The organism is Brachybacterium sp. AOP24-D1-21 (assembly GCF_052378665.1).
Taxonomy (GTDB): Bacteria; Actinomycetota; Actinomycetes; order Actinomycetales; family Dermabacteraceae; genus Brachybacterium.
In genome coordinates this window covers 910,657-1,023,419 of the sequence record NZ_JBQSXX010000002.1, presented here as the reverse complement: position 1 = coordinate 1,023,419, position 112,763 = coordinate 910,657, and the positions used below count along the sequence as shown (strand labels likewise).

Genomic DNA, 112,763 nt, shown 5'->3' with positions numbered 1-112,763 from the left:
TGCCGCGGCCTGCTCGAGACCGGTGAGGTAGGCCTCGATCACGGCCTGATAGCGCTCGACAGAGAAGATCAGGGTGACGTTGACGCTGATGCCCTCGGCGATCACTGCGGTGATGGCCGGCAGGCCGGCCTCGGTGGCGGGGATCTTGATCATCACGTTCTCGCGGCCGACGACCTCGAAGAGGTGCTTGGCCTGCTCGATCGTCTTCTCGGTCTCGTGGGCGAGGCGGGGATCGACCTCGATGCTCACGCGGCCGTCGAAGCCGTGCGAGGACGCGTAGATGTCGGCGAAGAGATCGGCGGCGCTGCGCACGTCATCGGTGGTGAGCACCTCGACGATGGCGTCGACGTCCTTGCCCTCCGCCGCGAGGCGGGCGATGTCTGCGTCGTACTCCGAGCGGCCGGAGATCGCAGCCTGGAAGATCGACGGGTTCGTGGTCACGCCGACGATGTTGCGGCTGTCGATGAGCTCCTGGAGGTTCCCGGAGGACATCCGCTGACGCGAGAGATCGTCGAGCCAGATCGAGACTCCGGCATCGGAGAGGGCCTGGGTGTTGGTGTTCTGAGCCATGGTGTTCCTTCCGGGCGCTGTGCGCCCTGTGTCGAACTGGTGTCGCCCGGTGCAACGGTCTCAAGCGCCGGATCCTTCCCCGAGGTGAGGGAGGGAACCTCTGGGTCCGCGGTCGGCGGCGGGACGGGCGGAGGGAGAAAGGGGAGGGGAGAGGAGAGGATGGGGAGAGGAGGGGAAGAGGAGCGGGGCGGGACCCGGAGGCCCCGCCCCGCGGAGGATCAGGCCCCGGCTGCGGCGAGGGAGTCCTTCGCCGCTGCGACCACGGCCTCGGCGGTGAAGCCGAACTCCTTGAAGAGAGTGCCCGCATCGGCCGATGCACCGTAGTGCTCGAGCGAGACTGCACGCCCATGGGTGCCCAGGAAGCGGTACCAGGGCATCGCGATGCCGGCCTCGACGCTCACGCGTGCGGTGACCGACGCCGGGAGCACAGACTCCTTGTACTCCTCGTCCTGCTCGTCGAACCACTCGACGGACGGCATCGAGACCAGGCGGGCAGGGATGCCCGCCGCCTCGAGCTGGGTCTGCGCCTCCGCGGCGTACTGCAGCTCGGAGCCGGTGCCGATGAGGATCACCTGCGGCTCCGCCGAGGCCTCCTTCATGATGTAGCCGCCCTTGACGAGGTTCTCCGCGCCCGCGTACTCACTGCGGTCGAAGGTCGGCATCGCCTGCCGGGAGAGGATCAGGCCGACCGGGCCGTGATCCCGCTCGAGCAGCGCCTTCCAGGCCTGCGCGGTCTCATTCGCATCCGCGGGGCGCACGATCGACAGGTTCGGGATCGCGCGGTACGCGGCCAGGTGCTCGACCGGCTGGTGGGTGGGGCCGTCCTCGCCCAGACCGATGGAGTCATGCGTCCACACATACGTCGCGGGGACCTTCATGAGCGAGGCGAGGCGCACCGCGCCGCGCATGTAGTCGGAGAACTGGAAGAAGGTGCCGCCGTAGGGGCGGGTGAGCCCATGCAGCGAGATCCCCGAGAGGATCGCGCCCATCCCGTGCTCGCGGATGCCGAAGTGCAGCGTGCGGCCGTACTTGTCGCCGGAGAACTCGGAGGAGCTGAGCTCCTCGGGGAGGAAGGACGACTCGCCCTTCATCGTGGTGTTGTTCGAGCCGGCGAGGTCGGCGGAGCCGCCCCACAGCTCAGGCATGACCGGTGCGAGGGCCTCGAGGACCTTGCCGGAGGCGGCGCGGGTGGCGAGGCCCTTGGCGTCGGCCTCGAAGCTCGGGAACGCCTCGGCGAAGCCCTCGGGCAGCTCACGTGCCTGGAGCCGGTCCAGCAGAGCAGCCTTCTCCGCGTTCGCGGAGCGCCACGCCTGGTAGCCCTTGTCCCACTCCGCCTTCGCAGAGACCGCGCGCTCAGCGAGGGCGCGGGTGTGGGCGAGGACATCCTCGTCGACCTGGAACTGCTGCTCCGAGTCCAGGCCCACGGCCTTCTTCAGGCCTGCGACGCCCTCGGCACCGAGCTTCGCGCCATGCACCGAGTGGCTGCCGGCCAGCTCGGGGATCGGCCAGCCGATGACGGTGCGCAGTCGGATGAAGGTCGGCTTGTCGGTGACCTTCTGAGCTTCGAGGATCTCGGTCTTCAGGGCCGCGACGTCTTCGAGGTACTCGGTTCCGCCCTGGGTCCAGTCCACGGTCCGCACGTCCCAGCCGTAGGCATCGTAGCGCGCGGCGGTGTCCTCGGTGAAGGCGATCGAGGTGTCACCCTCGATGGAGATCTCGTTGTCGTCCCACAGGACGATGAGGTTGCCGAGCTGCTGGGTGCCGGCGATGGAGCTGGCCTCGCTGCTGACACCTTCCTGGAGGTCGCCGTCGGAGGCGATCACATAGGTGAAGTGGTCGAAGGGGCTGGTGCCCTCAGCGGCCTCGGGGTCCAGCAGGCCGCGCTCGCGGCGCTGCGCCATCGCGAAGCCGACTGCCGAGGAGATGCCCTGGCCCAGCGGACCGGTGGTGATCTCCACGCCTGAGGTGACGAAGTTCTCCGGGTGGCCCGGGGTCTTCGAGCCCCAGGTGCGCAGCTCCTCGAGGTCCTTCTTCTCGAGGCCGAAGCCGCCGAGGAAGAGCTGGATGTACTGCGTGAGGCTGGAGTGACCGGCCGAGAGCACGAAGCGGTCGCGGCCCAGCCACGACGGATCCTTCGGATCGTGCCGCATCACGTCCTGGTAGAGCAGGTAGGCGGCCGGAGCGAGGCTCACAGCGGTGCCCGGGTGCCCATTGCCGACCTTCTCGACCGCATCAGCGGCGAGGACGCGCGCGGTGTCGACCGCACGCTTGTCGAGTTCGGTCCAGCCCTCGGGGGCCTTGAAGTTCTCCGTCATTATCGGGTGCTTCCTTTCGCCGGTGTGCAGCCGCTCGGCCGCGTGGATCGACAGGCCTCGGCGGGCGGTCCCGGCAGTACGTCCTGCGACGTGCGGGTTCCCTGTGCGAGGCGACAGCGTCCAGCTTAGTCGGGCGGGGTCCATGACGCTCGTCCGTCCAGCCTGTTGCCGAGCGTGTCCCAGCGGCTTCGCACACGATCCTCCGCGGTCGCGGTCGCGCCTGCCGCCCGGGGTGCATGGCGGGGTGGGCGACACGGTGCGGGTTCTCACCTCTGGCACTGGTGCCGCCCGGAGGGGCCACCGCCTAGACTGTGGGGGTTCACGCGGCTGCCTTGCCGCGCTCAGAGGAAGGACGGTGGGCGGTGACCGCCACCCAGGGAGCTTCGGTCCAGCATGCACGCCGGGGAGGTGGACGGGCCCCGCAGTCCGCGCGCTCCGTGATCCGCAGCTATGTGGCGCTGACCAAGCCGCGCATCATCGAGCTGCTGCTGATCACCACGATCCCCACGATGTTCCTCGCCGCAGGCGGGTTCCCCTCGCCGTGGCTGATCCTGAACACCATGATCGGCGGGTACCTCGCTGCGGGCGGGGCCAACGCTCTGAACATGTACCTCGAGCGCGACATCGACGCGAAGATGAAGCGCACCCGCAACCGACCGATCCCGTCCGGCGCAGTCTCGCCGCGCGCCGCCCTGATCTTCGGCATCACGATCTCGATCGTCTCCGCGCTCTGGCTGGGCCTGCTCGTGAACTGGGCCTCGGCCGCGCTCGCGGTCGGTGCGATCCTGCTCTACGTCGTCTTCTACACGATGATCCTCAAGCGCCGCACCAGCCAGAACATCGTCTGGGGCGGGATCGCCGGGTGCATGCCGGTGCTGATCGGCTGGGCCGCCGTGACCGGCACGGTGTCCTGGACCGCAGTGCTGCTGTTCCTGGTGATCTTCTTCTGGACCCCGCCGCACTACTGGCCGCTGGCGGAGAAGTTCGCCGCGGACTACGCCAATGCCGGCGTGCCGATGCTCCCGGTGGTCGCCTCGAAGACGACCGTGGCCCGTCAGATGATCATGCACACCGCTCTGATGATCGCCTCGAGCCTTGCGATCATCCCGCTGGGATCGACCGGCTGGGTGTACGGCGTCGCCGCGGTCGCCTCCGGGCTGTGGTTCGGCTACCTCGTGATCCGCTACGCACTGCGCGTGCGCCGTGGTCTCACCGGCAAGGCCCTGAGCCCGATGACCGTCTTCCACGGCTCGATCACCTATCTCACCGTGCTCTTCGTCGCCCTCGCGATCGATCCCTTCGTCACCCTGTGACCAGCGGCGGTCCGGGACCCGACGGGGAGCCGGAACCCGCTGGCGAGCCGGAACCCGCCGGCGAGCAGATCCTGCGTCCCGCTGACCGTCGGACCCTCGAGCAGTATCTGAGCCACCTGCGCATCGAGCGCGGGCTCTCCTCGAACACCCTGGACGCCTACCGCCGCGACCTCACCCGCTATCTGGCCGACCTGGCCCGGCGGGACGTGGATCCCACGGCCGCGGATCCGCAGCAGCTGGGGGCCTGGCTGCAGTCCGTGCGCACCGGTGCCGACGGCGGAAGCCCGCTCTCCGCCGCCTCCGCCGCCCGTTCCCTGGCCGCGGTCAGAGGGCTGCACTCGTTCCTCGACGCCGAACGCGTCTCCACCACCGGCGATCCCTCGCGCCTGGTCCCGTCTCCGACGCTGCCCAAACGGCTTCCGCACCCGCTCAGCATCGACCAGGTCGAAACGCTCATCGATGCCGCCGGCCGCCCCGGCACCGGGCGGGACGCCACCGAGCGGGCGCTGCGCGATCGCGCGCTGCTCGAGGTGCTCTACGGGCTGGGCGCCCGGATCTCAGAGGCGACCGGACTGGATGTGGACGACATCGATCCCCAGGAACGGGCCGCGGTGCTGCGCGGCAAGGGCGACAAGCACCGGGTGCTCCCGGTGGGCCGTTTCGCGCTGGCGGCGCTCGAGGCGTACCTGACCCGCGGCCGTCCCACGCTCGCGGCGCGGGGGAGCGGCTCCCCGGCGGTGTTCCTGGGCTCCCGTGGGACCCGGCTCACCCGGCAGGCCGCCTGGCAGGTGGTGCGGCGCGCGGCGGAGGAGGCCGAGCTGATGGATCTGGCGGAGCCGATCAGCCCTCACACCCTGCGCCATTCGTATGCCACCCACCTGCTGCACGGCGGCGCAGATGTGCGCAGCGTGCAGGAGCTGCTGGGACATGCCTCCGTCACCACCACGCAGCTGTACACGCAGGTCACCGTCGACACCCTGCGCGAGACCCACGCCTCCGCCCACCCCCGGGCTCAGTGAGGGGCTTAGACTTGTCCGGCGCGACGTCCCTGCCGGGCCCGATCCCTCGGGGACGACCTGTGCGGGACGCGGACGGCATGGTGCAGCCGTCGTTCCCCGGACCACGCTCGGATCAGTTCCGAACGGTCACGGATCGTTCCGCACCACCAGACCACGACGCCGACGACAGGACACCGACGTGAGCCCGACCTCCTCCCAGCAGCTGGACATCGATCTCGGCCCGACCGGCCGACCGATGCCGGAGCTCCCGGAGCCGGCCCCGCTCGACTCCCATGGGCCGGCACGCATCATCTCGATGGTGAATCAGAAGGGTGGGGTGGGGAAGACCACCAGCGTGATCAACCTCGGGGCGGCCCTGGCCGAGCTCGGGCGCAAGGTGCTCCTGGTGGACCTGGACCCGCAGGGTGCGCTCAGCGCCGGTACCGGGGTGAACCCCTACGACCTCGACGTGACCGTGTACAACCTGCTGATGGAGCGTGGCCATGACGTGCACGACGTGATCCAGGAGACCTCGACTGAGAACCTCGACGTGCTCCCGGCCAACATCGACCTCTCCGCCGCCGAGGTCACCCTGGTCAACGAGGTGGCCCGCGAGATGGCCCTGGCACGCGTGCTGCGCCCGGTGGCGGATGAGTACGACGTCATCATCATCGACTGCCAGCCGTCGCTGGGCCTGCTGACCGTGAACGCACTGGCGGCGAGCCATGGCGTGATCATCCCGCTCGAGGCGGAGTACTTCGCCCTGCGCGGCGTGGCCCTGCTGGTGGAGACGATCGAGAAGGTGCAGGACCGGATCAACCCCCGGCTCGAGCTCGACGGCATCCTGATCACCATGTTCGACCCCCGCACCCTTCATTCACGCGAGGTGTGCCAGCGGGTGGTCGGCGCCTTCCCGGACAAGGTCTTCCACACCACGATCAACCGCACCGTGAAGTTCCCCGACGCCTCGGTGGCGGCCGAGCCGATCATCTCCTTCGCCTCCTCCACCAAGGGCGCTGACGCGTACCGCCAGCTCGCCAGGGAGCTCATCTCCCGCGGTTCGGCGGCCTGATGGCCGCCGATCGGCGCGGCGGGCAGCGCCCCGGTTCCTCGGGCCGCTCCAGCAGCCAGCCTCAGCGACGTCGCAGCGCCTTCACGCCGCCCAAGCGGGTGCGGCTGCGCGACGAGGCGGGCACCCCGGTGGCGCCGGCCAAGGATCCGGACGGCCTCGCCCCCGAGCCCCATCGCGAAGAGGGCGAGAGGCTGCAGAAGGTCCTGGCCCGAGCCGGTTTCGGCTCCCGCCGGGCCTGCGAGACCCTGATCTCCACCGGTCGCGTGCGGATCGACGGGGTCATCGTCCAGGAACAGGGAGTGCGGATCGATCCCACCACCCAGGTGGTGCATGTCGACGGTCGCCGGCTCCAGCTGGACCAGACGAAGCTGACGCTGGTGCTGAACAAGCCGCGCCACGTGGTCTCCGCGATGAGCGATCCGGAAGGCCGGCGCAACCTCGCCGAGTTCACCGCCGGCCACTCCCAGCGGCTCTATCACGTGGGCCGGCTCGATTACGAGACCGAGGGCCTGCTGCTGCTGACCAATGACGGCGAGCTCGCCCACCGCCTGACCCACCCCAGCTTCGAGGTCGAGAAGACCTACGTGTGCCGCTTCGAGGCACCGGGCGGCGCTCCCCGGGGCCTGGTGAAGTCCCTGCGCGAGGGAATCGAGCTCGAGGACGGTCCGGCCCGTGCCGACCGGGCCCGGGTGCTCGCCCAGGACGGTCATGAAGCGGTGGTCGAGGTGACCCTGCATGAGGGGCGCAACCGCATCGTGCGGCGCATGTTCGCCGCGCTGGGATTCGAGCTGACCGCGCTGGTCCGCACCCGGATCGGCCCGGTGCTGCTCGGCGATCTCGACTCGGGCAGCACCCGGGAGCTGACGGGCCGTGAACTCGGCACCCTGATGGCCGAGGTCGGGCTGTGATGTCGCTGGTGCCCTCTCCGGTCCGGATCATCGGCACCGGGCTGATCGGCGGCTCGCTGGGCATGGCGCTCGGCGCCGCGGGAGCCAGCGTGCAGGTCGAGGACGTCTCCCCGGGCACCACGGCGCTCGCGGTCGAGCTGGGGGTGGGGCATGTCGCCGACCCCGCCGGGCCCGACCCGCGGCTCGTGGTCATCGCAGCCCCACCCGACGCGACCGCCCAGCTGGTCGTCCAGGCCCTGCGCACCTGGCCGCAGGCACTGGTCACCGATGTGGCCAGCGTCAAGGGGATCGTCCTCGAGGGCATCACCCAGGCGGTCGAGCCCGAGGAGCTCACCCGATACATCGGGGCCCATCCGATGGCCGGACGTGAAGTCTCCGGCGTGATCTCGGCCCGTGGCGATCTGTTCCGCGGGCGACCCTTCGTGGTCGTGCCCCACCCGAGCACCCGCCCCGAAGCGATCAGCCTCCTCCAGGGCATCGCCACCGCAATCGGCTCGGTGCCGGTGGTGATGGGCGCCGACGAGCACGACACCGCAGTGGCTCACGTCTCGCATGTGCCGCAGGTGCTCTCGAGCCTGCTGGCGACCACGCTGCTGGAACCGGGGGAGACGGCCCTGGGACTGTCCGGGCAGGGTCTGCGCGACTCCACTCGCATCGCCGACTCCGACCCGAGGCTGTGGGTCGAGATCCTCGGCGCCAACGCTGAGGCGGTCAGCGAGGTGCTCGACGGGGTGCGCGGCCGGCTGGACGAGATCCTGGCCGCCCTCGCCACGATGACCGGGGACCCGGACCCCGCCGTCGGCTCCCGCCGCGCCCTCGCAGAGCTCATCGCCGACGGGAATCGCGGGGTGCGGCGCATCCCCGGCAAGCACGGCGGAGCCTCCGACTCCTTCTCGACCGTGACGGTGCTGGTGCCGGACCGTCCCGGCGAGCTCGGTCGGCTGTTCACCGAGATGGGGGAGATCGGGGTCAACCTCGAGGACTTCCACCTCGAGCACAACTACGGGCGCCAGGTGGGCCTCGGACACCTCTCCGTGGACGCCTCCCGTGAGGAGCTGCTCACCCGAGAGCTCTCCGCACGCGGTTGGACCGTCGCGGAGTCCTGAACGCCCCGTATCCTTGCCGGATGCACACCAGCGCGCCGCACGACCCTTCCTCCCTCGCGAACACCGGCCCCGCCCGCGGCATCGCCATCGCGATCGACGGACCGGCCGGCTCCGGCAAGTCCACGGTCTCCCGCTATGTCGCCGATGCGCTCGAGGGCGGCATCCTCGACACCGGCGCGATGTACCGCGCCGTGGCCTGGGACTGCCTGGACCGCGACATCGACCTCACCGATCGTGAGGCTGTCGCCCAGGCCGCCGAGGAGCTCGAGCTCGAGCTCGGCACTGATCCCGAGGGCGCGACCGTCGTGGTGCGAGGCACCGACATCACCGCCGAGATCCGCAGCGAGCGGATCTCCCAGCGCGTCAGCGACGTCGCCACCAACACCCTGGTGCGCGCGATCCTGCAGCAGCGTCAGCGCGAGCTGCTCTACGCCACCGCCGACGAGCGCGGCTTCTGCGTCGCCGAAGGCCGCGACATCACCACCGTGGTCGCCCCCGACGCCCAGGTGCGCGTGCTGCTGATCGCCTCCGACGAAGAGCGGATGCGCCGCCGCGCCGCCGAGCTCGACCTCGAGGACAACGAGGACACCCGCGCCCGGATGGCCGATCAGGTGCTGCGCCGGGACCGGGACGACTCCACCGTCTCGGAGTTCCTCACCGCCGCCGAGGGGGTCGAGACCCTCGACACCACGGGCCTCGACATCGCAGACGTCGTCGAGCGGGTGCTGATGCTCGTCGCCGCGGCCGAGACCGCGCAGGAGGAGGCCGAGCACGGCAAGCCCGAGCCCGTCCGGCGTCGGACGACCACCTCGGAGGGCGCGTCGGCCGACGGTCCCACCGATGCGGACATCGAGAACGCGCTGCGCGCCGGCCTGTCCGACTACGAGCTCGATGACGAGGACCTGGCCCTGCTGACGGGGGACGAGTCCGAGGAACTGATGCCCGAGATCCAGCGGAACCTTCCGGTGGTGGCGGTGGTGGGCCGTCCCAACGTGGGCAAGTCCACCCTGGTCAACCGCATCCTCGGCCGCCGCGAGGCGATCGTCGAGGACCGCCCCGGGGTGACCCGCGACAGGGTCTTCTATGAGGCTGAGTGGGCGGGCAAGGACTTCTGGCTGGTCGACACCGGCGGCTGGGAGGACCGGGTCCAGGGCATCGCCTACAGGGTCGCCGAGCAGGCCGAGGTGGCCGTCTCCCTCGCCGACGTCGTGATGTTCATCGTCGATGCGAATGTCGGTGTGACCACCACCGATGAGCAGCTGCTCAAGGTGCTCCGCAAGGCCAAGGTGCCGCTGGTGCTGGTGGCCAACAAGGTCGATGACCAGCGCGGCGAGATCGAGGCCGCCGGGCTGTGGAACCTGGGCCTGGGGGAGCCGCATGCGGTCTCCGCCCTGCACGGGCGCGGATCCGGCGACCTGCTGGACGCCGTGCTCGCCGCGATGCCCGAGGAAGGCCGTGGGACGCCCGCCGACCGCGGTCCCCGCCGGGTGGCCCTGGTGGGTCGTCCGAACGTCGGCAAGTCCTCGCTGCTGAACCGGCTCGCCAAGGAGCAGCGCGTCGTGGTCGACGATGTCGCCGGCACCACTCGGGACCCGGTGGACGAGAAGATCACGCTCGGTGGCAAGGAGTGGACCTTCGTGGACACCGCCGGTATTCGGCGCCGGGTGCTCCAGTCCCAGGGCGCCGACTACTACGCCTCGCTGCGCACCCGCTCCGCCCTGGACCGGGCCGAGGTCGCGGTGGTGCTGCTGGAGGCCTCCGAACCGATCTCTGCTCAGGACTTGAAGATCATCGACATGGTCCTGGAGTCCGGGCGCGCCCTGGTGCTCGCCTTCAACAAGTGGGACCTGTTGGACGAGGAGCGTCACAAGACGCTGGAGCGGGAGATCGAGCGTGATCTCGCACACGTCTCCTGGGCTCCTCGGGTGAACATCTCCGCCGAGACGGGCCGCCACGCCGACCGCCTGGTGCCCGCGCTCGAAGCTGCGCTGGAGTCCTGGGACCGGCGCATCGCCACCGGCCGGCTCAACGCCTTCCTGGGCCAGCTGGTGGCCGCGCATCCCCACCCGGTGCGCAGCGGCAAGCAGTCCCGCATCCTGTTCGCGACGCAGGCACGAACCAGGCCGCCGCGCTTCGTCATCTTCGCCAGCGGCTTCCTCGAGCACGGCTATCGCCGCTTCATCGAGCGCCGTCTGCGCGAGGACTTCGAGTTCACGGGCTCACCGATCGTGATCGGCGTGCGGATCCGCGAGAAGCGCCGCCGCTGACAGCCGGGTCCAGCCGAGGTGCATCACCACGGCTGCACCACGTATCGTGTCCGCCATGAGCAATCCCGGTGACAACGGCTCCTGGAACACCCAGGGGAACGACTTCGATGCGCAGCAGGGTGGCCAGGATCCCTATGGCCAGCCGCAGCAGGATCCCTACGCGCAGCAGCCGCAGGACCCCTACGCGCAGCCGCAGCAGGATCCGTGGGCGCAGCCGCCTGCGGAGCCTGCAGCCCAGCAGGATTCCTTCGGTCAGCAGACGCCGGGCGCGCAGCAGTACGGACAGCAGGACCCCTACGGCCAGCCGGTCCCCTCCGCCTCGGATCCCTATGGCCAGCAGCCTGCCGCCGGGCAGGACCCGTACGCCCAGCAGCCTGCCGCCGGGCAGGATCCGTACGCCCAGCAGCCTGCTGCGGGGCAGGACCCGTTCGGCCAGCAGCCCGCTGCCGGGCAGGACCCGTACGCCCAGCCGTCTGCCGGCTCCGCCTCCGATCCGTACGGGCAGCCGCAGCAGAACTGGTCGCCGGCGGCGGGCTCCGGCCCCTCCGCCTCCGATCCCTACGCGCAGGGCGGCGCCGGCTACGGCCAGCCCAGCGCCGGCCAGGCTCCCGCCGCCGGTGGCGCAGCACCCCAGGGTGAGCCTCAGAGCCGCCTGGTGGTGGGCCTGCTCGGCATCTTCCTCGGCGGATTCGGGGTCCACCGCTTCCTGCTGGGGTACACCACGATCGGCATCATCCAGATCGCGGTCACCGTCTTCACCTGCGGCATCGGCGCCTGGTGGGGGCTCATCGAGGGCATCATGGTGCTCGCGAAGTCCCCGACCTTCGAGCGTGACGCCCACGGTCGCCCGCTGAAGGACTGAGCTGCTGGACCGAACCTGCTGAAGGACGGCCCGCCCGTCCCCACGCCTGAGCGACAAGGATCCGCGAGCTATGAGTTACCACCCCCAGGGCCCGTTGCCGGACCGCAGCAAGATCCAGTCCAGCGCGATCATCCTGATCATCGTCGGCTTCCTCTGCGGAGGCACGATTCCGGCGATCTTCGGGATCATCGCCCTGGTGCAGATGGACAGTGATCCGTACTCCGCTCAGAAGATGAACAAGGTCGGGTGGATCCTGTTCTGGGTGATGCTGGTGCTGATCATCCTGTTCTTCATCGTGTACGTGGTGTTCATGGTGCTCATCATGGGCGTGGCCACGCTGCCGATCCTGATGGGCGGCTGACGCCGCCAGTTTCCTGGGAGGAGCTGCCATCGCGACCCCGGACTTCGTCCTGTCCCTGCGCGAGCGGGTCGGGCACGAGCTGCTGTGGATGCCCGGCGTCACCGCCCTGGTGCTCGATCGGGAACGGACCTCGCTGCTCGCCGTGCGGCGCGCGGATGACGGCGCCTGGACCCCTGTCACCGGGATCATCGACCCCGGCGAGGAGCCGGCCCGCGCGGCGGTGCGCGAGGTCGCCGAGGAGGCGGGCATCCCCTCCACCGCGCGGCGACTGCTCGACGTTCGCACCCTGCCACCCATCACCTATGGCAATGGCGACCAGGCCCAGTACCTGGACCTGTGCTTCCTGTGCGAGGCCGACCGTGACTCCAGGCCGTACCCCGCTGATGGTGAGAACACCGAGGCGCGCTGGTTCCCCGTGGATGCCGCACCGCCGATGAACGCACGCTTCACCGAGCAGCTCCGATGGGCGCTCGAGGACCGTCCCGAAGCGCGGTTCCGCCGGTGAGGCGCCTCGACCCGCTGCCCGGCACCCGGGTGAGGATCTCGCTGACCGACCAACCCGGCGACACTGCCGTGGTGAGGGTCATCGCAGTGCCCCGGCGTGACATGACGCGAGGCGGCCAGCTCAGCGTTCCGTTGCAGCCCTTCGCCGAATCGATCCTGGTGGACGTCTCGGTCGGGGGGACGGCCCTCCTGCCCGGCACGTGGGTCCAGCACGAGGTGCTCGAACGCGGCACTCCGCTCGCCCCCACCCCGGTGACAGCCGCGGATCTGCGGCCGCCTGCCGTGATCAGCGGTTCCCCGGAGCAGGCGAGCCTGCACTGGGGAGAGACGGTCTGGCCGCTGGACCTCGGTGGCGTGGTGGCGATCCCCGCGGCCTCCCGGGCAGATCCCCACCCGCTGTCCCGCCTGCGTCGGCTCACGCTGATCGCCGCCGGGCGCCGTGAGGAGATCGGGTTGACCCTGTGGCGTGATCCCGCCTTCGAGGTCCCCTGGCAGGACGTGCGGCTGCTGCCGCGGGCCGCTTCCTGGTTCGAGCTCGCCCAGGTCCCACCCGGGATGCGCTACGCCGACGCCGAACACGCTCAGGGCGTCGGCCGGGCTCGGCCCCGCGCCTGAGCCGCTCGTCCCGCCCGGACGACGGCGCGCCGAGCGGGGTCTTTGCGAGACGTACGTCACAGGCTAGTGTCGAACGTCCGTAGCCCTCGACGAGGAGGCATCCGTGGCCCCCGACCCCCCGCACCGGCTCGTGCCGGACCGTCGCAGCTTCTTGCGCTTCACCGCGGGAGCGGCCGCGCTGCTCCCGCTGACCGCCCTCGCCGGATGCACCGGCGGCGGTCGCGACCCGCAAGTCCTCCGCATCGCCTTCCAGCAGTTCGGCTCCGGCACCATCAAGCAGGAGTGGATCACTACCGCCGCTGAGGAGTTCTCCGCCGAAAATCCCGAGCTGACGGTCGAACTGGTCCCGATCGTCGCCTCCGAGAACGACTACTTCACCAAGAACGAGCTCCTCATGAGCTCCCCCCCGCACCAGCCCCGACCTGGTGTACGAGGACTCCTTTATCCTGCTCTCCGACGTGGGAGCGGGGTACCTGCAGCCGATCACCGACCTGGTTGAGACATTCGCGCACTGGGACGACATCGCCGAGGCCTCGAAGGAGGCCGTCACCGGGGAGGACGCCGGGATCTACGGCGTCCCGATCACCACCGATACCCGGGCCATCTGGTTCCACAAGGAGGTGTTCGCCGAGGCCGGGCTCCCGGAGGACTGGCAGCCGGGCAGCTGGGAGGACATCCTCGAGGCCGCCCGCACCATCCGTGACTCCGGGAGCGAGGCGACGCCCTTCTTCATGTTCGCCGGCACCCCGCAGGGCGAGAAGGCCTCGATGCAGGGCTTCGAGATGCTGCTGTACGGCACCGCCGAGGAGGGCTGGCTCTACGACAAGGAGAGCGAGAAGTGGATCATCGGCTCGTCGGGGTTCATCGACTCGCTCGCCTTCCTCAAGACGCTCTTCGAGGAGGAGCTGACACTCCCGCTCGGCCAGCACCTGGACCCCAACATCTCCGAGTCGATCTACACCAGCCTGCTGCCCGAGAAGAAGCTCGGCATGCTCATCGACGGCTCCTGGATCTCCCAGAACTGGACGGAGACCGCTCCGCGTCCCTGGCCCGAATGGCCCGACGTGGTGGGCCTGGCGGACATGCCCACCCAGGACGGCGGCGGTGCAGGCACCGTGACCCTGGCCGGCGGCTGGGGGCTGTCGATCCCGCAGCACGTCACCGACCGTGACATCGCCTTCCGCTTCCTCGAGAAGCTCGTGTCCACCGAGACCCTGATCAACTACGCCATCGCCGACAACCACATCACCGTGCGCGAGGACGTCGCCGCCGACGAGCGCTACCTCAGCTACTCCCCGGCCGTGGAGTACTTCACCGACCTGCTGGAGACCGCCTACTACCGGCCCGCACTGCCTGCCTACCCGGAGGTCTCCTCCGCCATCCAGGAGGCGATGGAGGCCGTGATGACGGGCAGCACCCCCGAGGCCGCTGCCGCGGCGTACGACGCCACCGTCACCGACATCGTCGGCGAGGACAACGTGCAGGAGGCCACCGCATGACCACCGATGCCCGCGCCGCCGAGCGGACCCCGAGGCCGAGCGACGGGTCCCCGACCCCGCCCCCACACCGCAGGTCGAGCCGGCTCGGCAACCGCCTGACCCCCGCCCGTGCAGTGCCCATGGTCCCGGCCTTCCTGCTGCTGATCGGCTTCATGCTGGGGCCGATCGTGTACTCGATCTACCTCGCCTTCACCGACAGCGCGATCCGCGGGGAGGGCGCGGAGGAGACCAGCTTCGTCGGCCTCCAGAACTTCACCGATGCATTCACCGACGGCGACTTCTGGAACTCCGTGGTGCTGACGCTGATCTTCACGGTGGTCTCTGCGATCATCGGACAGAACGTGCTCGGCATGCTGCTGGCGCTGCTCATGGAGAGATCCCACCGGATCGTCACCTTCGTGGTGACCGCAGTCGTGGTCGCCGCCTGGATCCTCCCGGAGGTCGTGGCCGGCTACCTGCTCTACACCTTCTTCGCGCCCGACGGCTCCCTGAACGTGATCATCTCGGCCATCGGTCTGCCGCCGCAGGACCTGCTGTTCAGCGCTCCGATCATCGCGGTGTCCTTCGCGAACATCTGGCGCGGCACCGCTTTCTCGATGCTGGTGTACTCCGCGGCGCTGAGCGCTGTCCCCGCCGACGTCTACGAGTCGGCCTCGCTGGACGGCGCCGGCCCGGTGCGCCGCTTCCGGTCCGTGACGCTGCCGCTGATGCGACCGGCGATCGCCACCAACCTGATGCTGACCACGCTGCAGACCCTGTCGGTGTTCGGTCTGATATTCATCATGACCGGCGGCGGCCCAGCCCGGCAGAGCCAGACCCTGCCGCTGTACATGTACGAGCAGGCGTTCTCCTACGGGCAGCTCGGCTACGGCACCGCCGTGGCCCTCCTGCTGCTGCTGATCGGGGCTCTGGCCTCACTCGCGTACCTGCGTCTGCTGCCCGAGGAGGATAAGCGATGACCACGACCGACGACACCGCCACCCGTGAGTCTGCCCCCGCCTCACGGAGCGGGACCGGCTTACGCCCCCGCCGCTCCGGCACCGGGTCGAGGGAGCGCAGCAGCACGATCGCCAGCACCGTCGTGATGATCGTGATCGGAGCGGCCTTCCTGGTGCCCCTGCTGTGGGTGGTGCTGGCCTCCTTCAACACCGAGGCAACCCTGTCGGTCTCCTGGCCGGAGAGCTGGTCGCTGGGCAACTTCGCGGCGATCTGGAACACGGAGACCACGTTCCGCCCGCTGGCGAACTCGCTGATGCTGTGCGGCGGGGCGACCATCGTGACGATGGTCGCGGCGGTGCTGTGCGCCTACCCGATGTCGAGGTTCCGCTTCCGCGCCAAGCGGCCCCTGCTGCTGACGATCATCTTCTCGACCGGGCTGCCGATCACGGCGATCATGATCCCGGTCTACTCGCTGTTCGTGCAGGTGAACCTGATCGACTCGATGGGCGGGGCGATCCTGTTCCTCGGTGCCAGCTCCCTGCCGTACGCCATCTTCCTGACCAAGGGGTTCATGGACGGCGTGCCGATCGAGATCGAGGAGTCCGCCTGGACCGAGGGCGCGGGCGTCTATCGGGCGCTGTGGTCGGTGGTGCTGCCGCTGATGCGCTCCGGGTTGTCGGTCGCCACGATCTTCACCTTCGTGATGATGTGGGGCAACTTCTTCGTGCCGTTCATGCTGCTGCTGAGCCCCGAGAACCTTCCCGCCGCGGTCACCCTGTACACCTTCTCCTCGCAGTACGGCCAGGTCGCCTACGGCCAGCTGGCCGCGTTCTCGATCTTCTACTCGCTGCCGGTGGTGGTGTTGTACCTGTTCCTCGGTCGCAGCCTGGGCCAGGGCTTCGCCGCCGCGGGCGGGGTCAAGGGCTGAGCATCCCGCCGGAACCGGACGTACCAGCAGCAGGACCCACAGACGACGCGCCCGACCGGTCGTTCGGTGCGGTCCCTGCCGTCGCGCACTAGCGTGAGCACACAGCCGTCACCGACGAAGGAGCCCCGATGACCGAGCACACCGATCAGCCCTTGCCCTCCGAGATCGCGGAACGAGCCCGCGCCCTGTCCACCCGCGACGGAGAGCCCTCATTCCCCGCCCAGGATCAGCAGCCGCCCGGGCTCACTGCCCCCATGCAGCCGATCCCCGATCACGGCGAGAGCAGCTACGTGGGCCACGGCCGCCTGCAGGGCCTGTCCGCACTGATCACCGGAGGGGACTCCGGGATCGGGCGTGCGGTCGCGAGCGCCTACGCGCGCGAAGGCGCTGATGTGGCGATCTCGTACCTGCCCGAGGAGCAGGAGGACGCCGAGCAGACCCGGCACTGGATCGAAGAAGCGGGCCGGCGCGCACTGCTGCTGCCCGGAGACATCCGCGATGAGCAGCTGGCCCGGTCGCTCGTGACCCGCACCGTCGAGGAGCACGGCCGTCTCGACATTCTGGTGAACAATGCGGCGTTCCAATGGGGCCGCGCGGAGCCCAAGGGGCTCGAGGGCATGACGTCCGAGCGACTGCACCGCACCCTCACCACGAACCTGGAAGCTCTTTTCTGGATCACCCAGGAGGCGGCCCCTCATCTCGGCGATGGGGCGAGCATCATCAACTGCTCCTCGATCCAGAGCTACGACCCCTCAGTCCCGCTGATGGACTACGCAGCGACGAAGGCGGCGATCAACAACGTGACGGTCAACCTGGCTGCTGACCTCGGCCCGCGCGGGATCAGGGTCAACGCGGTCGCGCCGGGACCGATCTGGACCCCGCTCAACGTCGCGACCCGCGTGTCCGACGACTACGTCGAGTTCGGGGCGAACACTCCGCTGGGTCGAGCCGGGCAGCCGTCCGAGGTGGCCGGAGCATTCGTGTTCCTAGCCAGCCCCTCGGAGGCGAGCTACGTCTCCGGCACCGTACTCGGGGTGACCGGAGGCAGGCCCGTCTTCTGAGGCGGGAGGGCCGCCTCAGCGGAAGATGATCGTGCGGGGTCCATCCAGCAGCACGCGAGACTGTGCGAACCAGGTGACGGCCTGGCGGAGCGTCCGTACCTCGGCGTCCTGCCCGATCGCCATCAGCTCCTGCGGGGAGCGGGTGTGGTCGACCCGGATCACGTCCTGCTCGATGATCGGCCCCTCGTCGAGGTCGCTGGTGACGAAGTGCGCGGTCGCGCCGATCTGCTTCACCCCGCGCGCATAGGCCTGGCGGTAGGGGTTCGCGCCCTTGAAGCCGGGCAGGAACGAGTGGTGGATGTTGATGCAGCGCCCGGCGAGCTCAGCACACAGCTCAGGGGAGAGGATCTGCATATAGCGTGCCAGCACCACCAGCTCGATGTCGTGCTCGATGATCGCCTCGCGCACCCGGTCCTCGAAGGCCGCCTTCGCGCCGGCGCCCTTGGTGGGCAGGTGCTCGAAGGGCACCCCGTAGAAGCTGGCTAGCGGCTCGAGGGTGGGATGGTTGGCGAGGATCAGGGGGATCGTGATCGGCAGATTCCCGGAGTCGACCTGGAAGAGCAGATCGTTCACGCAGTGCTTCGCGGTGGAGCCGAGCACCAGCGTGCGCAGAGGGCGGCCCACCACATCGATGCGATGCTCGAGCTCGAAGCGCGCCACCGCCGGAGACAGCGCGGCCTCGAGCTGCTCGAGCGTGGCCGCAGTGACCACCTGGAGCCGCAGGTAGAACCGGTGGGTGGTGCCGCTCTCGAACTGACGGCTCTCGGTGATGTTCCCGCCGATCTCCACGATCGCGCCGGTCACGGCATGGACGATGCCGGGAGCGTCCGCACACACCACGGTGAGGACGAACTCGTTCAGCGCCGTGGAGGCTTCGGTCGGGGGCTGGGAGGAGGGGGTCATGCTCATGCGGCCAGTCTAGGAAGCCGCGCAGGTTCTGAGGCCGCGGGCCCCAGAACCTGCGGGCTACGTCACGCCCGGCCCGACCTCCACAGCTTCGAGGGCCACCAGATGATCTTGCCCAGGTCCAGGGCGAGAGCGGGGACCAGCAGGGTGCGCACCACGAAGGTGTCCAGCAGCACGCCGAAGGCGACGATGAACGCCAGCTGGGCGAGGAACAGGATCGGGATCACTCCGAGCGCCGCGAAGGTCGCGGCGAGCACCATGCCCGCCGAGGTGATCACCCCACCGGTGACGGCGAGGCCGCGCACCACGCCCTCGCGGGTCCCGTGCTTCAGCGACTCCTCCCGGACCCGGGTCATCAAGAAGATGTTGTAGTCGATGCCGAGAGCGACCAGGAAGACGAACCCGTACAGGGGGACCGCCGGATCGGCGCCGGGGAAGTCGAACAGGTTGTTGAACACCAACGCGGCCACGCCCATCGCCGTGCCGAAGGACAGCACCGTGGTGGCGATCAGGAGGATCGGAGCGAGGATCGAGCGGAGCAGGAGCATCAGGATCAGCAGGATCACGACGAGAACTATCGGGATGATCAGCGCGCGGTCATGAGCCGATGCGTCATTGGTGTCGATCGAGATGGCGGTGGGTCCGCCGACCAGCGCCGAGATGTCCTGCGCGGCGAACTCGGTGCGGAGCTCGCGCACCGTGTCCTCGGCTGCCGCGGAGTCCGGTGCGTCGGAGAGGGTCGCCTGGAGAAGGATGTCGCCGTCGATGACGGTGGGCTCCGGAGCTGGCGTTCCGGGCGGGCCCAAGGGCTGGACGCCTTCTTCGGTGACGGGAGCGGAGCCGCTGGGGGAGTCCTCGGCGGTGACCGTCACGGAATCCACACCGTCGGCAGCCAGCAGGATGTCGGTGACGTCCTGGAGGGCGGAGTCGTCGACGAGGATCTGGGCGGGGGTTCCTGAGCCTCCGGGGAAGTGCTCGCCCAGAGCGATCTGACCCTCGCGGGCGGAGGATTCTGCCAGCACCAGGTCGGATTGCGGAACGCCGTCAGCTCGCAGCTGGGTCACCCCGAGGCAGCCGACCGCGAGGACCACAGCGGTGATGATCCAGATGCGCCGGGGGCGGCGCCGGACGGCGAGCGCGATGCGTCCCCAGATGCCATGGTCGGCCGGGTCGGCCCCGGCGGCGGGGGCGTCGGGCTCGTAGCGGGGGCGGCGCGGCCAGAACGCCACTCGGCCCATGCCGTACAGCGCCGCCGGAAGGAAGGTCAGTGCCGCGGCCATGGCGAAGAGGATTCCGATGGCCGCCACCGGGCCGAGCGTGCTGTTCGACTTCAGATCCGACAGCAGCAGGCAGAGGAGGCCGGCGATCACGGTGCCGCCCGAGGCGAGCACCGGTTCGATGGTGCCGCGCAGAGCCTTCATCGTCGCGGCCCCGCGGAGCCGGGTGTGGCGGAGCTCGTCGCGATATCGGGCCACGTACAGCAGGGAGTAGTCAGTGGCGGCGCCGATCACGAGGATGAAGAGGATCCCCTGGGTCTGCCCGGACAGGAGCAGGATATCCGCGGCAGCGAGATACCAGATGGTGAGCAGAGCGGCGCACAGTGCGAAGACGCTCGTGGCGAGGACGACCACGGGAAGTATCACCGAGCGATAGACGACGATGAGGATCGCGAACACCGCTGCGAGCGCCACGGCCAGCAGCAGCCCGTCGATACCCGCGAAGGCGGCGCCGAGATCGGCGGAGAATCCCGCTGGGCCGGTCACGTACGGGGTGAGGCCTTCGGGCAGATCAGCTGCCAGCGTGTTCTCGATCTCAGCGGTCAGCTCTGCCATATCCGCGTCCGGGTCGAGCGGGATGAACAGCTGTGCGGCGAGGCCGTCGTCGGCAATGATCACCGGTGAGATCTCGCCGGTGATCTCGTCCAGCTGCGCGAGATCGGCGCTTGTCTCATCGAGCTCGGCAGCCATCTGGTCGTCGATCTCATCGCTCGAGGTGATGACCACGATCGCGGGCAGCGAATCCGATCCGAGGAAGTTCGAGGAGAGGAGGGAGACCTGTGTGGCGTCGGCGGTCTCGGGGAGATAAGCGGTGCGGTCATTGGACGAGACCTCCTCGACTCGGCCGAAGTACGGCCCGCCCACAGCTGCCGCCGCTAGCCACGCGATGATCAGAAGCGCGGGTATCAGAACGCGCAGGGCTCGGGGGATCCCTCGCGTGCTGCGACGGTGCGTCGGCTTTGCGGAGCCGTCCGTCGAATCGTTGATGGAGGCCATGTTCGTCCCTTCGAAATTGCGTGACCGGGATAGTGTCTCACAGATCAGTAGTTAGATAAGATACCTACTTCGTCACCTTCTGCGGAGTAGGCTCGTCGGCATGAACACGTCAGGAGAGCAGGCGGCGCAGCAGGGGATCGAGCCCGCCACGCCGTCATTGTTCTCGATGGCCGCAAGCGATCCGCACGAGGAGCTGATCGAATACAGCGGCCTGGCTGCGCAGGATGTTCAGGAGATAGACGCCCTGATGGAGGCGCTCTCGCGGCTCCGCGCCGCGGAGAAGGCCCTGTCTGAAGCTTCCCTGAGGTACATGGAGCTCAGCGAGACCGATATGCGAGCCCTGCACTTCGTCATCGTGAGCGAGAACATGGGCTCAGAGGCTACCCCCGGGGCTATCGCGCGGACGCTGGGAATCTCGAGCGCATCCACCACGAAGCTCTTGGACCGTCTCGAGAACGCCGGGCACATCCGGCGGGTGCGCCACCCCACTGACCGTCGCGCGCTGGTCGTGCACGTCGACCCCTCGACCCGCGCGACAGCGATGCGAACGATCGGCGCTCAGCAAGCACGTCGCGTCAACGCAGCGAAGAAGCTCGGCTCCGCCGAACGTCGTCTTGTCATCCGCTTCCTCGAGGACATGGCCGCTGACCTCTCCCTGGAGGGTGTCGACTGGGGAGAGGCTCGCGGCAGCTGAAGGGCCTGACTGCCCCCGGGAGCGGGACTGCCCACTCGAGACCTGCCCGCAGGCGCACCGGTGCAGAGAGGTCACGACAGGCCTCTCGAGCTGGGCCGCTTGACGGGACCGCCCCGGGTGAGTGATGGTCGGCACACCGGCACCCACTTGTCAGACGGGGCGAACTTCGCTATGCGGCCGGGCGTGACGAGCGAGGTTGCCCCGCATCGCGACGGGAGGTCCCTCATGGACACCACCATCTTCGAGCAGCATGAGTCCGAGATCCGCGGGTACTGCCGCGCGTATCCGACGGTGTTCGCCTCCGCCTCCAACGCCCGCCAGGTCGATGAGGACGGCACCAGCTACATCGACTTCTTCGCCGGGGCCGGAGTCCTGAACTTCGGGCACAACAACCCGAGGATGAAGGAGGCGATGATCGAGTTCCTCCAGGCGGACGGCGTGGCGCACAGCCTGGACACCTACACGACCACCAAGCGTGACTTCATCGCCCGTTTCCATGAGGTGGTCCTGGCGCCGCGGGGGATGGACCATCGGATGCAGTTCATGGGGCCCACGGGGTCCAATGCGGTGGAGGCGGCGCTCAAACTGGCTCGCCTCACCACCGGTCGGCGCGAGATCGTCGCCTTCAGCCACGGCTTCCACGGCATGACCCTCGGCTCGCTCGCCGCGACCGCGAATGAGGCATTCCGACAGTGGGCAGGGGTTCCGCTCACCGACGTCGTGCGCCTGCAGTTCGAGACCGCGCCCGGTGGCCGCACCGGCGTCTCCGACTACGCCGCCGCGCTGCGGGACCCTTCCAGCGGCCTGACCCCTCCTGCGGCATTCCTCGTCGAGCCGGTCCAGGCCGAGGGCGGCGTCAACATCGCCAGCAGGGAATGGCTGCACGAGATCCAGGACCTCGCCCGCGAGGTCGGAGCGCTGTTCATCATCGACGACATCCAGGCCGGCGTGGGCCGCACCGGAGGCTACTTCTCCTTCGACGGAATGGACCTGGACCCGGACATCATCACGCTCGCCAAAGGGCTCGGCGGCTTCGGCACCCCGATCGCGATGAACCTCAACAAGCCCGCCGTCGACGACAACTGGTCACCCGGTGCCCACACCGGCACCTTCCGAGGACAGGGGCTCTCCTTCGTCGCGGGGACCGTCGCGCTGGACTACTTCACCGACGAGTCGTTCCTCGCCGACGTGCTCGCCAAGGGCGAACAGATGCGCGAGGCGCTCGAGGCGATCGCCGCGGCCCATCCCGACAAGGAGTGGGAGGTGCGCGGCAAGGGCATGATGCAGGCCCTGGACACCGGGGACGGAGCCTTCGCCAAGCAGGTCCAGACGGAATGCTTCGAGCGCGGCCTGCTGATCGGCCCCTGCGGCAGCGGAGGACGGGTGATCAAGCTGATCCCGCCGCTGACCATCCCCGCAGCCGATCTGACCGAGGGACTGGACCTGCTGGCACAGGCCATCGACGCCGCGACGAAGGCTCGCTGATGCGCCGCCGGTCCGATATGACTTTCGCGCCCGAGGAATACGAACGCCGACTGGGGGAGCTGAGGCGGCGGATGACGGAGCGGGAGCTGGACGCGGTGATCATCACCGACCCCGAGAACCTCATGTACCTCACCGACTATCAGACCACCGGCTACTCCTACTTCCAGGCCCTGATCGTCCCGCTGAGCGCGGACTCGGTGATGATCACCCGCGCGCTCGAGGAGTCCAACGTGATCGCCCGGACCTGGGTGGAGCATTCCCGGCCCTATCCCGACGACGGCGACGCGATCCTCGAACTCGTCAGCACCCTGCGCGACCTGCGCCTGGGGGACTCCCGGGTGGGCTACGAGCGCAACAGCTACTACTTCCCCGCTTACCAGCAGGACCGCTTCCACGACGCCTTCGGAGAGGGGCTGGTGGATTGCTTCGGCATCGTCGAGGAGGGACGGGTCCGCAAGTCGCAGGCCGAGATCGACGTGATGCAGCTCGCCGCCTATGCCGGGGAGGCGGGGATGGCCGCCGGGCTGGGGGCGGCGATGGCCGGAGCCACTGAGAACGATGTGGCCGCCGCGATCACCTCGGCGATGTTCCGGGCAGGCGGTGAGTTCCCGGCGGTGATGCCGTATGTCGCGTCCGGACCCCGTTCGATGATCGGCCACTCCACCTGGGAGGGCCGCATGATCCGTCCCGGCGAGCACGTTTTCCTCGAGGTCGGCGGGTGCTACCGCCGCTACCACACGGCGATGATGCGCACCGTGGTCAACGGGGCGCTCTCGGACTCGATGCACTCCGCGCAGGAGCTGATGAAGCAGACCCTGGCGGAGCTGCGGGCACTGATGAAGCCGGGGGTGACCGTCTCCGAGATCGCGGTGCTCACCCGCTCCCGCATCGAGAGCAACGACGTGGGCGCCCAGCTCGTCACCCGCGCCGGCTACTCCATCGGGATCGCCTTCCCGCCATCCTGGGACGAGGGATACATCGTCTCCCTGCTGGAGGGCGATGAGCGGCAGCTCGAGGAGGGAATGACCTTCCATCTGCTGCCGTGGATGTGGGGAGTGGACGGGAACAAGACCGTCGGCATCTCGGACACCGTCCACATCACGGAGGACGGCTGCGAGTCGTTCTTCACCCTGCCCGAGGACTTCACCGTCCACGAGAGCTCGGCCCGGTCGTTCCCGACCGGTGCTGTCCTCGCCCCCCGCTTCTGAGAGGAGCAGCACCCATGACCATGCTGACCGCCATCGATCCCACCACCGGTTCCGTGGTGCGCGAGGTGCCCGCTGCGACGCCTGCCGAGATCACCGCGATCATCGACCGCTCCCAGACCGCCTACACCTCCTGGAAGGACACCACCCTCGCCGAACGCGCCGAGGTGCTGCGGAGAGTCGCCACCTACCTGCGCGAGCACACCGACGAGCTCGCCCCGCTGATGACCGAGGAGATGGGCAAGCCGATCGGCGAGGCCAGGGGAGAGGTCGCGAAATCGGCGTGGGCCGCCGAGCACTACGCCGAGTTCGGCCCGGAGTACCTGGCCGAAGAGCACCTGGAGTCCGACGCGACCTCCTCCTACGTGCAGTACCTGCCGCTCGGCCCAGTGCTCGGGATCCTGCCCTGGAACGCCCCGTTCTGGGTGGCCTTCCGCTTCTGCGCCCCGGCGCTGATGGCCGGGAACACCGCCATCATGAAGCACGATCCGCATGTGCCGGGCTGTGCCGCTGCGCTCGAGGAGGTGTTCCGTGCCGCCGGCGCCCCCGACGGGGTCTTCCAGACCCTGCTGGCCACCACCGAGGACGTCGAGCAGGCGATCCGTGATCCCCGCGTCCAGGCGGTCTCCTTCACCGGCTCGGACCGGGCCGGGGCGAAGGTCGCGTCGATCGCCGCGAGCGAGATCAAGCCCGCAGTACTCGAGCTCGGCGGTTCCGATCCCTGCATCGTGCTGGCCGATGCGGACCTCGCCAAGGCGGCAGAGGTCTCAGCCCTCTCGCGGATCATCAACGCCGGCCAGTCCTGCATCGCCGCGAAGCGGGTGATCGTGGAACGCTCCGTGCACGACGAGTTCGTCGAGCTGCTCACCGCCCAGCTGCGGGACCTGGTGGTCGGTGATCCCCGGGACGAGGCGACGAAGGTGGGACCCATCGCCCGGGAGGAGCTGCGAGAGAACCTCCACCGGCAGGTCACCGAGAGCGTCGCGGCCGGCGCAATCCTCGTGCTCGGCGGAGAGATGCCCGAGGGGGAGGGCTTCTTCTACCCGGTGACTCTGCTGACCGGTGTTGCGCCGGGGATGGCGGCCTGCACCGAGGAGACCTTCGGGCCGATCGCTGTGGTGATGGCGGCGGAGGACGCGGAGCACGCCCTCACTCTGGCCAACGACACCCCCTACGGTCTCGGCGCCGCGATCTGGACCGAGACCGAGCGCGGGGTCGCGATGGCACGCCGCATCGACGCCGGTCAGGTCTCGGTCAACGGGATCGTGAAATCTGATCCGCGGCTGCCCTCCGGCGGGATCAAGCGCTCCGGCTACGGCCGTGAGCTGGGCCCGCACGGCATCCGCGAGTTCACCAATGCCCAGCAGGTCTGGGTGGGGCCCGTGAAGGGTTGACGAGCCCGTGCCTGGAGGGGCTGGGCACGCGGAGAGGTGCAGAACGCAGAACACCCTCCCACCAGCAGGTGGGAGGGTGTTCCATCTCGGTCGGGCTGACAGGATTTGAACCTGCGACCCCTTGACCCCCAGGTAGACGGTTCAGCCCAGATCCTTGATTTTCCGGGCTTTTCTGCCCCTCAGAAGGTCCCTTTTCACGTCATGGATTGCATGATTTGCATGCGTCAGGTCCCGGCCAGGTCCCGGCTCTTGGTAGCCACCGGCAGATCCGTCAGGGGTTTATGTGGCTCTTCGCGGTTGGTGGTGAAGGAGAGCGTCGCGTCGCTGGCGTAGAACGGCCCGTGGTCCTGCTGTGATGGGTGTTGTCTAGACATCCACATTCCAGAGGACCACGAGCCTGTGCACGAGAATACTGGTTCGCAGCGAGATGCTGCGAGCACGATCTTCAACCTGCCCGACTACCACGTCATCGACGCGATCGACCTGCCCGACGGAGGCCGTCGAGTGGTGATCGCCTCGACCGTCCCGCCCGGATGTCCGTCGTGCGGAGTGCTCGCGACCAAGGTCCACTCCCGCCGGTCCCAGCACGTCCGGGACGTCCCCGTGGCCGGGGCGATGGCGGTGGTGTGGGCCAAGCGACGCTGGTTCTGCCTCGAGCCGGCCTGCGCCCGGCGCACGTTCTGGGAAGCCACCGACCAGGTCCCGCACCGCGCGCGCTCAACGACCCGGCTGCGAAACCAGATCGTCTCCGCGGTGATCACCTCTGGCCGGGCAGCCTCGGAAGTCGCCCGGACCCATGGCGTCTCGTGGTGGCTGGTCCAGGCCGCGCTGGCGGCTGCCGCCGTGGTCCTGCCCACCGCCGAGGACGTGTCAGTGACGTGCCTGGGCATCGATGAGCACCGCTACCGGTCGGTGCGCTGGTTCCGCACCGACGACGGTGCCTGGAGACGGTTCGAGCCCTGGATGACGACCCTGGTCGACCTCTCCACCGGGCAGGTCCTCGGTATCGTCGACGGCCGGGACTCCACCGCCGTCGGCGACTGGCTCGCCCAGCGCTCCGAGCTCTGGCGGGAGCGGATCGAGATCGTCGCCATCGATCCCTCGGCCGCGTTCCGCAAAGCACTGCGGACCTACCTGCCCCGCGCTGCGGTCTCGGTCGACAAGTTCCACCTCGTCAAGCTCGGAAACGACATGGTCACCACCGTCCGTCAACGCCTAGCCCGCACCCATCGCGGTCGTCGCGGCCGCAAGGACGACCCGGCCTGGGCCCACCGGATGCTTTTGCTACGCGGCGCTGACACCCTCACTCCACGGGCCTGGGAGCGGTTGGAGACGGTGTTCCGCACCGATGACCCCACCGACGAGCTCTCCGCCGCCTGGGGCATCAAGGAGCAGCTCCGCCGCCTATTGGCGACCGACACCCTGGCTCAGGCCTGGGAGGAACGGATGCGGATGGGCTACTTCGTGCAGATCGCGAATATGCCCGAGGCGACCAAGCTCTACGACACGGTCGTGACCTGGTGGGACGCGATCGAGGTCCTCATCGTCACCGGCGCGACCACCGCTCGAGTCGAGGCCGCGAATACCGGCATCAAGAACATCAAACGCACTGGCCGCGGCTTCCGCAACGCCGAGAACTACCGGATGCGTATCCTGCTGACCAGCGCCGCGAGAACCGTAGCGTGAATACCCGCTACAGCAGGATCATTCACCACGAACCGCGAAGAGCCGGTTTAGGCCGCCAGGATGACGGTCGGGTTCATGATGGTCTCGTATTCGATGGGGGTCAATCGGCCCAGGCGGGCCTGACGCCGGCGGCGGTGGTAGGTCCGTTCGATCCAGGTAATGATCGCGATCCGGAGTTCCTCACGGGTGCGCCAACGGCGCCGGTCCAGGACGTTCTTCTGGAGTAGCGCGAAGAAGGATTCCATCGCCGCGTTATCACCGGCAGCACCGACTTGGCCCATGGATCCGATGAGGTGATGCTGGTTCAGGGCGTGGACGAACTTCCGGGATCGAAACTGCGACCCGCGGTCTGAGTTAAACCGAGTTCGGCTTAACTCGGATTATGCCGAGGTTTGTGTTAAGCCGAGGAGCTCGGTGTCTGGCGTGGTTGGAGCGGGGGTCGCTGCTGGTTCCTCGGCTTACCGATGCGGCGCTATCGGAGGTTGTAGAGGGCATTGAGCGTGTCCTCGGTGAGTCTTTCAGCAGCCGGAGTGCTGGTCATCGGAGTGGCGGCGTCAATGGCATCGCGCATCATGTCCAGGGTCGCGAAGGCGTAGAACGCCGAGGTGGTGGAGGCGTTCTCGTGGCCGAGCAGCCGCATGATGATCGGCAGTGGAATGCCTTGTGTGTAGAGGTCCATGGCCTTGGTCTTGCGAAGCATGTGGCAGTGGATGCGCTCCGGCACCGAGGGACAGTCCGCGGTCGCGATCGCGGCGGCCTTTTTCAGAACCGCGGCGACCGTGTCGGAGGAGATACTGGTCGGTTCTCCGCGGTGCAGGCTGTAGAACACCGGCCTGGTTGCGGGCGGCGTGGCCGGGCCGGGGTGGAACTCAGCGAGGTAGACGCGCAGGTGCTCGATCGTTCTCTCGGTGAGCGGCACGATGCGGGTCTTGTGGCGTTTTCCGGTCAGTGTGACGCGTCCGGGCGCGGTCAGGGATAGGTCCTGCAGGGTCAGGTTGGTGATCTCGCCGACGCGGGCAGCGGTGTCATAAAGGAGGATGAGCAGCATCCGGTTCCGGCGCGATTTCGCCGTCTGGCCGGTGAAGGCGGCGAGCACGGCTCGCAGCTCGTCGTCGGTGAGGTATTCGATGGGTGCTCGGGGCGCGGTCGGGGCTTTGAGCGTCTTCGCCTGCTGGTGAAGCGCGACGAGGGTGAGGTCCTCACTCGCGGCGTAGGCCAGGAACGCTTTGATGGCGCTGAGCCGGAGCGTGATGGTCCTCGCCGCATACTGTCGGTCCGCCCGCATCCAGGCCAGCCACGCTTTCAGGTGGGGCCGGTCGAAGTGGTCGAACGTCATATCTGCGCGGTCGAGGTGCTCGTGGTCGGCAAGGAAGGTCAGTAAGCACTCCAGGCTGATCCGGTAAGCCTCGATCGTCTTCGGCGACAGCCCGCGAACGGTGGGCATGTAGGCGTGGAAGAAGTCTCGGGCCAGGACCCAGAAGTCCGGGGCTCCGGTTTTCGGGTCGCGTCTCATTCGAATCCAACCTCCGGCAGCAGCGACTGGCTCTCGCGAGCGATGGTGGCGTAGGCGTCCAGGAAGTCAGGAGAGGTGTGGACGTAGTAGTAGGTCGACTCGAAGGTCGCGTGGCCCATGTAGCGGGAGAGGTAGGGCAGCATCGCGGTCACGTCAGTGCCCTCGCCCATCCAGCGTTCGAGGTTGGCGTAGGCGAAGTGGTGCCGGAAGTCGTAAGGTCGCGGCTGTCTGCCGGCCGTGGGGCGAGGCAGGCCGGCCTGGTCCCAGATGCGACGGAAGATCACACCGACCGCTGCCGCAGTCACCGGGGTCCCGGCGGCCGAAACGAAGAACGTCTGATGCGCCCCGAAGCGGGCTTGGGATCTCTGGTCGCAGACGGCCAGGATTTCGACGATCTGATCGGTCAGGGGCAGACGGCGGCTGCGCCGGGCTTTGGCCCCCACGATGTCGAGGTGCCCGTCGTCGAGGTCGACCTGCGCGGCCAACAGAGCGCGAGCTTCGCCGGTTCGTAGCCCGCAGGAGTGCATCAGCGTGAAGAACGCGATCGCCTGCCACCGCCACGGTGACTGCGCGTCAAGCTGGGCCGCGGCGGTGAAGAAACGCTCGATCTCGTCCCGGTTGAGCAGGTAGGGGGTGACCCGGATGAACGGGGCCTTCCATTGGTCAGAGAGCACGTAGGCGCTCGTGTGCCCCTGGGTCTGGAGCCATCGTCCGACGTCGCGGATGTAGGACATCCACGACCGGTACCGGCCAGAGCGCGCCAGCTGGGCGGTCACCCATCCTTCGACGGTGTCCCGATCGAAGACGCGCAGGTCGTGGCGGGTGCAGTAAGCGTCGAACTGTTTCAGATACCAGATCCGGGAGACGCCGTAGAAGCCCATGCTCTCCTTGAATGCGAGATAAGCCGTCAGATCGGTGGCGAACACGCTGGTGAAACCGTGGGCGTTCATGACCGGGCTCCCGCCGGCACCGGCAACACGCACTGCAGGAGACGCTGGTCATCGACGCTCATATACACGTTGGTCGACTCCTGGCTGGCGTGTCCGAGCACCGCCGAGATCGTCGGCAGCGGCACGGCAGCACGCAGCATGCGAGAGGCCGCGTTGTGCCGCAGGCGCCGCGTCCCGGCCTTCACTCCGATCACGCCGGCAGTCCGGAACGTTCTGGCCGTCACCTTGTATATCGAGGCGTGATCGACGAACGGGATGAACGGTGCCACCGAGCGGAGAAAAACGTGGTCGTCCTCGCCGGCGGGACGCTCCTCGAGCACGTAGCTTGCCAGCGCTACCGCCAGAAGACCGGGCAGCGGCAGCGTCACCGGGTTCTTCGTCTTCTGCTGGACGATCCCGATCGTCTGGGAGCGCCAGTCGATGTCTGCCAACCGCAGTGCGATGATGTCGCAGGCCCGTAGCCCGGTCAGCAACGCCAGCAATGTGATCGCAGCATCCCGAGCGGAGACCATGCCGGTTGCACACGCCTCGACGACCCGCTGTTCATCGGCGTCCTCGAGGACAGGCAGGATCGTCTGCGAACGTTTCACCCCGGCCAGGTTGACGGCATCGACCAGTTCGCGGCGGCCGGTGAACTTCAGGAACGGGCGGAAGTTCGACACCACCCAGAACAAGGACGACTTCGCCCACCTGGTCAGCAACGATTCGAGGAACGCGAGGATGCTGGCCGCATCAGTCTCCTCGAGGCTGTCGATCCCGCGATCCTCGAGGAACACGAGATAGCTGCGGGCCACCCGGCCGTAGGCAGCGCGCGTGGCCGGTGCCAGCCCACGGTCGGCCATGTCCGCTTCCCAAGCAGCATCCAGTGCTACGAACTCGTCCGAAGCAGGCCACGGCCCACCGCCGCCACGCCGACGGACCGCGAGATCGACCCGACCGGTGCGCAGGTAGGAGTCGAACACGGTAACGATCCGGCCGTAATCGAAGCGGCGCTGTGCGCTGAACCCACCGGTGCGCGGGCTCGTAGTCATCGCTGCGAACTCGGCACCCAACGCGGGCGAGTAGACGCCGCCACGGTCGGCAGCGAACCTGGTCAGCGCGCTGATCGACTTCTGATAGTTCCTGATGGTTGATTCCATGTAGTCGGCCGTGCGCAGCGCTGCAACAGTGACCGCGCCGATCTGTATGACCGTCGTATCCATGACCGCGTCCCTTCCCTAGACGGATGGATACGACGGACACTAGACACTGACTGCAGGAACGTTAAGCCGAGGAACCAACAGCGATCTCCGCTCCAACCACGCCAGACACCGAGCTCCTCGGCTTAACACAAACCTCGGCATAATCTGAGTGAACAATGCAGCCAGCAACGTCGCCGCGCCGGGTTGCCGCGTTGGCCAGGGCGTTCACCGCCAAGCGGGCCTTCATCCGGTCACTCATGGAGTAGCCGACGATCCGGCCGGAGAAGGCGTCCTTGATCGCGCAGAGGTAGAGCTTGCCCTCATCAGTCCAGTGCTCGGTGATGTCGGTCAGCCACAGCTCGTTGACGTCATCGGCAGTGAAGTCCCTCTGGACGAGGTCATCGTGGACAGGCGGTCCCGGACGTTTCCCGTTCTTGGCGCGCTTCTTCCCGAAAACGGACCACCACTGGTTGTCGTGGCAGATCCGCCACGCGGTCCGCTCGCACATGACCTCACCAGCCTCAGCGGCTTCGCCGGCGAGGAACCGGTACCCGAACTCCGGGTCGTCGCGGTGAGCGTCCAATAGCGCGTTGGCTCGATAGGCCTCGACCAGCTCGGCCTCGGTGACCTGCTGTTTCCGCCAGCGGTAGTAGGGCTGGCGAGAGAGCTTCAGGACCCGCAAGGACACCGCAACGGGGATCCCGTCGGCGGCGAGCTCGCTCACGAGCGGGTAGAGGATTTTCCCGGCAGATTCGCCTGGGACAGGTATGCAGCAGCACGACGCAGGACCTCGTTCTCCTGCTCCAGCAGCCGGTTCCGGCGGCGTAGCTCGCGTAGTTCCGTTGAGTCCTCACGGGTCTTCCCGGGGCGATTGCCGTCGTCGATGTCTGCTTGGCGGATCCATTTGTGGAGCGTCATCTCGTGGACGCCGAAGTCCTTCGCGATCTGCGCGATGGTGACGCCGTCCTCGCGGGACCGGGCGACTCGCACGACGTCCTCGCGGAACTCCTGGGGGTAGGGAGCGGGCATGGTGCACATCCTTCCAGGCCGCCCAGTGGGCAAGCCAGATCAGATGTCACCTAACGGTGCGGCAGTCCCCAAGGGAGAAGACACAGGAGGGCAGATGACCAGAGCCATCCAGAAGCGGACGCCACTGCCCACGCCGGTCAGGCTCGAGGACGCCCAGAACGTAGGCACTCTCCTCGCGGCCAGTCGCTCCGCCGAGACCAGACGCTCCTACGCCTCCGCGATGCGCACCTTCACGGCCTGGTGCCAGGAGCGCGGCTACCCAGGTCTGCCCACGGGCCCGGAGGTCGTCGCGTCCTACATCGCGCACCGGTCCACGTACGTCGCACACTCGACGATCTCCCGTGACGTCGCCGCGATCGCCGCCGCGCACCTGGACGGAGGCCTCGATGACCCCACCGCCCACCACGGAGTCCGCCAGGCACTCCGCTCCGCCGGCAGGACGCTCGGGACCGCACCCTCCCGTCGAGCATCACCTCTGACGACCACCCTGATGCGTCAGATCATCGACGCGATGGACGACCTTGAGACCGCGACCGGCAAGCGCGACCGCGCAATCCTCCTCCTCGGACTTGCCGCCGCCCAGCGCAGAAGCGAGATCGCGGCACTCACCACGAACGACATCGCCCGCCAGGATGCCGGCCTGCTGCTGCGCATACGCCGCTCCAAGACCGACCAGACCGGGAGAGGAGACCTCATCGGCATCCCCCTCGGCGCCCACCCCGAGACCTGCCCGGTGCTCGCACTCGAGGCGTGGCTCGAAGCCAGCGGCAGACGCCTCGGAGATGGAACCCCCGTGTTCTCCCGGATCTACAACCACTCCCGGATCGCCAACGCTGCATTGTCGGACCGCTCGATCGCCGGCATCATCCAGGCCCGCGCCGCAGCCGCCGGCACCAGCGGGAAGGACTACGCCCACACCGCAGGAGTCGCCCAGACCTGGGTCTCCGGGCACTCACTGCGTGCCGGACACGCGACATCCGCCGCAGAGGAGGGCGTCGACCCGATGGCGATCTCCCGCACCACCAGACACCGTCGACTGGACTCCCTCGCACGGTACGTGCGCCCCGCCAGCGCCTTCGAAGACTCAACAGCGGGCAAGATCGGCCTGTAGGTGCGCAGCCGTTCGAGCTGACAGAGGGAACGCAAGCCCCCGGATCTCTTCACGACTTGACGAGGCACCTTACCGCGTCAGAGGCCTCACTTAGCTTGATCTCGGCCTCGTCTCCTCCTTCGCGGGCGGCATCGAGTACGCAGTGGTGGAGGTGGTCGCCGAGTAGGCCCAGCGCAACGTTCTCCAGCGCGCTGTCCAGGGCAGAGATCTGGGTGAGGATGTCGATGCAGTAGACGTCTTCGTCGATCATTCGGGAGATCCCCCGCGCTTGACCTTCGATGCGCTTGAGACGATTGAGATAGCGGGGCTTGTCCTGGATATATCCGTGAGGCCCGCTGTGACAGGCATGGCCCTCCGCGGTTTTGGGGACTGTGTTCATGAGTGATTCCGCTCGGTGAGACTGGGTCCGCGGCGAGCGCGGACGGCGGCGACGGTCGCCTCCGGGCGAAGGTCGAGGCGTCGCAGGAGCTGGGCGTTCAGGGCGACCACGATGGTGGACAGGGACATCAGGATCGCTCCGACGGACATCGGCAGCACGAACCCGATGGGGGCGAGGATGCCCGCCGCGAGCGGCACGGAGATCAGGTTGTAGCCGGCAGCCCACCAGAGGTTCTGCTTCATCTTCCGGTAGGCGCCGCGGGAGAGCTCGATGACCGAGAGCACGGAGCGTGGATCGGAGCTGGCCAGCACGACCCCAGCGGAGGCGATCGCGACATCGGTGCCGGCACCGATGGCGATGCCGACATCGGCCTGAGCAAGGGCAGGGGCATCGTTGACGCCGTCGCCGACCATCGCGACCTTCATGCCCTCCTTCTGGAGCTGGGCGACCTTCGAGGACTTGTCCTCGGGCCGCACCCCGGCGAAGACACGGTCGATACCGAGCTCCTTGCCGACGCTGTTCGCCACCGCCTCGGCGTCACCGGTGATCATGACGACCTCAACCCCCAAGCTGTGCAGGGCATCGATGGCGTCGCGAGATTCGGGGCGCACCTCGTCGTGGAGCTTGAGGCCGCCGATCACCTCGCCGTCGCGGAGGACGTGGAGGATGATCGCGCCCTCCTGGCGCCAGGCCTCAGCCTCGTCGACTTCACTCACTCCGGTCTCCTCGAGCAGTCGGGGACCGCCCACGCGGATCTCGTGCCCGTCCACCTGGGCACTCACGCCCAGCGCAGGGGTGGAGCTGATGTCGGAGCCCGCAGGGATCTGCGCTCCTTCGGCCTGAGCCCTGGCGACGATGGCGCGGGCGAGCGGATGCTCGCTCTCCGCCTCGGCGGCAGCTGCCAGGGCCAGCACCTCGCTCTCGTCCGCACCGCGGGTGATGATCTCGGCGAGAACGGGCTCACCCTTGGTGAGAGTGCCGGTCTTGTCGAACAGGACGGCGTCGACCATGCGCATGGCCTCCAGGGCAAGGCGATCCTTGACCAGAACTCCGCCACGAGCAGCACGCTCGGTGGCGATCGAGACCACCAACGGAATCGCGAGCCCCAGAGCGTGGGGGCAGGCGATCACGAGCACCGTCACCGTGCGCACCACGGCGGCATCGGGCATGCCGAGCAGAGACCAGGTGATCGCGGTGATCACGGCAGCGCCGAGAGCGAACCAGAAAAGCCACGCCGCAGCGGTATCTGCGATGCGCTGCGCCCGGGACGAGGAGTTCTGCGCCTCGGTCACCAGGCGCTGAATGCCGGCGAGGGCGGTCTCGTCACCTGTGGCGGTGACCTCGATGCGGAGGCTCGAATCGGTGGCGACGGTTCCCGCCACGACGGAGTCACCGGTAGAGCGCGTCACGGGACGGGACTCGCCGGTGACCATGGACTCGTCCACGTCGGCGCGACCCTCGCGGATCGTACCGTCGGCCGGGACGCTCGCCCCCGGGCGCACCAGGACCAGGTCCCCGTGCTGCAATTCGGTCGGCGAGACCCTCACGAGCTCGTCGCCGTCGATGCGCTCTGCCATATCGGGCAGCAGCGCGGCCAGGGAGTCGAGTGCGGACGTGGTCTGGGCGAGGGAGCGCATCTCGACCCAGTGGCCGAGCAGCATGATCACGATCAGCAGGGCGAGCTCCCACCAGAATTCCAGCTGGTGGTCGAGAATCCCGAGGGTGGCTCCCCAGGAGGCGATGAACGCGACCGTGATCGCGAGCCCGATCAGCAGCATCATCCCGGGCTGACGGGAACGGATCTCGGAGACGGCGCCGGTGAGGAACGGACGGCCACCCCAGACGTACATGACGGTGCCGAAGAGCGGGGCGATCCATAGGGAACCGGGGAAGTCGGGAACGCTGTACCCGAGCAGCATCGCGAACATCGGTGAGAACAGGACGACCGGAATCGCGATGATCAAGTTGATCCAGAACAGCCGCCGGAACTGTGCGACGTGGTCGCCATGGCCTGCGTGCCCACCGTGCCCGGCGGCGTGGCCCTCGTGTCCCGAATGGTCTCCGTGAGTTCCGTGGTCGTGATGCGCGTCGGGAGCGTCGTGCTCAGCACTGCCGGAGTGGGCGTCCTGAGGCGTGGGGGAAGGATGAGCGTGCTGCATGCCGGGTCCTCCGTGGTCTCGACCGTGTGTCTGGTTGCCAGCGTTCATGCGTCCGACCATATACCCCTAGGGGGTATATGTCGAGGGGTCGGAATCCGCTGTGACCATCGGCGTGATCGAGGCGCGGAGGGGTGGCATGACATCCCTCTAGTCGGCGCCAGAATCCAAGCCGCTGACTCCGACCAGATGGCCCGCTCGCCTTTGATCGAGGCCCAGGAGGGCGACACCAATGTCGACCTACTTCGGCGCCGGGGGCCGGAACCCACGGCGTCAGGGCGCGTAGTCGATGCCGGTCATCATGCCGACCTCCTGGTGGTACGCGTTGTGGCAGTGCGCTGCCCACCGGCCCGGATTGTCCGCATCGAAGTCGAGAGCGAACGATTCGATGGGTGCCATCATCACCGTGTCCTTTCGGAGCCCCGATGGCAGGGCGATGGTATGCCCGTGGATGTGGAGGGGGTGACTCATCATCGTCTGGTTGGTCGCGATGATGCGCACCCGCTGCCCCTCACGGATGCTCAGTGGAGTGTTCTGCCCGTAGGGGGCGCCGTTGATGGCCCACTGGTACGGCTGCATCGAGCCTTGGAACGAGAGCCCGAGCTCGGTGTCAACTGCGCGGTCCTCGAGTCGCGCCGCCTCGGCCGGCTCCAGAGTAGATCCGATGAGGGCCTCCCCGTCGAGCTCTCGGACCCGGACGTCCGCAGCGGGCACTTCCCCGGCACCGGTCCTCAACACGGCGAGCCCCTGGCCGCCGCTGGTCTTCCCGACAGGACGCGCCACCAGAGGGAACATGCCGTCCTTCACGGTGACCACCACGTCGTACCGCTCGCCCATGCCGAGATAGAGCGCCTTGGCGGTGACCGGCTCGACGGCGAATCCGTCAGAGTGGGTGACAGAGAGATCGTGATCTCCGAGCGCGAGAGCGAAGATGGTGTCGGCGGAGGCGTTGATCAGGCGCAGGCGCACGCGCTGGCCGGGCTTCGCCTCGAAGATCTCCGGCGCTTCGGGGATCCGGCCGTTGAGGAGGAAGTGGGGGTAGGTCACGTCGCCGGCATCGCCCCAGGGCTCCTCGCCCATGGGCATGTCGCCGTGGTCCATGCCTCCGGATCCCCCGTCGGCGGGGTCGTCGCCCATTGGCATGTCGCCGTGGTCCATGCCGCCGGAATCCGAGGGGCTGGCACCGGTCAGCGCAGCCAGGACCTCATCGGGAGTCTGCCCGGTCCCATCGATCCAGTCATCGAGGGTCACGATCCATTCCGCGTCGTAGTCTCCGGGTTCGTCGGGGTCGTCGATGATCAGTGGGGCGTAAAGCCCGCGGTCGAGCTGCAGGCCGACGTGGGAGTGGAGGAAGTACGTGCCGGGATCGGGGGCGACGAATTCGTAGGTGTAGGAGGTGTTCGGCTCGACCGGATCTTGCGTCATCCCCGGCACCCCGTCGGCCGCATTGTGCAGTCGGATGCCGTGCCAGTGGATCGTGGAGGCCTCGGGCAGGCGGTTCTCGAGCGTGATCCGCAGCAGATCGCCAGCTGTGGCGCGGATCAGCGGCCCGGGGAGGCTCTCGCCGTATGCCCAAGTAGAGACCGTCTTCCCTCCGAGGTCCACCGTCGTCGGCGCCGCGGCGAGGGCCTGGGTGACGACATTCTGACCGGCCTTCGGCGTCAGGGCTGGAGGCGGCGGGAATGCTCCGGCGTCGGTCGAGGTGGTGCGGTTACCGCATGCCGCGAGCGTCAGGGCTGCTGCGCCGAGACCTCCGGTGAACACGGTGCGGCGGGAAACGGTCTTCACAGGTGCAGTCCTTCTCGAGTGAGGGGGTGGTGTCATGGCCGAAAAGCCGTCAGGACCAGTTGTCGCTGTTGTTCGAACTCGTTGGCCGTGATTTCGCCTCGTGCGAGGCGCAGTGAGAGTTCTCCGATCGCCTCGTTCTCGTCCCGCGCGCGTCGGGGGCGCCCGGGCAGCACGGTGCATGCCAGCAGCAGTGCCGAGGCCCAGAGGAGAGCGAGCAGACCGGCGACTATCACCCACATCAGCCACGACATCGCATCGGTAGGCATCATCGAGCAGCTCCCTTAGTGGGTCGAGTTCGTACGCGGCACGGTCCACATCAGATTCCCCCGGGGCGGGCGAAGTTCTCGTCGAGAGTTCCTCAAGATCTGGTCCAGATAGTCCGTCTGCGCCTCCGTAGACACGCGATCTCCAGGGACGGGGACCAGACTGGAGCCATGAGGAGTGAAACGGATCGAGCAGCGGCGATGGTTCTCGTCGTCGAGGACGAAGCCGCGCTGTCGGATGTGGTCCAGGCGTATCTCGTGAAGGCCGGCTACGCGACTGCGAGCGCGCGGAGCGGTCCGGAGGCGGTGGAGGCAGCCCGCACTCTGTCACCGGACGTGATCGTCCTCGATCTCGGCCTGCCCGGGCTCGACGGTCTGGAGGTGATGCGCAGGATCCGCGCCTTCTCCGACTGCTACGTGCTGATCACGACGGCACGGTCAGAGGAGGTGGACCGCCTGGTGGGGCTGTCGGTGGGGGCGGATGACTACCTCACCAAGCCGTTCAGCGTGCGTGAGCTCGTCGCTCGGGTCCAGGCCGTATTGCGCAGGCCCCGCGCCGATTCCGGGACGGCGTCTTCGGACACAGTGCGCACTTTTGGAGAGCTCGAGATCGACACAGCTGCCCAGGAGGTGCGGCTCGCCAGCCGGCCACTTCCGCTGACCCCCACCGAGAGGGGACTCTTGATGACCCTGGCGCTCAGTCCTGGCCAGGCCTTCAGTCGCAGACAGCTGATGGAGGCCGTCTGGGGAGACAGCTGGCTCGGAGATGACCATCGGAGGTGTCAAGTTTTCTGTGTAAGGGGCCGGTCGAACAGCCTCTCTGCCGGGTGGTCAGAGCGGAAGTCGGTTGGGGAACTGAACGGCGAAAGCATTGAGGGCTTGATGCCATCCCTGAGTGCCGGTTCCGAGCTGGCCACCGCGGCGGGTCTCGATGTTCCGGATCCCCAGATAGACCAGCTTCATCGCCGCCTCGTCCGACGGGAATGAGCCCCTCGTCTTGGTGATCTTCCGGAGCTGGTAGTTGATCGACTCGATCTGGTTGGTCGTGTAGATGACCTTCCGAATCTCGGGGGTGAACGCCAGGAACGGGATGAAGTCCTCCCACGCGTTCCGCCACGCCAGCACCGCCCCCGGCGCCTTGCTGCCCCAGGCCTCGGCAAAGGCCTCCAGGGCCAGCTCAGCGGCCGCCACGGTGGCCGCGGTGTAGATCGGGCGCATGTCCTTGGCCATGGTCTTGCGGTCCGTGTAGGAGGCGTACTTCATCGCCGAGCGCAGCAGGTGGACCACGCAGGTCTGGACCACGGTCTCGGGGTAGATGCTGTTAACCGCGGCCGGCAGCCCGGTCAGCCCATCGCAGCACAGGATCAGGATGTCCTTGGTGCCACGGTTGCGAATCTCGGTGAGGACGTTGGCCCAGAACTTCGCGCCCTCGGTGGCCCCCAGCCATAGGCCCAGGACCTGCTTGCGGCCCTCCATATCGACGCCTACGGCGACGTGGCAGGCCTTGTTGGTCACGACTCCGCCGTCGCGGATCTTGAGCCAGATCGCATCGATGTAGACGATCGGGTAGACCGACTCCAGGGGCCGGGACTGCCACTGGGCGACCTCGTCGGTGACGACGTCCGTGACCCTGGAGATCGTCGCGGCGGAGACCTTCGAGCCGTAGATCTCCTCGAGATGGGAGCCAATGTCGCGGGTGGTCATCCCGCGGGCATACAGCGACAGGACCATGTCCTCGACCCTGCCCAGTCGGCGGGTCCGCTTGGGCACGATCACGGGCTCGAACGAGCCGTTGCGGTCCCTGGGGACGGTGAGCTGCACTGGGCCCTGGAGGGTATGGATGGACTTGGTGGTCTTGCCGTTACGGGAGTTGCCCGTTCCGGCGCCGGCAGGGTCGCCGGACTCGTAGCCGAGGTGGTCGCTCATCTCGGTCTCCAGGGCCCGCTCCAGCACGGCCTGGGTCATCCGGGACAGCAGCTCCTCGACCCCGTGGCGGCCCTCTCCGAGGTCTTCGGCGGCGTTGACGAGGGCGTCGACCTGGTCGGCGCTCAGCACGCCCGCAAGAGGGTTCTGGGCATCAGCAATCTCGGTCATGTCATCGGTCCTTTTCAGAGGCGAGCCCGCAGGTCACACCTCGGTTAGAGACCGGACCCTTACACAGCTAATGAAACACCCTCTGACCATCTCGTCGATGTGCACATCGCCAACCTCCGACGAAAACTCGACGAGACGGCTGAGTCTGCACGGTTCGTCACCACGGTGCGCGGTATCGGGTACCGGATGGGGAAGGGGTGAGCTCGTGACCGCACCGAATACATCTGTGCGAACGGTTCGCCCTAGCACCAGCTTGGCCTCGCGCCTGATGATCGGCCAGCTCATCGTGCTGCTCGCCGGCGCGCTCACCATCACGGTGCTGACGGTGATCATCGGGCCCGCCGTCTTCCACTACCACCTGCTCCAGACCGATCTCCCGGTGGGCAGCGACGAGCTCGTCCACATCGAACGCGCCTACCGTGACGCGCTCGCACTTGCCCTCGGGGTCGGACTGGTGGTCTCCCTCCTGGCCGCCGGCCTGGTCACCTGGAACCTGGCACGACGACTCCGCCAGACGCTTCACGGCCTCACCTCGGCTGTCGATGAACTGTCCCGCGGCCACTACTCCACGCGCGTGCCCTCCGTCGGAGCCGGGACCGAACTCGACTCCCTGGCCGCCACGCTCAACGACATGGCAGCGCGCCTGGACGCCGTCGAGGAGACCCGACGCCAACTGTTCTCCGACCTCGCCCATGAGCTGCGCACCCCCATCGCCACCCTCTCGGCACATCACGAGGCGATGGCCGATGGCGTCATCGAGCCGGAGGCAGCCATGCCCATCCTCGCCAGCCAGACCATGCGACTTTCGCGGCTGGCTGACGACATCAGTGAAGTGTCCCGGGCCGAGGAGGGCCAGCTCCCGGTACAGCTGCACCCCCTCGCCGTCGACGACCTGCTGGAGTCGATACTCCCGGCATGGGATGAACGGTTCGAGACAGCGGGCGTGGCACTACGACGAGAAACGGCCCTGCCCCACTCCGTGACGATCCACGCGGACCCGGACCGCCTCGCCCAAGTCCTCGGAAACCTGCTGAGCAACGCTCTACGGCACACTTCCCCCGGAGGCACCGTCACGGTCTCGGCAGCCACCCACGGCAGCACGGTGGAGATCACGGTAGCGGACGACGGCGAAGGCTTCACCAATGAGGACCGGTCAAGCCTGTTCGAACGGTTCTTCCGCGCCGACAGCTCCCGCACCCGTGACAACTCCGGCTCAGGCATCGGCCTGACGATCAGCCGCGCCCTCGTCGATGCGCACGGCGGGACCATGGCCGCAGCCAGTGAGGGGCCCGGACAGGGAGCCACCTTCACCATTCGGCTTCCTCGTGCGACCGCTGACCGCTGAGCCCGCCGCGCACGGCGGAACGCACCCCTCAGACGATCGTAGTGAAGTTGCCGATCCGCACCTGCAGGAGAGCCATCCACTGCTCCCACACGCCGGTGACCAGCAGGAGTCCGATGGCGATGAGCACGGAGCCACCGACGATCTGTAGCGTGCGGCGATGCCGGGACAGCATTTTGGAGATGCCGAGGGCGCGCCGGAACACGAGGGCGAAGAGGATGAACGGGATCCCGAGCCCGATCGCGTAGCCGAACGCGAGGAGTGCGCCGCGGCTCGCGGAGGCCTCCCCGAGGCTGAGCGCGGCGACCGCGGCGAACGTTGGGCCGATGCACGGAGTCCAGGAGAAGCCGAACGTGATCCCGAGCAGGGGTGCGCCGGCGAGTCCGGCATCGGGGCGCTTCCGGATCCGTTTCTCACCGGAGAGACGGGGGAAGATTCCCACGAACACCAGTCCCATGAGGATCACCAGCACCCCGGAGATCCGATTGATCGCGCTGGTGTACTGGACCATCAATGACCCGAGGGCGCCGACGAAGCCGCCGATGACCAGGAACACCGCAGTGAATCCAGCCACGAACAGCACCGCGCCGGCGACCAGGCGCCACGGACGCTCGCCCGGATCACTGTTGCTACGCGGCCCGGTGCCCGGTCCGGTGAGGCCGGTGATGTATCCCAGGTAGCCGGGGACCACCGGGAGCACGCACGGTGAGAGGAACGCGACCAGACCGGCAACTTTCGACAGGAGAAGGGCTGCGGCCAGGGGTCCGCTCAGCACGGTGGTGGCGAAGAGTTCATCCATCAGGCACCCTCCGCCAGCACGGCATCCAAAAGGCTCTCGAGAGTGCTCTGGTCGGCTGCGCCCGTGATCCGGGCGGCTACTCGTCCTTCAGCATTGAGGATCAATGTCGTGGGGACCGCGTTGGGTGAGACGCTGCCGTCCATCGACGTGATCACGACCCCATCGGGGTCCGGGATGGAGGGATAGGTGATGCCGAAGGTCTTCTCGAATGCGGCGGCCGGTCCGGCCTTGTCGCGGGTGTTGACGCCCACGAACTCCACGCCCTGTGAACCATATTCGGAGTGCACGGCCTTCAGTGCTGGTGCTTCGACCCGGCACGGCGGGCACGAGGCGTACCAGACGTTGATCACCAACGGTGCACCGCGCAGCGCCGTGGAGTCGAAGTCGTCACCGCCGTACGTCGTTCCCCGGATCTCCAGAGAAGCGGCGCGGCCCTCAGGGGGGATCTCCACGACGACCCCGTCACCGGAGACGTACCCGGCGTTCGCCTCGCTCGCGGCATCCGAAGAACTGCTGCACGCCGCAAGTAAGGGAGCAAGGACGAATAGACCGCCGCTCAGGAGTGTGGTCCGCCGACTCGGGCCGACCCGAGCCCCGCTCCTCATGAATGGGTCGGTGACGGGGCGTCGAAGTGCGGTGCGGAGGCTTCGTCCGATCACGTCAGTTGAAGACTGGTCAGACAGGTCAGATCATCCTCCGCCTGGGTCGAGATGGACGCGGACCCCGTGTAGCCCTCGAGAGTGCACGTGAGCTCCGCTGTGATCCCGCGCGGCAGCCAGAAACCGATGAACCCGTTGTCGTGAGTGGTGCGAGTGCCCTCCTCGAGGATCTCGCCCGAGCTGCTGTCGACCACGCTCACAGTGAGCTCGCGGCTGCGGAGCTCCCCGCGGCACGTCGTCAGACTGTGGAGGGCGCACTCGTGGGTGGTCTCCACGAACGGGGCCACCGACAGGTAGAACTGATCCTGCGGGAGGGGCAGCTCGGCCTCCCGCCCTGCATCGTCTTGGAGCTGAAGAGACGTCGCAGTGACGCTGGCGATCAGGTTCTGCGGTCGCTCGGCCACCGGGAGCGCTTCGAGCCGGTCGATGATCTCGTGCGCGTCGGCGTCGGCGAAGCCATGTTCCTGGAGCAGCTCCTGATCATCCGTGATGGATGGGGGCTCGGACCCGACGGTGCCGCAGCCGGCGACCACGAGCGGGAACAGGACGGCACCGATCGAGACCGATCGTCGGGGCACCCGCACAGTGCGACGACCGGGCCCATCCCCGGAGGAAGCGAATGCACCTCGAGGGCTCGACGGGGTGGTCATCACGCAGGCTCGATCTCGCTCTCGACGACCCACTTGTGGTTCGTCATCATCATCCCGTCGGCTTCGTAGTCGACCATGTACACAGTCTCTTCGGTGGCTCTGTCGATGGTGGCTTCAGCACCCTCCATACCCGCCATGTGATCAGCGGTGATGACCACCTCGGTGCCCTCCGCCAGCGGTGCCTCGCCCGGGTTTTCGAGCTCTTCGTGAACGACCCACTTGTGGTCAGTGACCGGCTCGCCGCCGTCGGTCGGGGTGAAGCTGACCGAATAGGTCGTGGTGTCGAAGGCACCGGAGATCGTCGCCGTCGCTCCCTCCATGCCCTCCATGTGGTCCGCCGTGAGCGTCACCTCTGTGCCGACCGGGAACTCAGGATCCTCCGCAGGCGCCATCCCCTCCGGTGCAGGGCCGCCATCCATCGGGTGCTCCATGCCCCCGTGGCCACCACCATCGGACGCCTCCGAGGCTTCGGACCCACCGGACGTCTGACCGTCGTCAGACCCGCTGTCGGCGCAGCCGGCAAACACAATCGCACCGGTGAAGACGACCGCCGCGAGACGGCCGAAAGAGCGACGAGAACGCATAATTACTCCTAGTCAGAGGACACTTTGCGCCAGCCTACGACCCTCAGATCAAGGTCTCCTCAAGGCCAGGTCTGGACTTCTTGTGCACAACGTTGACCAGGCGGCTTGCGGCACCTCAGAACGAACGGTCTAATCACTTCTGCCTCCCGCGACGCCCCGGCTATCGTCGTCAGGGCGGGCGGGCAGCCGCCGGTCCGTTCGGAACGAGAAGGAGCACGATCATGACTCATCACGTCGCATCAATGCTTCAGACCTACCCGAAGGACTTCGGCGATATCGACCGGGAGAAACTCGCCGTATGCATCGAGGCCTGCGTCGAGTGCGCCCAGACCTGCACCGCCTGCGCGGACGCCTGCTTGGCCGAGGACATGGTGGCGGAGTTGACCCAGTGCGTCCGACGGAACCAGGACTGCGCCGACGTCTGCGAGACGACCGGCCGGGTCCTGTCCCGTCAGACGGGCAACAACGTGGCCCTCAACCGAGAGTTGCTCGAGGCTTGTCAGGCGGCGTGCCAATCCTGCGCCGAGGAGTGCGAGGAGCATGCGGGCATGCACGAACACTGCAAGGTCTGCGCCGAGGCTTGCCGTCGCTGCGAGCAGGCCTGCGCCGAGCTGCTGGCCTCGATCGGCTGACGACGCTGCCTCTGTACACAGAGGGAGCCCCGACCGGTGGTCGAGGCTGCCTCTGCGCTGGCGTTGTGGCGTGCGGTCAGCGGAAGGTGACGAAGGTGGGGTTGCCCCAGATGGTCCGCTCGGTGACAGCGCCCGGGGTGCGTCCCGCGTCGATGACCGTGTCGCCACCGGCGTAGATCCCGAGGTGGCCAGGCCACACCACGAGGTCACCGGGCTGGGCCTCGGACTTCGAGATCGTCGTGCCGGCCGCCACCTGCTGAGACGAGGTACGGGGCAGGTCGATACCGGCCTGCTCGTACGCGTAAGAGCTCAGGCCCGAGCAGTCGAAACTGACGCCCGGCTTAGAGGTGCCCCACGAGTAGGAGGCACCGATCTGTGAGCGTGCGGCGTCGACGATTGCCTGCTTCGAGTTCGTCGCAGACTTCGCAGGAGCGGGAACAGAGGTCCCGCCGCCCGAGATGGAAGCGCCGCCACCGTTCAGCGCGCCGCGGGTTTCCGGACCCACGACCCCGTCGATCTTCTGGTCATGCGAGCCCTGGAAGTCCTTCACGGCCCCGTGGGTGAGCTTGCCGAACTTGCCGTCGACGGCTATCGAGGCACCATGGTCGTTCAGCGCCGACTGCAGCTGCTCGACAGCTGTTCCCTCGGAGCCCCACCGCAGCTTCTCGGATGCCACGGCGGACTTCACGTGTACCGGAGCCAGCGCTGCCGGAGCGGCAGCCTGCGCAGCAACGGCAGAGGCGGCGGGCGAGACAGCGGGGGCGGCCTGAGCCGGGCCCGCGGCGAAAGCGGATCCGAGGAGGACCGTGCCGAGGACAGCGGCACCGCCGGTGCCCCGCAACGCGCGGCCAGCGGTCCCGACAGGCGTGACTGCTCGGCCGAAGGCGCGGTGGGTGTTGTTATGGGCCATGGTTCTACTCCGTAGGTTTCCCTCCTCGAGACGGGAGGGAGTCGATGACTTCGTCAGTGCCGCAGCGACGGCAGAGCGACCAGTGAAGCGCCAGCTCATTTCGTGGGCAGTGAAACCAACGTACGGGCTGGTTCGGCGGTTCTACGGAGGCATGGGGTGCCCTGCTTGAAGATTTAACCGCGGCTTTGCGCACGCTCTCCTGATACCCCCGGAGGGTAGGCCGGGCCTTTACCTGTACGGTCGAAAGGATGACGCGAGAGATCGAACGCATTCTCAAGATTGTCTTAAGGCAGCGCTGCACTCATCAGCGGACCCGTGCTGCAAGACATGCGCGGACGCACCACGGCCCGGCACCCATTGAGGGGTGTCGGGCCGAGCAGTGGATAGAGCGGAGTCAGTTCGCCTTGGCGTAAGCCTCACGGACATCGGCGCGGATGCGACCGCGCTCCGAGACCTCGTAGCCGTTCGCGACCGCCCACTGGCGGATCTTCGCGGCGTCGCCGCCGGTGCTGGCACCGGTGCCGCGCTGCGCGCGACCACCAGTGCGCCGCGCCAGAACGGTCCACTTCTCCAGCTCGGAGCGCAGCTGGCGAGAGTTGTCTTCATTCAGATCAATCTCGTACGAGACGCCGTCCAGCCCAAACGTCACTGTGTTCGTGGCATCCGAACCATCGATATCGTCAACGAGCAGAACCTGGGTCTTGCGAGCCATTGTGACCTCCAGTGATTAGAGTGATTGCGCGGACAGTGTAGGCACACTTCCCTTGAGGAGTCATGCATATTAGCGGTCACCGGGCGTTTCGGTAGTCTGCGAACTGTCGGCGAGAGATCGCGAGGATTTCATTGAGATGCGATCCGATCTCGCGGCGACCGGCCGGCTCCGTCACGCCGAGCTCTGCGACCAGCTCCTTGCGCGTAGGGAACTCTCCCTCGCAGTGATGCGCGAAAAACACCACCGCCACGCTCGCCATAGGGACCGGCTGACGCTTCGGCGCGCGTAGACGCGAAGCCTCTCGTTCGGCGTCTCTCCGCGCGCATTCGGCCACGATCGACCGAATCCGCGCAGTGCGCTCAGACGCCCCCTCATCCGGAACATCCGCCCAGGCCAGACGATCCTCACCGAACAAGGATGGATCCTCCAACGGTATCGAACGGGGCTCTTCCCGGTTCGTGGTGATGGGGAGCGTCGCGTCGTTGACGTAGAACGGCTCGTGGTCCTGCTGTGATGGGTGTTGTCAAGACATCCGAATCTCAGAGGACCACGAGCCTGTGCACGAGAGTACTGGTTCGCAGCGTGATGCTGCGAGCACGATCTTCAACTTGCCCAATTACCGCGTCATCGATGCCGTCGACCTGCCCGACGGGGGCCGGCGGGTGGTGATCGCCTCGACCGTCCCGCCGGGCTGTCCGTCCTGCGGCGTGCTGGCGACGAAGGTCCATTCCCGCCGGTCACAGCAGGTCCGGGACGTTCCCGTCGCTGGCGCAGCGGTGGTGGTGTGGGCCAAGCGGCGCTGGTTCTGTCTGGAGCCGGCCTGTGCCCGGGGCACGTTCGCCGAGGCCACCGAGCAGATCCCGCGATACGCACGCTCGACGACCCGACTGCGGGACCAGGTCGTCTCTGCCGTGATCCGTTCCGGCCGTGCAGCCTCCGAGGTGGCCCGGGCCCACGGCGTCTCGTGGTGGCTGGTCCAGGCCGCCCTCAGCGCCGCCGCAGTGGTCCTGCCTGACGTCGACGACGTGCGGGTCAGGCGTCTGGGGGTCGATGAGCACCGCTACCGGTCAGTGCGCTGGTTCCGCACCGACGAGGGCGCTTGGAGACGGTTCGAGCCGTGGATGACGACGCTGGTCGACCTGGCCACCGGGCAGGTCCTCGGCATCGTCGACGGCCGGGACTCCAGGGCCGTCGGGGATTGGCTCGCGCAGCGCTCTGAGCAGTGGCGGGAGCGGATCGAGATCGTCGCGATCGATCCCTCGGCCGCGTTCCGCAAGGCGCTGCGGACCTGGCTGCCTCGCGCCGCGGTCTCGGTCGACAAGTTCCACCTGGTCAAGCTCGGGAACGACATGGTCACCACCGTCAGGCAGCGCCTGGCCCGCACCCATCGCGGTCGTCGGGGCCGCAAGGACGACCCGGCCTGGGCCCACCGGATGCTGCTGCTGCGCGGCGGCGACACCCTGACCCCGAGGGCGTGGGAGCGGTTGGAGAGGGTGTTCCGCACCGACGACCCCACCGACGAGCTCTCGGCCTCCTGGGGCATCAAGGAGCAGCTCCGACGCCTGCTGGCCACCGACACTCTCGCCCAGGCCTGGCAGGAGCGGATGCGGATGGGCTACTTCGTCCAGATCGCGAACATGCCCGAGGCCACGAAGCTCTACGACACCGTCGTGACCTGGTGGGACGCCATCGAGGTCCTCATCGTCACCGGCGCAACCACCGCGAAGGTCGAAGCGGGCAACACCGGCATCAAGAACATCAAACGCACCGGCCGCGGATTCCGCAACGCGGAGAACTACCGGACGCGTATCCTGCTCACCAGCGCCGCGAGAACCGTAGCGTGAATACCCGCCACAGCAGGGTCATTCACCACGAACCGCGAAGAGCCTCGAACGGAGGCTGCCGAGACCCCGGATCGTGATCAGGACGGACTGCCGCGCGGCGTCCTTTCGAGTCGCGTACATGCGAGTGTTGTGGAAGTCGACGAGCTCAGCATCGGACGGAGTGCGTGCATGCTCGGTCTCGAACAGTTCACGGGAACGCTTCACCAGCTTCGCCCGACGATCATGAGAGCTGTCGCCCGGGACCCCGGCAGTGCCATTGAGTAGACCCTTCCGTCGGTCTTCTCGGATCCAGTACCGCGTCTCCGCCTCCAAGATCGTCGGCAGGTTTCGTGAGTAGTTGAACACACTGCTGGTCCCCGGCCCGGACTTCGCCCTCCACCGCGTCTCGAGCATTCTCATCAGCGCATCTCCGAAATAGGAGAGGACCAGATCCTTGTCGTGGTAGTCCAGACGCGAAATATGCTGCGCCCTCTTCAGGACCCGCGCAATTTCGCTTTCATGTGTGTACAAAAATTCATCGAGAAGGGCGCGCTTCTCGACCCGCTTCCGGGCGTGGAGGATCTGACACATCTCGGCCTTCCACGGCGTCTCGAGCGTGTCCCGATCGCAGTCGCAGCGACGATGATGATCAGCCCGCCGGCGGACCCTCGCAGTGGTGTTCAGCAACAGCGCGGTCATCGTGCATCCTCCCTGGGAAGCGGGGCGGCGGCGAAGGGGAATCCCGGCCAGACGGTGAGGTCCTGGGCCTGCCGGATCAGGCCATGGGCGATAAATGCATCCAGCACCGCCAGCAGGCGCCGTCCGCGCGCCTGCTCGTCGAGGATGTAGGCGAGGGTGACGTGCCCGTTCGCGGTGCGGGACTCGGTGGCCTCGAGGATGTGCAGCACCTGGGCGATGACGGCGCGGGCGCGTGCGGCGCCGATCCCCGGGCCGGCGGTGATGATCTGCTCCAGGCGCAGACGCAGCAGCGGCTTCTCGCCAGACGCCGCGGCGGCGATGATCGCCTCCCACGGGGTGATCGTGCCGTCCGTGATCAGCTGCAGGAGTTCACCGCGCGCTGCGTTGGCGACTCGTCGCTGGCTGATGAGCAGGGTCATGTCGATCTCGCCGGTGGGGTGCTCAGACATCACTGGCCTCCGCGATGTTGCGGACGGCGGTGGATTCGAGCGACGGGGCGACGGTCAATGCTCGGATGGCGCGGGTGGTGGACACCCGGTCAGTGGGGTGGAGGTCGTTGTAGCGGTCGATGATCTGCTCGAGGCCGGCGCCGGTGCCGAGTGAGCGGGCGACGCGACAAACTCGAGGGCCTACTTGGGGATCGCCGATGGCGACGCGGACCTGGTCGCCGAGGTCCCGGCGGATCTGGGTGGTGAGGTACCGGATCGGGTCGACGTTCCGGGTGGTGGCCGGGTCCAGGCAACGGTCCAGGGAGCGCAGTATGCGACTGTCCGGGCCGGCAGCGCCGTAGAGCACGTGGGTGACGACGAGGTCGAGCTGTTGATCATCAAGCAGCCTCACCACGGTCTCGTGCTCCTCGATGCCGGTGATCTCCCGGCAGATCGACGTCGCAACCTGATGGACGCTCTCGTGGGCGAACTGCTCCAGGTGCGCGAGCATCGTCCACCGTGCGAGCTCACCGCGCTCGATGAACTCATCGAGCAGTCGCGTCGCCTGATACGCGGACAGCACGGGTGCACGGTGCGCGGGCCGCTGAACTGGTCAGATCGGGTTTGCGACGTCGTTTACCGATGCGAACGGCTCGACCGGGAGCGGGAGCGGTTGCGCACTCGACGGCTGAAGCGTGAACCGGTCCGGGCGGCCGACGTGGCACGCGTGTACTTCGCGCACCATGCGATCGGAGAGTTCCCCACGCGGCGCGAGATCATCGAGAGGCTCAGGATCACCGAGCCCGCAGCGCGGCGCGACTTGAGCGCGCGGCTACAGGAAGTCCTGGACGTGGCACGAGAACTCTTCGCCGACTACCGCCGCACCACTTGACTAACCAGTACGCAACGGCCAACTTCGGGCCGCAGACTAGTTGTACCGAGCACCCTAGATGAGAGTCGATTCATGGTCACCAGGGCAAACGTCGAAGACTGGGTGATCCGCAATCGGATCGTGCACACCGACATGGATATTGATGAGATCGCGGGCATCATCAGTCGCACTGACAACCTGGCTCCAGTATCTGAGCTGGTGAGGTTGTTCAGGCGAGGAGAGGTCTCACGGGCGGCTCTCACATTCTTCTTGCCACGAGTCTGGGTGGGGCTCGAGGCGAACAGTCAGGTACCGGTCGAGACTTGGAGGGCGATGTTCGAACACATCGCTTACACGGAAGACGGCATCGTCAAGTCTCGCCCGCGACGGTCTGTGCGTGCTTTCCGCGGCGCGACCGAAGCCAACCGTGCAGGGCTTTCCTGGAGTCTCGACCCTCGCCAAGCTGAGTACTTCGCCCGTGAGCGCCAAGCGCCAAGGGATAGAACCGGTCGGGTTTGGGTCGTCAATATCCCCGCCGATCGGGTCTTCGCGCGAGTCTTGGAGGGCATGGAAAAGGAGATCGTCGCCGATGTGAGGGGCCTAAGGATCCTTCCAGTTGAACAGGAGGCTCAGTTACCGACCCTGCGCTGGTGGTCGCGGCGATGAGCTTTTAGGACTGCGGCTGCAGAGGCTCAGACCAGCAGCGACATGGACTCCAGTGCCCGATGGCGGAACAGGGTGTTGGGCCGATCGAGGCTCGGGCCGGCGTCGGCCCCGATCGAATCGATCACCTGGGTGAGCGAGCCGAACGAGACTCCGCCCACCTGCTCGATCTCCGTCGGGGCCGCTGCGAGCTTCGTGGGCACGATGTATCCGTGGACGTCGGCGGTCCGGCCGTAGCGCCCGCGGAGTACCTGCACCTCATCGCGAACGACGTTGCGATGCACTTGGCCGTCCGCGATGATCTCGGATCCGGAGATCTCCAGGCCGTCGGCGCCGAGCGGAGGGATCGCGATCAGGTGCACGGACCGGCCGACGACGACGGCGACCTGCGACCGGACCGGGGAGGTGCTGGGTCGCGGGGTCACCCGGTCGGGCAGCAGGATCACGCGCACCCCGTCACGGTGGCCGAATGCTCCCTTGAGGGCGCCGAGCTGCCGCTCGATATCGGTGTTCCGGGACCCGAGCGAGGTCGTGCCCACCTGCGTGATGAATGAGGAGTCGATGATGTTGTCCTCCTGGGTGGAGCGGGACAGGACGACCCCGAAGGACAGGTAGGTCGTGGTCGTGCTCGCAATGAGGCACAACGGGCTGCCGAGCATGGGCAGGGGCGTGCCGGCGTCGAGATAGATGCAGACAGCGCCAGCGAAAGCGACCAGCAGCGTCAGGAGGAGTCCCCAGCGGTGGAAGATGCTTCGCGTGATCACCAGGAGCGACCAGACCAGATGCGCTCCCAACCCGCACAGCAGCGCCACCGGAGTCGAGACCGCTCCGATGCGAGCCAGCGGCAGTCCGAGCGTCGCAGCGGCTGCCGCCCCGGCTGCTGCCCACGCCACGAAGGCGACCATGAGAAATATCGTGAAGAGTGGCCGACGGCGCGGTGACTTCGCGTCGGCGCCGCTCGGAAGATCGTGGACTGGGATGTACCAGTCCCACGCGGTGGGGTCGACGTCCAGCATCGAGGATGCTCGAGTGCCGCGCTCGGGATGGAACACGCGACGCCGAGGCGCTGTCGGCGCCGATGCCGATGCCGGTGACGGATCGGAGGCGGCAGCGGGGGACTGGGGTGCCAGGGTGCGGTCGTAGGCGGCCCGCCTGGAAGCATTGGCCAGGACGTTGTACGCGGAGCTGACGTGCTTGGCGAGCTCGTCGTCCCCTCCAGCGTCACCGTGCAGCGCCCGCATCTGGGTGCGGAACGCTGCAGTGATGTCGGCTCTCGAGGCGTCGCGGGACACGCCGAGGGTCTCGTAGTGCGTCAGTGCCACGTCGCCTCCTCCCTCCGTCCGTCCTGTGCTCCGCGCCAGTGGGCGAAACCCGCTCCTCGCGGGACGTTCTCGCTATCGCGGCCAGTGCACGGCCAGGGCATGCACTCCGCGCTGATCAGCGAGTGGCACGGAGGATCAGCCCAGCACGAGCGGCGCGATGAGGCTCGGGTCCTTCCGGTCGAGTGTGCGGACGTTGTTCACGGCCCGGTCGACCGGGTGGGTCACCAGCGACCCCGCGATCTTCTCGGACAGGTCGCCCAGCATCCCGTGCAGGTTCTCCCGCTCGTCCTTCTCGAGCTTCCCCGGTGCCAGCCACTCACTCATGAGCTCCTCGTCCAGGAACGCTGGCATCCGGTCATGGACATCACCAGCAGCGTCTCGAGCCTCGCGGGTAATGATCGTGAAGCTCACGTCCCAGTCGCCGTCGCCGTTCTGCTCGACCGTAGTCAGGCCCGCAGCGTGGAGGAGACGCTCATCGGTGGCGTGAACGTAGTAGGGCTGCTTGCCGTTGTCCATCTCGACCCACTCGAAGTAGCCCGACATCGGCACCACGGCGCGAGAGCTCGCAAACCCAGCCCGGAACATGCCGTTCGTGTGCACGGTCTCGAAGCGGGCGTTGATGGGCCGTGGCCCTTTCTCCTTGGCCCATGCGGGCTTGTAGCCCCAGCGCGCGAACTCCAGCGTTCGTTGAACCTCCCCGGCATCCTTGTCGTAGTGCTCGCGGACCACCGGGGCCGTCGTCCGGGGTGCGACGCTGAAGACCGGCTCCCAGTCGAAGTCTCGTGCCGGGTGCGCGGCATATGAGTGCAGCAGCCCCTGGGCATCGACCTCGAGCACGTAGCGACCACACACGGCCGGCCTCCTTCGGCGTAGGTGGCCACGATGGTACTGCTCGCTTCGACGGCGAACGGGGCGGCATCGTGATTCCCGAACCGATCCACGCGCTGTGGCGACCGCATCTCATGCCACGGCCGCTCGGCCGATGGGGCTGGTGACAGAGGACCCCGAGGAGTTTGGTCCTCGGGGTCTCGCCTATGCCGTGATGGCCTTGCTCATGGCCGATGATCTCCAGGCGGTCGGCTGATCAGCCCGGAGTGCGGTTACGCGACCGACAGCGGCGTCATGCCGAGTCGCTGAGCGGCAGTCTCCGCAGTCGCCTTCGGTGCCGACGGGTGAGCGGCCAGGTAGCGCAGGGTCTCCGGGGCCGCGTTCGGTGCGGAGGAGGCGTGGAAGATCGCGTTGCGGTCGGTCAGCCGACGGGCGATCCGGTCGATGAACTCGGGGGAGAGGTCATGGCGACGCGTGACGGGGTAGGTCAGCCACCGCTGGTCGAGGTCGATCAGGTGCTCCAGCGTGACCTCGGAGGTTGAAGGGTTGTGCGCGATCTTCCGCAGCACCTCGCCGGTGACCTCGGTGCGGGCCAGCTCGTCCAGCACCTCGGGGTCGTCGCTGAACTCGGCAGTCCGAAGAAGGACCTGCACAGCGGGCGGTTCGTCGACGGGATGGGGTGCGGCGTGCTGGACGATGGCGGTCATGGCGGCTCCTGCTCCTCGTTACCCGGCCCGTCCGGGTACTGGTGCAGTGGGCGCGAGCACCGCGTGACAGGACAGGTGCCCGGCTGGGTGTGAGGCGCTCGTGGTCGGACTCGAGTTCAGGAAGCGTGGCGGCAGCCGGCCGCGGTGTGCATGCGGGACCTGGGCGTCAGGACTGCAAGGGAAGCACCGCGCCGCCGGTGCCGACACGAGCCCGACGGCCGAGCCACCGGGCATTCTCGACAGCCTTCGAAGGGCGGGAGGTGAGGTCGCTCAAACGGTGGTCGATAGTAACCGAGATGGTCCGTCCGGTGATCTCGCGGCCGCGGCGATCGGTGCGCAGCGGGATCGGATCGCCGAGGCCTTCGAGGTGCCCGGTGGCGATGACGAACGACCGTACGCAGAGCAGGACGTCGCGACCCGCAGAGGAGCCTGGGAGCCTGTGCGGTCCCTCGACGCCGTGGGACAGCTCGTCGTCGCTCATGTCCGCGATCCGCTGCACCGTGGGGTCGACATCCATGCGGATCACGAGATGGCCCGGGGTGTCGGTGGTCTTGGCGGCGACCTCGCCACTGGCGGCCAGTGCCCGCACGGCCTCGAGGTTGAGACGGGTTATCAGCCCGTGATCGACCAGGTGCGCGAGGGAGGATCGGTCGATGTCGGCGATGCGCGCGGCGAGGGCCACGGGGATCTGCTCGTCGGGATTCGGTTTGGTGCTGCGGACGGTCGGCTTCAACAAAGCATTCCATACCCGAATCGTCATTTCGAGTGGCACGCAGATTGTGCACGATGCCCGGGAAGTGAGCGCTACTCGGAATGTGGCCGCTGCATGATTGGCGGTGGATGCAAGGAACTGTGGACTGCACAGATACTGGTACCCCGGATGCTAGCGGACATGCCAATCTCCCTGTAGGCGGACACGGATTTCCCTGCTGACGGACAGTTGATCTCCCTGTCTGTGGTCCTGGGATCGGGCCGTGTCGGTCCCGAAATGCGCGTCCCTCCGGGGTTTGCTCGAGGTCTTCTACCACCACGAGCAGGTACCCACCGGAGGGACGCATGAAGAAGTCTGACAGGGAGATCATGGAAATTCTGGAGGCGTTCGACGCCACGGGGTCCGCGCATTCGGCGGCGGGGCTGGCGGGGGTGGATGCGAAGACGGTGCGGCGTTACGTCGCTGCCCGGGATGCGGGGGCGCCGGTGATGGGGCCGGGCCGGCGGCCGCGGATGCTGGATGGGTTCTTGCCGAAGATCGAGGAGTGGGTCGAGCGCAGTAGCGGCAAGGTCCGCGCGGACGTGGTCCATGAACGGCTGGTCGCGCAGGGGTTCACGGGGACGGAGCGAACTACTCGGCGGGCGGTCGCACGAGCCAAGGCGGCGTGGCGGGCCGGGCACCGGCGCACTTACCGGCCGTGGATCACCGAGCCGGGGCTGTGGCTGCAGTTCGACTGGGGTGAGGGTCCGAAGGTGCCCGGCCCGGACGGGACGCCGCGGCGGACGTGGCTGTTCTGCGCGTGGCTGGCCTTCTCGAGGTTCCGGGTGGTGATCCCGGTCTGGGACCAGACCCTGCCCACGCTGATCACGTGCCTGGATGCGACGCTGCACCGCCTGGGCGGGGTCCCGACCTATGTCCTGACCGACAACCCGAGGACCGTCAGCATCGATCACGTGGCCGGGGTCCCGGTGCGGCATCCGCAGATCGTCGAGGTCGGCCGGCACTACGGCATGCAGGTCCATACCTGCGTCCCTTTCGATCCGGAGTCCAAGGGCGGGACCGAGGCGACGGTGAAGATCGCGAAGGCGGATCTGGTGCCCACCGACGCGAACCTCCGCGCCGACTACGCCTCGTTCGCCGAGCTCGAGACCGCCTGCGAGACGTTCACCCACAAGGTCAACGCCCGCAGGCATCGAGAGTCCGCACGGATCCCGGCCGAGGCCCTGGCCGAGGAACGTGCCCGCCTGCACGTGCTGCCGGCGGCTCCTCACACGATGGCGCTGGGCCAGACCCGGTCGGTGGGCACCGATCAGACGGTGCGGTTCGGATCGGTGCGCTACTCCACGCCGCCGGGCCTGGTCGGGGCCGAGGTCTGGGTCCGCGCCGCGGGGATGGAGCTGGTGATCATCGCCGACCTCGACGCCCTACCCACCCTCCCGGACTGGGCCGGGGACCGACGCGGGCTGGTCGAGGTCGCCCGCCATCGCCTCTCCACCCCGGGCACTCCCCGGATCGACCTGGCCCACTATCCCGACCATCCCCAGGACCCGACCGGCGCTCCCCGCGTTCCGCGGCCCCGGGCCCGCACCAGCGCCGAGCGGGACTTCCTCGCCCTGGGAGATGGGGCGAGGGCCTGGCTGATCGAGGCCTCTGCCGCCGGGACAGTGCGGATCCGGGCGAAGATGACCGCCGCGCTCGAGCTGGCCGCCCTGGTCGGCACCGATCAGGTTGATGCCGGACTCGGGATCGCCGCGACCGCCGGACGCTTCGCCGAGGGTGACCTGGCCACCATCGTCGACCACCACTTAAGCGGTGCCGCGGTCGCAGACCTGGTCATCGCTGATGAGACCCACTCCGCCCAGCCCGGCACCACCAGCTGGGCCGGATTCACCACCACCACGAGCATGGAGACCACCCGATGACCGTCACCACGACGATGACTGCCCCGCCGCTGCCCGAGGACCTGACCACGGTCCTGAAGCGCATGCGCATGCCCTACCTCCGTGCTGCCGCCCCGGACGTGCTGGCCACCGCGAAAGCGCAGCGATGGGACCCCACCGAGGTCCTCCGCGTCCTTCTGGCTGAAGAGGTCCGGGGGCGGGACGCGGCCACCAAGGCGATGCGCCGCAAGAGCGCCGGCCTGCCAGCCGGGAAGACCTTCCAGACCTGGCAGGAGACCGCCTCCTCCATCCCCGCCCCGACCCAGTCGGCGCTGGCGACCCTGGAATGGATCCACCGCGCTGAGAACCTCGCCATCAGCGGGCCCTCCGGCACCGGGAAGACCCACTTCGTCGAGGCGATCGCCCACCAGGTGATCGACGCCGACATGCGCGTTGCCTGGTTCACCCTGGAATCGCTGACCACCGCGATCGGACGGGCCAGCGTCGATGGGTCGATCAACAAGGTCATCGCCCGGATCACCCGCGCCGACCTGATCGTCGTTGACGACATCGGCATGCTCCCGGCAGGGCAGGCCGCCGCCGAAGCGTTCTACCGCCTCGTCGACGCTACCTACGAACGGCGGAGCCTGGCCGTGACCAGCAACCTCCACCCCGCCGGGTTCGACACCTTCATGCCCAAGACCCTCGCCACCGCGACCGTCGACCGGCTCCTCCACCACGCCCACGTCCTCACCACCGAGGGCACCTCGATGCGACTGGCCGAGGCCACCGCCGGACGCGGTGTCGTCCCTTTGACCTAACCCCGCAGGGAGATCAACTGACCGCCGACAGGGAGATGAACTGTCCGCGGACAGGGAGATCAAACGTCCGCCCACAGGGAGATCCCGATGTCCCTTGACACCGGAATCGTTCAATGTCCGGTAACAGCCATTATCGGACATTGAGTTCACGTGTCACACGAAACCCATCAACAGAGAGCCGGACACCTCTTCAGCAATCAGCTGGAGGAGCTTGACGCATAGAACTTGAGCACTCCGCAGATGGTGCCCGCACGGCCAAATATGCGTTTCGGTGCAGCGGGATGGCTTCCCACCGCGGCGTGGGTCCTGTTCGCCCTGACGGGTAGCCGCGGTGCAGGGGCACTTCGAGGCGTACGTGGAAGGTGACCCGGTGGATGACCCGTGAGGGCGCAGCGCTATCGATGCCCCGGCAGCCGAGAGTGGCCGCGCCGACACTGCCGCAGTTCTTCCCCACGTGTGAGCTCCGACGGGAAGGGCAGCCTTGCGACGGGCGAGCCGGCCTGCCTGGTCTTGAGTCGCGGCGACGAGAGAACCTGGGGGAGACCCTGGCCCTGGCCACCAGCCGGCCCCGTTCTGTGCTCGCCCCGCGTGCCCCTGGTCCGAGTGCGGCACTCGAACGTCGATCGCCGTCGTGATGGTGACCCCGAGGCTCGTGCGGTCTCCAGCCGGCGCGACTCTAGCGGTCACATCGCCGCCAAAAAGACAACGCCCTGGCGAGAAACTTGTTCTCACCAGGGCATTTGTCGGGCTGACAGGATTTGAACCTGCGACCCCTTGACCCCCAGTCAAGTGCGCTACCAAGCTGCGCCACAGCCCGAGATCTTGCGTGATCCTCCGTCACCGGAGGACCGAGGATCACAGTACCCCGAGCAAGCCCCTAGGAGCCAATCGGGAGGTGCGTGACCTGCGGCACCTGCGCCGTACCCGCCCGCGAGGACGCGGATGCGATAGTGGGCGCAGGCCGTGCCCCCGCCATGGCCGAGACCATCCACCCAGCGGGACCCGACGCGCAGGAGGATCGATGATGACCGACGAGCAGCAGTTGCAGCGCTGGCGAGAGGCCCTCGCGGAGCAGCCGACGGGGTGGGACGTCTCCGCCCTCGCCGGCTTTCGGGAGACGGAGCCGCCGTGGCGGTGGCGCACCCTGGTGGAGAACCTCGCCCCGATGGCGGACCGGGTGCTGGACCTGGGCACCGGCAGGGGAGAGGTGCTCGCCTCCCTCGCGGATGTGCTGCCGGAGGGGACGACCGCGACCGAGGGACGGGCCTCCCACCTGCCTGCCGCCCGGGAGCGCCTGACGCCGCTGGGCATCGAGGTCCACGAGCACGACCCGGAAGCCGCCGGATCGCGCCTGCCCTTCGCCGACGCCGCCTTCGGACTGGTGCTGAACCGTCATGGAGCCTTCGACGCGACGGACGTCGCCCGGCTGCTCCGCCCCGGCGGCACCTTCCTCACCCAGCAGGTGGGCGGAGACGACGGCCACGAGATCCGCGAGCTGTTCGGCATGGATGATCCGAAGGAAGAGGAGACTCTCGAGGGCACGGTCCACGCACTCACCAGAGCCGGCCTGCGCGTGGACCGTTCAGACACCTTCCACGGCCACTTCGAGTTCGACGATGTGCCGACCTTCCTGCGCTACCTGCGCCGGGCCCCCTGGGATGCCCCGGAGGACTTCGATGTCGACGGCTACCGGGACATGCTCGAACACCTCCAGGCGCAGGTGCGGAAGGGACCTTTCTCCGCCACCGTGAGCAGATACCTGGTCCAGGCGAGCGCGCCCGAGACGCCAGATGCCGGCCGCACGGACTTCTCGGCCCTGCTCGGTGAGCAGCTGGATGTCCCGCGGGTCTGACGGCTCCGCACTGCTGCCGCTCCTAGACTGCTGACATGCGCGAACGCGAGCATGAGACCCCGCACGGCGAGACCCCGTACTCGCCGACCTCGCTGCTGCGCGCACTCACTGCGGACCCGTACGGCGTGGACACTCTGCGCAAGGACGATCACCCGGCTGCCGAGGCCGCGCCGCCTGACAACCGGATCATGCGGGGGGTGACCCTGCTGCTGGCACTGGCGCTGGGCTTCGCAGTCGCCGTCTCGGTGCTGGATCTGCGCCACGAGGCCGGCGCGGCGGACGGCCCGCGCGCCCTGCTCGAGCAGGAGGTCCTCGAGACTCGGGCCGAGGCCGAGCAGCTGGAGGAGCGCCAGGCCGAGCTGGAGGCACAGATCGCCGACGCCCAAGGGACCGTCCTCGACAGCACCGACGCCGGCGCGTCAGAGCGCCTGGCCAGCTACGAGCAGGCCGGGGGAGGAGTGCCGCTGAGCGGCCCGGGAACGGTCCTGGAGCTCGAGGACTCCGCTCCGCTGCCGTCGAGCCCCGGCGGCGGTGCCGGCACCGTGAACCGGGTGACCGACGGTGACCTGCAGATCGCCGTGAACGGACTGTGGGCCGCCGGCGCGGAGGCCATCGCCATCAACGGCCAGCGCATCACCAGCACCACCGCGATCCGGACCGCGGGCTCCGCGGTCCTGGTCGACTTCCGCCCCCTGTCTCCGCCATACCGGATCACGGCGCTCGGCGACTCCGAGCAGCTGCACTCCGGGGTGCTCGAGGCTGAGACCGGCGAATACCTCACGGAGATCTCGACCCGTTTCGGAATCCGGATGTCCTGGGAGGATGGCGAGGAGCTCACCGTTCCGGCGCGCGCGGTGGGCATCCTCCAGGAGGCCTCGGTGCTCGACGACGAGACCCAGGGCGCCCCGGACACCCCGCCGACCCCCAGCTCGAACCAATCATCGACCGCCGGCAGCGGCGCCGAGGAGGAGTCCCCATGATCGCCATTCTCGGACTGGTGCTGGGCATCGTGCTCGGCGTCGTCGTCCAACCCGATGTCCCCGCTGTGCTCCAGCCCTATCTCCCGATCGCGGTGGTGGCGGCCCTGGACACCCTCGCCGGCGGCCTGCGGGCGAGCCTCGACGGCGCCTTCGACTCCCACGTCTTCATCACCTCGTTCCTGTTCAACGTGCTGATCGCCTCGTTCCTGGTCTTCCTGGGCGATCAGCTCGGAGTCGGCTCGCAGCTCTCGACCGCCGTGATCGTGGTGCTCGGGATCCGCATCTTCTCGAACGCGGCAGCGATCAGACGTCTGCTGTTCCGGTCATGAGCGACGGCACCCGCACTCCCGACTCCCCGACGCAGCAGAAGCTGGTCTGGCGTCGGCTGCGCGACACCCTCCGCCCGCAGGCGAATCTCTCCCAGCTGATCGTGGGGCTGCTGTGCCTGCTGCTGGGGCTCTCGATCGCCGCCCAGGTGCGGCAGGGCGATGAGTCCCTCGAGGGCGCGAGCCAGCAGGAGCTGGTGCGCCTGCTGGATGAGTCGGGGAGGCACGCCGCCGATCTCGAGGTCGAGAACGCGGAGCTCGATCGCACCCTGGAGGCGCTGCGCTCCGGCCAGGAGGATGACGTCGCGGCGCAGAATGCGGCCGAGGAGCGGCTGGAGGACCTCGAGATCCTCGCCGGGACCGCCCCGGCCAAGGGCCGGGGAGTGGTGGTCTCGATCGCCGATCCGAACGGCGAGCTGCGCGCGTCCACGCTCCTGGGAGTGATCCAGGAGCTGCGCAATGCCGGGGCAGAGGTGATCCAGATCGAGGATGTGCGGGTGATCGCCTCGAGTTCGATCACCACCGCCCCCGCAGGCGGCTTGCTGGTGGACGGAACGCCGATCGAAGCGCCCTATGAGATCCGAGCTATCGGGGACCCCTCCGTGATGGAGCCGGCGCTGCGGATCCCGGGCGGGGCGGCGGACTCGGTCGCAGGCGACGGCGGAACGCTCGCGGCGACCGCCGACGACGCGGTCCGGGTGGAAGCCACCGTCGCGCTGAAGGACCCCGAACACTCCCGAGTGGTCAAGTGATCGTCAATTCTTGGCGTCTCCCCGCCTGGAAGGTCCCCTGCAGGGCGATTCGCGTGCGAGGATGGTGGAGCCGAATCCTGCGCGCCCATTGCGCAGGGTCCGTTGCAGGCCAGGAAGGGGTGCGCGGTGTCAGGGAACACCGAGTGGAACGACGAGAATCTCGACCACACATCGAAGCTGAGTGCGATCTCGCCCAACGATCCCCTGGAGGAGACCGAGCCCGGTCTCTCGTCCCAGGACCGCAGGGCGATCGAGAACCTGCCCCCGCGCAGTGCGCTGCTGATCGTGCAGAAGGGCCCGAATCTCGGCGCCCGCTTCCTGCTGGATTCCGAGACCACCATCGCGGGACGTCACCCCAAGAGCGAGATCTTCCTCGACGACGTGACGGTCTCCCGCAAGCATGCCGCCTTCGTGCGTGATGGCGATGGCTTCCTGGTCCGGGATCTCGGCTCTCTCAACGGAACATATGTGGGCAAGGACCGGGTCGACGAAGCTCGCCTCCAGGCCGGCCAGGAAGTCCAGATCGGCAAGTACCGATTGACCTATCACCTGTTCCACGGGACGGCCTGACCTGATGTCGGCCTCCGCCGCGCGCAGGCCGAGCTCCTCGGGCGCAGCGCGACTGAGCATCGGGCAGGTGCTCGAGATGTTGCGCGATGAGTTCCCGGACCTCGCGCACTCCAAGCTGCACTACCTGGAGTCCGAGGGTCTGATCTCCCCGGACCGCAGCGCCGCCGGCTATCGCAAGTACAGCCGTGAGGACGTGGACCGTCTGCGCTTCGTGCTGCGGGCCCAGCGGGACCGCTTCTGGCCGCTCAAGGTCATCAAGGAGCACCTGCTCGAGCACGGCGTCGACTCCGAGGTCACGTCCATCGCCTCCCGCCCCGGCCCCACCGCGTCGCTCCAGGCGGTGCGTCTGGACCGGCGAGGGCTCGCTCGTGAGGCGTCCGTCGAGGAGGAGTTCCTCGCCGAGCTCGAGCAGTACGGACTGCTCGGTGATGGCGCTCTCTTCTACGGCTCCACCGAGCTGGAGCTCGTCGGGGCGGCCCGGGATCTCGCCGAGGAGGGCCTGCATCCGCGCCACCTGGTGATGCTGCGCACCGCAGCGGAGCGGCAGGCGCACATGATCCGCTCTGTCGCCAGCCCGCGTTCGCGTCCCGGCGACTCTGCGGCACGCGGAGAAGCTGAGGATTTTGCTCGTGACCTGGGCGAATCGATGATCACACTGCACGGGGCTGTGCTGCGGACCGCGCTCCGGGATCGCTGACCAGCAGGGGGCCGTCACCTCTCCGTGACCTTCGGGCGGCGCGTTGCTGTCGGCCGGCGGGCACTTCGCGCTACTCTGAGCAGGTGCTCTCACCCTTCCCCCTCGGAGAGCCTGAACCCGGAGGTAGCCGTGAACGCCGTTGGCGATGATCGCACTGAGCAGTCCACCGTCCCCGCAGAGCCCGCCCAGGGCGTGCTCTTCGACGACATCGTGGATACGCCGGGCGAGCTCGGATATCGCGGCCCTGCCGCATGCAAGGCCGCCGGCATCACCTACCGCCAGCTCGACTACTGGGCCCGCACCGGTCTCGTGGAGCCAGGCGTCCGCGCCGCCCACGGCTCCGGCAGTCAGCGTCTCTACGGCTTCCGCGACATCCTGGTGCTGAAGGTCGTCAAGCGCCTGCTCGACACCGGCGTCTCCCTCCAGCAGATCCGCGTCGCCGTCAGTGCGCTGCGTGAGCGCGGGATCGACGATCTCGCAGGCATCACCCTGATGAGCGATGGCGCCTCCGTCTACGAATGCACCTCCGCCGAGGACATCTTCGACCTGGTCCAGGGCGGCCAGGGCGTGTTCGGCATCGCGGTCGGCCGAGTCTGGCGCGAGGTGGAGAACGACCTGCTGGGCCTGCCGGGTGTCAACCCCGCGGACGATGCCGCACTCGCGCTCCAGGACGAGCTGGCCGCTCGGCGCCGCTCCCGCCAGGCTGGTTGAGCCAGCCCACACACCACAGTCGCACAGCAGAACGGCGAGTCCTGGGAAGGGACTCGCCGCTCTGCTGTGCCGATGCTGCTGATCCGATGCGCGTGCGCTGAAACCTGCTGTGTCTCAGGACCTGCAGGGGAGCGACGAGCAGGCGAGCAGGGACCACAACCGGGCAGCGACGCAGAGGCCTCTGCGCCTCGGGTCCCGACCGGCGGTCAGGAGTTCTGGCGCGAGTCCATCACCGTGGCCAGCAGCGCGTCGAAGTCCTCCGTGAGACGTTTGCCGGACGCGCCCTCGTAGCGGTGCAGCGGCACGGCGCCGCCCTGGGCCTGCTGAAGCCCGACGCGCTCCTCGATGACTGGTTCGAGCACGGCATCGCCGAACAGCTCACGCAGCTCCGCGAGCCGGTACTGATGCTCGACCGAGCGCGGACGGTAGCGGTTCACCACCAGGCCCAGCGGCTGCAGTCGGGGGGCGACGCCGTCGGCATGCATCTCGGTGGCGAGCTTCAGGGCCCGGTCCGCGGCGGTCACCGCGAAGAACCCGGGCTCAGCGACCACCAGGGAGCGGTCGGAAGCCGCCAGCGCCATCTGCGTGAGCCCGTTCAGCGACGGCGGGCAGTCGATCAGCACGATGTCGTACTGGTGCGAGCGCTTGTCGAGGGCCTGATGCAGGCGGCGCACGTCCTTGGGGGTCGGCGCGGGGGAGTCCATGACTGCCGAACGGCTCGAGCCCGGGATGATGTCCAGGTGGGAGGCCGCCCCGGCCGCCCAGGGCGTCTCGATGATGGCCCGGTCGATGGTCTCGGTGCGCGGGGAGGACAGCACCTCGGCGATGTCCAGCGTGCTCGCCGGCTCACCGAGCAGTCCGAGGGTCGAGTCCCCTTGCGGGTCGAGATCGACCACGAGGGTATTCACCCCCTGATGCAGGGCGGCAGAGGCCAGGCCCAGGGTCACGGACGTCTTGCCGACGCCGCCCTTCAGGGAACACACACTCACGATGAACACGCTCCGCAGTCTACCGACAGCACCTGCGCACGGACGCCACGACGGGCGGTAACCTGCGTGAATCATTCGATGAACAGCCGATCAGGGGGAATCGATGGGACAGATCACCCACGAACTGGTGCTCGAGGTGCTCGACGGCTGCGGCGCGAGCGCCCTGCAGGAGGCGAGCCGACTCGGGTTCGCACGGCTGGTCGGACCGACCGAGCTGGTGCTGAGCACGTCGGATCTCGACGCCGTGCGCACGCTGCGGCGCGTGGTCGCGGCCTCGACGAGCCATACCGTCGCGGCCCGTCGGCCGCGAGAGCTGCTCGAGACCTCGGTCCAGCAGCGGCTCGGCGAGCTGCTCGAGGACGTGCGCCGTCAACGACCGCGGATGCGCTTCCACGGCCTGCGCCTCGAGGCCGCCGGCTCTGACACACCCGATATGCGCCGCCTGGCGACCGCTGTCGCCGAGCTCGCCGGGGTGCCGGTCGCCGCGGACGGTGACCTGGTCATGCGGGTGCGGCGAGGGGCGCCGTCCGGAACCTGGCAGGTGCTGCTGCGCACCACCCCGCGGCCGCTGGCCACCCGCGCCTGGCGCACAGTGGACTACCCCGGCGCGGTGAACGCGACCATCGCCGCGACCGTGCTCGATCAGCTCCAGGTGAGAGCCGACGATTCCCTGCTGGACATGACCTGCGGCTCCGGCACCTTCCTGGTGGAGCAGCTGCACGAGGTGGCACCCGCGCGCGCGGTCGGTGTGGATCTGGATCCCGCCGCGATCGACGCCGCCCGCGAGCACCAGCGCGCCGCCCGGCGCAAGGGCAAAGTGGACTGGGTGGTCGGGGACGTGCTGGAGGTGGACCTCGAGCCGGGATTCTCCCGACTGGTGACCAATCCGCCCTGGGGCACCCTCCATGGCGAGCACGAGACGAACGAGAAGCTGCTGGCCGCGCTGCTGGGCCGCGCCGCTGAGCTTTCCGCCCCGCAGTCGCGCATGGGGGTGCTCACCCACGAGATCACCAGGATGCAGCGGGTGCTGGAGACCTCACCGGCGGGCTGGCGACCTGTGGGGGAGCATCGGTTCTTCCAGAAAGGCCACCACCCCCGCCTGTTCCTGCTCGAGCGCGGCTGAGACCTCGAGCGCGGTTGGGACCTGGAGTGCGGCTGGGACCTGGCCACACGGGCCCGCCGGCCAATCCTTCCGGGCATTCCTTACAGGCCCCGCCGGCCGTCCTGCAGCGCACGCAGCGCGGCTGGCTCCCCGTGGACCTGCACCCGGGCGACCTCGTCGCGGCCGCTGACCCACAGCAGCAGCTCGAGCGGCTCGCCGTGCACCCGCAGGCTCCCCGCCGAGCGGCGGGCGCGCAGGCGCCTGCCGCCGAGCGGGGAGACGAGGGTGACATCGGCCTGCACCGACATCGCCAGCGGTGCCATCAGGCCGACCGCCCGCCACGCATCCTCAGCTCGCGCGGCCGAGATGCGCCGCGGCTCCCAGCCGTCCTGCGCCCGGCGCAGGTCCTCGTGATGGATCAGCAGCTCCGCCTGGCCGCTGAGCGCATCGATCCGGCCGATGGGGGAGAGGGGACCGGGGCCGGCGTGGAAAGCCGCCACCCTCTCCTCCCAGGGAGTCCTCCGGTACCGCTCGAGCGCTGAGCGGGCTCGCCCTGCCCACCGATCCGGCAGCCGGTGCGCGAGCATCAGGTGCGGTGCCCGCTCCCGCAGATGCAGGTGCTCCAGCAGCGCGGCGGCATCCCAGCCCGGCAGGATCGTCGGCGCCACGGGGCCGAGCGCGAGGAAGCTCGCTGCGAAGTCCTCCCGCTCGGTCCCGTGAGTCCTCGCGCTCTCCGCCATCTCAGCTGTCCTGGGAGAAGGCGGCATCGAAGGAGAACTCAGAGGTGGGGTAGTCCAAGCTGCGCAGCAGCTCGATGGCCTCCTTCGCGCCGTGGAGCCGGTCCATCCCGGCGTCCTCCCACTCGATCGAGAGCGGTCCGTCGTAGCCGATCGAGCGCAGCGCGCGGAATGCTGCATCCCAGGGCACATCTCCCCGGCCGAAGGAGACGAAGTCCCACCCACGGCGCGGGTCACCCCAGGGCAGGTGCGAGCCCAGGCGGGTGTTGCGCCCCGTGGTGCGGACCCGGACGTCCTTGCAGTCCACGTGGTAGATCCGGTCGGCGAAGTCGGTGATGAACGAGACCGGGTCGATCTCCTGCCACATGAAGTGCGAGGGATCCCAGTTCAGGCCGAAGGCCTCGCGATGGCCGATCGCCTCGAGCGTGCGCTGGGTGGTCCAGTAGTCGTAGGCGATCTCCGAGGGGTGGACCTCGTGAGCGAAGCGCACACCGCATTCGTCGAAGACGTCCAGGATCGGGTTCCAGCGATCGGCGAAGTCCTGATAGCCCTCGTCGATGACCTCCTGGGAGACGGGCGGGAACATCGCCACGTACTTCCAGATCTTCGAGCCTGTGAAGCCGATGACTGTCTTCACCCCGAGCTTCTGCGCGAGCCGGGCGGTGTTCTTCATGTCCTCCGCGGCGCGCTGACGGACGCCTTCGGGGTCACCGTCGCCCCAGACGTCGGCGCCCACGATCGCCTGGTGGCGGAAGTCGATCGGGTCATCGCAGATCGCCTGGCCCTTGAAGTGGTTGGAGATGGCCCAGCACTTCAGGCCGTGCTTCTCCAGGATTCCCAGCCGCTCGGCGACGTACTCCTCGTCATCCCAGCGTGCGGCGTCCAGATGCTCGCCCGAGACCGAGATCTCGAGACCGTCGTATCCCCAGCCGGCCGCGAGCTCGGCGACCTCGTCGAGGGTGAGGTCGGCCCACTGGCCGGTGAACAGGGTGTGCGGATGGGACATGGGGTGATGCTCCTTCTCAGGAATGGCGGGTGGTGACTAGCGGGTCGTGGAGGAAAGGTCGTGGATGGCTGGTGGTGGTGGAGGAGGGGTCGAGGATGACGGGTCGCGGTGGTGCGAGTCTGAGAGTGGCGGCGGCGGCTTCGGCACGCAGGTCTCCGATGGCCCGCACGTCGATGTCGGGCATCTGCACGACGTGGATGAGGTGCTGGGCGGCGATGACGCCGGCGCCGATGATCCCCACGCCCACAGGGCCGGTCCTACGGCTCATGCCTGCACCTCGCGGAGGTACTGGTTCAGCACGGTGTAGGACCGGTCGACAGCCTCGAAGATGTCACCGTCGTGGCCATCGAACTCGATCACCCCGAGCTCGAGCCAGGGGGCGGCCGCGAGGATCGAGGGCACATCCATCTCGCCCTCGCCGAGACTGAGCTGATCGCGCACGTCGCCCTGGAGCGGGCCGTCCTTGAGATGGACGAGCTGGATGCGCTGGCCCAGCTGGCTCAGCAGCGCGGCCGGGTCGGTCCCGCCGACGGCGGACCAGAACGTGTCCAGCTCGAGCACGACGCGAGGGTCGAGATGATCGGCCAGGATGTCCAGGCCGCAGCGCCCGTCGAACACCGGGCGGGCTTCGAAGTCGTGGTTGTGGTAGCCGACGCGCACCCCGTTCGCGGCAGCGATCCCGGCGAGCTCGCCGAGCCGCTCAGCAGTGGCCTTGATGTCGTCCTCACGCGCCCAGTGCTCGCGGTCCCAGTGCGGGTCGATGACCGACTGCACGCCGAGGGCGGCGGCGGTGGCGAAGATCGCGGCGGGATCCTCCGCCCCGAGCAACGAGACGTGCGCCGAGGGGGCGGTCAGCCCGTGCTGGGGCAGCAGCGTGCGCAGGGTCTCCGCATGGTCCATGAGCCCGTAGGGCTCGACGGTGGTGAAGCCGATCTCGGCGAGTCGCCGGAGCGTGCTCGCGGGGTCAGCAGCGAAGGCCTCGCGCACGCTGTAGAGCTGAACGGAGATCTGCACTGCTGCTCCTAGAACCGGACGGTGAGGGCCGGGGGGATCGGTGGTGACGGCTGGGTCACAACTCTATGTCGGAGATCACGTGGCGGCAAAGACGAGGGCCGCGCATGCCCCGGGCGCCCGAATGCTGGACACTGAAGGGGTGAAACGACATGTGCGCGCGTGGATGAGGGCCGAGGTGGCCGCCGGGACCGACATCGCCCTGCTGGTGGCTGTCTCCGATGCTCCTGCTGCGGAGGAGTCGCTGCAGGTTCTCGCCGACGGGGTCGACCACCCCGTCACAGAGACCCGCGACCGCTTCGGCAGCCGCCTGCATCTGGTGCACGGCCTCCCGGAGGGCGCAGTGGAGTTCGTCTATGACGCCACCGGCGTGGGGGAGGCCCCCGTGCCGCAGAGCGACGAGGCGGATGCCGTGCTGCATCTGCGGCCCTCGCGATACTGCGAGGTGGACGAGTTCGATCGGATCGCGGCGGAGATCGTCGGTGAACGCACCGGGGATGCCGCCGTGCAGGCGGTGGTCGACTGGGTGCACGAGCATCTGGACTATGTGCCCGGATCGAGCACCATCACGGATTCCGCGCGCTCGACGTACCTGGCGCGTCAGGGGGTGTGCCGCGACTACGCGCATCTCACCGCGACGCTGCTGCGCGCGAGCGGGATTCCCGCCCGTTGCTCCTCCGTCTATGCACCGGGGCTCAGCCCGATGGACTTCCACCTGGTGGTCGAGGCGCTGGTCGAGGATTCGTGGCAGGTGGTCGATGCGACTCATCTGGCTCCCCGCGCCTCGATGGTGCGGATCGCGACCGGTCAGGATGCGGCGGACACCGCCTTCATGACCACCCTGGCGGGCAACGTCACCCTCAGCGGCATCCAGGTCACCGCGGTGGTGGATCCTGGACTGCCGCACGAGACGCCGGGGGAGCGGCTCCCGCTGCGCTGACGCTCGCCGCTTCGCGACGCGCTGCTCAGGCCTCCGGGGACCGTGAGTCCGCAGGTCCGTTCGGCGAGTCCGGCCCGCTCGGCGAGTCCAACCCGCCGGGACTCTCCGGCGTGCTGGGCGTCTCCGAAGCGCTCGGCGTCTCGAGATCGCCGGGGTTCGCTGGACCGTTCAGGGGCTCCTGGCCGTCGGCCGCTCCTGGGCCGTCAGGGTCCGAGCTGCTCTTGCCGTCCTCACCCTCCGCGTCGAAGCTCGCGAGGTACTCCTCGACCTCCGCGGCGATCGCGTCCGCGGTGGGGACTTCGGCGCCGGCACCGGAGGTGATCATCCGATCGAATCGCTTCTCGAGGCCCTGGACCATCTCCTGCAGCTGGGGCTGAGCGTCGATCTGTGCCGCCACCGCCTCGCGCACCGGCCCGGCCTGGGTCTCGAGCGCGTCCAGCGGCAGCTCCGGTCCCTGCTCCTCGGTGATCGCACCGAGCAGGGCGATCGCCACGTCCGGATAGGTCATCTCGTGCAGGTACTGAGGGACGTGCACCGTCAGCCCCACCACCTCATGGCCACCTTCGGAGAGTCGCATCGTCAGCAGCGCGGTGAAGGGGGCGCGCAGCCGGAAGGTCCCCGGCATGGTGCGGCGCACGGTGATGGAGTCCGGGTCGCCGGCGAAACGGGTCACGGGGAGTTCACGGGTGTGGGGGACTGGTGCCGGGAACCCCTGCAGCAGCAGGGTCCGCTCGATGCCGAGCTGCTCGACCACGATCCGCAGCGCGTTCGCGACCCGTTCCCACTGGAACGACGGCTCCGGACCGGTGAGCAGGAAGAAGGTCTCGCCGTCCGGTGCGGTCACCTCGTGCAGGAGGATCTCCGGCTTCTCGTAGTCCGTGAAGTGGTCGAGCTGGAGGGTCACCTCGGGGCGTCGTCCCGCGTAGTCGAACACCTGGTCCATGTCGAGCCGGCCCACGACGCGGCTCGAGAGGGCGTTCAGCAGCTGATCGTCGACCAGCCGCTGGGCGTCGCCGGCATCGCTGTAGGCGCCGAGGGTGACGAGCAGGGTCCGACCGCGCAGGGCGCGCGAGTCGACGTGACGCTCGTAGCTGAACAGGGTCGTCGGATCCATCTTGACCTCCAAGGCGACGGGCCGCGGGAAGGCGGCGCGGGTGACTACTTCTGCAACGAGGTCCGCGGCGGGCCTATTCCATCCTGAGCGGACACATCACGTGACCAGCGCCACCGAGTCGATCGCGAGGCGCAGCGCGAGCGCCCCGGTGACCACCAGGAACACCACCCGCACGAACCGTGAGCCGAGCCTGAGCGCGAGCCGGGCACCGAGGTAGCCGCCGGCCAGGTTCGCCAGCGCCATCACCGCTCCGAGGATCCACCACACCTCGCCCTGCAGCCCGAAGACCAGCAGGGCACCGAGATTGGTGGTGAGGTTCGCGAGCTTCGCGTGGACGCTCGCCTCGAGGAAGCCGTACCCCAGCAGAGCCACCATCGCGATGATGAAGAAGGTGCCGGTCCCGGGCCCCAGGACGCCGTCGTACACGCCCACCGCACCGCCGATTCCGCCCGAGCGCAGCACATGGGCCCGGCCCTGATGCCGCGGCTCGTGCACGAGCCCCATCGCGGGCCGCAGCAGTGTGTAGGTGCCGACGCCGAGCAGAGCGAGCAGCACGATGGGCGAGAGCCACTCCCGGGGGAGGAACGAGGCCAGGCCCGCGCCGAGGGCGCTCCCCGCGAGGGCGCACAGCACCAGCGGCACAGCGGTCGCGGCCACGGGCGTGATCCGGCGGATGTACGTCCAGGAGGAGATCGCCGTACCCGCCGCAGAGGCGACCTTGTTCGTGCCCAGCACCGCGCCGGTGGAGGCGTCGGCCGGCAGGGAGGTCAGCAGTGCCGGCAGCTGGATCAGCCCACCGCCGCCGACGACAGCATCCACCCATCCCGCCACGAACGCGGCGCCGATGAGCAGCACGAGCGTGAGGGCGGAGAGCTGGAGCAGCTGATCGAGCAGGGGCACCGGTTCAGTGAACACCGGTTGCCGCGCGGGGGACGAATCAGTCCGCTCCCTGACAGACTGGTGACATGCGAGCAGTGATCTGGGACCTCGGCGGCACTCTGGTGGACACATATCCCGATGTGGACCGCGCCCTCGCATCGGCGCTCGATCCGCAGCCCGGTGAGGAGCTGCTCCGCGAGGTGGGGCAGCTGACCCGCATCTCGAGCTCCCACGCGATCAGCACCCTCGCCGCCAGGCACCAGGTGCCCGAGCGCCGGCTGCGCACCGCCTACGAGGCGACGAAGGTGCACTGGCAGCAGCATCCGCCGGCGGTGATGGCGGGCGCCCATGAGCTGCTCGCGGCCGTGCACCGCGCGGGCGGGCTGAACTTGGTCGCGACCCATCGGGAGCGGGGGAGCGCCACTGCGCTCATCGAGGCGCTGGAGCTGCCGGTCGACGACATGGTCTGCGCTCCCGACGGCTTCGCGCGTAAGCCCGATCCGGCGATGGTGCTGGCTCTCCTCGCGCGGCACGCGCTCGCGCCTGAGGAGTGCCTCGCGGTGGGGGACCGCCCCGGCGACGTCGAGGCCGCTCGGGCCGCCGGGGTGCGCGGGGTGCTGTTGGAGACCGCCGGCATCGCCCTCGATGCCGGGGACTCCGAGCGGGTGACCTCCCTGTATGCCCTGGGCGCGCTGTTCGGCCCAGCGGTCCAGTGACACGGGGAGCGGCCCACCCCCGCAGGCTCCTTCCCGCTGACCCCCGCAGGGAGGCGGGGGATCCCCTCAGACTCCCGCCAGGTCCCCTGAAATCACTGGTCACCACGGGAGCATGACCCTACCGTGAGGTGATCGGCGCGGCATCGAGCGGCGTCCGGCGGAGGGTCGTGGAACCGTGCTGTGGCGGATGGCGAGAGGAAAGCTGCGCGAGGAGCGCGCGGTGATGACGACGCTGGCCGGACTGATCATGCTCTCGGTCCTGCTCGCCTGCGCCGGCACCGGCCTGATCACTCGCCTGGTGGGCAGCGGCGACGCCCTGATCGAGCGGGCCGATGCCCCGCACCTCGCCCAGCTGCACACCGGCGACGTCGATGTCGACGAGATCGCCGACTTCGCCGCCGACCGCCCCGAGATCACCGCCCACCAGGTCACGCCCCTGCTCGGGATCGACGGCGCGCAGCTGTTCTTCGACGGGGCCAGCCAGTCCAGCAACGTGCAGCAGAACTCCCTGGTGGTCCCGAGCCATGAACGAGATCTGCTGCTGGGCCTGCAGGACCGCCCGATCATCGATGTCGAGCCCGGCACCATCTGGCTCCCGCTGCTGTATGAGGACTCCGGCCTCGCCGCCGGTTCCACCGTGACTCTCACCGCCCCGGACGGCTTCCGCCTGGACCTCGAGGTCGCGGGATTCCTGCGCGATTCAAGCATGGGCCCCGCGATCGCCGGTTCCAAGCGGCTCGCGGTGAGCGCCGAGGACCTCGCCGCGGTGGCCGAGCACACCGGGACCTGGGAGCACCTGATCAGCTTCTGGGTCCAGGACCGCTCCCGGGACCTCACCACCGTGCGCGCCGCCTACCAGGAGGCGGGCCTGCCCGCGGCCGGCCCGTCGGTGGACCGCTCGGCGTTCATACTGTTCACCGTGTTCGCCGAGGGCCTGGTCGCGGCGCTGGTGCTGCTGGCCGCCGGGATGGTGCTGGTGATCGGGATGCTCACCCTCCGCCTCGCCCTGCGCACGGCGCTCGCGCGGGACCGTCGCGAGATCGCGGTGATGACCGCCATCGGGATCTCCGCCCGCGACGTGCGCACGCTCCACCTGCTCGTCTACGGCACCCTCGCCGGAGTCGCGGGAGCGCTGGGACTGCTGGGCAGCATCGCGCTCGAGCGGGTGCTCTCCTCGGGGCTGACCCGCTTCCTCGGCGAGACCGGGGGAGTCCGCGTAGTGATCGTGCCGGCCCTGGCCGCGATGCTGCTGGTGCTCGGAGTGCTCGCCATGGTCGCAGGCTTGCTGCGCCGACTTCGCCGCATCGGGCCGCTCGAGGTGCTGCGCAGGAGCGGCTCGGTCGGCGACGCCGCTGGACCGGGCCGCCTGCGCCTGCGCCGCTCACCCCTGCCCGTCGGCGTGAGCCTGGGGCTGATGTCCCTGCTGGGCCGCGGCAGCTCAGCACCGCTGCTGGTCACGGTCTTCGCCGTGTGCACCCTGCTGGTGATGGTGCCCACCTCGATCGCCACCACGCTGTCCTCTCCGCAGTTCTCCGCGTACTTCGGACTGGGCGCGGCCGATGTGCGCATCGATCTGCCGCACACCGGGAAGGACAGCACCGACCGGTTCGAGAGCGCCCGCCGCACGCTCGCCGACGACGCCCGCGTGGCCGAGCACACCGCCCTGGTCACCACCCGGCATCTCGTCGAGACCGATGAGGGCGAGGAGCTGGGCCTGGCCGTCTCCAGCGGGGACCGCTCCGCGACGCCCGGCATCTACACCGAGGGACGAGCGCCCCGGAGCGAGGTGGAGATCGCCCTCTCGCTGCTGTCGCTGGCGGAGGCCGGGGTCTCCGTGGGGGACCAGCTGCCGATCCAGGTCCAGGGGCAGTGACAGGAGCTGGAGGTGGTCGGCTCCTATCAGGACCTCACCAACGGCGGGCGGACCGCCAGGGGCATGCTGCCCGCGGAGGGCGAGCAGGTGATCGGGTACGTGCTCGGGGCGGCCCTGACCCCGGGCGCTGAGACCGCCGCTGTCGCCGAGGATCTGTCCGCTCAGCTCACTGACGCCCGGGTCTCGGAGACCGAGGTGTACCGGTCCCAGCTGCTGGGTCCGGTGGCGGAGCGGATCAGCGTCGCCGCGGCGCTGGCCTCGGCGGCGGCGGTGGCCCTGGCCGCACTGCTGGCGGTGATGATCTCCCGACTCTGGCTGGCCACCGATGCTTCCCCGCTCGCCGTCCAGCGGGCGCTGGGTGCCTCGCCCCTCACGCTGCGCGCCCCGTACCTCATCCGGATGCTGGTCACCCTGCTGCTCGGCCTGGTCGCCGGTGCCGCACTCTCCCTCACCCTGGGACAGGGACTGTTCAACGTCCTGATCGAGGGGATGTTCGGGGGGATGGAGCATCTGTTCCAGGGCACCAGCCGGATCGATCTCGTCGTCGATCCGCTGCTGACCGGAATCGCGATGCCGCTGCTGCTGGGCACCATCGCCACGCTCGCCACGCTGTGGACCTGCCGCCGGCTGCGCACCGCCGACGTGCGCGCCCAGACCACGGAATGATCCCCTCGGAGGAGACCGTCATGACCACCACCCTCAGCACCACCGGCCTGGACGTTCCGCTGCTCGAGGCCAGAGGAGTGACGCGCCGCCTGCAGCGGACCACCATCCTGCACGACATCGATCTCACGGTCGCGGACGGGGAGTTCCTCGCGGTGATGGGCCCTTCCGGCTGTGGGAAGTCAACCCTGCTGTACACGCTCAGCGGTCTCGAGGACCCCACCGACGGCAGCGTGCTGTGGGCGGGGGAGGACCACAGCACGCTCGACGGGAAGGCACGTTCGCGCCGCCGACTGCTGGAGATCGGCATCGTGTTCCAGCAGTTCCATCTGCTGCGGAACCTCTCGCTGCTGGACAACGTGCTGCTGCCGGGGCTGCTCGCCCGGACCGAGCAGCGCACCGTGCTGCGCACCAGAGCCGAGCAGCTCATGACGCAGCTCGGCGTCGACGATCTCGCCGAGCGTGGAGTCGGTGAAGCCTCCGGTGGGCAGCTGCAGCGGGTGGCTCTCGCCCGGGCACTCATCAACCATCCTCGGTTGCTGGTGGCCGATGAGCCGACCGGAGCGCTGGACTCCGCAGCCACCGAGGAGATGATGGATGCCCTTGCTGAGATCAGCGCCGAGGGGACGACGATCGTGCTGGTCACCCATGACGCCCAGGTCGCGCAGCGCGCGCACCGGATCATCGCCCTGGCCGATGGTCGGATCAGCGGCGACCGGCCGGCTCCTGGGAACGGCTGACGTCCGGGAGCACCGCGGGATCCAGTCGCAGGACCCGTGCCACGGGATCGCGCTGGATCAGGCTCAGCACTGAGGCGAAGGCGACCGCGATCCCGCTCATCTCCAGCAGCTCTTCGAGCATCGTGCTGTAGATATAGGCGTTGTTGACGATGCCGTCGTTCCCCACCAGGATCCGCCCATTGAGGGTCTCGACCGCGACCGCTCCGGCGAGGAAGAGCGCGCCTCCCAGGAACAGTCCGTTGCGTGCACGTGAGGGCAGGGAGAGGACGAGGCGGAGCAGCAGGAGGACGATCACCAGGGCGATCGGGGCGCCGAGCAGCACCCAGGAGAAGCCGATGGTGACGGGCAGATGCTCCGCGATCAGGTTCCCGGGCACGTCCAGCCGTTCATGCACCTCGAGGTACTCGTCCACCGAGGCGAACAGGGCGACGACTGCCAGCAGCCACCAGGACCGGCGTCGGGCTGATCCCGTCACGGCGATCATCGCGGCGAGGACGCCCAGCAGCAGCCACAGTCCGGAGTTGTACCAGGTGGCCATGTTGTACTCGCGGCCCACATCGAAATACCAGAAGACGGTGTGCAGGTTCTGCGAGAGCAGCCCGGTGGTGCGCTGATGCGCGAGCAGGAACAACAGCGCGATCACGATGATCATTGCGGCGACCGCGATCAGGCGGAGGGCGACCCGGTACTGGGACAGCGGTCTGAAGCCCGCGGGCGCGGAGGGCGAGGTGGACATATCGGGAGTGTATGAACTTTCGATGAGTTCGGGGTGAAGCCAGGATGTGGACGCTCTCATGCGTGTCGCGGGGGAGCAGGGCACTACCGTGGGAGCCATGGCGATCATCTACCGTGCCGAGCTCAGCCCCAACAAGACCGAGATCCTCCACGACTTCCTGTCCTCGCGTTCCTGGGGAGAGACCGGTGAGCTCGTGCTCCTCGGCGCCTACCGCTTCGACGACCCCGAGGGCGAGGTCGGCGTGGAGTGCCATCTGGTGCGCGTGGGGGAGACGACCTACCATCTGCCGCTCTCGTACCGACCCCTCCGGGTTGACGGTGCCGACGAGCATCTGCTGGCCATCATGCAGCATTCGGTGCTCGGTGAGCGCTTCGTCTACGACGGCCTGGCCGACGAGACCGCACTGGACTGCTTCCGGCGCGCGATCTGTGGGGAGCAGCAGCAGGCGGCGCTCGACATCTATGACGAGGACGGCACGCTGAGCGAGACGCTTCCGCAGAGCGTGACGCTCAGCCTCGAGGTCGACGAAGGCGAGCAGCCGCCGACGGGGGATGAGCTGCTGGACGGCGCGCCGTTCACCATCGCGCGCACCCTCGGTGATCTCGACGGCACCGTACGGCTGCGTGCCCGCTGGTCCGGCGGCGACGGCGTCGTCGTCGCGTACTGAGCACCGCCCGCAGCTCAGCCGGGGATGTCCACCAGCGTGAGGCAGAACGGGTGGCCCACCGGATCGGCGAACTCCAGGCAATGCTCCGCATCGGCAGTAGCAAGGGGATTTCCGAGGGTCCGGCGGTCTGGCGCCACCGTCGCCTCACCGCTAGGGTCACGTTCATGGAGATGCTCGGAGCAGCTCAGATCGCCGCAGCCCGCCTGACGGACTGGTGCCAACTCGCCCAGGGCCTGCACGCCCGGTATCTCATCGACGACTTCGAAGCGGGAGCACGTTTCCTCGTGGCCATCGGCGAGGTCGGCACCGAGCTCGGCCATCAGCCTCGAGTATCGATGGACGCCGGTCATGTCGATCTGAAGCTGGTCAGTGACGACGCGATCTATCGGGACGGAGAGACTGAGCACGTCGTCCAGTGGGTCACCCAGAGGGACCTGGACCTGGCACGGCGCATCACCGAGATCGCTGCGCTCCACGATCTTCGCGCCGAGGTGGCTGCGGTCAGCCACATCGAGCTCGGGCTCGACACCCAGAGCTCCGCGATCATCGCCCCGGTATGGGCAGCGCTCCTGACCGGGGACCCTGCGGCCCAGGGCCGCGGGACACCGAGCGACGAGGTGCGAGATGCCACGGGGCGGGTCCCGAATCTGTGGTTCGGGGACGGGCAACAGGCGGGCGAGCAGCGGTTCCATCTCGAGGTGTACGTGACCCCGGAGGTCGCGCCGCAGCGGATCGCGGCGGCCGTGGCCGCCGGGGGGACTGTCGTCGATGACAGTCAGGCGCCCTCGCTCGTGGTGATCACCGACCAGGACGGCAACAGGGGAGTCGTGTGCGCTCCGGCGCCGATCGCGGGCACAGGGGACTGACATGCCCGAAGGGTCGTCGTACCGCATCGAGCCGCTGGACATCCGCACCTGGCCTGCCTTCGAGGCTCTGGTGCAGCGGCACAACGGCATCTTCGGCGGCTGCTGGTGCCTGTACTTCCATCCGGCCTGCGAAGGGCGCGGCGAGAGCTTCGAGGGCAATCGCCTGCTGAAGAAGGCTCACGTCGAGCAGGGGACAGCACACGCTGCGTTGGTCATGGACGGCGAGGAGGCGATCGCCTGGGCCGAGTACGGCACCCCGGAGGAGCTGCCGACGATCCATCATCGCAAGCAGTACGACGCCACCAGCACTGCGGCGCCGGACTTCCGGATCACCTGTGTCTTCGTCGACAAGCGGTATCGGCGCCACGGCCTGACCGAATTGGCGATCACCGGCGCGCTGGGGCACATCGCGGCAGCCGGCGGCGGAACGGTCGAGAGCTATCCTCACGACCTGACGCATCAGACGAAGAAGATGTCCTCGTCGTTCCTGTACAACGGCACCCGGCGCCTGTACGAGCGGCTCGGCTTCACTTACGACCGACCCAAGGGGCTGAAGAACTGCGTCATGGTCATGACCGTGGAGCCAGCGTGAGCTGGACTAGACACAGGACACAGAACACAGAACCGTCAGGGGAGCACTCTCTGCGCGTCGCTCCAGGCCCACTTTACATAACGTGCATTATCGGCGGCGCATGAAGGGCCTGGCCGGGCATGTGTCGGCCGTGTCGCCGCACCACTGACACTTCAGGCGCACTACCTACAAGGTGTCGCCCACGACGGCTTCGTCCAGGATCCCACTGAGGCCGTCAGGAACATCGACCCTCGGCACAATCGACGGCGTTGCACCGACAGTGACGAACCTGCGCCAAAGCTCGGGGATCCGGGCATCCGGGCCATCGAGACAGCATCTGAACACTGAACTCAGGAACACATCTTTCGCACGCTGTATCGCCCGCTTCGGGAGACCTTCTCCGTGCAGCCCTGATCTCCGCACGCTCCTGGCGACCTCTCCCCCGGCACTCTCTTGTAAAGTGCTTGCGACCTGCAGGTTTGCTGCATCGTCGCAGGTCACGGCACAGCTCTGCTCGACGGGATTCTTTTCGCGCGTCGATCGGATGCCGCAGGCCGACCCGCATGGGCGTCACGGACTTTTCCTGCAGGTTCCTCGAGGGTCTTGTGCTGCGCGGCGCGCAGCACCAGTTCACAGAGAGAAGACCGACCAGCAGATCGCGTCACGACTCCCCTGGTCCTCGAGCACGAGCTCCCGGACCGCTGCCGGCAGGCGGGCGCGCTGCCAGTCCCGCTCGCCGCACAGTGCGTCGTCGCCGGAGGCGCTGCGCACCGCCTTGAGCGCATAGGCGGCAGCACCCAGGTCATGCTCGGCGACGTGGCCCACGCAGGCGGCCTGCCCGGCGGCATAGGCGGCGAAACGGGCGGCACCGGGCAGCGGCCGGGCGGCGCCCATCGCGTGCCCGCCCAGCGTCCGGGCCTGCATCATCGACATCTCGCCGTCGGCCCAGGCGCGCGCCGCGACGATCGCGTCGCGGGGACGCGCGTCCCCCGGCTGGACGGTCTCGAACAGCGCGAGCACGTGCTCGGCGCATTCGGCCGCCCAGCGAGCCAGCAGCTGATGGTGCTCGTCACGCAGGGTCCCTCCGCGACGGATCGTCACCATCCGCGGATCACGCACCTCGGGCAGGATCATCACTGGCTCATCTCGCGGCCGATCCGCTCAGGCCGCGACGGTGTGGGGGTTCGCGGTGCCGCTCCCCCGACCCGCCAGAACGAAGAACGTCGCCGAGATCAGGCAGCCCACCACCATGGTGATCGCCATCGGCAGCGAGGAGTGCGTACCGGCGATGCCCACGAGCGGCGCGGCGATCGAGGCGGAGAAGGAGAAGCCCAGGCCCAGCATCGCCGACCCGGTGCCGGCGAACTCGCGGGCCTGGTCCGAGGCGAGCGCGCCTCCGTTGCCGAAGATCATGCCCTGCGGCGCGACGGTGAAGAAGAAGGCCGGGAGCACGATCCACGCCGGGGTGTCCAGGAACAGGCTGCCGATCAGCAGCGCGAAGCTCGCGAGCGACACCACGATCAGACCCACGCGGATCAGGGCCCGGGGGTGAATGGTGCGGGTCAGGCGCGCCGAGAGGAGCGAGAGCACCATCATGCCCACGGAGTTGATCGCGAAGCTCACCGAGTACTCACTGGAGGAGAAGCCGAGCATCTCCTGGACCACGAAGGACGAGGCGGAGACGTAGGCCATCAGCGCGAATGCGGAGAAGGCGTTGACCAGCAGGTACGCGACGAATATCCGTCGGCGCAGCAGCGTGCGCACGTTCCGCAGGAAGGTGCGGAAGCCGCCCGAGTGCCGTCGGGATACCGGCAGCGACTCGGGGATCAGGAAGAGCACGCCGAGCAGCGAGACCAGGGACATCGCGGCGATCACGACGAACACCTCCCGCCACTGGCCGACCAGCAGGATGAGCCCGCCGAGCAGCGGGGCGACGATCGGTGCGACGCCGCCCACGCCCTGCATGATGTTCATGATCCGGAAGAGCTCCGGGCCGTCGGTCATGTCGATCAGCACCGCGCGGCCCAGCACCATGCCGAAGCCGCCGCCGATGCCCTGCAGCACGCGCATCACCAGGAGCATCTCCACGTCCCCGGCGAGGGCGCAGCCGATCGAGGCCACGAGGCACAGCACGATGCCGATCAGCAGCGGGATGCGGCGGCCCATGCGGTCCGAGAGCGGGCCTGCGACGATCTGTCCGCTCGCGGTGCCGAGGAAGAACGCCGTGATAGTCAGCTGCATCATCGAGGCGGTGCTGCCGAGCTCCTCGGCCACCTCCGGGAAGGCCGGGATGTACATGTCGGTGGCGAGCGGGCCGATCGCGCTGAGCGTGGTGAGCACGAGGATCACCATCGCGGTGACCTTGCTGCGGGTGCGGCTGAGCTGCTCTTCGTCGGGGAGGCGGGCCATCTCGTGGTCCGCCGGGTCCTCGAGCACGGGGATCGCACCGGTGATGGTGGGGATCGCACCGGTGATCGTGGGGATGGACCCAGTGGTGGTGGGGATGGATCCGGTCGCGGTGGGGATGGATCCGGTCGTGGTGGGGATCGAGCCTGTGGAGGTCGGGGGCTCTTCGCGAGCGTCCTCGCGGGATGTGTCGTCGGCGGCGGGTGCCACGGAGGTCCTTTCACGGAGTGCAGACGTCGGGCCAGGAGGATCTCGGCGATCCTGCCTGGCCCGATCAGCAATCCTATAGGCGCGTCCGCGGCCCCGTACAGGTCCTCGGCACGCGCGCGCCGTCACACGGCGGGCTTCTCCCGCGCGGCCAGCCCCGCCTGGTAGCTGGGGTCAGTGCGCTTCATCCAGCGGATCACTGCGGAGGTCACCGGGATCATCGCGTACTGCACTGCGACCTTGTACACGAACCCCAGGATCGTGTACTCAGCCCACTGCTCGATGCTGGTGATGCCGATCGCGACCGAGGCGATCGAGCAGAAGATGATCGTGTCCACCAGCTCGCCGAGGCCGCTCGAGGTGAACAGCCGGGCGATCAGGCCCCTCTCCCCCATGCGCCGCTTCATACGGGTCACCACGAAGGAGTTCAGGCTCTGCCCGGCGAGGAAGCCTGCGAGCCCGGCGAGCACCACGATCCAGACCGGCCCCAGAGCCAGTTCGAGAGCTTCCTGCTTGGCCAGCCCGTAGGCATCGGGGAACGGGGGCAGCGCGATGATCACCTGGTAGCTGATCGAGGCCAGGATGCTCACGGCGAAGGAGGTGATGATCGCGCGGCGCGCGCTGCGGGCGCCGTACAGCTCGGTGATGATGTCGCCGAGCACATAGGCCAGGGGGAAGAGGAAGAAGCCACCATCGGTGATGATCTCGAAGCCGGTGCCGGGGATGGTTCCGAAGCTGACGCCCTTGGCAGCGCCGATCCCTGAGAGCACGACCACGGTGACCATGGCGGCGAGGAGTATGTCGAAGTGAGAGCTGCCCCGGTCGGCGTAGACGGCGCCGGCCGGGCGTCCAGAGTGCTGGGCGGAGGGGGTGGGGGGTGTTTCAGTGTTCACCGGGGCAGGGTACACAGTGGGCCGGACCGACACCACGCGGGCCGGGCCAAGACCACGCGGTCAGGGCTCGGCCCGGCCGGTGCGATGGAGTCCGGTGGAGGCTCAGATGCCGTCGGCGCCGTAGTCGTACTCGCCGACGAAGCGCGCGAACTGCTCTTCGCTGCCGTGCCAGAGGTTCGAGTCGCCGGCGAAGGGGCCGGAGTCCGAGTACTGCCACATCTCCCAGCCCCACCAGCGGCCCGGCAGCGTGCTGGGGCGGGAGGAGGAGTAGGAGGCGAGGAAGAGCGGGGAATTCTTCGGGGTCCACTCCCCCACCACGTCGTTCCACCAGTGGAGGTTCGTGTACAGCACCGGTCGGCGACCGGTCTGCTCACGGTAGTGATCGGAGAAGCCCACGATCCAGTCGCGCATCTCCTGCCGGGAGAGACCGTAGTCGCGCGGCAAGCCGCTGTACCCCTCGAAGTCGACCATGCCGGGCAGGGTGACGCCGTCTTCGCTCCAGCCGCCGCCGTTGTTGAGGAAGAAATCCGCCTGCTCCTCGGGGCCTCCGGAGTCGGGGCGCGCGAAGTGGTAGCCGCCGCGCACGAGGCCCGCGTTCCCGGCACCGGTGTACTGGTGATTGAAGGCAGGGCTGCGGTAGCTGCGGCCCTCGGTTGCCTTCACGTAGGCGAAGCGGGAGCCGAGCTCGGCCTGGGCGGCCCAGTCGACCTCCCCCTGCCAGCCGGAGACGTCCTGGCCGTAGATGCCGGCGGCATTCGCCGCTGGGGCTGCCAGCGCGGCCGTGCCGGCGCCGAGGGCCGCGGCGCCGAGGACCCCTCCGCGCAGGACGGACCGGCGCGAGGCACCGACGGGATCGGCGGGAACGGGAGGAGGGGTGAGATGGCGTGGTCGATAGGACGACATGGCGTCTCCTGGGGAAGCGGGGAAGCTGGGGAAGCAGGAACAGTCAGTGCGACGACCGTCACACCGCCGCCACCGTACGCGGAACCGCTCCCCCATGGGGTCCGCAGCTGCAGAACTCGGCGTGTCGCGACGAATCGGGCAGACCGCGCCGAAGCGGGCCCACAGCCGTGTCCCGGCGCTCAGCCCTCTCGGGGCACTCAGTCCGCGCGCGGCGCTATGAAGGCCTGCAGCGTGCCCAGGATGGTGGTCGCGGCGAGCTCGGTGACGTCGCGCTGCTCCATGTGCTCGCGCAGCATGAGGTCGATGAAGATGCCGATCAGCAGTTGCGCGAGATCCTCCGGCGCCAGCAGTGCGCGTGCCCCGGTTGCCTCGAGCCGCATCGAGAGCATGGCGCCGATCTCGTTCCGCAGCCGTTCACGCTGCACGGCGAGCTCCACCCGCATCTGCTCGTCCCGCAGCGAGTGCGCGATCGCATCGGAGTAGAGCAGGTACCACTGGCGGCCGAAGGGTCGGATCCCCTCGAACACCGCGAGCATCACGTCGGCATCGTCAAGGTCGGGAAGGCGCTGGGAGTTCTGTGCCGACGCCTGGGTCACCGCGTCCTCGACGGAGCTGTTCGCGATGCCGATGAGCTCCGCGGTCACCTCGTCGAACAGCGCGGTGAAGACCTCCTCCTTGGTGGAGAAGTTCGAGTAGAAGGCTCCGCGGGTGAACCCGGCCGCCTTGGCGAGGTCGTCGACCGTCGCGCCGTCGACGCCCTTCTCGACGAAGACCTCGAGCGAGGCCCGCACGAGCTTCGCGCGCGTGTTCTCCCGGCGCCGGGTGCCGGCGGATTCGGGCAGCGGCTCGAACAGATCGCTCATGGCTCCTCATGGGGATGCGGTGGGACAGGTTGCGGCAGGGCAGGGCGGGTGGGATGACTCTCACCCCGGTGATGCTCAGGGGACGTTGATGTCCGTGAGGACCAGCCGATACTATCGCACCGATACGTTCGTGTATCGAATGCGTGGGCGTCTCCAGTGGGGCGGTCCGACGTCTCCCCCTGCTCGTGCCCGTCCTGGAGGTCGCGTGTCCTCGTCCCTGTACCGCCTCGGTCGTCTGATGGCCTCCCTGCGCTGGAAGATCGTCGGCGCCTGGGCCGCGCTGCTGCTCATCGTGGGCGGCCTCGCCGTCGGCCTCGGCGGCACCTTCGCCACCGACATCCAGATCCCCGGCACCGAGGGACAGCGCGGCATCGATGCCCTCGCCCAGCGCTTCCCGGAGCTGGGCGGCACCGCCGGCCAGGTGGTGCTGGTGGCCCCCGACGGCACCACGGTCGATGAGCATCAGGACCAGATCGAGACGCTCATGGAGGAGATCGCCGCCGTCGACGGCGTCGCCGCCGCCCCCTCCCCCTTCGACGAGCTCTCTCCCGGCACCCGCACCGAGGACGACACCGCGATCATCGCCCAGTTCCAGATGGAGCCCTATGACGGCGAGTACCCCGCGGAGTCCATCGCCGAGATCACGCAGCTGATCGAGGAGGCGGAGACCCCGTCGCTCGAGACCCACGTCGGAGGCCAGGTGCTCCAGAGCGCCGAGATCCCCTTCGGCGCCGGAGAGGTGATCGGCGTCATCGTCGCGCTGCTGATCCTCGCTATCGTGTTCCGCTCGCTGGTCCCCGCGGTCATCCCGATTATCACCGCGATCGTCGGCGTCGGCGTCTCGATGCTCGCCCTGGTCGCACTCTCCGCCGGGGTCGAGATCCCCTCGGTGACCACCGCGCTCGGCGCGATGCTCGGCCTCGCCGTCGGCATCGACTATGCCCTGTTCATCCTCTCGCGCCACCGCGACCAGCTCAGCCAGGGCGATGACGTCCACGAATCGATCGGCAAGGCCCTGGCCACCTCCGGCAGCGCCGTGATCTTCGCCGGCCTGACCGTGATCGTCGCGCTGGTGGGCCTGTTCATCACCGGCATCCCCTTCCTCACCGTGATGGGCGTCGCCGCAGCGGCGACCGTTGCCCTGTCCGTGGTCGTCGCCCTGACCATGCTCCCGGCGATGATGGGGATCCTCGGTGAACGTCTGCGCCCGCGCAGGATCCGCCGGGCCATGGCAGAACACGGCGGGACGCTGCCGGCCCCGGAGCCGGACGCGCGACCCCGTCGGAGCTTCGGCCGCACCTGGGCGCGCCTGGTGACCAAGGTGCCCGCGCTCACGATCCTGCTGGTGATCATCGGCGTCGGCGCCCTCGCGATCCCGATCAAGGACCTCGAGCTGGCACTGCCCGATCTCGGCACCGAGCCGCAGGGCACCTCCGCCCGCGACACCTATGACCTGGTCGCCGAGGAGTTCGGCCCCGGCTACAACGGTCCCCTGCTGGTCACCGCCGACATCATCAACACCACTGATCCACTCGGCGTGGTCGACGAGCTGGAGAGCGACATCGCCTCCCTCGACAACGTCAAGGAGATCCAGATGGCGACCCCCAACCGGGGTGCCGACATGGCGGTGGTGGTCGTGGTCCCCGACGGCGGGCCCACCGACCAGTCCACCAAGGACCTGGTCGCCGAGCTGCGCGGCAGCGCCGACGGCTGGGAGGACGAGCTGGCGATCTCCGAGGTGACGGTCACCGGTGCGACCGCCGTCGGCATCGACGTCACCGACAAGCTCTCCAGTGCTCTGCTGCCCTTCGCACTGTTCGTGGTGGGCCTCTCGCTGATCCTGCTCGCCCTCGTGTTCCGCTCCATCTGGGTGCCCATCAAGGCTTCCGTGGGCTATCTGTTCTCGGTCGCCGCGGCCTTCGGCGTGACCTCGATGGTGTTCGAGTACGGCTGGTTCAACGGACCGCTGTTCGTGCACGTCAACGGCCCCGTCGTCTCCTTCATGCCGATCATGGTGATGGGCGTGCTGTTCGGCCTGGCCATGGACTACGAAGTCTTCCTGGTCTCCCGCATGCGCGAGGAGTTCGTGCACACCGGCGATGCCCGCGGCGCGATCGAACGCGGCTTCACCGCCAACGCCCCGGTGGTCACTGCCGCGGCACTGATCATGGTCGCGGTGTTCGCCGGCTTCGTCACCTCCGGCTGGTTCATGCTGCAGCCGATCGCCGTGGCGCTCGCGGTGGGGGTGCTGGTCGATGCCTTCGTGGTGCGGATGACCTTCGTCCCCGCAGTGCTCGCGCTGCTGGGACGGCATGCCTGGTGGCTGCCGGGATGGCTGTCCCGCGCGCTGCCCACGGTCGATGTCGAGGGCGAGGGGCTGGCCGCGGTGCTCGAGCACCGCCGCTGGACCGAGGAGCACGGCGAGCACGCGCTGCGTCTGGACCAGGTCGTCGCGCCTCTGCTCGGTGCCTCCGGCACCGTGGGTCCGCTCACCGGCTCCATCGCCCCGGGCACCCTGCTGGTGGTGCGCGCGCCCGACGACGCCGCCCGCGCGACCTTCCTCGCGCTCGCCGCGGGTCGCCACACCCCGACCTCCGGCATCCTCGCCGTCCACGACCGTCTGGCCCCTGACGACCTCGGGGCGATCCAGGGACGTGCTCACTGGATCGGCGCCGGCGCACCTGTCGCGCACCGGCTGGTTGAGATCGACGGCCACGGCATCGGCCGGGCGGTGATCGTCATCGAGCAGATCGAGGACCTCGCCCACGCCGCCGCCGTCAGCGACGACACCCTCATCGAACGCCTCGACGCACTGCTGGAGAAGGGCGCCACGGTGGTCGTCGGCTCCCGCACCGACCGTCCCGTCGACGCCGAACGCCACCTGTTGGGGAGCCTGCGGGATCCGCGCCGCTTGCTCGCCCTGTCCGTCCAACGCTCCACCGCATCGTCTCCAGACACCGCGTCCTCCCTCGAAGGAGCCCTCGCATGAACCGCCTCACGCATCCCCGCACCCTGATCGTCGTCCTGGTGCTGCCGCTGCTGGTGGCCGCACTGGGCATGTGGGCGCTCAGCGGGCGTGTGGACCGCCTGGACACGGTGCCCGCCGCAGTCGTGAACCTCGATGCGGGCGCTGAGATCGAGAACGCCGACGGCGAGGTCCAGACCGTCCCCTTCGGCCGACTGCTGGCCGGGTCCCTGACCCAGCCCGGCACCGTCGAGGGGCAGGACACCCCCGACACCACCGGCTTCGACTGGCAGCTGACCAGCCAGGACGATGCCGCGCAGGGCCTCCAGGACGGCACCTACTCCGCCGTGGTGGTGATCCCGGAGAACTTCTCCCAGGATCTGGCCACGATCGGCACCCCCGAGGCCACCCAGGCGATCCTCGAGGTCACCACCAACGACGCCAGCGGCCAGATCAACGCCCTGGTGGGCACTGCGGTCGCCGAGGCGTCCGCCTCCACCATGGGTGGGCAGATGGCACAGCAGTACCTCGACGGCCTCTACCTCGGCTTCAACGACCTCGGCGAGGGCTTCCGCGATGCCGCCGACGGTGCGCAGGACCTCTCCGAGGGCACCAGCGATCTGGACAGCGGCACCCAGGAGCTCGCCGAGGGCACCCGCACCCTGGCCGACGGGACCGAGAAGGCGGCCGAGGGCGCGCACGAGTTCTCCGGCGGGGTGTGGACCTTCGCCGACGGCACCTGGCAGGCGGCCGACGGGACCCGCACGCTCGCCGATGGACTCGACGAGCTGGCCACCGGCAGTGAGGATCTCGCCGACGGCGTCCTCGGACTGCAGGACGGCATGAACGGCACCGACGGCCAGCCGGGCCTGCTCGATGGCGCCTCGCTGCTCGCCGCCGGCGTGGAGGGCGACGGCACCGCGGAGAACCCGGGTCTCGAGGCCGGCGCGGACCAGCTCGCCACCGGCATCGAGCAGTTCGCGGACGGCGTCTCCCAGGCCGGAACCGCGGTCACGGGCGACGGCACCGCGGAGAACCCCGGCCTGGTCCCCACCGCGCAGGGCGTCGCAGAGGGCACCGCGGAGCTCGGCCAGGGCGCGCAGCAGGCCGCCGACGGGCTCGCCGGCACGCCCGAGCAGCCGGGCCTCGCACAGGGGGCGCAGGGCGTGGTGCAGTACGCCGACGGGATCGACGCCGCCGTGAACGGCGACGGCACCGAGCAGAACCCGGGGATGGCCGCCGACGCCGCGGCGCTTCAAGAGACTCTCTGCGCGCAGGACTCCGAGAGCATGGAGTGCCTCCAGGCCTCGCGGCTCGCGGCGTCCGCAGACGGCGCGTCAGCCGCTGTGAACGGCGACGGCACCGCCGAGAACCCCGGCCTGACCGCCACCGCGCAGAGCGTGGGCGACGGCGCGAGCACCGCTGCGGGCGGCGTCCAGCAGATCGCCGACGGCATCAACGGCACCGACGAGCAGCCGGGCCTGGTCCAGGGCACCGAGGGCGTGGTGACCTACGCCCAGGGCATCGCGTCCGCCGTCGACGGGGACGGCACCGCCGAGAACCCCGGGCTCACCGCGGCCGCGCAGCAGCTCGCCGCCGGCGCCCGCACCAGCGCCGACGGCGCCGGAGAACTGGTGAACGGGGTGAGCGGCCTGCATGACGGGCTGGTGCGGTATGCCGACGGCGTCGACCAGCTCGCGGAGGGCGCCTCGCAGCTCGCCACTGGCACCCGGACCAGCGCTGATGGCGCCGGAACCCTCGCCGATGGCACCGATCAGCTGGCCGAGGGGGCGACCGAGCTCGGCACCGGCGCGCAGCAGCTGGCGCAGGGCAATCAGCAGCTGGCCGATGGCTCCGGGGAGCTCGCGGAGGGCACTGAGGAGCTGGCCGAGGGCACCACCGGGCTCGCGGAGGGCACCGAGGAGCTGGCCGGCGGTCTGCGCGAGGGCGCGGACTCCGTGCCCTCGTACACCGAGGCCGAGCGCACCCGGATGGGTGAGATGGCCGCCGCTCCCGTCGGCACCGAGGTGGAGCGGCAGAACGAGGCGAACGGGGCGGATACCGCCACCTTCCCCTTCGTCACCGCGCTCGCGCTGTGGCTGGGCGCCTTCGGCACCTTCCTGCTGCTGCCGGCGCTGCGGCGCAGCCTGCTGGACCGGGCGCTGCCGATGTGGCAGGTGGTGCTGCGCTCGCTGGCACCGGCGCTGCTGATCGCGGTGGTGCAGACCGTCGCGGTGCTGTCGGTGCTCACCGCCATCGGCATCTCGCCGCTGTCCCCGCTGTCGGTGGGACTGGTGGCCTTCGCCGGGGCGGTCATGTTCGCCGCGCTGCACCAGATGCTGCTGACGCTGCTGGGCGATCGCATCGGCCGGATCTCTTCGATCGTGCTGATGGTGCTGCAGGTGGTGACGCTGGTGGGGATCGTGCCGGTGCAGACTGCTCCGGAGCTGCTGCAGTCGATCGGCTCGCTGATGCCGCTGTCGATCGTCACCCAGGGCCTGGTCCATGCGGCGCTCGGCGGGTCGCTGGTCAGCACCTCGAGCACCCTGCTGGCAATCGTTGCGTGGGCGGCGGTCTCGCTGCTGCTGACCCTGGTGGCCTCGCGCAGGGCCCGCTTCGCGCGGCGTTCCGTGCGGGTGGGCGCGGGGGCGGTCCCGGCGGCAGCCTGAGTCATTGGAAGTCCCTGGACCTGCCCGCTGCGACCAGGTCCAGGGCGGTGACGTCGTCGGCGACGAGGTTCACCGCGCCGGTGCGGTTCTCCACGATGCCGCGCAGCACGATCGACCGGGCGGTGCGCAGCAGGGCCCGGTGCCGTACCCAGAACCCCTGGGAGCAGACCACGTTGAGGATCCCGGTCTCGTCCTCGAGGCTGAGGAAGGTGACGTTCCCGGCGGTCGCGGGGCGCTGGCGGTGGGTGATCACCCCGGCGACCCGGATCCGGGTCGAGTCCTCCGCCTCGCGGGTGCCGGCGATCGAGAGCACCCCGTCCCTCGTGAGCTGCTTCCGCAGCAGCGCCATCGGTTGGTCATCCAGGGTGATACCGGTGGCCCAGGCGTCGGCGGTGGCGAGCTCCGCCTCGCTCATCCCCGGCAGCATCGGCGCCTGGGCACCGATCGCGAGATGCGGCAGGGTGCCCGGGGATTCCTGCGCGGCGGCGCCCGCGGCCCACAGAGCCTGCCGACGCGAGCTCGCCAGCGCATCGAGCGCCCCGGCCGTGGCCAGTGCCTCGAGCTGCCGAGCGGTCAGCCGCACCCGGCGGGCCAGATCCGGGACCGAGACGAAGGCCCCGCCGCGTTCCCGCTCCCCCGTGATCATCTCCGCGGTCTCGGTGCTGATGCCGCGCACCTGATCCAGGCCCAGCCGGATCGCCGGACCGGCCGCTGCGCTCTCTCCCTGGACCTGCTCCCGCGGCGGATCCACCCGGTAGCCGTGATGCTCCTCGTCGGTCTCCAGATCCGTGCGGGCGCGGCTTCGCAGCACATCGGGCCCGCGGGTGAGCACGCCATGCCGGCGGGCGTCCGCGACCAGCGACTGCGGGGAATAGAAGCCCATCGGCTGGGAGCGCAGCAGCGCCGCGGTGAACGCGGCCGGGTAGTGGCACTTCAGGTACGAGCTCGCGTAGACGAGGTACGCGAAGGAATACGCGTGCGACTCGGGGAAGCCGTAGTTGGCGAAAGCCAGCAGCTTGCGGTGGACCGCGTCGGCGTCCTCCCCCACGATCCCGTGCTTGGCCATCCCCTCGAACAGCGCGTCGGAGAGCTCGAGCATCCTCTGGGTGGAGCGCTTGGAGCCCATCGCGCGGCGCAGCTGATCGGCCTGGGCGGGGGTGAAGTCCGCGACGTCGACCACCATCTGCATCAGCTGCTCCTGGAACAGCGGGATCCCGAGCGTGCGGCCCAGGGACTTCTCCAGCCGCGGGTGGAGGAAGGTGACCTCCTCCTCCTTGTTCCGGCGCCGGATGTAGGGGTGCACGCTTCCGCCCTGGATGGGGCCGGGCCGGATCAGCGCCACCTCCACCACCAGGTCGTAGAACTCCCGGGGCCGCAGCCGCGGGAGGGTGGAGATCTGGGCACGGGACTCCACCTGGAACACGCCCACGCTGTCCCCCTCGCACAGCATGTCGTAGACCGCCTCGTCCTCCTGCGGCAGGGTGCGCAGCTCGAAGTGCTGGCCGTGGTGCTCGGCGATGATCCGCAGCGCATGATCCAGCGCGGTGAGCATCCCCAGCCCCAGCAGGTCGAACTTCACCAGGCCCGCGTCGGCGCAGTCCTCCTTGTCCCACTGCAGCACGGAGCGGTTCTCCATCGCGGCCCACTGCACCGGGCACACCTCGATCACCGGCCGGTCGCACAGCACCATCCCGCCGGAGTGGATGCCGAGGTGGCGGGGGGCGTCACGCAGCTGGTGGGCGAGCTCGACCACGTCGGCGGGGACGTCCGCATCGGCGAGGGAGGAGAAGGAGCGCTCGATCCGCTTGGCGAAGGCGTCCTGCGCGCCGGGGTCGTAGCCGAGCGCCCGAGCCGCGTCGCGCACCGCGAGCCGGGCCCGGTAGGTGATGACGTTGGCGACCTGGGCGGCGTTCTCCCGCCCGTAACGGTCATAGACGTGCTGGATCACCTCCTCGCGGCGGTCGGAGGCGATGTCGATGTCGATGTCCGGCGGGCCGTCCCGCTCGGGGGCCAGGAACCGTTCGAACAGCAGGTGGTGGCCGACGGGCTCGACCGCGGTGATCCCCAGCGCGTAGCAGACGGCACTGTTGGCGGCCGAGCCCCGGCCCTGGGCGAGGATCCCCTCCCCGGCGCAGAAGTCGACGAGCTCGTGGACGATGAGGAAGTAGCCGGGGAAGTGCAGGTCGATGATGACCTTCAGCTCGTGGTCGATCTGCGCCCACGCCCCCGGGATCTGCTCGGGACGCTCTGCCGTCGGGCGCGGTCCGTAGCGCTCCTGGCCCTCGATCTCCACCAGCTCCACCAGCCAGCTGGCCTCGTCGTGCCCGGAGGGCACCGGGAATGGCGGCAGATCCGGGGCCAGCAGCCGCAGGTCGAAAGCGCAGTCCCGTCCCAGCCGTGCCGCCTGCGCGATCGCACTGGGATAGCGGGGCAGCAGCTGGGCCATCTCCTCGCCGCTGCGCAGGTGCGCGGGACGGGAGGAGAGGTGGGGATCAGCCTGGGCGAGCGGCACTCCGGCGCGCAGGGCGGCGTGGGTGTCCGCCAGGCGCTTGTCGGCCGGGCGGGCGTAGTGGGCGTTGGTGCTCGCCACCAGCGGCAGGGAGACCGCATCGAGCCCGTGGCTCTCGCGCACCAGGCGGGCGCCCTGGGCGAGCGCGTCGTGGAGTTCATCCGCCTCTCCCCCACCGCCGGCGATCAGCTCGACGGCGACGTTGCCGGGGCCGAACAGCTCCAGCAGTCGCGTGATGGCCTCCGCGGCCGCGTGGGCGGCCGCCTCGAGGTCCCCGACCTCCAGGTGCGGGGCCGCGGCCCGGGTCACCGAGCCTTTGCGACAGCCGGTGAGGATCTGCCAGTGCCCCTCGTGGGCGAGGCGGGAGAGCTCGGCGAGCCGGTAGCGGGGGGCGGCCTTCTGCCTGCTGTCGAGGTGAGCGCGGGCGATCGCGGCCGAGAGCTGGCGGTAGCCGTCCGTGTCGCGCACCAGCACCAGCAGGTGCTCCCCCTCCGGGTCCGGCACGCCGGTCCGGGGAGCGGAGATGATCGGGGTGGTGCTCGCCGCGTCCGCCCCGGGTTCGAGGCCCAGGGTCAGCTCGGCCCCGAAGACGGTGGCGATCCCCGCCTCCGCCGCAGCCTTCGCGAAGCGCACCGCGCCGGGCAGCCCGTCGTGGTCGACCAGGGTGATCGCCCCCAGCCCCAGCCGGGCGGCCTGTGCGGCCATGTCCTCGGGGCTCGAGGCGCCGTCGAGGAAGCTGAAGTGGGAGTGGGCGTGCAGCTCCGCGTAGTCGACGGTGCGCTCAGGCCGGTAGGCGTCATCGGTGACCTGCCCGGTGTGCTCGATGACGACCGGCGGGGAGACCACCTCGGCGGGACGGTCCGAGAGGATCGCCTCGAGGTCCTTCCACGCGGGTGGGCCGAGGAACCAGCGGGCCATGCTCAGATCCCCCGTGCTGCCGCGCCGGCGTAGAGCGCGCGTGCCGCCCTGCTCGCCGTCTCTGCATCGGCGCCGCCGACGCTGCGCGCCTCATACCTCTGCTGGTTGCGCGCCCGGCGCATCTGGTCGAAGCGTCGGGCGCCCGACTGCCCCGGTGGCGTGGTCAGCACTGCTTTCAGGAAGCGACCGAGTGCTTCATGCTGCCCCGGGCCGTTGGTCGTCCGGTATCCGTAGGCGGCCAGGAGCGATTCTCCGACGTCATGCGCGGCGTCATAGGCGAGGTTGTAGCGGCTCTCGGCCCAGGTGAGGTTGTCGAGGTCATCGAGACGCCGGCGCGCTTTCTCCAGGAACAGCTCTGCACGTCTCAGGTCGACAGGCACCTGTTCTAGGCGATGTGCGGTGACGAGCGCGTTGATGACCTGGCTCTGCGCGGTCTCAAGTGGGGTCAGGGCCATGGCAGCTCTCCGAGGACGGGGACGGTGGGACTGTTCCGCACCTGGGTGTGGAACCCCGAGTCACGGTCGAACTCGGCGCGGGTGGCGATCGTGGGATTCACCGGACGGCGCACGATCTCCTCGACCCGTCCGCAGGCGTCATACACCTCATCGGGGTCGGGGGTCCCGATGACCAGGACATCGATGTCGTTCGGGGCAGGTCCGTCGACTCCTCGCATCCGGGCGGCGAAGGAGCCGTGCAGGAACGCGCTCTCGACTCCCTGGATCCGGGAGAATTCCTCCTTGAGCAGCACGACGGGTCCGGTGGTGATGAGCAGGATCTCGCGGAGCGGAGTGAAGAGCGGACTGTCCGGATCGGCGCGGAGCAGACGTGTGCGCCCCACCTGCCGTTCGGCCAGGATCCCGGCCTGGAGCAGGCGGGCGGCTTCCCGGTGCACGGTGGGATATGCCAACCCCGTCTGCTCGGCGAGCTGGGTGAGATTGCGTTCCTCATCGTCGAGCATGAGCGCGGACAGCAGTCGGGCCTGGCCGTCCGACCGGAAGATCGGTGCAAGCAGAGGCGCTTCAGTTCTCATATAACGGAGGATATCCTCCATTATTGTGAGTCTCAAGGGGTTGATCACTGCTTCAGTCATAGAGTCCCTCCAGTGCCCAGTCGCCGGTCCGCGACAACGCGAGCACCGCGGTCTCCTCGGCGCTCGCGCCCCGCACGACCAGCTGCAGGCGGGCGGCGCGATGGCCGTCCCGGGCCCACCAGCGCTCATCGATCACCGTCGGGGCACCGTGGCCGAGCACCGGATAGCCGGAGCCGGCGCGCAGTCCCGCCCGTTGCAGGGCCGGAGCGCCGGGCGCGCTGACCAGCAGCTGAGCGGGCGGGGCGCTCAGCAGGCCGCGGGCGGTGACCACGACGGGCCGGCCGGAGGCGTCCTCGAGCCGCACCGCGGGCGGCTCGCGGAACACGGTGGCGGGTACCGGGCGCGGCAGGGAGCCGGGCCAGGGGCCGTCGCGGTGAGTGGGCTTCTCGCTGCGCCAGGGCACGAGCGTCACCTCCTCGGCGAGCAACCGCCCGCCTGTGAGGGCGGGGACCTGCACCGCGTCCTCTCCTGCCAGGCCCTGGGCTCGGGCGAGGGCGCGGGAGGCGCGCTGGGCCGCTTCCCCGGCGCTGCCCCACAGGGCGGGGGCGTTCTCCCCGGCCGGGGCGAGCTGCAGCGGGTGCAGACCGATCCGGGTGATCGCGCCGGTCGCGGGGCCGCCCAGGCGGGCGCGGGTGATCCAGCCGTCGCACTGCCAGCGGATGCGGTCCACGACATCGGCGGCGGTGAGCGCCCCGTCGTGCCGCCAGGTGCGCTCCATCTCCTCGCCGCTCTCGGTGCGGGCCACGATCCGCAGCCGGGTGCACACCAGGCCGTTCGCGACCAGCATCTCGTGCAGCTGCTCGGCCAGCGGGCGGGCGATGAAGGCCGCCTGGTCGGTGCGCACCAGCGGGGTCTCCAGCGTGGTCTCGGCGAGGATCGGCTGGGTGGGATGGTGCGCCGCAGGCGGGGTGGGCTCCTCACCGCGGGACAGCAGGTGCAAGGTCGCAACGTCGGGGCCGAAGCGGTCGGCGACGGCGGCCGACGGGAGGGCGGCGAGGTCCCCGAGGGTGGTGATGCCGAGGCGCTGCAGCAGGTCGACGGTCTCGGCGAGATCCAGCCTGCGTTCCGGGCGGGTGGCCGAGGGCTGGCCGCGATGTCCCCAGCCGGGGCCGACGGGCGCGCTGCGCAGGGTCGCGATCGGGTGCGGGGCGAGGTAGTCGGCGCTGCGCCCCTCGCGCACGATCCGCCCGCGCGGGGAGGCGAGCAGCGCAGCGAAGGGACCGTCGGCGATCCCGACGGTGCAGTCCCAGCCGGTGAGCTCGGCGACGGCGTCGAGGATCTGCTCCGCCAGGGGTCCCTCGCCGCCCTGGTGGCGGGCGGGGCCGCGGGCCGACATCAGCAGCACCCCGGGACGCAGCACATCGACCCCGGCGGCGATCGTATCCACCGCGGCGGCGACCAGCTCGAACAAGGCGGATTCGTGCTCCCGGTCCGCCTCCAGCACGAGCGCCTCGGGACAGGCGGCGCGGGCGGCGCGTCGCTTCATCCCCGGCACCACCCCGGCCACCTGGGCGGCGGCCCCGGCATGGGTGACGCGGTGCTGGTCCAGCAGGATCACCGGAGCGACGGCGAGGTCGAGCACGGGCGGGGCCTCCCCCGCCGCAGCTTCTGCCTCGCTCTCGCTGCGGCGCTGGTGGCGGTCCAGCGCCGCCAGCAGCGGCCAGTCCGGGACGGTGACGGCGACGGTGCGGGTCGCGGTGGGCGCTGCGGGGGTGGCGATCGCGAGGGGGGTCTCCGGTGCGCTCATCAGCTGGCCCTCCGCACCGGGTGCAGCAGACGCACCGGCTCCGTGCTCGCGAGGCTCCGCGCAGAGCTCTGCGTGACCTCTCTGCCCTGCGGAGCGTCCGCGATCATCCCGCGCACCTGGGGCAGCAGAACATCGGTGGTGCGATGCCCGGCGATCCCTCGCCCGTCGGCGGTGATCTCGAGGCGGCGCCTGCGCAGCCGGCCCGAACCGGTCCCGAGCCCTGCCCAGCCCTGGGTGGTGGCGCGCAGGGTGAGGTCGGCGCGGCCGGGCGGGGTGGCGGCGAGGACCAGGGTGTCGGCGGTGCGGGCGCGGTTCAGCAGACTGCGCCAGAGCGCGGGGGCGAGGTCCAGGTCGGGGCCGAGCACGAGCACGCCCACGCCGTCGGCCAGGGCGGAGAGCACCTGGGGGCGCTGGTCCCCGCCCGCTGGGGCGAGCGCGAGGCGGCAGGGATCCAGGCCGGCATCCAGGGCGGAGCGCAGGCCCAGGTCGGGCATACCGGCGATCGCGCACCAGGAGTCCTCCCCCACCGCGGCGACCGCGAGGGAGAGCAGCAGCGAGGTGGTCGCGGCGCCCTGGATCGCCACGGAGCTGCCCGCGCGCAGGCTGCCGCGCGGGAACAGCGTGGCAAGCGGTCCCGGGACCGGCAGGCGCGTGCCGAGGCCGTCATCGGCGAGTTCCGCACGGGGTCCTGCGACAGAACCTGCGCCGGGCCCTGCGCCGGGCTGTGTGAGGGATGGTGCCGATGACTGCAGGGCGGTGCGGTCGATCCGGCCGCCCCAGCGTGCGGCGGAGCGCTCGGCAGCGCCCAGTGCGGCCCGAGCCCGGGACAGGCGCTGCTCACGTTCTTCCCGCTGGAGAGCTGTGCCCATCGTGTTTCCTCCTTCCGCCTCTCGCCGTCCCCCTCGCACATATGTTCGAACAGGGGTTCGAACTGTACGCCTCGGAGGGGTGGGGCTCAAGGTGCCCAGGCAGTGACTTCGAACGTACATACGAAGCCTCGGGGAGGGGTGTGACAGATGGCGACGGGGTGGCCCCGGGGTGCAGGAGGCGGGAGCTGAGGGCTGGGTCGATCCGTGTGGGGGCTGGTATACATGCCGGTCATGAGCATCAGAATCCGCCGAGCCGTCGCTGAGGATCTCGACGCAGTGCGCTTCCTCGGCTTCTCGACGTGGCCTCCCACCTATGGGGGCTCTTCGCGGTTCGTGGTGAATGACCCTGCTGTGGCGGGTATTCACGCTACGGTTCTCGCGGCGCTGGTGAGCAGGATACGCGTCCGGTAGTTCTCCGCGTTGCGGAATCCGCGGCCGGTGCGTTTGATGTTCTTGATGCCGGTGTTGCCCGCTTCGACCTTCGCGGTGGTTGCGCCGGTGACGATGAGGACCTCGATGGCGTCCCACCAGGTCACGACGGTGTCGTAGAGCTTCGTGGCCTCGGGCATGTTCGCGATCTGGACGAAGTAGCCCATCCGCATCCGCTCCTGCCAGGCCTGGGCGAGAGTGTCGGTGGCCAGCAGGCGTCGGAGCTGCTCCTTGATGCCCCAGGAGGCCGAGAGCTCGTCGGTGGGGTCGTCGGTGCGGAACACCCTCTCCAACCGCTCCCACGCCCTCGGGGTCAGGGTGTCGCCGCCGCGCAGCAGCAGCATCCGGTGGGCCCAGGCCGGGTCGTCCTTGCGGCCCCGACGACCGCGATGGGTGCGGGCCAGGCGCTGCCTGACGGTGGTGACCATGTCGTTCCCGAGCTTGACCAGGTGGAACTTGTCGACCGAGACCGCGGCGCGAGGCAGCCAGGTCCGCAGCGCCTTGCGGAACGCGGCCGAGGGATCGATCGCGACGATCTCGATCCGCTCCCGCCACTGCTCAGAGCGCTGCGCGAGCCAATCCCCGACGGCCCTGGAGTCCCGGCCGTCGACGATGCCGAGGACCTGCCCGGTGGCCAGGTCGACCAGCGTCGTCATCCACGGCTCGAACCGTCTCCAAGCGCCCTCGTCGGTGCGGAACCAGCGCACTGACCGGTAGCGGTGCTCATCGACCCCCAGACGCCTGACCCGCACGTCGTCGACGTCAGGCAGGACCACTGCGGCGGCGCTGAGGGCGGCCTGGACCAGCCACCACGAGACGCCGTGGGCCCGGGCCACCTCGGAGGCTGCACGGCCGGAACGGATCACGGCAGAGACGACCTGGTCCCGCAGTCGGGTCGTCGAGCGTGCGTATCGCGGGATCTGCTCGGTGGCCTCGGCGAACGTGCCCCGGGCACAGGCCGGCTCCAGACAGAACCAGCGCCGCTTGGCCCACACCACCACCGCTGCGCCAGCGACGGGAACGTCCCGGACCTGCTGTGACCGGCGGGAATGGACCTTCGTCGCCAGCACGCCGCAGGACGGACAGCCCGGCGGGACGGTCGAGGCGATCACCACCCGCCGGCCCCCGTCGGGCAGGTCGACGGCATCGATGACGCGGTAATTGGGCAAGTTGAAGATCGTGCTCGCAGCATCACGCTGCGAACCAGTACTCTCGTGCACAGGCTCGTGGTCCTCTGAGATTCGGATGTCTTGACAACACCCATCACAGCAGGACCACGAGCCGTTCTACGTCAACGACGCGACGCTCCCCATCACCACGAACCGGGAAGAGCCCCTATGGGCAGCTCAAGGGTGCTCGCTATGTCCTCGACGCGCTGGACACCTACTGGAGCGCGGAGGCCCTGCGTGCTGCCATCGAGGCCGGTGACATCGACGTCGCGGAGACCGCGGAGGGGGTCGTGGGCATGGCCGAGGTCGCGGAGCTCGGGGACGACCTGGTCCTGTGGAAGCTCTACGTCCTGCCCTCGCAGCAGCGCTCAGGAATCGGGCATGAGCTGATCTCGGCCGCGAAGGATCGTGCGCGGGCGCGCGGCTGCGGCTTGCTCACCGAGTACGTCTCGGAGAACTCGAGCGCCGGCAGCTTCTACGCGCGGGAGGGGTTCGCCCCGACCGCCGCCCCGTGGCCCGGGACGGTAGCCACGTGGGTTCGCTGGCACTGCGATCCTCGCCCGGCTTTCAGCATCCGTCCCGCCGCTGCGGACGACGCCCACGGATGCGCGAGCGTGCATCACACGTCATGGGTCGAGACCTACTCCGAACTGCTTCCGGCATCGCACTGGGAGACCGACACGCTCGAGCAGCGTACTGCGACCTGGCAGAAATGGCTCGACGGCGGGGTCGCCGTGACCGTCGCGGAATCCGCTGACCAGATCATCGGCTTCGCCATTGCACATACGGGGCGGCAGATCGGTCCTCATACGCCGGTGCGCGACCGAGAGCTGTATTCGCTCTATGTGCTCTCCGCGCATCACGGCAGCGGGGCCGGCCAGATCCTGCTCGACGCGGTACTGCCTGCCGACGTCCCGGCCCAGCTCTGGGTCGCCGCGGAGAACCCCTGTGCGCGCCGGTTCTACGAGCGCAACGGCTTCATTCCCGATGGTGCCCGTCACGTCGATGAGACGCTCGACCTCGCCGAGGTCCGGCTCGTCCGCTGACGCTCTGCCGCACCGCTCTTGCGCTTCCCGACCGACCTGCAGAAGGGTATCCCCGCATGGATCTGAGCCTCCGACGTGCGGAGCAGCACGACCTCCCCGCCGCGCAGAAGGCACCGACCTCAGCCAGTTCCGACTCTCGAGCGCGTGCTGTGAAACGACGCTGACGCGCGGAGCGCAGCATTCGCGGCCAGGAGGGCATCCATGGTCTCCGTGGCCAGAGCTCTTCACAAACCCCCCACCATCACCCCTCCTGAGTCGTATCGCGCCGCAGTAGCGTTCACCAGATCGGCAGATTCTGGCGCAAGGGGGGCACCGTGGAGAAGACGATCGACAGGTTCCAGGTATTGATCGCCATTCTTGCCGTGGCCTTGATCATCGGACTGCCGATAGGTCTCTTTTTCCTGGCGGTCCATGCTTTCACTGCTGCTACTTCCACTTCTGCGACCGACACCATCGACGCAGAGTGGGCTCTCGAGCAGAACTGGAAGGTACTCCCTGCTGGGGACGCAGAACTCACTGACGCGATCGAGGACAAGGATGGGTTCCACGGAGATGGACTCGCGGTGTACGTCTATGGCACGGCTGGCTCTCCATCGTGGGTCCTCTCTGACCAGGTAGGAACCATCGACGCCATTGCTTTGCACACAGCCAGCGACATCACGCAGCAGTTGGCACAAGCGCACGACGTCTCTGGGATCCCCGAACCGACGGCGTGCCGGTGGATCTCCGTGCAATCTGACGGCAGCGAATTGATCGAATGTCGCACCGCAGATCCGAACACCTTCGTCCTTGCCGAAAGCCTGATGTAGAACCACCGCTCTGGAGCACTGGCCCGACGAAGCAGCCTGGGCTATCGAGGCGAGGCGGATTCGAGGTCAGTAGGGCGGGGGCGGCGGGTTCTTCCGCCGCTCGAGAGCGCGCCGTCGCGATTCGAGCTGTGCCTGGTAGCGGGTCCAGGAGTCCATGAGCTCGCGCGTCATGTACGGGCTGGCGAGGTCCTCGTTGTCACGGACGATCACGGTCACCCGATCTTGGATCGACCAGGCTGTCCGTCCCGGCAGGCCGGGGATGCACGGCAGACGGGTCGGGTCGATCAGGCCGGCGGTCTTCGCGCGGTGATGTTGCCAGCACAGCAGGTGCAGGTTCTCGATCTCGGTGAGGCCACCGCGTTCCGGATCCCCGCGGTTGTACTCCTCGATGTGGTCCGCCTCGGAGGCCCAGGAGGTGGTGCGGGTGCATCCGGGGACCGCGCAGGTGGTGTTGCGCAGACGCAGATGTTCGAGCATGGCGCGGGTCGGGGTGTAGCTCTCTGCGGGCAGCGGGAGGAAGGCGCCGCTGCAGGGATCGGTGAGCACTCGGTACCAGGTCTCGCTCTGCCCCGCCAGCTCGCGGGCCATCGCCGCGGGAATCGGGATCGTGCCCTCCAGCAGGCCGGGCTCCTGAGAGCCTCCGAGCATGGTCATGACCGGCACGGTGATGTTGAGGCGGAACCGGGGCTTGGGGACCTGGACGCCGTCAGTGTCGAGCGAGGCACCTCCCAGCAGGTCGTACTGGATGAGAGCAAGGGAGGCGGTCATCGCCGTCGCGGCGACGGTGCCGCGCGGGTCCATCGGCGGCGCCTCCCCCGCTTCCAGGGCGTGGCGCTGGGCAGCTTGCACGGCGCGGGCGGCCGAGTCCAGACGCTGGGCGAGGGCGAGGATCTCCGGAGCCGGGCCGATCACCCGCAGGCATCCGATCCCGTCGTCCCGGGTGGGCAGCAGTTCCACTCGGCGCCGACCCTCAGGGGTGACGTGAGCCGGAGTCTCCTGCTGGGATTCCAGGCGGCTGAGCAGCCGGGAGAGCCGCTGATGGAACTGCTCGGTGGTGAGGGTGGTGGGCCAGAGAGATGCGGCCGCATCCACGTGCTCCATCTGGCGTGGGGTGAGGTGGCGGGTGCGACGCAGGATGCGGTCGAACCAGGCGGCGGGGTACTCCCCACTTCCCAGGCGGATGAGCGTGCGCGGGAGCTGAGTGACTGCCACATGGGCGTCATGGAGGATCCGGTCCGCGACCGTCCGCGTGCAGCGCAGAGCCAGAGCGACGGAGAGGAGTTCGGCATCAGCGACGTCTTCGTCGTAGCCCTCGCTCTCGGTGTCGTGGAATGACGGGGCCAGGGCCGTGAAGCGGGCGGCGAGGCGGTGGCTCTCCTCGATCGCCGCGGCGTGGACCTCCCGCAGATGCTCGGGGAGGACTGGGGCTGCGGGAGTGGGGTCAGAGACTTCCGCAGGCGTGTGATCAGCTGCCGCCGTGGACGCCGCCCGGATCTCTGGGAAGGAATTCCGCCGGGTGGAGTCCCCCTCCGCATCTTCCTCACCGAACGGTTCGTTCGCACCTTCGCGAAGATCACCCATCGCACACCTCCTCCCCCTCGATATGGCGACAGCAGTCCCGACCAGAGAAAGAGATCTGCGGGACAGTGCTGCGACTCAATGAAATGCCGTCCCATTATTTTATCGAGGCTCATTGCTGCAGCAAGAGGTTCTCCGAAAATGTGGATAACTCGCGGTGGGGAGGAGAGAATCCGCCACATGTCGTGGATGAGCCGACGGTGGAGGACAACCTCTCCGCCTACCGAAGTACGCCGAGGCTGCGCAGGACGCCGGCCACCCATGCGGCACCCTCAGGCCGCTCCTGCATGGCCCTCCGCCCCCGCCCCGATCCTCCGATCCCCCTCGAGGCCCCTCCCTGGAGAACCTCATCGAGAACCTGCCAATGGAATATCGCGACCCCACACTTTCGAAGAAGCGATCGGGACGATAACACACATCACAGGGATGCCCGAGGGGTGACGCAAAGAATGCGCACAACACAGATACAGCGCTACTCTCTGCAAATGCAGAAGAATTCGCGAGGTCCTCGAAGTCCGTCTATGGGAGCGAATCTCATCGCTCCCTACGCCTCCGCGGCCTCGACGCTGCGGGCTTCGTCCGCGATGCGCACGCTCGCGCTCCTGACGGGGGTCAACGCGCTGGGCAATGGGCTCTTCGCGACGATCAGCATCCTGTTCTACACCCAGCATCTCGGCTTCTCGATCGGCTTTGTCTCGGGGATCCTGGTCCTTGCGACCGTGCTCGCGATCGGGGGTGACCTCGTCAGCGGCAGATTCTCCGATTCCGCGAGCCCGAAGCCGGTGCTCCTGGCCGGGCTCGCACTCTCCGCGCTCGCCACCGCACTGCTGCTGGTGGTCTGGGATGAGGCGAGCTTCGCCCTCGTGCTGTGTCTGATCAGTCTCGGGCAGGGACTGTGCATGTCCTCGAACACCACCCTGATCCGGCGCATCGCCCGCGAGAATCCGGCGCTCGCCCGAGCTTCGTTGAGGTCACTGCTCACCCTCGGGATCTCCGCCGGCGCCCTGCTGGCCGGGCTGGTCCTGGCAAGCAGCAGTGCGACGGCGTTCCGGATCGCGATCCTCGGCAATGCGCTCACCTTCGTCATCGCCGCCGTCATGCTGCTGCGCATCACGGTGCCGCCCGCCCCTGCCGGGGCTGCGGGGCGGCCGCGCCCGGTGCTTCCCGATCGACGGTTCGCCGTGTTCTCGCTCGCCAATGGTGCGATCGGGATCTACCTGCACGTGCTGTCCTTCGCGCTCCCTCTGTGGGCGGTGATCCATCACCCGGAGCTGATCTGGGTCGTCGGCGTCCTGGTCGCGCTGAACGCTCTGTTCACCGCCGCCTTCCAGGTGCCGGCCAGTGCGGGGATCGTGAGCGTCGGTGCGGCGAGCAGGCCCCTGGTCATCGGCGCGCTCTGCCTGGCGATCTCCTACCTGTTCTTCCTCTCCGGCTGGTCATCATCGCCGGGTGTGCTGGTGCTCGTGCTGATCCTCTTCCTCGCTGCGCACACCGCAGGAGAGGTGCTGTACAGCGCCGGCACGATGGAGCTGCTCTTCCGGCTGGCGCCTGCGCAGCAGCAGGGTCAGTACGGTGCGTTCTACGGGATCAGCAACGGGCTGGTCTCCTCCGTGGCGCCAGCGATCCTCGGCGCCGCGATCGCCCTCAGCGGCGGGTGGGGATGGTGGATCCTCGCAGCGGCGACGATCCTCCTGGCGCTCCTCATCCGCGCTGTGAGCAACGGCGCGGACCCACAGGATCCTCCCGGCACGATCGATGCGTGACCGTCCGGATACGGCGAGGTCAGGAGGTGAGCTGCTCCGGGGCGTGCTGAGCTGCCCATGCCGCCCAGCCCGCATAGCTGCCCTCGAGCTCGACCACCTCGAAGCCGGCCCGGCGCAGGGCGGCTGCAGCCACGGCGTTGCGCACGCCGGACTGGCAGTAGGTGACCAGAGGGCCGGCCTCCGGGGCGGGCAGGGCATCCTGCTGGAAGAGGACCTTGCCGGCGTTGAGCTGCTGTGAGCCGGGGAGGTGGCCGTTCGCGTGCTCGGTGCGGTTGCGCACGTCCAGCAGCAGGGCGTTCTCGTGCTGGGCGAGGAAGCCCCCCAGGTCCGCCGGAGTGACCGTCTCCGGGACGGCGCGCGGCAGGCCCTCGAGCGTCGGGGTGTATCCGGCGATGTGGTCGATGCCCACGCGCACCAGATGGTCACGGATCTCGCCGGCCGCGTCGGCGTCCGGGGCGAGCAGCACCAGGGGCGTGTCCTCGGCCTCAGGATCATAGGCCCAGGCCCCGAAGCTCGCGGCCTTGGCGGCGCCGGGCACGGTCAGCGCGCCGGCGACCGTACCTCGATGGATCTCAGCCTGCGGGCGGACGTCCAGGAGCACCATGCTGCCGTCGTCCAGGCCCTGTGCGATCTGCGCGGTCTCGAGCTTCGCCAGCGGCGGCCGCTCGCCGAGCGGGGCCGGGCCCTGGACGTTCTGGCGCTTCATGCGGGCGAAGTAGGCGTGGGCGTCGGGCTGACCGTCGAGCAGCTCATCGATGAAGCCCTGCTCATCGTCGTTGGCCAGATAGGGCGCCCACCAGGCGAATCTGCGTTCATACCCGACGGTGGTCGAGGGCAGTGCCCCCAGGGCCTTGCCGCACGCGGAGCCCGCACCATGTCCCGGGAAGACCTGCACATGATCGGGGACGGTGAGGAAGGAGTCCTTCAGCGAGGCGAACAGCTGCTTCGCGCCGGTGAAGCGGGTGTCCTGGAAGCCGGCGGCCTCATCCAGCAGGTCCGGCCGGCCCACGTCGCCGGAGAAGACGAAATCGCCCGTGAGGTAGTAGCCGGGCTCGTCCGTGACGGCACCGTCGGTCACCAGGAAGGACAGGTGCTCCGGGGTGTGGCCCGGGGTATGGCGCGCGGTGATGGTGAGGTTCCCGAGCGTGAGGGTGTCCAGATCGTGCAGGACCTCGGCGTCGAAACGGTAGGTCCAGTCCTCTCCGCCTTCACCGGAGACGTAACCGGTCGCGCCGGTCGCGGCGACGAGCTCGCGGGTGCCGGAGAGGAAGTCGGCGTGCACGTGGGTCTCGGTCACGGCGGTGATCCGCAGGCCGTGGCGGGCAGCGAGGTCCAGGTACCGCTGGACGTCGCGGCGGGGATCGACGACGAGCGCCTCTCCGCTGGCCTGACAGCCGATCATGTAGCTGGCCTGGGAGAGGTCCTCATCGTAGATGCGCTCGAGAAGCATGATTCCTCCTGCGGTTCAGAAATGGACGGTGCTGCGCGGGTCGGTGACTGCGGTGACTGCGGTGAACGGCGGCGGCATTGACTGGAACTGCCGGTGATCAGGCCAGGGACAGGAACATCTTCTCCAAGTCCTTCTTGTCCAGGCTCTCCTCCGGGTTCTTCAAGCACTGCTCGAGGCCGCTGGCGATGATCGCGAACCCTGCACGGTCCAGTGCCTTGGACACCGCGGCGAGCTGGGTGACCACATCCTTGCAGTCGCGCCCCTCCTCGAGCATGCGCACGACGGCAGCCAGCTGCCCCTCGGCGCGCTTGAGACGATGAACGGTGGGGGTGAGCTCATCGAGATTCAGCTGCACGGAAGCTCCTGATGGTCGGGTATCTCGACCGTATACCCCAGGGGGTATCACGCTCAACCCCCTGTCGAGGACTGGCGAGCGGCGGCCGGACGGCCCACGGCGGAGCCACCGCAGACAGGCAGGGGCCGCTGCGCAGCGGTGTGGCAGAGTTTCCTGCAGGGCCATGAACAGCCCGTCCCGCCTGAGCGAAGGAGCCTCCGCATGCGCGCACTGATGCTGCACGAGAAGAACCGGATGTCGATCGAGGAGGTCGAGCCCGTCGGCGCTCCCGGCCCAGGACAGGTTCGGATCAAGATGCACACCGTCGGCATCTGCGCCTCGGACGTGCACTACTGGACCGACGGCAAGATCGGCCCCTTCGTGGTCGAGGCGCCGATGATCCTGGGGCATGAAGGCGCCGGCACCGTCGTCGAGGTGGGCGAGGGCGTCACCCACCTCTCCCCCGGTGACCGGGTCGCGATGGAGCCCGGCGTGCCCGATCCCAGCTCCCGTGCGGTGCGCGAGGGCAACTACAACGTGGATCCCGGCGTGCAGTTCTGGGCCACCCCGCCCGTGCACGGCTGCCTCGTCGACGAGGTCATCCATTCCGCCGCCTTTACCTTCAAGCTTCCCGACAGCCTCAGCTTCGCCGAGGGTGCGCTGATCGAGCCGTTCTCCGTGGGCATGTACGCCGCGACGAAGGCCGGGATCAAGCCCGGCGATGTCGCCGCCGTCGTCGGCGCCGGGACCATCGGGATCATGACCGCGATCGCCGCCCGCGCGGGCGGCGCGAGCACCGTCTTCATCTCCGACGTGCTGCCGCAGAAGCTCGCGCTGCTCGACGGGCTCGAGGGCATCGTCACGGTCGACGCCACCACGGAGGACCTGGGCGAACGGGTCCGCGCGGAGACCGGCGGCTGGGGCCCGCAGGTGGTGTTCGAGGCCACCGGCGCCACCCCCGCCTACAAGAAGCTCTGGGAGCTGCCCGCGCCGGGCGGCCGCATCGTGCTGGTGGGCATGCCGGTGGATCCGGTGCCCTTCGACATCGCCACCGCGCAGAGCCGCGGCATCTCCCTGGAGACGGTGTTCCGCTACGCGAACGTCTACCAGAAGGCGATCGACCTCGCCGCGACCGATGCCGTGGACCTCTCCCGCTTCGTCTCGGAGACTTTCACCTTCGAGAACTCCGTGCAGGCCTTCGAGCGCTTCCTCGAGGGCCGGCCGACGGATGTGAAGCTGCAGATCACACTCTGATGCCCCGCCTGCGGGTGCTGCTGGACCTCGACGGCACGCTGGTGGACCGCCAGCGTGCCTTCGAGGACTGGGCGCGGTTCTTCCTCGTGGAAGTCCGAGCCCCGGCGGCGGAGCTGGAGTGGCTGCGGGCGGCCGACGAGAACGGGTACCGCCCGCGACCCTAGCTCGCCGCGGCGATCGTCGAGCGGCTGTGCCCCTCTTCCCAGGCATCCGAGATCGAGCAGCGCCTGCAGCTCGAGGTGATCGAAAGCATCACCTGCTACCCCGGGGTGCTCGATGCGCTGCGCGTTCTGCGCGACGGGGGTGCTGAGCTCATCCTGGTCACCAACGGGACCGTTCTCCAGCAGAGCGCGAAGATCGAGCGCACTGGGCTCAGCCCGCTCCTGGGTCGAGTGGTGATCTCCGAGGCGGTGGGGGATGAAGAAGCCGGATCCGAGGATCTTCGCGCTCGCTGTCGACGGGCTCGAGAACGGCATCGAGACGTGGATGGTGGGCGATCATCCGTCGGCCGATATCGCGGGTGGCCGCGCGGCCGAGTTCTTGACTGGCTGGGTCAGTCATGGGGAAATCTGGCCGCACCCCTGGGAGCCGACGTTGAGCGCATCGACAACCAGGGAGATCCTGTGGACCCTTGCCGCATGACGTGGGAGTGCTCCGCGGACGCCTCTCTCCGGAGGCGCCAGGAAGGGATAGTCTCAAGAGCTGATTTGCACCCCCATAGGAGCTGATGATGTCCGCCTCTCCCGTCACCGTCGTGCCCGCCGTGCGTCTGGCACCCGACGCCCCCGCCGCCGCCACGACGCCGGACCAGTCCCCGGTTCAGTACGCCGTGCACGTGCTGCACGACAATCCCGAGTGGCTGCCACCGTTCCGCCGGGCCTTCGAGGCCGAGGGCGTGCCGCTGGTCGAATGGCGACTCGGCGAAGGTCACCTCGACCTGGACTCCGAACCGCCCCGCGGAGTGATCTGGTCGCGCCTGAGCGCCTCCTCGCACACCCGCAACGCCCCGCTCGCCAAGGACGCCGCCCGCTCGATCACTGCCTGGGCCGCCTCCTGGGGTCGCCGCGTGGTCAACGGCCAGCACGTCGCGGACCTCGAGGTCTCCAAGATCCTCCAGCACGCCCAGCTGCGTCGCGCCGGCTTCGACGTACCTCGCACCCTCGCAGTCTTCGGGAGCGACAGACTGATCGACGTGGCCGAAGGCTTCCGCGCTCCGTTCCTGACCAAGCACAACCAGGGCGGTAAGGGGCTCGGAGTGCGTCGTTTCGACGACCACGCCACTTTCGCCGACTACGTGCACGGCGACGAATTCGAGGACGCCGCCGACGGGATCACCTTGCTGCAGGAGCTGCTGGTCGCCGACGAGCCCGCCATCACCCGTGCCGAGTTCGTCGGCGGTGAATTCGTCTACGCGGTGCGGGTGGACACCTCCGGTGGGGCCTTCGAGCTGTGCCCCGCTGAGGCCTGCGCCATCCCCGGCCAGGACGACGCGGCGGAGCCGATGTTCCGGATCCGCCCTGAGGTGACCGCAAGTACGCCTCTGATCCGCCGGTACCAGGCGCTGCTGACCGAGCTGGGTATCGAGATCGCCGGGATCGAGTACATGACGACGGTAGACGGCCGTACCGTCACCTACGACGTCAATACCAACACCAACTACAACCCCGAGGTCGAGGCATCTCTGGAAGTCTCTGCCGCCCGGCACATCGCCCGCTACCTGGGTTCCCTGCTGAACGAAGAACGAGAGGCAGACGAGAACTGATCCCGGGACGTGGATGGTGGGAGATCGTCCCTCGGCCGGCGTCGGCGGCGCACGAGCCGTCTGCGGACGCGACGATCCGGTTCAGGCCGACTCCTTTGACAGCATTTAGAGGTTGTCCGATGAGTAACAGCGTTCAACTGTTGTCTAAATGCGCATACTGGGGTGCGTCATGGAGAGCTAGCCTCAAGCGATGAGCTCCTACGACGACACCCGGCGAGCCTGGGACGACGCGTCCTCCAAGCATGTGCGGGAGTACGCGGAACTCCTCGAGCAGGCCCGCATCGCCCGGCTGCTGCCGGTCGAGGACGAGCTGCTGCGGCCCCTGATCGGCGACGCCGAGGTGCTGCATCCGCAGAGCGGTCACGGGCTCGACGACCACGCGCTCCTCCGACTCGGAGCTCGCAGCGTGCGCGGCCTGGACTACAGCCTGACGGCGGTCTCCGCTGCGCAGCGCCGGGCCGACGAGCTGGGCGTCCCGTGCCGCTACGAGGTCGCCGAGCTGCCGGACACCGGGCTGCCCGGGCAGATCGCGGATCTGGTCTACACCGGCAAAGGCGCCCTGATCTGGATGGAGGACCTCGACGCCTGGGCGGCGGAGATGCATCGACTGCTGCGTCCCGGCGGGCATCTGTTCGTCTACGAGGCGCATCCTCTGGTGCCGCTGTGGGCCTGGGACCACGACGAGGCGCGGGTGCGAGAGGACCGCAGCTACTTCGCCGCGCACCACGTCAACGACACCTTCCCGGCCCGCGGGGCGACGGAGCATCAGCGGACTTTGGCCGAGATGGTCATGACGGTGCAGGGCGCCGGCTTCGAGCTGCTGCATCTCGCAGAGCATCCCCAGCCGTTCTGGATGCCCGAGGACGAGGATGCGGCCGCCGCCTGGGACGGTCGGCTGCCGAACGCCCTCAGCCTGCTGGCGCGTCGGAGGAGCTGAGCGCCGCCCGGCGCTGCCAGAACACGACGGCGCTGGCCGCGGCGACGTTCAGGGAGTCCACTCCCCCGGCCATCGGGATCACCACGTGCGCATCGACTGCATCCAGCGTGGCGGGCTTCAGCCCGTGGCCCTCGGCGCCGAGCACGAAGGCGACCTTGCGGTCCGGGCCCAGATCCACCTCGTCGAGCGGGATGGCGCCCTCGGTGAGGGCCATCGCGAGCACATCGAAGCCGGCCTCGTGCAGCAGGTCCACGCCTTCGCGCGGCCAGGCGTCCATGCGCGTCCACGGCACCTGGAAGACGGTGCCCATCGAGACTCGGATCGAGCGGCGGTACAGGGGGTCCGCGCACTGCGGGGTCACCAGCACCGCATCGACTCCGAGCGCGGCGGCGGAGCGGAACATGGCGCCGACGTTCGTGTGGTCCACGATGTCTTCGATCACCGCGACAGTACGCGCGGTGCGCAGCAGCTCGCGAGCCGTCGGCAGCTCGGGCCGCTGCATCGAGGCGAGCGCCCCACGGTGCAGGTTGAAGCCGGTGAGCTGCTCGACCAGCGATTCCTCCCCGGCGTAGACGGGCACGTCAGGGAACTGCTCGTAGAGCGGGGCGAACTTCGCGAGCCACTTCTCGTTCATGAGGAAGGAGCGCGGCGCCATCCCGGCCTCGATCGCCCGGGAGATCACTTCGTAGCTCTCGGCCATGAACAGGCCCCGCTCCACCTCGACGCGGGAGCGCAGGCGGACGTCGGTCATGCGCAGGTAGTCGTCCAGCGCCGGATCTGCGAGGTCGGTGACCTGCTGCAGCTGAGGGTGCTCCACCACCGGGTCAGTTCAGGGAGAGCGAGCGGGCGGTGTACCGCTCGCCGCGCTGCTCGACGATCAGCGGCAGGCCGAACGTGCGGGTGAGGTTCTGGGAGGTGAGGGTCTCGCCGATGGGGCCGGCGGCGACCACGGCGCCCTCGCGCAGCAGCGCCACATGGGTGTAGCCGGGCGGGATCTCCTCGACGTGGTGGGTGACCAGCACGGTCACCGGAGTCGCAGGGTCCTTCGCGAGCCGTCCCAGGGTGCGCACGAGGGACTCGCGGCCACCGAGGTCCAGGCCTGCGGCGGGCTCATCCAGCAGCAGCAGCTCGGGATCGGTCATCAGCGCCCGGGCGGCGAGCACGCGCTTGCGCTCGCCGGTGGAGAGGGTGCCGAACATTCGCGCGGCGAGATCTCCGACGCCGAAGGCGGCCAGCAGGGTGCGGGCACGGTCCAGATCGATCTGGTCGTACTCCTCACGCCAGCGGCCCACCACACCGTAACCGGCGGTGACCACGACGTTCTCCGCGGTCTCCTCGACCGGGATGGTGTCGGCGAGCTCCTGGCTGGCCAGCCCGATCAGGGGGCGCAGCTCGAACACGTCGACCTTGCCGAGCCGCTCGCCGAAGATCTCGACGCTTCCGGTGCTGGGATGCATCCGGGCGGAGAGCAGCCGCACGAGGGTGGACTTCCCGGCGCCGTTGGGGCCGAGGACCGCCCAGCGCTCCCCCTCGTTGACCTCGAGGGAGACCGCATCGAGGATCGGCGCCCCGCTGCGGCGGACGGTGACATCGTTCAAGGAAGCTGCTGCGACGGACATGCCTCTGAGCCTATCGGGTGAGCGGCCCCTCACCTGCTCACGTGGCCGACATCCCACCCATAGACTGACCGAGCCCGACTCGCCGCTCCAGGAGGTGCTCGTGCCGCATCGGCCCGTCTCCCTGCACGCCCCCCGAGGGTCCATCGCCGCCGACGTGATCCGTGAGGGCATCGACGCCCTGCTCGCGGACCAGGATGGCGACGTCCCGCTCCAGTTCTCTCCGGAGGTGCTCGCGGAGGCGGAACGGGCCGCCGCCCAGGATCCTTCGGCCGCGCAGCGCATCGACCGCACCGAGATCCCGTTCATGACCCTGGATCCCGCCAGCTCCACCGACCTCGACCAGGCGATGCACCTCGAGCGCACGAGCGACGGGTTCCGGGTGCTGTACGCGATCGCCGATGTGCCGTGGTTCGTCGCGCTCGACGGCCCGCTGGACCATGCGGCCCGCGACCGCGGCGAGACGCTCTATCTGCCGGACCGGCGGATCCCCCTGCACCCCGAGGTGCTCTCCGGGGGCGCCGCCTCCCTGCTCCCGGACCAGGACACCCCGGCGTTCGTCTGGGTGCTCGACCTCGACGGGGCGGGCGAGGTGCGCAGCATCGGCCTCGAGCGCGCGATGATCCGCTCCGTGCAGAAGCTCGCCTACGACAGGGTGCAGGAGGAGCTCGATCAGGGCGCGGGCCAGCCGATGATGCTGCTGCTCCAGGAGATCGGGGCGCTGCGGACCCAGCTGGAGGCCCAGCGCGGCGGTGCGAGCTTGAATGTGCCCGAGCAGGAGATCGTCGCCGAGGGGGACGTGGTGCAGCTCAGCTGGCGCCGCCCCAATCCGATCGAGGACGCCAATGCGCAGATCTCGCTGATGACGGGCATGGCGGCGGCCTCGCTGATGCTCGAGCACGGTGCCGGCATCCTGCGCACCATGCCCCCAGCCGAGCAGCAGGCGGTGGACCGCTTCCGCCGCCAGAGCCAGGTGCTCGGGATCCCCTGGACCACCGAGCAGAGCTACGGGGAGTTCCTGCGCTCGCTGGACTGGCACGAGCCGACGCACCTGGCTCTGCTGAACCTGGCCACCTTCCTGTTCCGGGGTGCCGGCTATGCGGCGTTCGCCAGCGCTGCGGAGGTTCCCGAGGACCCGGAGCAGTCCGCGATCGCCGCCCCTTACGCGCACACCACCGCGCCGCTGCGCCGCCTGGTGGATCGGTTCGTGCTGCTGGTCTGCTACGACCATGTCTCCGGCCGCACCCCCTCACCGGAGCTGCTGGCGGCGATGGCGGAGATCCCGGAGGCGATGCGCGCGGCCGGAGCTCGTGCCGGTGATCTGGAGCGCAAGGCGATCGGGCTGGTGGAGACCGCCGCCCTCGCCGCCTGGGAGGGCGAGGAGTTCGAGGGGACCGTCCTCGAGCGCCGGGAGGCGACGCAGTCCAGCAACGGGAACGGTGGGGGGAACGGACAAGGAAACCGTCATGGGAACGGCAATGGGAATAGCGGTGCCCCCACCCGCGTCGAGGTGCAGCTGACGGATCCGCCGATCACGACCTGGGTGCCGATGGACGCCGCGCCCGGCGAGGTGGTGCGGGTCCGGCTCGAGTCCGTCGACCCAGCGAAGCGCCGCGCCGTCTTCGTCGCAGCCGGAACCGACGCCGCCGATCGGGCCGACGCCGCCGACGGGAACACGGCGTGAGCGAGGCCGCCGCGGGCAGGGACCTAGTCGCTCTTCCTCGCGCGGCGGTGCTGATGCTGTGGGTCTCCGCCTACCTGCGCGGTGACATGGGGCCCGACGACGCGGCACAGATGAGCTACGGCGTGGGGCGCAGCGGCCCCAGTGGCGAGGGAGAGGACCTCTTCAGCTGGATGACGGGTCTGCGACGGCTGCCGCTCGCGCAGCTGCGACTGGTCCTGCCTGTCCCCGGCCGCCTGGCCGGTCTCGTCGGCCCTCCCTCTGCGATCCCGCTCGCGCTCGCCGCGGAGCAGGCGATCGTGGTCACCGCCGCGGGCATCGCCGACCACACGCTGATCCCCGTCCTCTCGTCCGTCGAGCATGAGGGAGGCCCGGTCAGCGCGGTCTCCTGGGCACGCGCGGCCGCGCCGGTGGGCGCCCAGGTGCCGCCGGCCGCCACCTCGGGCAGCGCACGCCAGGATCTGCTGCAGGCGCTGCAGCGGGCCGCGAACGGGAGCGTCGAGCTGGATCTGGTGCCGGATGAGCCGGTGGAGCCGGCCCGGATCCCGCCCGGGTGGGTCTCCACCGCTCTGCCTCGCCACATCGACAGCTCCGCGGCGCATCTGCTGGTGCTCGCCGCGCGCACCGTGCTGCTCACCCGCGCGGAGATCGACGAGGGGCACGGCCACACCGTGCACCTCGCCGAGGCCCTGGCCCGGCGCGGGCTGCTCGACGAGTTGCATGAGGCGGCCCGCAGTGCGCTCGTCGAAGCCGTCGAGCGGATCCTCGCCGAGCAGACCGGCTGAGCCCCGGACCCCCTGTGCGTCAGGAGCTCTGCGCGAGCACGGTCCGGTACACCTCCAGGGTGCGCTCGGCGATCGAGGTCCAGGAGAAGTGCTCGGCCGCCCGGCGCCGGGAGGCCTCGCCCATCTGCTTCGCCCGAGCAGGATCGGAGACCATCCGCACCAGCGCGTCGCGGGTGTCCGCGATGAGCTTCTCGGGGTCCACCGGGGTGCCGGTCCCGTCGGTGACCTGCTCGAGCTGGACGAGATAGCCGGTCTCTCCGTCGACCACGACCTCGGGGATGCCGCCGGTCGCGGAGGCGACCACGGGGATGCCGCAGGCCATCGCCTCGAGGTTCACGATCCCGAGCGGCTCGTAGATGCTGGGGCACGCGAAGGTGGTGGCGTGGGTGAGGATCTGGGTGAGCTCGTGCCGGGGCAGCATCTCGGTGATCAGGTGGACGTTGCCGCGCTCCTTGGCGAGCTCTTCGACCAGCGAGCTCACCTCCTGCGCGATCTCCGGGGTGTCCGGGGCGCCGGCGCACAGCACCACCTGGTAGTCGCGGGGAAGATCCCGTACCGCGCGCAGGAAGTACGGCAGGCCCTTCTGGCGGGTGATCCGGCCCACGAAGACGATCGTCGGCGCCTCGGGGTCGATCCCTCGGGAGGTCAGCGCCGAGGTCTCCGGATTCGGGGACCACGACTCGATGTCGATGCCGTTGTGGACCACGTGGACCTTGGCCGGGTCGACCGTCGGGTAGGACCGCAGGATGTCCTCGCGCATGCCTGCCGAGACGGCGATGACGCCGGCCGCGCCCTCGTAGGCGGTGCGCTCGGCGAAGGAGCTCACCGCGTACCCGCCGCCGAGCTGCTCGGCCTTCCACGGCCTCAGCGGCTCCAGCGAGTGGGCGGAGAGCACGTGCGGGGCACCATGCAGCAGCGACGCCATATGGCCGGCGAAGTTCGCGTACCAGGTGTGGGAGTGGAGGAGATCCGCCCCCGCGCAGTCCGCCGCGATCAGCAGGTCCGTCCCCAACGTCGAGAGGGCGGCATTGGCGCCCTCGAGCTCGGCGGGAGTCGAGTAGGAGAATGTCCCCTCCTCATCCCTCGGGGCGCCGAAGGCCCGCACCCGCACGTCGATGTGCGGGCGCAGCACCTTCGTCAGCTCGG

Annotated in this window: 108 protein-coding genes, 1 tRNA gene and 3 pseudogenes (2 of these 112 only partly in view); 58 read left to right on the top strand and 54 right to left on the bottom strand. The window is 68.9% G+C overall.

Going from position 1 to position 112,763, the window contains the following annotated elements; translation table 11 throughout:
• Together tal and tkt are read right to left on the bottom strand one after the other, a co-directional pair.
• On the bottom strand, positions 1-570 hold the 5' portion of the coding sequence (tal, locus tag ACT3UF_RS19410; protein WP_441444043.1) for a transaldolase. It extends 540 nt beyond the left edge of the window; the window shows 570 of its 1,110 coding nt (coding positions 1-570); its start codon is at positions 568-570; its stop codon lies beyond the left edge, outside the window.
• 218 nt (positions 571-788) lie between these two features.
• Positions 789-2,885, bottom strand: coding sequence for a transketolase (gene tkt / locus ACT3UF_RS19405; protein WP_444608464.1), 2,097 nt, complete (start codon positions 2,883-2,885; stop codon positions 789-791).
• Positions 2,886-3,247: 362 nt separating this feature from the next.
• Here tkt and ACT3UF_RS19400 point away from each other — a divergent pair, with 362 nt between their 5' ends.
• The 15 genes from ACT3UF_RS19400 to ACT3UF_RS19330 all read left to right on the top strand — a co-directional run bounded on the left by ACT3UF_RS19400 (position 3,248) and on the right by ACT3UF_RS19330 (position 17,318).
• Positions 3,248-4,198 carry a heme o synthase gene (locus tag ACT3UF_RS19400; protein ID WP_441444041.1) on the top strand — a complete coding sequence of 317 codons (951 nt, stop codon included), beginning with the start codon at positions 3,248-3,250 and terminating at the stop codon, positions 4,196-4,198.
• The gene (locus ACT3UF_RS19395; RefSeq protein ID WP_442332305.1) at positions 4,195-5,217 is read left to right on the top strand and encodes a site-specific tyrosine recombinase XerD; all 1,023 of its coding nucleotides are present in this window, start codon (positions 4,195-4,197) and stop codon (positions 5,215-5,217) included. Before ACT3UF_RS19400 ends, ACT3UF_RS19395 begins: the two co-directional genes overlap by 4 nt.
• A gap of 178 nt (positions 5,218-5,395) precedes the next feature.
• The gene (locus ACT3UF_RS19390) at positions 5,396-6,268 is read left to right on the top strand and encodes a ParA family protein (protein ID WP_441444039.1); all 873 of its coding nucleotides are present in this window, start codon (positions 5,396-5,398) and stop codon (positions 6,266-6,268) included.
• Positions 6,268-7,176: a pseudouridine synthase gene (locus tag ACT3UF_RS19385; protein ID WP_441444038.1), complete on the top strand. Its 909-nt coding sequence runs from the start codon at positions 6,268-6,270 to the stop codon at positions 7,174-7,176. The genes ACT3UF_RS19390 and ACT3UF_RS19385 overlap by 1 nt, the downstream gene beginning before the upstream one ends.
• Positions 7,176-8,282 carry a prephenate dehydrogenase gene (locus ACT3UF_RS19380; protein WP_441444037.1) on the top strand — a complete coding sequence of 369 codons (1,107 nt, stop codon included), beginning with the start codon at positions 7,176-7,178 and terminating at the stop codon, positions 8,280-8,282. The genes ACT3UF_RS19385 and ACT3UF_RS19380 overlap by 1 nt, the downstream gene beginning before the upstream one ends.
• 20 nt (positions 8,283-8,302) lie before the next feature.
• Positions 8,303-10,549, top strand: coding sequence for a bifunctional cytidylate kinase/GTPase Der (der, locus tag ACT3UF_RS19375; RefSeq protein WP_441444036.1), 2,247 nt, complete (start codon positions 8,303-8,305; stop codon positions 10,547-10,549).
• A 55-nt stretch (positions 10,550-10,604) separates the two neighbouring features.
• Positions 10,605-11,411 (top strand): NINE protein, encoded by an 807-nt coding sequence (locus tag ACT3UF_RS19370; RefSeq protein WP_441444035.1) that lies wholly within the window; start codon positions 10,605-10,607, stop codon positions 11,409-11,411.
• 70 nt (positions 11,412-11,481) lie between these two features.
• Positions 11,482-11,772: a hypothetical protein gene (locus tag ACT3UF_RS19365; RefSeq protein WP_441444034.1), complete on the top strand. Its 291-nt coding sequence runs from the start codon at positions 11,482-11,484 to the stop codon at positions 11,770-11,772.
• Positions 11,773-11,860: 88 nt separating this feature from the next.
• Positions 11,861-12,277 carry an NUDIX domain-containing protein gene (locus ACT3UF_RS19360; protein WP_441444033.1) on the top strand — a complete coding sequence of 139 codons (417 nt, stop codon included), beginning with the start codon at positions 11,861-11,863 and terminating at the stop codon, positions 12,275-12,277.
• Positions 12,274-12,891, top strand: a complete 618-nt coding sequence (locus ACT3UF_RS19355; protein WP_441444032.1) for a hypothetical protein — start codon at positions 12,274-12,276, stop codon at positions 12,889-12,891. Before ACT3UF_RS19360 ends, ACT3UF_RS19355 begins: the two co-directional genes overlap by 4 nt.
• Before the next feature lie 103 nt (positions 12,892-12,994).
• Complete coding sequence (locus tag ACT3UF_RS19350) at positions 12,995-13,390, top strand: hypothetical protein (protein ID WP_444608463.1); 396 nt, start codon at positions 12,995-12,997, stop codon at positions 13,388-13,390.
• Positions 13,350-14,390, top strand: a complete 1,041-nt coding sequence (locus ACT3UF_RS19345; RefSeq protein WP_444608462.1) for an extracellular solute-binding protein — start codon at positions 13,350-13,352, stop codon at positions 14,388-14,390. Before ACT3UF_RS19350 ends, ACT3UF_RS19345 begins: the two co-directional genes overlap by 41 nt.
• Positions 14,387-15,349 carry a carbohydrate ABC transporter permease gene (locus ACT3UF_RS19340; protein ID WP_444502131.1) on the top strand — a complete coding sequence of 321 codons (963 nt, stop codon included), beginning with the start codon at positions 14,387-14,389 and terminating at the stop codon, positions 15,347-15,349. Before ACT3UF_RS19345 ends, ACT3UF_RS19340 begins: the two co-directional genes overlap by 4 nt.
• The gene (locus tag ACT3UF_RS19335) at positions 15,346-16,257 is read left to right on the top strand and encodes a carbohydrate ABC transporter permease (protein ID WP_441444029.1); all 912 of its coding nucleotides are present in this window, start codon (positions 15,346-15,348) and stop codon (positions 16,255-16,257) included. The genes ACT3UF_RS19340 and ACT3UF_RS19335 overlap by 4 nt, the downstream gene beginning before the upstream one ends.
• Before the next feature lie 128 nt (positions 16,258-16,385).
• Positions 16,386-17,318, top strand: coding sequence for an SDR family oxidoreductase (locus ACT3UF_RS19330; protein WP_442332639.1), 933 nt, complete (start codon positions 16,386-16,388; stop codon positions 17,316-17,318).
• Between the two features lie 15 nt (positions 17,319-17,333).
• Here the strand turns inward: ACT3UF_RS19330 and ACT3UF_RS19325 are convergent, their stop codons facing one another.
• The gene (locus ACT3UF_RS19325; RefSeq protein ID WP_441444114.1) at positions 17,334-18,221 is read right to left on the bottom strand and encodes a formyltetrahydrofolate deformylase; all 888 of its coding nucleotides are present in this window, start codon (positions 18,219-18,221) and stop codon (positions 17,334-17,336) included.
• A gap of 68 nt (positions 18,222-18,289) precedes the next feature.
• Positions 18,290-20,497: an MMPL family transporter gene (locus ACT3UF_RS19320; RefSeq protein WP_442332640.1), complete on the bottom strand. Its 2,208-nt coding sequence runs from the start codon at positions 20,495-20,497 to the stop codon at positions 18,290-18,292.
• 100 nt (positions 20,498-20,597) lie between these two features.
• Between ACT3UF_RS19320 and ACT3UF_RS19315 the strand changes: the two genes are divergently transcribed.
• The 5 genes from ACT3UF_RS19315 (at position 20,598) to ACT3UF_RS19295 (ending at position 26,961) form a co-directional block, all read left to right on the top strand.
• Positions 20,598-21,191, top strand: a complete 594-nt coding sequence (locus ACT3UF_RS19315) for a MarR family winged helix-turn-helix transcriptional regulator (protein WP_441444026.1) — start codon at positions 20,598-20,600, stop codon at positions 21,189-21,191.
• 225 nt (positions 21,192-21,416) lie between these two features.
• Positions 21,417-22,676 carry an aspartate aminotransferase family protein gene (locus tag ACT3UF_RS19310; RefSeq protein ID WP_441444025.1) on the top strand — a complete coding sequence of 420 codons (1,260 nt, stop codon included), beginning with the start codon at positions 21,417-21,419 and terminating at the stop codon, positions 22,674-22,676.
• Positions 22,676-23,884, top strand: a complete 1,209-nt coding sequence (gene doeA, locus ACT3UF_RS19305; RefSeq protein ID WP_441444024.1) for an ectoine hydrolase — start codon at positions 22,676-22,678, stop codon at positions 23,882-23,884. Before ACT3UF_RS19310 ends, doeA begins: the two co-directional genes overlap by 1 nt.
• A gap of 14 nt (positions 23,885-23,898) precedes the next feature.
• Complete coding sequence (locus ACT3UF_RS19300; protein WP_441444023.1) at positions 23,899-25,275, top strand: NAD-dependent succinate-semialdehyde dehydrogenase; 1,377 nt, start codon at positions 23,899-23,901, stop codon at positions 25,273-25,275.
• Between the two features lie 399 nt (positions 25,276-25,674).
• Positions 25,675-26,961 (top strand): ISL3 family transposase, encoded by a 1,287-nt coding sequence (locus ACT3UF_RS19295; RefSeq protein ID WP_444608143.1) that lies wholly within the window; start codon positions 25,675-25,677, stop codon positions 26,959-26,961.
• A 47-nt stretch (positions 26,962-27,008) separates the two neighbouring features.
• Here ACT3UF_RS19295 and ACT3UF_RS19290 read toward each other — a convergent pair.
• The 6 genes and pseudogenes from ACT3UF_RS19290 to ACT3UF_RS19265 form a co-directional block, all read right to left on the bottom strand.
• Positions 27,009-27,326, bottom strand: a pseudogene (locus tag ACT3UF_RS19290) (IS3 family transposase); the annotation flags it as partial.
• A gap of 107 nt (positions 27,327-27,433) precedes the next feature.
• Complete coding sequence (locus tag ACT3UF_RS19285; protein WP_441458544.1) at positions 27,434-28,474, bottom strand: tyrosine-type recombinase/integrase; 1,041 nt, start codon at positions 28,472-28,474, stop codon at positions 27,434-27,436.
• The gene (locus ACT3UF_RS19280) at positions 28,471-29,424 is read right to left on the bottom strand and encodes a tyrosine-type recombinase/integrase (protein ID WP_444608088.1); all 954 of its coding nucleotides are present in this window, start codon (positions 29,422-29,424) and stop codon (positions 28,471-28,473) included. Before ACT3UF_RS19280 ends, ACT3UF_RS19285 begins: the two co-directional genes overlap by 4 nt.
• A complete protein-coding gene (locus tag ACT3UF_RS19275) occupies positions 29,421-30,626 on the bottom strand; it encodes a tyrosine-type recombinase/integrase (RefSeq protein WP_441458546.1) in 1,206 nt (401 codons plus the stop codon). The genes ACT3UF_RS19280 and ACT3UF_RS19275 overlap by 4 nt, the downstream gene beginning before the upstream one ends.
• Positions 30,627-30,687: 61 nt before the next feature.
• Positions 30,688-31,329, bottom strand: coding sequence for a DDE-type integrase/transposase/recombinase (locus ACT3UF_RS19270; protein ID WP_444608461.1), 642 nt, complete (start codon positions 31,327-31,329; stop codon positions 30,688-30,690).
• Positions 31,326-31,634, bottom strand: coding sequence for a transposase (locus ACT3UF_RS19265; protein WP_444502819.1), 309 nt, complete (start codon positions 31,632-31,634; stop codon positions 31,326-31,328). Before ACT3UF_RS19265 ends, ACT3UF_RS19270 begins: the two co-directional genes overlap by 4 nt.
• 94 nt (positions 31,635-31,728) lie before the next feature.
• Here ACT3UF_RS19265 and ACT3UF_RS19260 point away from each other — a divergent pair, with 94 nt between their 5' ends.
• The gene (locus ACT3UF_RS19260; RefSeq protein ID WP_442332566.1) at positions 31,729-32,745 is read left to right on the top strand and encodes a tyrosine-type recombinase/integrase; all 1,017 of its coding nucleotides are present in this window, start codon (positions 31,729-31,731) and stop codon (positions 32,743-32,745) included.
• A gap of 49 nt (positions 32,746-32,794) precedes the next feature.
• Here the strand turns inward: ACT3UF_RS19260 and ACT3UF_RS19255 are convergent, their stop codons facing one another.
• From ACT3UF_RS19255 to ACT3UF_RS19240, 4 genes are all read right to left on the bottom strand, one after another.
• Complete coding sequence (locus tag ACT3UF_RS19255) at positions 32,795-33,124, bottom strand: metal-sensitive transcriptional regulator (RefSeq protein ID WP_299303340.1); 330 nt, start codon at positions 33,122-33,124, stop codon at positions 32,795-32,797.
• Positions 33,121-35,283: a heavy metal translocating P-type ATPase gene (locus ACT3UF_RS19250; RefSeq protein WP_442332565.1), complete on the bottom strand. Its 2,163-nt coding sequence runs from the start codon at positions 35,281-35,283 to the stop codon at positions 33,121-33,123. Before ACT3UF_RS19250 ends, ACT3UF_RS19255 begins: the two co-directional genes overlap by 4 nt.
• 270 nt (positions 35,284-35,553) lie before the next feature.
• Entirely contained in the window at positions 35,554-37,068 is a 1,515-nt protein-coding gene (locus tag ACT3UF_RS19245; protein ID WP_442332564.1) for a multicopper oxidase family protein, read from the bottom strand.
• A 32-nt stretch (positions 37,069-37,100) separates the two neighbouring features.
• A complete protein-coding gene (locus ACT3UF_RS19240; RefSeq protein ID WP_442332563.1) occupies positions 37,101-37,337 on the bottom strand; it encodes an SHOCT domain-containing protein in 237 nt (78 codons plus the stop codon).
• A gap of 165 nt (positions 37,338-37,502) precedes the next feature.
• Here ACT3UF_RS19240 and ACT3UF_RS19235 point away from each other — a divergent pair.
• Positions 37,503-38,090 (top strand): annotated as a pseudogene (locus tag ACT3UF_RS19235) (response regulator transcription factor); the annotation flags it as partial.
• A gap of 72 nt (positions 38,091-38,162) precedes the next feature.
• Here ACT3UF_RS19235 and ACT3UF_RS19230 read toward each other — a convergent pair.
• The gene (locus tag ACT3UF_RS19230) at positions 38,163-39,425 is read right to left on the bottom strand and encodes an IS256 family transposase (protein WP_193119625.1); all 1,263 of its coding nucleotides are present in this window, start codon (positions 39,423-39,425) and stop codon (positions 38,163-38,165) included.
• Between the two features lie 81 nt (positions 39,426-39,506).
• Between ACT3UF_RS19230 and ACT3UF_RS19225 the strand changes: the two are divergent.
• Positions 39,507-39,626, top strand: a pseudogene (locus ACT3UF_RS19225) (winged helix-turn-helix domain-containing protein); the annotation flags it as partial.
• A gap of 67 nt (positions 39,627-39,693) precedes the next feature.
• Complete coding sequence (locus ACT3UF_RS19220) at positions 39,694-40,770, top strand: sensor histidine kinase (RefSeq protein WP_442332562.1); 1,077 nt, start codon at positions 39,694-39,696, stop codon at positions 40,768-40,770.
• A 28-nt stretch (positions 40,771-40,798) separates the two neighbouring features.
• On the opposite strand, the gene ACT3UF_RS19215 is transcribed toward ACT3UF_RS19220, so the two are convergent.
• The 4 genes from ACT3UF_RS19215 to ACT3UF_RS19200 form a co-directional block, all read right to left on the bottom strand.
• A complete protein-coding gene (locus ACT3UF_RS19215; protein ID WP_442332561.1) occupies positions 40,799-41,566 on the bottom strand; it encodes a cytochrome c biogenesis CcdA family protein in 768 nt (255 codons plus the stop codon).
• Positions 41,566-42,018, bottom strand: a complete 453-nt coding sequence (locus ACT3UF_RS19210; protein ID WP_442332560.1) for a TlpA family protein disulfide reductase — start codon at positions 42,016-42,018, stop codon at positions 41,566-41,568. The genes ACT3UF_RS19215 and ACT3UF_RS19210 overlap by 1 nt, the downstream gene beginning before the upstream one ends.
• Before the next feature lie 203 nt (positions 42,019-42,221).
• Positions 42,222-42,803: a CueP family metal-binding protein gene (locus ACT3UF_RS19205; protein WP_442332559.1), complete on the bottom strand. Its 582-nt coding sequence runs from the start codon at positions 42,801-42,803 to the stop codon at positions 42,222-42,224.
• A gap of 71 nt (positions 42,804-42,874) precedes the next feature.
• Positions 42,875-43,459 (bottom strand): YdhK family protein, encoded by a 585-nt coding sequence (locus ACT3UF_RS19200; RefSeq protein ID WP_442332558.1) that lies wholly within the window; start codon positions 43,457-43,459, stop codon positions 42,875-42,877.
• Positions 43,460-43,680: 221 nt separating this feature from the next.
• On the opposite strand from ACT3UF_RS19200, the gene ACT3UF_RS19195 reads away from it, so the two are divergent.
• A complete protein-coding gene (locus ACT3UF_RS19195; protein ID WP_442332557.1) occupies positions 43,681-44,091 on the top strand; it encodes a four-helix bundle copper-binding protein in 411 nt (136 codons plus the stop codon).
• 76 nt (positions 44,092-44,167) lie between these two features.
• On the opposite strand, the gene ACT3UF_RS19190 is transcribed toward ACT3UF_RS19195, so the two are convergent.
• Together ACT3UF_RS19190 and ACT3UF_RS19185 are read right to left on the bottom strand one after the other, a co-directional pair.
• A complete protein-coding gene (locus ACT3UF_RS19190; protein WP_442332556.1) occupies positions 44,168-45,001 on the bottom strand; it encodes a C40 family peptidase in 834 nt (277 codons plus the stop codon).
• A 394-nt stretch (positions 45,002-45,395) separates the two neighbouring features.
• Complete coding sequence (locus ACT3UF_RS19185) at positions 45,396-45,713, bottom strand: histone-like nucleoid-structuring protein Lsr2 (RefSeq protein WP_442332555.1); 318 nt, start codon at positions 45,711-45,713, stop codon at positions 45,396-45,398.
• A gap of 557 nt (positions 45,714-46,270) precedes the next feature.
• Here ACT3UF_RS19185 and ACT3UF_RS19180 point away from each other — a divergent pair.
• A complete protein-coding gene (locus tag ACT3UF_RS19180) occupies positions 46,271-47,557 on the top strand; it encodes an ISL3 family transposase (protein WP_073884858.1) in 1,287 nt (428 codons plus the stop codon).
• A gap of 18 nt (positions 47,558-47,575) precedes the next feature.
• Here the strand turns inward: ACT3UF_RS19180 and ACT3UF_RS19175 are convergent, their stop codons facing one another.
• From ACT3UF_RS19175 to ACT3UF_RS19165, 3 genes are read right to left on the bottom strand one after another with little or no spacing between them, the layout of a single operon-like run.
• Positions 47,576-48,235: a hypothetical protein gene (locus tag ACT3UF_RS19175; RefSeq protein ID WP_444608460.1), complete on the bottom strand. Its 660-nt coding sequence runs from the start codon at positions 48,233-48,235 to the stop codon at positions 47,576-47,578.
• On the bottom strand, positions 48,232-48,684 hold the full coding sequence (locus ACT3UF_RS19170; RefSeq protein WP_444502785.1) for a hypothetical protein: 453 nt from the start codon (positions 48,682-48,684) through the stop codon (positions 48,232-48,234). Before ACT3UF_RS19170 ends, ACT3UF_RS19175 begins: the two co-directional genes overlap by 4 nt.
• Positions 48,677-49,174, bottom strand: a complete 498-nt coding sequence (locus ACT3UF_RS19165; protein ID WP_442332881.1) for a hypothetical protein — start codon at positions 49,172-49,174, stop codon at positions 48,677-48,679. The genes ACT3UF_RS19170 and ACT3UF_RS19165 overlap by 8 nt, the downstream gene beginning before the upstream one ends.
• Between ACT3UF_RS19165 and ACT3UF_RS19160 the strand changes: the two genes are divergently transcribed.
• A complete protein-coding gene (locus tag ACT3UF_RS19160; RefSeq protein WP_442332882.1) occupies positions 49,145-49,555 on the top strand; it encodes a hypothetical protein in 411 nt (136 codons plus the stop codon). The two genes, ACT3UF_RS19165 and ACT3UF_RS19160, sit on opposite strands and share 30 nt — an antisense overlap.
• A gap of 72 nt (positions 49,556-49,627) precedes the next feature.
• Positions 49,628-50,200, top strand: a complete 573-nt coding sequence (locus ACT3UF_RS19155) for a hypothetical protein (protein ID WP_442332883.1) — start codon at positions 49,628-49,630, stop codon at positions 50,198-50,200.
• Between the two features lie 26 nt (positions 50,201-50,226).
• Here the strand turns inward: ACT3UF_RS19155 and ACT3UF_RS19150 are convergent, their stop codons facing one another.
• From ACT3UF_RS19150 to ACT3UF_RS19135, 4 genes are all read right to left on the bottom strand, one after another.
• Positions 50,227-51,519 carry a J domain-containing protein gene (locus tag ACT3UF_RS19150; RefSeq protein ID WP_442332884.1) on the bottom strand — a complete coding sequence of 431 codons (1,293 nt, stop codon included), beginning with the start codon at positions 51,517-51,519 and terminating at the stop codon, positions 50,227-50,229.
• Positions 51,520-51,654: 135 nt separating this feature from the next.
• Complete coding sequence (locus ACT3UF_RS19145) at positions 51,655-52,371, bottom strand: SOS response-associated peptidase (protein WP_444502784.1); 717 nt, start codon at positions 52,369-52,371, stop codon at positions 51,655-51,657.
• A gap of 248 nt (positions 52,372-52,619) precedes the next feature.
• Positions 52,620-53,054 carry a hypothetical protein gene (locus ACT3UF_RS19140; protein WP_444502783.1) on the bottom strand — a complete coding sequence of 145 codons (435 nt, stop codon included), beginning with the start codon at positions 53,052-53,054 and terminating at the stop codon, positions 52,620-52,622.
• A gap of 166 nt (positions 53,055-53,220) precedes the next feature.
• The gene (locus tag ACT3UF_RS19135; protein ID WP_444592610.1) at positions 53,221-53,787 is read right to left on the bottom strand and encodes a hypothetical protein; all 567 of its coding nucleotides are present in this window, start codon (positions 53,785-53,787) and stop codon (positions 53,221-53,223) included.
• 323 nt (positions 53,788-54,110) lie between these two features.
• Between ACT3UF_RS19135 and istA the strand changes: the two genes are divergently transcribed.
• Positions 54,111-55,688, top strand: coding sequence for an IS21 family transposase (istA, locus tag ACT3UF_RS19130; RefSeq protein WP_444607959.1), 1,578 nt, complete (start codon positions 54,111-54,113; stop codon positions 55,686-55,688).
• Positions 55,685-56,467, top strand: a complete 783-nt coding sequence (gene istB / locus ACT3UF_RS19125) for an IS21-like element helper ATPase IstB (RefSeq protein ID WP_193119620.1) — start codon at positions 55,685-55,687, stop codon at positions 56,465-56,467. The genes istA and istB overlap by 4 nt, the downstream gene beginning before the upstream one ends.
• Positions 56,468-57,210: 743 nt before the next feature.
• On the opposite strand, the gene ACT3UF_RS19120 is transcribed toward istB, so the two are convergent.
• Positions 57,211-57,284 (bottom strand) — tRNA-Pro (locus tag ACT3UF_RS19120).
• Between the two features lie 204 nt (positions 57,285-57,488).
• Between ACT3UF_RS19120 and ACT3UF_RS19115 the strand changes: the two genes are divergently transcribed.
• From ACT3UF_RS19115 to ACT3UF_RS19085, 7 genes are all read left to right on the top strand, one after another.
• A complete protein-coding gene (locus ACT3UF_RS19115) occupies positions 57,489-58,319 on the top strand; it encodes a class I SAM-dependent methyltransferase (protein ID WP_441445558.1) in 831 nt (276 codons plus the stop codon).
• Positions 58,320-58,354: 35 nt separating this feature from the next.
• Complete coding sequence (locus ACT3UF_RS19110) at positions 58,355-59,299, top strand: DUF881 domain-containing protein (protein WP_441445559.1); 945 nt, start codon at positions 58,355-58,357, stop codon at positions 59,297-59,299.
• Positions 59,296-59,628: a small basic family protein gene (locus tag ACT3UF_RS19105; RefSeq protein WP_441445560.1), complete on the top strand. Its 333-nt coding sequence runs from the start codon at positions 59,296-59,298 to the stop codon at positions 59,626-59,628. Before ACT3UF_RS19110 ends, ACT3UF_RS19105 begins: the two co-directional genes overlap by 4 nt.
• On the top strand, positions 59,625-60,377 hold the full coding sequence (locus ACT3UF_RS19100) for a DUF881 domain-containing protein (RefSeq protein WP_441445561.1): 753 nt from the start codon (positions 59,625-59,627) through the stop codon (positions 60,375-60,377). Before ACT3UF_RS19105 ends, ACT3UF_RS19100 begins: the two co-directional genes overlap by 4 nt.
• A gap of 126 nt (positions 60,378-60,503) precedes the next feature.
• On the top strand, positions 60,504-60,947 hold the full coding sequence (locus ACT3UF_RS19095; protein WP_441445562.1) for an FHA domain-containing protein: 444 nt from the start codon (positions 60,504-60,506) through the stop codon (positions 60,945-60,947).
• A 4-nt stretch (positions 60,948-60,951) separates the two neighbouring features.
• Complete coding sequence (gene ftsR, locus ACT3UF_RS19090) at positions 60,952-61,644, top strand: transcriptional regulator FtsR (RefSeq protein WP_441445563.1); 693 nt, start codon at positions 60,952-60,954, stop codon at positions 61,642-61,644.
• 129 nt (positions 61,645-61,773) lie between these two features.
• The gene (locus ACT3UF_RS19085; RefSeq protein ID WP_441445564.1) at positions 61,774-62,355 is read left to right on the top strand and encodes a MerR family transcriptional regulator; all 582 of its coding nucleotides are present in this window, start codon (positions 61,774-61,776) and stop codon (positions 62,353-62,355) included.
• Between the two features lie 206 nt (positions 62,356-62,561).
• Here the strand turns inward: ACT3UF_RS19085 and ACT3UF_RS19080 are convergent, their stop codons facing one another.
• Entirely contained in the window at positions 62,562-63,353 is a 792-nt protein-coding gene (locus tag ACT3UF_RS19080; RefSeq protein ID WP_441445565.1) for a ParA family protein, read from the bottom strand.
• Positions 63,354-63,447: 94 nt separating this feature from the next.
• Here ACT3UF_RS19080 and ACT3UF_RS19075 point away from each other — a divergent pair, with 94 nt between their 5' ends.
• On the top strand, positions 63,448-64,467 hold the full coding sequence (locus ACT3UF_RS19075; protein WP_441445566.1) for a methyltransferase: 1,020 nt from the start codon (positions 63,448-63,450) through the stop codon (positions 64,465-64,467).
• An 80-nt stretch (positions 64,468-64,547) separates the two neighbouring features.
• Here ACT3UF_RS19075 and ACT3UF_RS19070 read toward each other — a convergent pair whose 3' ends face one another.
• Genes ACT3UF_RS19070 through ACT3UF_RS19055 form a run of 4 tightly spaced genes read right to left on the bottom strand, consistent with a single transcriptional unit; the run spans position 64,548 to position 67,203 of the window.
• Positions 64,548-65,186, bottom strand: a complete 639-nt coding sequence (locus ACT3UF_RS19070; RefSeq protein WP_441445567.1) for a TIGR03085 family metal-binding protein — start codon at positions 65,184-65,186, stop codon at positions 64,548-64,550.
• A 1-nt stretch (position 65,187) separates the two neighbouring features.
• Complete coding sequence (locus ACT3UF_RS19065) at positions 65,188-66,189, bottom strand: sugar phosphate isomerase/epimerase family protein (RefSeq protein WP_441445568.1); 1,002 nt, start codon at positions 66,187-66,189, stop codon at positions 65,188-65,190.
• A gap of 16 nt (positions 66,190-66,205) precedes the next feature.
• Positions 66,206-66,457, bottom strand: a complete 252-nt coding sequence (locus tag ACT3UF_RS19060; protein WP_441445569.1) for a hypothetical protein — start codon at positions 66,455-66,457, stop codon at positions 66,206-66,208.
• Positions 66,454-67,203: a sugar phosphate isomerase/epimerase family protein gene (locus tag ACT3UF_RS19055; RefSeq protein ID WP_441445570.1), complete on the bottom strand. Its 750-nt coding sequence runs from the start codon at positions 67,201-67,203 to the stop codon at positions 66,454-66,456. Before ACT3UF_RS19055 ends, ACT3UF_RS19060 begins: the two co-directional genes overlap by 4 nt.
• A gap of 139 nt (positions 67,204-67,342) precedes the next feature.
• Here ACT3UF_RS19055 and ACT3UF_RS19050 point away from each other — a divergent pair, with 139 nt between their 5' ends.
• The gene (locus tag ACT3UF_RS19050) at positions 67,343-68,140 is read left to right on the top strand and encodes a transglutaminase-like domain-containing protein (RefSeq protein WP_441445571.1); all 798 of its coding nucleotides are present in this window, start codon (positions 67,343-67,345) and stop codon (positions 68,138-68,140) included.
• Between the two features lie 25 nt (positions 68,141-68,165).
• On the opposite strand, the gene ACT3UF_RS19045 is transcribed toward ACT3UF_RS19050, so the two are convergent.
• Complete coding sequence (locus ACT3UF_RS19045) at positions 68,166-69,254, bottom strand: PAC2 family protein (RefSeq protein WP_441445572.1); 1,089 nt, start codon at positions 69,252-69,254, stop codon at positions 68,166-68,168.
• A gap of 96 nt (positions 69,255-69,350) precedes the next feature.
• Positions 69,351-70,154: a TSUP family transporter gene (locus ACT3UF_RS19040; RefSeq protein WP_441445573.1), complete on the bottom strand. Its 804-nt coding sequence runs from the start codon at positions 70,152-70,154 to the stop codon at positions 69,351-69,353.
• A gap of 65 nt (positions 70,155-70,219) precedes the next feature.
• Between ACT3UF_RS19040 and ACT3UF_RS19035 the strand changes: the two genes are divergently transcribed.
• From ACT3UF_RS19035 to ACT3UF_RS19020, 4 genes are all read left to right on the top strand, one after another.
• The gene (locus ACT3UF_RS19035; RefSeq protein WP_441445574.1) at positions 70,220-70,849 is read left to right on the top strand and encodes an HAD-IA family hydrolase; all 630 of its coding nucleotides are present in this window, start codon (positions 70,220-70,222) and stop codon (positions 70,847-70,849) included.
• 223 nt (positions 70,850-71,072) lie between these two features.
• Entirely contained in the window at positions 71,073-72,722 is a 1,650-nt protein-coding gene (locus tag ACT3UF_RS19030) for an ABC transporter permease (protein ID WP_441445575.1), read from the top strand.
• A 12-nt stretch (positions 72,723-72,734) separates the two neighbouring features.
• Complete coding sequence (locus tag ACT3UF_RS19025; protein WP_441445576.1) at positions 72,735-73,388, top strand: FtsX-like permease family protein; 654 nt, start codon at positions 72,735-72,737, stop codon at positions 73,386-73,388.
• Positions 73,389-73,408: 20 nt separating this feature from the next.
• Positions 73,409-74,125, top strand: coding sequence for an ABC transporter ATP-binding protein (locus ACT3UF_RS19020; protein ID WP_442332076.1), 717 nt, complete (start codon positions 73,409-73,411; stop codon positions 74,123-74,125).
• Here ACT3UF_RS19020 and ACT3UF_RS19015 read toward each other — a convergent pair.
• Positions 74,091-74,861 carry a hypothetical protein gene (locus ACT3UF_RS19015; protein ID WP_442332077.1) on the bottom strand — a complete coding sequence of 257 codons (771 nt, stop codon included), beginning with the start codon at positions 74,859-74,861 and terminating at the stop codon, positions 74,091-74,093. The genes ACT3UF_RS19020 and ACT3UF_RS19015 overlap by 35 nt on opposite strands.
• A gap of 97 nt (positions 74,862-74,958) precedes the next feature.
• On the opposite strand from ACT3UF_RS19015, the gene ACT3UF_RS19010 reads away from it, so the two are divergent.
• The 3 genes from ACT3UF_RS19010 (at position 74,959) to ACT3UF_RS19000 (ending at position 76,986) form a co-directional block, all read left to right on the top strand.
• A complete protein-coding gene (locus ACT3UF_RS19010) occupies positions 74,959-75,528 on the top strand; it encodes a maltokinase N-terminal cap-like domain-containing protein (protein ID WP_441445579.1) in 570 nt (189 codons plus the stop codon).
• 164 nt (positions 75,529-75,692) lie between these two features.
• Entirely contained in the window at positions 75,693-76,394 is a 702-nt protein-coding gene (locus ACT3UF_RS19005) for a 4a-hydroxytetrahydrobiopterin dehydratase (RefSeq protein ID WP_441445580.1), read from the top strand.
• A 1-nt stretch (position 76,395) separates the two neighbouring features.
• On the top strand, positions 76,396-76,986 hold the full coding sequence (locus ACT3UF_RS19000; RefSeq protein ID WP_441445581.1) for a GNAT family N-acetyltransferase: 591 nt from the start codon (positions 76,396-76,398) through the stop codon (positions 76,984-76,986).
• 609 nt (positions 76,987-77,595) lie between these two features.
• On the opposite strand, the gene ACT3UF_RS18995 is transcribed toward ACT3UF_RS19000, so the two are convergent.
• From ACT3UF_RS18995 to ACT3UF_RS18975, 5 genes are all read right to left on the bottom strand, one after another.
• Positions 77,596-78,099, bottom strand: a complete 504-nt coding sequence (locus ACT3UF_RS18995; RefSeq protein WP_442332079.1) for a putative immunity protein — start codon at positions 78,097-78,099, stop codon at positions 77,596-77,598.
• A 27-nt stretch (positions 78,100-78,126) separates the two neighbouring features.
• Positions 78,127-79,581 (bottom strand): multidrug effflux MFS transporter, encoded by a 1,455-nt coding sequence (locus ACT3UF_RS18990; RefSeq protein WP_442332080.1) that lies wholly within the window; start codon positions 79,579-79,581, stop codon positions 78,127-78,129.
• A 122-nt stretch (positions 79,582-79,703) separates the two neighbouring features.
• On the bottom strand, positions 79,704-80,471 hold the full coding sequence (locus tag ACT3UF_RS18985; protein WP_442332081.1) for a queuosine precursor transporter: 768 nt from the start codon (positions 80,469-80,471) through the stop codon (positions 79,704-79,706).
• A 102-nt stretch (positions 80,472-80,573) separates the two neighbouring features.
• Positions 80,574-81,374, bottom strand: a complete 801-nt coding sequence (locus ACT3UF_RS18980) for a GH25 family lysozyme (protein ID WP_442332082.1) — start codon at positions 81,372-81,374, stop codon at positions 80,574-80,576.
• Positions 81,375-81,571: 197 nt separating this feature from the next.
• Positions 81,572-82,237, bottom strand: a complete 666-nt coding sequence (locus tag ACT3UF_RS18975; RefSeq protein ID WP_441445586.1) for a TetR/AcrR family transcriptional regulator — start codon at positions 82,235-82,237, stop codon at positions 81,572-81,574.
• Positions 82,238-82,442: 205 nt separating this feature from the next.
• On the opposite strand from ACT3UF_RS18975, the gene ACT3UF_RS18970 reads away from it, so the two are divergent.
• Complete coding sequence (locus ACT3UF_RS18970) at positions 82,443-85,226, top strand: MMPL family transporter (protein ID WP_442332083.1); 2,784 nt, start codon at positions 82,443-82,445, stop codon at positions 85,224-85,226.
• Entirely contained in the window at positions 85,223-87,871 is a 2,649-nt protein-coding gene (locus tag ACT3UF_RS18965) for a YhgE/Pip family protein (RefSeq protein WP_444608459.1), read from the top strand. The genes ACT3UF_RS18970 and ACT3UF_RS18965 overlap by 4 nt, the downstream gene beginning before the upstream one ends.
• Position 87,872: 1 nt before the next feature.
• Here the strand turns inward: ACT3UF_RS18965 and ACT3UF_RS18960 are convergent, their stop codons facing one another.
• The 6 genes from ACT3UF_RS18960 to ACT3UF_RS18935 form a co-directional block, all read right to left on the bottom strand.
• Positions 87,873-91,298: an error-prone DNA polymerase gene (locus tag ACT3UF_RS18960; RefSeq protein WP_444608458.1), complete on the bottom strand. Its 3,426-nt coding sequence runs from the start codon at positions 91,296-91,298 to the stop codon at positions 87,873-87,875.
• 2 nt (positions 91,299-91,300) lie between these two features.
• Entirely contained in the window at positions 91,301-91,753 is a 453-nt protein-coding gene (locus ACT3UF_RS18955) for a hypothetical protein (protein ID WP_444592505.1), read from the bottom strand.
• On the bottom strand, positions 91,744-92,328 hold the full coding sequence (locus ACT3UF_RS18950; RefSeq protein ID WP_444592504.1) for an ArsR family transcriptional regulator: 585 nt from the start codon (positions 92,326-92,328) through the stop codon (positions 91,744-91,746). Before ACT3UF_RS18950 ends, ACT3UF_RS18955 begins: the two co-directional genes overlap by 10 nt.
• Before the next feature lie 52 nt (positions 92,329-92,380).
• Positions 92,381-94,135 (bottom strand): DNA polymerase Y family protein, encoded by a 1,755-nt coding sequence (locus tag ACT3UF_RS18945; RefSeq protein WP_442332086.1) that lies wholly within the window; start codon positions 94,133-94,135, stop codon positions 92,381-92,383.
• Positions 94,135-95,004: a hypothetical protein gene (locus tag ACT3UF_RS18940; RefSeq protein ID WP_444592503.1), complete on the bottom strand. Its 870-nt coding sequence runs from the start codon at positions 95,002-95,004 to the stop codon at positions 94,135-94,137. Before ACT3UF_RS18940 ends, ACT3UF_RS18945 begins: the two co-directional genes overlap by 1 nt.
• 362 nt (positions 95,005-95,366) lie before the next feature.
• Positions 95,367-96,653: an ISL3 family transposase gene (locus tag ACT3UF_RS18935; RefSeq protein ID WP_073884858.1), complete on the bottom strand. Its 1,287-nt coding sequence runs from the start codon at positions 96,651-96,653 to the stop codon at positions 95,367-95,369.
• A 14-nt stretch (positions 96,654-96,667) separates the two neighbouring features.
• Here ACT3UF_RS18935 and ACT3UF_RS18930 point away from each other — a divergent pair, with 14 nt between their 5' ends.
• Both ACT3UF_RS18930 and ACT3UF_RS18925 read left to right on the top strand, forming a co-directional pair.
• Entirely contained in the window at positions 96,668-97,648 is a 981-nt protein-coding gene (locus ACT3UF_RS18930; protein WP_444608471.1) for a GNAT family N-acetyltransferase, read from the top strand.
• A 314-nt stretch (positions 97,649-97,962) separates the two neighbouring features.
• Positions 97,963-98,457, top strand: a complete 495-nt coding sequence (locus ACT3UF_RS18925; RefSeq protein WP_442331651.1) for a hypothetical protein — start codon at positions 97,963-97,965, stop codon at positions 98,455-98,457.
• A 66-nt stretch (positions 98,458-98,523) separates the two neighbouring features.
• Here the strand turns inward: ACT3UF_RS18925 and ACT3UF_RS18920 are convergent, their stop codons facing one another.
• Positions 98,524-100,038 carry an HNH endonuclease signature motif containing protein gene (locus ACT3UF_RS18920; protein WP_444502607.1) on the bottom strand — a complete coding sequence of 505 codons (1,515 nt, stop codon included), beginning with the start codon at positions 100,036-100,038 and terminating at the stop codon, positions 98,524-98,526.
• Between the two features lie 518 nt (positions 100,039-100,556).
• On the opposite strand from ACT3UF_RS18920, the gene ACT3UF_RS18915 reads away from it, so the two are divergent.
• Positions 100,557-101,798, top strand: a complete 1,242-nt coding sequence (locus tag ACT3UF_RS18915) for an MFS transporter (RefSeq protein ID WP_442331653.1) — start codon at positions 100,557-100,559, stop codon at positions 101,796-101,798.
• A 19-nt stretch (positions 101,799-101,817) separates the two neighbouring features.
• Here the strand turns inward: ACT3UF_RS18915 and ACT3UF_RS18910 are convergent, their stop codons facing one another.
• Complete coding sequence (locus ACT3UF_RS18910) at positions 101,818-103,248, bottom strand: MBL fold metallo-hydrolase (RefSeq protein ID WP_441443051.1); 1,431 nt, start codon at positions 103,246-103,248, stop codon at positions 101,818-101,820.
• Positions 103,249-103,345: 97 nt separating this feature from the next.
• Complete coding sequence (locus ACT3UF_RS18905) at positions 103,346-103,603, bottom strand: metal-sensitive transcriptional regulator (RefSeq protein ID WP_441443050.1); 258 nt, start codon at positions 103,601-103,603, stop codon at positions 103,346-103,348.
• Positions 103,604-103,804: 201 nt separating this feature from the next.
• Between ACT3UF_RS18905 and ACT3UF_RS18900 the strand changes: the two genes are divergently transcribed.
• From ACT3UF_RS18900 to ACT3UF_RS18880, 5 genes are all read left to right on the top strand, one after another.
• The gene (locus tag ACT3UF_RS18900) at positions 103,805-104,836 is read left to right on the top strand and encodes an NAD(P)-dependent alcohol dehydrogenase (RefSeq protein WP_441443049.1); all 1,032 of its coding nucleotides are present in this window, start codon (positions 103,805-103,807) and stop codon (positions 104,834-104,836) included.
• The gene (locus ACT3UF_RS18895) at positions 104,836-105,000 is read left to right on the top strand and encodes a hypothetical protein (protein WP_441443048.1); all 165 of its coding nucleotides are present in this window, start codon (positions 104,836-104,838) and stop codon (positions 104,998-105,000) included. Before ACT3UF_RS18900 ends, ACT3UF_RS18895 begins: the two co-directional genes overlap by 1 nt.
• 253 nt (positions 105,001-105,253) lie before the next feature.
• The gene (locus tag ACT3UF_RS18890; protein ID WP_441443047.1) at positions 105,254-105,478 is read left to right on the top strand and encodes an HAD-IA family hydrolase; all 225 of its coding nucleotides are present in this window, start codon (positions 105,254-105,256) and stop codon (positions 105,476-105,478) included.
• A gap of 88 nt (positions 105,479-105,566) precedes the next feature.
• Complete coding sequence (locus ACT3UF_RS18885) at positions 105,567-106,598, top strand: ATP-grasp domain-containing protein (RefSeq protein WP_444592417.1); 1,032 nt, start codon at positions 105,567-105,569, stop codon at positions 106,596-106,598.
• A gap of 190 nt (positions 106,599-106,788) precedes the next feature.
• A complete protein-coding gene (locus ACT3UF_RS18880) occupies positions 106,789-107,535 on the top strand; it encodes a class I SAM-dependent methyltransferase (RefSeq protein ID WP_441443045.1) in 747 nt (248 codons plus the stop codon).
• Here ACT3UF_RS18880 and ACT3UF_RS18875 read toward each other — a convergent pair.
• A complete protein-coding gene (locus tag ACT3UF_RS18875) occupies positions 107,507-108,286 on the bottom strand; it encodes a TrmH family RNA methyltransferase (protein WP_441443058.1) in 780 nt (259 codons plus the stop codon). The two genes, ACT3UF_RS18880 and ACT3UF_RS18875, sit on opposite strands and share 29 nt — an antisense overlap.
• Positions 108,287-108,359: 73 nt before the next feature.
• Positions 108,360-109,154 (bottom strand): ABC transporter ATP-binding protein, encoded by a 795-nt coding sequence (locus ACT3UF_RS18870; RefSeq protein WP_441443044.1) that lies wholly within the window; start codon positions 109,152-109,154, stop codon positions 108,360-108,362.
• 100 nt (positions 109,155-109,254) lie between these two features.
• On the opposite strand from ACT3UF_RS18870, the gene ACT3UF_RS18865 reads away from it, so the two are divergent.
• Both ACT3UF_RS18865 and ACT3UF_RS18860 read left to right on the top strand, forming a co-directional pair.
• On the top strand, positions 109,255-110,835 hold the full coding sequence (locus ACT3UF_RS18865; protein WP_441443043.1) for an RNB domain-containing ribonuclease: 1,581 nt from the start codon (positions 109,255-109,257) through the stop codon (positions 110,833-110,835).
• A complete protein-coding gene (locus ACT3UF_RS18860) occupies positions 110,832-111,617 on the top strand; it encodes a hypothetical protein (protein ID WP_441443042.1) in 786 nt (261 codons plus the stop codon). The genes ACT3UF_RS18865 and ACT3UF_RS18860 overlap by 4 nt, the downstream gene beginning before the upstream one ends.
• Positions 111,618-111,636: 19 nt before the next feature.
• Here ACT3UF_RS18860 and glgA read toward each other — a convergent pair whose 3' ends face one another.
• Positions 111,637-112,763, bottom strand: partial view of a glycogen synthase gene (gene glgA / locus ACT3UF_RS18855; RefSeq protein WP_441443041.1) — the 3' portion only. It continues 67 nt past the right edge of the window; only the last 1,127 of its 1,194 coding nucleotides appear in the window; its start codon lies off the right edge, out of view — the gene reads right to left on this strand; the stop codon is at positions 111,637-111,639.

Excerpts from the sequence above, each read along its gene's own strand:
- ACT3UF_RS19105 (WP_441445560.1), top strand. The coding sequence starts at position 59,296 with ATGATCGCCATTCTCGGACTGGTGCTGGGCATCGTGCTCGGCGTCGTC.
- ACT3UF_RS18890 (WP_441443047.1), top strand. The coding sequence starts at position 105,254 with ATGAAGAAGCCGGATCCGAGGATCTTCGCGCTCGCTGTCGACGGGCTC.
- ACT3UF_RS19300 (WP_441444023.1), top strand. The coding sequence starts at position 23,899 with ATGACCATGCTGACCGCCATCGATCCCACCACCGGTTCCGTGGTGCGC.
- ACT3UF_RS18880 (WP_441443045.1), top strand. The coding sequence starts at position 106,789 with ATGAGCTCCTACGACGACACCCGGCGAGCCTGGGACGACGCGTCCTCC.
- ftsR (WP_441445563.1), top strand. The coding sequence starts at position 60,952 with ATGTCGGCCTCCGCCGCGCGCAGGCCGAGCTCCTCGGGCGCAGCGCGA.
- ACT3UF_RS18940 (WP_444592503.1), bottom strand. The coding sequence starts at position 95,004 with ATGGGCACAGCTCTCCAGCGGGAAGAACGTGAGCAGCGCCTGTCCCGG.
- ACT3UF_RS19215 (WP_442332561.1), bottom strand. The coding sequence starts at position 41,566 with ATGGATGAACTCTTCGCCACCACCGTGCTGAGCGGACCCCTGGCCGCA.
- ACT3UF_RS19220 (WP_442332562.1), top strand. The coding sequence starts at position 39,694 with ATGATCGGCCAGCTCATCGTGCTGCTCGCCGGCGCGCTCACCATCACG.
- ACT3UF_RS18870 (WP_441443044.1), bottom strand. The coding sequence starts at position 109,154 with ATGTCCGTCGCAGCAGCTTCCTTGAACGATGTCACCGTCCGCCGCAGC.
- ACT3UF_RS19285 (WP_441458544.1), bottom strand. The coding sequence starts at position 28,474 with ATGAGACGCGACCCGAAAACCGGAGCCCCGGACTTCTGGGTCCTGGCC.
- ACT3UF_RS19075 (WP_441445566.1), top strand. The coding sequence starts at position 63,448 with ATGGGACAGATCACCCACGAACTGGTGCTCGAGGTGCTCGACGGCTGC.
- ACT3UF_RS19190 (WP_442332556.1), bottom strand. The coding sequence starts at position 45,001 with ATGGCCCATAACAACACCCACCGCGCCTTCGGCCGAGCAGTCACGCCT.
- ACT3UF_RS18915 (WP_442331653.1), top strand. The coding sequence starts at position 100,557 with ATGGGAGCGAATCTCATCGCTCCCTACGCCTCCGCGGCCTCGACGCTG.
- ACT3UF_RS19280 (WP_444608088.1), bottom strand. The coding sequence starts at position 29,424 with ATGAACGCCCACGGTTTCACCAGCGTGTTCGCCACCGATCTGACGGCT.
- ACT3UF_RS18975 (WP_441445586.1), bottom strand. The coding sequence starts at position 82,237 with ATGAGCGATCTGTTCGAGCCGCTGCCCGAATCCGCCGGCACCCGGCGC.
- ACT3UF_RS19100 (WP_441445561.1), top strand. The coding sequence starts at position 59,625 with ATGAGCGACGGCACCCGCACTCCCGACTCCCCGACGCAGCAGAAGCTG.
- ACT3UF_RS19275 (WP_441458546.1), bottom strand. The coding sequence starts at position 30,626 with ATGGATACGACGGTCATACAGATCGGCGCGGTCACTGTTGCAGCGCTG.
- ACT3UF_RS19240 (WP_442332563.1), bottom strand. The coding sequence starts at position 37,337 with ATGATGCCTACCGATGCGATGTCGTGGCTGATGTGGGTGATAGTCGCC.
- ACT3UF_RS19255 (WP_299303340.1), bottom strand. The coding sequence starts at position 33,124 with ATGAACACAGTCCCCAAAACCGCGGAGGGCCATGCCTGTCACAGCGGG.
- ACT3UF_RS19165 (WP_442332881.1), bottom strand. The coding sequence starts at position 49,174 with ATGCTCGCGCACCTGGAGCAGTTCGCCCACGAGAGCGTCCATCAGGTT.
- doeA (WP_441444024.1), top strand. The coding sequence starts at position 22,676 with ATGCGCCGCCGGTCCGATATGACTTTCGCGCCCGAGGAATACGAACGC.
- ACT3UF_RS19195 (WP_442332557.1), top strand. The coding sequence starts at position 43,681 with ATGACTCATCACGTCGCATCAATGCTTCAGACCTACCCGAAGGACTTC.
- ACT3UF_RS19365 (WP_441444034.1), top strand. The coding sequence starts at position 11,482 with ATGAGTTACCACCCCCAGGGCCCGTTGCCGGACCGCAGCAAGATCCAG.
- ACT3UF_RS19360 (WP_441444033.1), top strand. The coding sequence starts at position 11,861 with ATGCCCGGCGTCACCGCCCTGGTGCTCGATCGGGAACGGACCTCGCTG.
- ACT3UF_RS19370 (WP_441444035.1), top strand. The coding sequence starts at position 10,605 with ATGAGCAATCCCGGTGACAACGGCTCCTGGAACACCCAGGGGAACGAC.
- ACT3UF_RS19260 (WP_442332566.1), top strand. The coding sequence starts at position 31,729 with ATGACCAGAGCCATCCAGAAGCGGACGCCACTGCCCACGCCGGTCAGG.
- ACT3UF_RS19060 (WP_441445569.1), bottom strand. The coding sequence starts at position 66,457 with ATGAGCCGTAGGACCGGCCCTGTGGGCGTGGGGATCATCGGCGCCGGC.
- ACT3UF_RS18910 (WP_441443051.1), bottom strand. The coding sequence starts at position 103,248 with ATGCTTCTCGAGCGCATCTACGATGAGGACCTCTCCCAGGCCAGCTAC.
- ACT3UF_RS19340 (WP_444502131.1), top strand. The coding sequence starts at position 14,387 with ATGACCACCGATGCCCGCGCCGCCGAGCGGACCCCGAGGCCGAGCGAC.
- ACT3UF_RS18965 (WP_444608459.1), top strand. The coding sequence starts at position 85,223 with ATGAACCGCCTCACGCATCCCCGCACCCTGATCGTCGTCCTGGTGCTG.
- ACT3UF_RS19230 (WP_193119625.1), bottom strand. The coding sequence starts at position 39,425 with ATGACCGAGATTGCTGATGCCCAGAACCCTCTTGCGGGCGTGCTGAGC.
- tkt (WP_444608464.1), bottom strand. The coding sequence starts at position 2,885 with ATGACGGAGAACTTCAAGGCCCCCGAGGGCTGGACCGAACTCGACAAG.
- ACT3UF_RS19065 (WP_441445568.1), bottom strand. The coding sequence starts at position 66,189 with ATGTCCCATCCGCACACCCTGTTCACCGGCCAGTGGGCCGACCTCACC.
- ACT3UF_RS19250 (WP_442332565.1), bottom strand. The coding sequence starts at position 35,283 with ATGCAGCACGCTCATCCTTCCCCCACGCCTCAGGACGCCCACTCCGGC.
- ACT3UF_RS19010 (WP_441445579.1), top strand. The coding sequence starts at position 74,959 with ATGGCGATCATCTACCGTGCCGAGCTCAGCCCCAACAAGACCGAGATC.
- ACT3UF_RS18995 (WP_442332079.1), bottom strand. The coding sequence starts at position 78,099 with ATGATCCTGCCCGAGGTGCGTGATCCGCGGATGGTGACGATCCGTCGC.
- ACT3UF_RS19170 (WP_444502785.1), bottom strand. The coding sequence starts at position 48,684 with ATGTCTGAGCACCCCACCGGCGAGATCGACATGACCCTGCTCATCAGC.
- ACT3UF_RS19030 (WP_441445575.1), top strand. The coding sequence starts at position 71,073 with ATGACGACGCTGGCCGGACTGATCATGCTCTCGGTCCTGCTCGCCTGC.
- ACT3UF_RS19035 (WP_441445574.1), top strand. The coding sequence starts at position 70,220 with ATGCGAGCAGTGATCTGGGACCTCGGCGGCACTCTGGTGGACACATAT.
- ACT3UF_RS19330 (WP_442332639.1), top strand. The coding sequence starts at position 16,386 with ATGACCGAGCACACCGATCAGCCCTTGCCCTCCGAGATCGCGGAACGA.
- ACT3UF_RS19000 (WP_441445581.1), top strand. The coding sequence starts at position 76,396 with ATGCCCGAAGGGTCGTCGTACCGCATCGAGCCGCTGGACATCCGCACC.
- ACT3UF_RS19320 (WP_442332640.1), bottom strand. The coding sequence starts at position 20,497 with ATGGCCTCCATCAACGATTCGACGGACGGCTCCGCAAAGCCGACGCAC.
- ACT3UF_RS18980 (WP_442332082.1), bottom strand. The coding sequence starts at position 81,374 with ATGTCGTCCTATCGACCACGCCATCTCACCCCTCCTCCCGTTCCCGCC.
- ACT3UF_RS19115 (WP_441445558.1), top strand. The coding sequence starts at position 57,489 with ATGATGACCGACGAGCAGCAGTTGCAGCGCTGGCGAGAGGCCCTCGCG.
- ACT3UF_RS19185 (WP_442332555.1), bottom strand. The coding sequence starts at position 45,713 with ATGGCTCGCAAGACCCAGGTTCTGCTCGTTGACGATATCGATGGTTCG.
- ACT3UF_RS19335 (WP_441444029.1), top strand. The coding sequence starts at position 15,346 with ATGACCACGACCGACGACACCGCCACCCGTGAGTCTGCCCCCGCCTCA.
- ACT3UF_RS18900 (WP_441443049.1), top strand. The coding sequence starts at position 103,805 with ATGCGCGCACTGATGCTGCACGAGAAGAACCGGATGTCGATCGAGGAG.
- ACT3UF_RS19380 (WP_441444037.1), top strand. The coding sequence starts at position 7,176 with ATGTCGCTGGTGCCCTCTCCGGTCCGGATCATCGGCACCGGGCTGATC.
- ACT3UF_RS19265 (WP_444502819.1), bottom strand. The coding sequence starts at position 31,634 with ATGCCCGCTCCCTACCCCCAGGAGTTCCGCGAGGACGTCGTGCGAGTC.
- ACT3UF_RS19070 (WP_441445567.1), bottom strand. The coding sequence starts at position 65,186 with ATGGCGGAGAGCGCGAGGACTCACGGGACCGAGCGGGAGGACTTCGCA.
- ACT3UF_RS19200 (WP_442332558.1), bottom strand. The coding sequence starts at position 43,459 with ATGCGTTCTCGTCGCTCTTTCGGCCGTCTCGCGGCGGTCGTCTTCACC.
- ACT3UF_RS18920 (WP_444502607.1), bottom strand. The coding sequence starts at position 100,038 with ATGGGTGATCTTCGCGAAGGTGCGAACGAACCGTTCGGTGAGGAAGAT.
- ACT3UF_RS19315 (WP_441444026.1), top strand. The coding sequence starts at position 20,598 with ATGAACACGTCAGGAGAGCAGGCGGCGCAGCAGGGGATCGAGCCCGCC.
- ACT3UF_RS19110 (WP_441445559.1), top strand. The coding sequence starts at position 58,355 with ATGCGCGAACGCGAGCATGAGACCCCGCACGGCGAGACCCCGTACTCG.
- ACT3UF_RS19020 (WP_442332076.1), top strand. The coding sequence starts at position 73,409 with ATGACCACCACCCTCAGCACCACCGGCCTGGACGTTCCGCTGCTCGAG.
- ACT3UF_RS18895 (WP_441443048.1), top strand. The coding sequence starts at position 104,836 with ATGCCCCGCCTGCGGGTGCTGCTGGACCTCGACGGCACGCTGGTGGAC.
- ACT3UF_RS18885 (WP_444592417.1), top strand. The coding sequence starts at position 105,567 with ATGTCCGCCTCTCCCGTCACCGTCGTGCCCGCCGTGCGTCTGGCACCC.
- ACT3UF_RS19385 (WP_441444038.1), top strand. The coding sequence starts at position 6,268 with ATGGCCGCCGATCGGCGCGGCGGGCAGCGCCCCGGTTCCTCGGGCCGC.
- der (WP_441444036.1), top strand. The coding sequence starts at position 8,303 with ATGCACACCAGCGCGCCGCACGACCCTTCCTCCCTCGCGAACACCGGC.
- ACT3UF_RS18950 (WP_444592504.1), bottom strand. The coding sequence starts at position 92,328 with ATGAGAACTGAAGCGCCTCTGCTTGCACCGATCTTCCGGTCGGACGGC.
- ACT3UF_RS18955 (WP_444592505.1), bottom strand. The coding sequence starts at position 91,753 with ATGGCCCTGACCCCACTTGAGACCGCGCAGAGCCAGGTCATCAACGCG.
- ACT3UF_RS19155 (WP_442332883.1), top strand. The coding sequence starts at position 49,628 with ATGGTCACCAGGGCAAACGTCGAAGACTGGGTGATCCGCAATCGGATC.
- ACT3UF_RS19140 (WP_444502783.1), bottom strand. The coding sequence starts at position 53,054 with ATGACCGCCATCGTCCAGCACGCCGCACCCCATCCCGTCGACGAACCG.
- ACT3UF_RS19325 (WP_441444114.1), bottom strand. The coding sequence starts at position 18,221 with ATGACCCCCTCCTCCCAGCCCCCGACCGAAGCCTCCACGGCGCTGAAC.
- ACT3UF_RS19310 (WP_441444025.1), top strand. The coding sequence starts at position 21,417 with ATGGACACCACCATCTTCGAGCAGCATGAGTCCGAGATCCGCGGGTAC.
- istA (WP_444607959.1), top strand. The coding sequence starts at position 54,111 with ATGAAGAAGTCTGACAGGGAGATCATGGAAATTCTGGAGGCGTTCGAC.
- ACT3UF_RS19175 (WP_444608460.1), bottom strand. The coding sequence starts at position 48,235 with ATGACCGCGCTGTTGCTGAACACCACTGCGAGGGTCCGCCGGCGGGCT.
- istB (WP_193119620.1), top strand. The coding sequence starts at position 55,685 with ATGACCGTCACCACGACGATGACTGCCCCGCCGCTGCCCGAGGACCTG.
- ACT3UF_RS19015 (WP_442332077.1), bottom strand. The coding sequence starts at position 74,861 with ATGTCCACCTCGCCCTCCGCGCCCGCGGGCTTCAGACCGCTGTCCCAG.
- ACT3UF_RS19045 (WP_441445572.1), bottom strand. The coding sequence starts at position 69,254 with ATGGATCCGACGACCCTGTTCAGCTACGAGCGTCACGTCGACTCGCGC.
- ACT3UF_RS18960 (WP_444608458.1), bottom strand. The coding sequence starts at position 91,298 with ATGGCCCGCTGGTTCCTCGGCCCACCCGCGTGGAAGGACCTCGAGGCG.
- ACT3UF_RS19005 (WP_441445580.1), top strand. The coding sequence starts at position 75,693 with ATGGAGATGCTCGGAGCAGCTCAGATCGCCGCAGCCCGCCTGACGGAC.
- ACT3UF_RS18945 (WP_442332086.1), bottom strand. The coding sequence starts at position 94,135 with ATGAGCGCACCGGAGACCCCCCTCGCGATCGCCACCCCCGCAGCGCCC.
- ACT3UF_RS18875 (WP_441443058.1), bottom strand. The coding sequence starts at position 108,286 with ATGACCGACGTCCGCCTGCGCTCCCGCGTCGAGGTGGAGCGGGGCCTG.